Genomic DNA, 114,400 nt, shown 5'->3' with positions numbered 1-114,400 from the left:
CCATGTCGCGCAGCAGCGCGTTCATTTCCTCAAGCGTGAGCCGCCGGTTGGCCCGCACCGAAGTATGGCAGGCCATCGTCGCGAGGATATGGTGAATTCGTCCCGTGAGTTCTTCGGCCGAGTCCTCGGTCTCGGCTTCCTGGCGCGCCTGCGCTCCCGACAGCAGGTCGCGCAGCATGGCTTCCGTATCTCCTCCGGCCAGCAGCGCCGGGACTTCCCGAACCGCCAGCGTTTCCGGTCCCACCTGGTCCACCACGAAACCCAGCCTTTTCCAGGTTTCGCGCTGCCGCGTGGCCGTGTCCATGTCCTCGCGGCCGACCCTCAGGCGAACGGGCTCCAGCAAGAGCTGCGAGCCCAGGCCCTGGTCGTCGAGCTGTGCCTTCATCCGCTCGTAGACCACCCGCTCGTGCGCCGCATGCGCGTCCACGATGATCAGGCCCTCGCTGTTCTCGGCGAGGATGTAGATACCCGCCAGTTGGGCCAGCGCGTATCCCAGGGGCGGCATTTCCCCTTCGGACTCCCCGGGCCTGGGTTCACGCACGGGCGCGTGGGCCGGGCCGGGACCCAGGGGGAGCGGCGAGGCACCCAGCAGCGTAGCCAGCGCACCGGCGCCGCCCGGTCCGCCACCCGGGCGCTCCGCCGGACCGCCAAAACCAGCCACGCCTGGCCCGTCCTCCGTCGCGTCTTCCCCGGTCGCCTGGCCGGGCCGGGTGCCCGCCAGAACGGCCTCCAGCGTGCGCCGGACCACGTCATGGACCTTCCGCCCTTCGCGGAAGCGCACTTCGAGCTTGGCGGGATGCGCATTGACGTCCACCAGCGCGGGATCCATTTCCAGATACAACAGCCACGCCGGGTGACGGCCGTGAAACATCACGTCCGCATAAGCCTGGCGCACGGCGTGGGCCACCGTACGATCGAAAATCCCCCGCCCGTTCAGGAACAGATGCTGCATGTCGCCCTGGCTGCGGGAGTATTTCGGGCGCGCCAGCCACCCGCGCAGGTGTATTCCCTGGCGCTGTTCCTCGAAGTAAAGGGCGTGTTCGATGAATTGCGGGCCCAGCAGTTTCGCAATCCGCTCCTCCTCCTGCTCGCGGGTTTGCGCGGACGGAAGGTCGTAGCTCAGGCGGCCGTCCTTTTCGTAGCGCACGCCGGTGGAGTAACGGCTCAGCGCCATTCGCAGCAGGGCCCTGTCGATATGCCTCGTTTCGGTGACAGGTTTGCGCAGGAAACTGCGCCGCGCCGGCGTGTTGTAGAACAGGTCGCGCACTTCGACGGTCGTGCCCTGCGGGTGCGCCGCCGGGCGCGGCCCAGCGGTGCTTCCGCCGGAACTGCTCACGGTCCAGCCGCTACGCTCGCCGGCGAGCTGCGAAGTCAGGGTGAGCCTCGCCACGGCGGCGATGCTCGGCAGCGCCTCGCCGCGAAATCCCAGCGTGGCGACGGTGCGCAGGTCTTCCAGGCTGGCAATCTTGCTGGTGGCGTGGCGCGTAAGCGCTACCGCCAGCTCATCCGCGGCGATACCCACGCCGTCATCGCGAACACGGCACAGCCGCGAACCGCCCTTCTCGATCTGCACGACGATCCGTCGCGCGCCCGCGTCCAGGCTGTTTTCCACCAGTTCCTTGACCACCGAGGCCGGGCGTTCCACGACCTCCCCCGCGGCGATCTGGTTGACCAGATGGTCCGGCAGCAGTTGAATCGTCATCGCATGGCCGCGAACACCTTGCGCGTGTTCAGCGGCTTCCCCTCCAGGTAGAAATCAATCGCCGTTTTCAAAAGCCGGCTCGCGGCGCGGCGTGTGTCGCGGCTGCCCCAGTCCCCGCGCGCTATGCCCAGAAGCTCGGCGCCGGAAAAATTCATCGCCTCGCCGGTCCGCGCGCCGTTCGGCAGGGCCTCGGCGCCCTGTTCCATACGATAGCAATAGGCTGCCCCGGGGGCCAGGTCCCGGCCCTCGATGTCGTGTCGAAGGTTCAGCCCGAAGCCCAGCGAAGCCAAAAGGTCCAGCTCGAAGCGCCGAAGAACCGGCTCCATCGGCCCGGCCGCGCTCAAGTCGCCCAGCGCCTGCGAGTAGTGGTCGAACAATTCCGGGTGCGGGTCTTCGCGCCGGGTAAGGCGCAACACGAGTTCGTTCAGATACATCGCGGCAAGAAGCGTTTCCCCGCCCGGCGGGGCCGATGCGGCATGCTGCGGGGCACTCTCCGCGGCGGTCAGCGTTGCGAGCTCCCCCCTGCCGGTCCACGACAGCAGCAGCAGCCGAAAAGGCCGCGCGGCCAGCGCCAGCGAGGAACGCGGCCTGCGACCGCCCCGCGCGACCAGGCCCATACGGCCGAATTCCCTTGAGAAGGCCTCCACGATCAGGCTCGTCTCACGAAACGGACGGCTGTGAAGAACCCACGATTCCGCCAGTTCCACGCGCCGGACCGTGTTCATCGACAGTACCGGGGATTGTTGAACCAGTTCTTGCGTACACGCACCTGCGCGCGCAAATGGAACGGGCGCTTGAAGATGCGCTGGAGTTCCATGCGCGCCTGGCGGCCCGCCGCTTTCAGCCGCAAGCCTCCGCGGCCGATCACGATGCCGCGCTGCGAGGCGCGGTTGACGCGCACCTCGAGCTCCGCGACCACCGCCCTTCCGCGCGTATCCAGCGACGTTACGGCCACATCCAGATCGTACGGGACCTCGCGATGCGTATTCAGGGTCAGTTTCTCGCGCAGCATCTCGGCGATACGAAAGCTCAGGTCACGGTCCGTTACCGCTTCGGGCGGATACAGCGGATCGCCCTCGGGCAGGTATTGCGCCACGACCTCACCCAGGCGGTCCAGGTTGTCCCCGTGCAATGCCGAGATCGGCACGATCTGGGCAAACTCGCCTCTTTCGGCGCACTCCCTGAGAAAGGGAAAGAGCTCTTCGCGGCTCTTCAGGCGATCGATCTTGTTGACGACCAGTATGCACGTCAGGCCCGACTTCCTTATTTCCTCCAGGACCCGCTTGTCGCCCGCCAGCCACCGGCCGGCCTCGACCATCATGAGGACGACGTCGGCGCCGGCTACCGAACCCAGCGCGGCGCGGTTCATGCTGCGCGACAGCAACCGGGCGCCGGGCGCGTGCAGCCCGGGCGTGTCCACCAGCACGAGCTGGGAATCGTCCGTATGGCGCACGCCGGTAATCGCGTGCCGGGTAGTTTGCGGCTTCCGCGTCTCGATGCTGACCTTTTCCTTCAGCAGGCGGTTCAGCAGCGTGGACTTGCCCACGTTGGGCCGGCCGAGAATGGGCGCCAGCCCGGCGCGGAAACTCATGGCGACTCGCCGACGGCGGCCAGCACGGACGCCGCCGCCTCGACTTCCGACGCCTGTATCGTGCGCCCCTCGCCTTCGGCGCTCAGGGACAGTTCCGGCACCTTGCACACGGAGCGGAAGGACGGCGCCTGGGGATCGTCGCGGGAACCGGCCAGGCGGTATTCCGGCGGATTGAATCCCCGCCCCTGCAGATACTCCTGGAGCAGGCTCTTGGCGTCGCGCGGCAAGTCCGCGACGGACTTCAGCCGCTGGGCAAACAGCCTCTCGAACACGGCCGCCGCCGGCTTTATGCCTCCGTCCAGCCAGACCGCGGCAAACACCGCCTCCAGAGCATCGGCAAGCATCGCTTCGTGCGCCGGTCCGTCCGGCGCCAGGTCCGCGCCCTTGTAACGCAGGTGTTTTGCGAGATTCACTTCCCCGGCGACGGAAGCCAGCGTGGCCCGCTGCACCAGGCGCTGGCGCAACTGGGTCAGTCCACCCTCCAGGGCTTTCTGGTGGCGCTTGTAGAGGTAATCCGAAGCGACCAGTTCCAGCACGGCGTCGCCAAGATACTCGAGGCGGCGGTTGTTATGTTCGTCGGCGCTGGGATGGGTCAGCGCCTGCTTCAGTAAATCGAGACGGGCAAAGTCATGCCCTAGCGCACGGCCGGCCCACCGGGAGAGCTGCCGGCCGCCGGTCAATTGATCGCGTCGCCGATCCGGCCCCATTCGGGCATGCTGCCAAACTCCCAATTGAACCAAATGCGCTCGGCGCGGCCTACAAGGCGATCGTCCGGAATAAAGCCGACTCCCTGGTAACGGCTGTCCCTGCTGTTGTCCCGGTTGTCCCCCATAACGAAGTAATGCCCCTCGGGAACCGTGAACGTGCCTTCCCTGCTGATCCGCCCGGGCATGAAATGGACGTCATGACTGGCCTGACCCAGAACCTCCACCGCCTTGCGCACGGAGTACGGCGCCGAAGGGTTCAGTGGAACGGGCTCGCTCAGCTCGACGGGCTCGCCGTTGATGCGAAGCCGCTTGCCGCGATACTCGACGACGTCCCCGGGCAGCCCGACCATGCGCTTGATGAAGTTGGCCCGCGGGTCGGTGGGCAGCTTGAACACCACGACGTCTCCACGTTCCGGCGTTCCCAACTCGACAACGGTGGTGTTGGTGACCGGCAAACGAAGTCCGTACGCGAACTTGTTGACGAAAATGAAATCGCCGATTTCAAGGGTCGGCTGCATCGAGCCCGACGGAATGCGGTAGGGCTCGTACAGGAAGGAGCGAATGCAGAGCACCACCAGGAGTACCGGGAGAAAGGCCGCGGCGTATTCGAAAATCTTCGACTTGGGCGGCAGTTCTCCGCCCTCCCCGGCAGCGCGCCTGGCGCGCGGTGTCAGGATGAAGCGGTCGAGCGCCCACAGCACCAGCGCCAGGCCCGTAATTCCAACCAGCCAGATTTCCATAGGCCCGCGATTTTACCCGCCTTGGGGGAATCTCGTTGTTCCTGCTTCCTCGCCCTTTGTTCGTCCCCCTCCTCGTCGGAGACGCCATCCTGGCTCGATTCTCGCTGTCCTGCTCCAACGCTCCCACGAGGAGGGGGACGAACAAAGGGCTTGGCCCGGAGTAGTCAGCGCTATGGATTTCGCAGCCGAACCTGTAACAGCCGCCAGTCCCGTTCGCCGAGCATTGCGGGAGTCAGCCATACCCGCACCGCTGAATTCCGGCGCCGCCCGGCAGCGACGCGGCGCAACGTAAGTCCGACCAGGCGGCGCGAAACGAAACCACGCCGATGCAGCAATTCGGCCTTGTCCATTTCGCCGGTATCCAGCACCAGTCGCCAGTCGCCCGGCGGCGTAAGCCAGACGGCTTCGATTCCGGGCGCAATCGCTCCTCGCCGGGCGCGACGCCATTCCAGTGCGGCTCCCACGCAGACACTCAGGGCCACGACAATACGGAGCCAGAACGGCAGGTCGGCGATCAGCACCGCGACAACGGCAAGCAGAAGTCCGGTTGCGAGCGCCGGGGCGGCCCAGGCCGGCCGGGCCGAGCGGATCTCAACCGTGACGGCGAATCCGCTCAATCACGCGCGCCTGCTGTGGCGACTCGGGCGCCAGCCGCCCGGTCAGCAGGTCCTCCAGTTCCGGATCGCTGCGCTCAAGCAGCGCTTCGAAGCCCGCCCGCTCCGCGGCGCCGGATTGCTCGTAGCGATCGTTCAGGTAGCGCTCAAGCAGCAGGTCCAACTCCCGCCGCCCGCGGCGGCAACGCCATCGCAGTCTGGCCGCCCGGCTCATGAGCGGTCCGTCAGGCGCGACGCTCCAGCAGCCTTTTCTTGGTCTCCGCGATGGCCCGCGCCGGGTTGAGGTCCTTGGGGCAGGCCTCGGTGCAGTTCATGATCGTGTGGCAGCGGTACAGCTTGAACGGATCTTCGAGCTGGTCCAGCCGCTCGCCGGCGGCCTCGTCGCGGCTGTCCTCCAGCCAGCGATAAGCGGCTAGAAGCGCGGCGGGACCCAGATAGCGGTCGCCGTTCCACCAATAGCTGGGGCAACTGGTCGAACAGCAGGCGCACAGGATGCAGGCGGCGGGCGTGTTGATCTTCTCCTGATCGCCGCGCGACTGCAGCCGCTCGCGGTCCGGCGGAGGAGGCGTCTTGGTCTTGAGCCACGGTTCGACCGACGCGTACTGAGCGTAGAAATGAGTCAGATCGGGCACCAGGTCCTTGACCACCGGCAGGTGCGGCAGCGGATAGACCGCCACGTCCCCCTTGAGTTCGCTGACCGCCTGGGTGCACGCCAGGGTGTTGATTCCATTGATGTTCATGGCGCAGGAACCGCAGATGCCCTCGCGGCAGGAGCGGCGGAAGGTCAGCGTGGAATCGACCTCGTCCTTGATGTGGATCAGCGCGTCCAGCACCATCGGGGCGCAGTTGTTCATGTCCACGTCGTAGCTGTCCACCCGCGGGTTCCCCCCTGAATCCGGATCGTAGCGATAGACCTTGAACCGGCGGATACGGCGCTCGCTGTTGGCCGCGGAGCCATCGGACAGCGCGTAGTGCCGTCCGCGCCTTACCCGGGAGTTCTTGGGCAGCAGGAATTGCGCCATGCGGGGGGTCCTGTGTGTTTCAGTCAGCCGGCAGGGCCGGGTTCCGGAAATGTTAGCAAAAACAGCGGGCGGATGCCTTGAATGGTACTGCTACACTCGTTCGAATAGCCGCAAGCGCGGAACAGTTCCGCGCATTCGATACCGGGAGGTTTCCCATGCTTACCTTCGAAAGATTGCCCTCACCCCCGGGACGCCTGGCCGCACTCTCACTTGCGTTCGGACTTGCCTTGGCCGCGTGCCAGCCGGATTCCGAAGCGCCTGCCGTCGAGGCCGTCGAGGCCGACGTGGACGCGTACCAGGCAATCGACTGGTACGAAGGCACCGTAGAGGAGGCTTTCGCCGAGGCCGAGCGCTCGGCCAAACCGCTTTTTCTCTATTGGGGCGCGGTCTGGTGCCCACCCTGCAACCTGATGAAGAGCACATTGTTCCAGCAGCCGGAATTCATTGCCACGACGCGCGATTTCGTGGCCGTTTACCTGGACGGCGACACGCAGCGCGCGCAAGTCTGGGGCGAGAAGCACGATGCGGTGGGCTACCCCACCGTGATCGTGTTCGATTCTCAGGGAAAACAGTTGACCCGGCTGCCCGGCACACTGACCGCCGAATCCTTCATGGCGGCGCTGGACGACGCCCGTTCCGACCTGGCGCCGGTGACCGAGCTTGTGCAGGTCGCGCTGAATAGCGACCGGGCCCTGACGGACGCCGAATACCGGAGGCTCGCTTACCACTCCTGGTACCAGGACAAGAGAACGCTGGCGCCGGAGCAATACCTGGCGCTGTTCGAACGGCTCGCCGGCCAAGCCCCGCAGGACGACCCCGTGCTGGCGCGGCGCGTGCATTCGCTGCGACTGTCCGAAGCAGCCAGTTCCGGCGATGCCGCAATGAGCGCTGAACGATATTCCGAACTCATGTTCGTGCTGGGTGCGGAAGAACCCGATCTGGACAACCTGATGATGTTTTCCGGCAGGCTTGCCGGCGTTTTCGACGCGCTGGAGGTGGATTCCGCGCAGCAGGAGGAACTGCGCCAGGCGTTCGGCAGCGCGATAGAGACGACGCTGGCCAGTCCCACGGGCAACAAGTCCGCGCCGATATTCTCCCTGGGAATCCTGCTGGAGTTGGAGCGGCTCGATAACGCCGAAGCCCCGCCATCGCCACAATTGCTTGAGAGGATTGTGGCTGCGGCCCGGGAGGCGGATACGGCCGCCGAGAGCCAGCAAGAGCGTCAGAGCCTGATCTACTACACCTATGGCCTGCTGAGCAATGCCGGCGAATATGAACGCGCGCGCATCCTGCTGGAAAAGGAACTGGAGATTTCCGAGGAGCCGTACTACTTCATGTATCCGCTGGCGACGCTCAGTCACAAGGCGGGCGATATCCAAGGTGCGGTGCGCTGGATGGAGCGTTACTACCGCGAGTCATACGGCCCCGCCACGCGCCTGCAGCACGGCGTAAATTACGTTCGGCGCATGATGGAATGGATGCCCGAGGACTCGGAAACCATACTGAGCGTGTCGCAGGAGGTACTAGCCGAAATGCACGGCCAACCGGACGCGCTCGCGAACCGCAACCTGCGATCGTTCGGCTGGCTGGTCGACGCACTGGAGACCTGGCGCGCAGAACACCACGCGGGCCTTTCGCTGGCCGCTCTGGATGACGGAGTCGCCACGATCTGCGCCGAGCATGCGGCAGAGGACTCGGTGAGCGCCTGCGTTGCCATGCAGCAACGCCTGAACGACTCGACGCCAGGGATGTAGCTGCCTAGCCGCCCGATTCGGAGTCGTACGGCAAGCCCCGCGGTTGCGGAGCGTCATCCGACGCTTTCGTATCCGGCGTTTCCCGCCGCTCGATGTCCTGAACGGTGATGCTCCTGATCCTGCCGGTGGCGGGATCCAGTCGAACCTCGCCGGTGATGAGGACATCCTCAAGCATGTTGGCCAGTACCATTTCCTTGCGCTCCTCGTCCACCAGGCACTCGATCGGCTCGCCGTCAATCGGATGGATTCGGCACCGGGCCTCCTTTCCGGTGAAATCGACCATGAGCAGGCGACCCTCGATCTTGCGGATATTGACGCTGGGCCGCGTCAGGCGCTCACGGATGCGCTCCAGCACGTCCGGGTCCAGCGCCGACCGGACCGTTCCCGAACTGTCGTTCAACGTGAATTTGATGGTCTCGACGCCCTGACCCAGCAACACCCCGGCATCCCGCCAGGCCCTGAGCACGCCGGGATCGATCCCGTTCGGCAAGGCCTCGGCCGGATCGCTGCTTCTGATCTCGCGCAGGCCGCCGATCGCGCTATGGATTACCTTGAGGCCAAAATCCATTTCCGGGAAGGACGTATTTTCGAGGCGGCGTTCAAGCCCGAGGCTTACTGAATCGCCTTCCCCGTCAAACGTGACCAGTTCGAACTCCAGTTCCGACCTGAGGTCCTGCGGCGGCTGACCCGGGCGGACGCTCCTCGCCTCCCCGCGCAATACCCGCCCGGTCCGCTGCACCACCTTGCGCCAACTGTCCAGGAAACTGGCAAGGTGGGCCACCGGAAGCCTGCCACGCTCGATCGCCTGACCCCGAAAACGTATCTCCAGCAGCCGCATCCGGCTAGTATAGGGTGGTATTGCCGCACTGCAGGGGGAAGGCATGAAACGGAGAACATTTGTCAAGGGAACGCTAGCTCTGACCGCGCTGAGCACCGCGCCCTGGCGCCTGCGCGCCGCCGAAAACGGGCAAAAACCGGTCATCGCCCTGTTCGGCGCCACGGCCCGGTCCGGGCGCGAAATCATTCGCCAGGCCCTTCAACGGGGCCACACCATCAAGGGATTCGCGCGCACGCCCTCCAAGCTCGGCGTCGAGCATGAGAACCTGACGCTGTTCAAGGGCGACATCTATGAGCGCGACACCATCGACCCCGTGCTGGAGGGACACGAAGTGGTGGTGTCCATGATCGGCGTGCCCGCACCCGAAGATCCCGCCGCCGAGATCGGACCCGTCGACATCTACACGGTGATGGGCGAGCACCTCATCTCCGCCATGCAGGAGAAGGGCAACACCCGGCTCATCATGGCGAGCTCGACCGGCGTCGAGCACCGCATGGACGTAAACGCAACCCGGCCGCCGCCGGGTGACTTGTCCGAAAGGTGGAAGTGGCTTGCCCGCCATCTCTACGACGACATGTGGAAGATGGAGGAAATGATCGCTAACAGCGGCCTGGATTACATGCTGTTGCGGCCCGGCTTCATGGTGGAGGAACCGGCGCGCCACGACATGAAGTTCAACACCACCGGCGATACGCCCGGTGCGCGCGTAATTACCTATGAGGACTTCGCCACCTTCATCCTCGATAACCTGGATGGCGGCGAATACTGGAACATGGCTCTGGGCATGTACTCGGACACCATCATGGACCCGGCGGCGGAAATCGAGAAGCACCTCGCCAGGCAAAAGGCTGAACAAGAGGCCGCTCAGGCAAAGGGAGGCAACAATGAAATCGACGACTAAATTGGCGGCAAGCCTTGCGGGAGTGACCCTGTTGGCCGCGTTTGTAAGCGAGAGTGTGGGCAACGAAGAAGAATACGAAAAGCTCTACGGCCAGTTCTATGAGCACGACAACCCCTACGCCGAAGTGATCGCCCGCTCGGAGGAACACTTCGAAAACATGAACGTCGAGGGCGCCATCCTCAGCCTGGACGACGATTTCACGATGTACGAGATCAACGACGAGGGCGCCGAGGAGATGGTGCGCGGCATCGAACAGGTGCGCGCGGCCTTGAGCGGCGTGTTCGGCTCCGGAACCTGGCTCGGGGCCAATGTCTACAAGTGGGGGCTCACCGACAACACACTGGTGCAGATCGAGGAGGACTTCTACCGCACGGAAGACGGCGGCACGCGTTCCGTCAAGTCCCTGGTGGTGGTCGAGTACCGCGACGGCAGGCGCTGGCGCGAATGGCGCTTCAAACCCGTGGACAAGTAATCATTCGATCAGACCATGATTACTCCGGCACCATGGATCCAGCATGAACGAATTGACGTGACAGCATGAAGAAGAATGCCTGGAATTGGGTGACGACCATCGTCCTCGTGTTCGCTGGAGCAACGATTGCCAATGCCGGCTACGTGCTATGGCAAGAAGGAAATCTGGAACGAGGCGATTGGGGATGGTTCTTGGCGGGTCAGGTCGGCATGATCATAGTCAATCTCAGAAAAATATGGGATGACGCCCGCCGCGGCAGAAGGCCGCCAGAGTTCCCGGACCCACAATAGGACAAGGCCCGATAAAGGGGCGGTATGGACTAGCGACTCCGCTTTTTGGAGTTGCCAACTCCCGCGATGTGGAGGAAGTTGGCCAGCAGGGCGTGGCCGTGCTCGGATGCGATGCTCTCGGGGTGGAACTGAACGCCGAAGATGGGCTGTTCACGGTGCTTCATGCCCATGATGACGCCCTGATCGGTATCGGCGTTCACTTGAAGAGCTTCCGGTAGCGACTCGCGCTCAACCACCAGCGAGTGGTAGCGCGTGGCCTCGAATCCCTGCGGCAGGCCATCGAAGAGGCCGTCGCCGTCATGGTGGATCGCGCTGAGCTTACCGTGCATGAGCCTCGGCGCTCGTACGACTCGGCCGCCGAAGGCCTGCCCAATGGCCTGATGGCCCAGGCATACGCCGAGCAGCGGGACAGTATCGGCGGCCTTCTCCACCAGTTCGAGGCAAATGCCGGCGCTTTGCGGGTAGCCGGGTCCCGGTGACAGGACAATGCCCTGCGGTTGCAGAGCAAGCACCTCTTCCACGGAAATCGCGTCGTTACGAAACACGCGGCAGTCGGCGCCCAGCTCGCCCAGGTAGTGGACGAGGTTGTAGGTGAAGCTGTCGTAGTTGTCGATGATGACCAGCATTTCAGGAGTCCAGTGAAGCGAAGCGCACCGCCTCCTCTGCGGCACGGATCAGGGCGTGGGCCTTGTTGCGGCTTTCCTCGTATTCGGCGGCGGGGTCGCTGTCGGCCACGATGCCGCTTCCCGCCTGCACGTACATGGTTCCGTCCTTGACGATCGCGGTGCGCAATGCGATGCAGGTGTCCATGCTGCCGTTGGCGGAAAAATAGCCGATCGCACCCGCGTAAACGCCCCGCTTCTCCGGTTCGAGCTCGTCGATAATCTGCATGGCGCGGACCTTGGGCGCACCGCTTACGGTGCCGGCCGGGAAAGCCCCGCACAACGCGTCCATCGCGCCGTAGCGATCGTCGATTTCGCCTTGCACGTTGGAGACGATGTGCATCACATGGGAGTAGTGCTCGATGACCATTTGCTCGGTCACCTTGACGGAGCCGATCCTGGCCACCCGTCCCACGTCGTTGCGCCCGAGATCGAGCAGCATGAGGTGCTCGGCGCGCTCCTTGGGGTCGGCCAGGAGTTCGCGCGCCAGCGCCGCGTCTTCGGTGCGATTCGCGCCGCGCCTGCGGGTACCCGCGATAGGCCTCACCGTAACCGTGTCGTCCCGTAAACGCACCAGGATCTCCGGGCTCGATCCCACGATCGCAAACCCGTCGTCGAAGTTGAGGAAATACATGAACGGCGAAGGATTGGTCCGGCGCAGCGCGCGGTAAAGGGCGAACGGCGGCAGTTCGAACGGCAGGCTGAACCGCTGCGAAAGCACGACCTGGAAGATGTCGCCGGCGGCTATGTATTCCTTGGCCTTGTTTACCATCCCGCAAAAGGCCTCGCGGCTCAGGTTGGACGAGGGTTCCGACGGCCCCGGCCTGGCCCCTTGCCGGCCCTGCGCGTGGTACTGCCCCTGCTCAACGCCCGCTACCGCAACCGACAGCGTGTTCACGGCGCTTTCATAGGCGGCACGCGCCGCGATCCCCTCGGCGGGACGCACCGGCGTCACGAGCGTGACCAGGTCCTTGACGGAGTCGAAGATCGCCATCACCGTCGGGCGGACGAACACGCCGTCGGGAAGTCCCAGCACGTCCGGATTGGGTCGAGGCAGTCGCTCCATCAGCCGAACGGTGTCGTACGACATGTAACCCACCAGGCCGGCGGCCATCGGCGGCAGCGATTCGGGCAGTTCGATGCGCGAGTCGTCGATCAGCCCGCGCAATTCGCTCAGCGCATCGCCGCTGCAGGGCTCGAAGGCGTCGGCGCGCGTCAGCGCGTTGCGGTTGATCTCGGCGCGGTTCCCGCGGCAGCGCCAGATGAGGTCGGGCTTCATTCCGATGATCGAATAGCGCCCGCGAACCTCGCCACCCTCCACCGACTCCAGCAGGAAGCTGTTCGGCGAATCCCCGGCCAGTTTCAGCAACACCGAAACCGGCGTATCGAGATCGGCTACCAGCGTCGTCCACACGACCTGGCTGTGGCCGGCCTCGTAGCGGTGCGCGAATTCGTCAATGTTCGGGGAGAGCTTCATCGCGAATAGGCTTGGCGGACCCGGTTCCTTGAGGGCGGGACACCCTTGCCCCCGGGGTTCAGTAGACGCGCTGTTTGAGGGGGATGGTTTCCACCTCTTCGGTCATGGTCTCGAGCTGCACCGGGCGGTAGTCCAGGCTCGCCCGGCCTTTCCCGTCAACCCACGACAGCGTGTGCTTGAGCCAGTTGTCGTCGTTGCGGTCGGGGAAGTCCTCGCGGGCATGGGCGCCGCGGCTCTCCTCTCGGGCGGCGGCGGACGCGAGAGTCGCCATCGCCTGGCCCAGCAGGTTTTCGAGTTCCAGCGTTTCCACCAGGTCGGTGTTCCAGATCAGCGAGCGGTCGGCAATCTTCACGTCGGAAAAGCTCTGCAAGGTATCGCGCAGCTTGGCCACGCCTTCGGCCAGCACGTCGCCGGTGCGGAAAACGGCCGCGTGGTCCTGCATCAGGCGCTGCATCTCCACGCGGATCTCCGCGGTCGGCCGCGACCCGTCAGCCTGGCGGATCCGGTCCACGTGGGCGATCGACTCGTCGCCGGCGCCGGCCGGCAACGGGGGCGGCGGGCCCTCGCCGCGCAGCGTGTCGGCGCAGCGGCGCGCGGCGGCTCGCCCGAACACCACCAGGTCGAGCAGGGAGTTGGAGCCCAGACGGTTTGCGCCGTGCACCGATACGCAGGCGGCCTCGCCCACCGCCAGCAGTCCGGGCGCGACGTTGTCCGTGTCCTTCAGGGCCTCGCCGTGATAGTTGGTGGGTATGCCGCCCATGTTGTAGTGCACCGTCGGCACCACCGGCATGGGTTCTTTGGTGACGTCCACGTCGGCGAACACCCTGGCGGTTTCGGCGATGCCCGGGAGCCGTTCGGCAATCACCTCCGGATCGAGATGCATGATGTTGAGGTGCACGTATTCCTTGCGCGGACCAATCCCTCTTCCCTCGCGAAGTTCTAGGGTGATGGCGCGGCTGACCACGTCGCGAGAAGCGAGGTCCTTCGCGGACGGCGCGTATCGTTCCATGAAGCGCTCGTCCTCGGAGTTGGTCAGGTAGCCGCCCTCGCCGCGCACGCCCTCGGAGATCAGGCAACCGGCGCCCAGGATCCCGGTGGGATGGAACTGTACGAACTCCATGTCCATCAACGGCAACCCGGCGCGCAGCACCATGCCGTTGCCGTCGCCGGTGCAAGTGTGTGCCGAAGTGCAGGAGTAGTAGGCCCGGCCGTAACCGCCGGTGGCGAGGATCACGCGGTGGGCGTTGAAGCGGTGCAGATGGCCGGTCTCCAGGTCGATCGCCACGACGCCCCGGCACACCCCGTCGATCATGATCAGGTCGACGGCGAAATACTCGATGAAGAACTGGGCCTCGTGACGCAGGGACTGCTGATAGAGCGTGTGCAGCATCGCGTGACCGGTGCGGTCGGCGGCCGCGCAGGTGCGCACCGCCTGGCCCTCGCCGTAATGCGTGGTCATGCCGCCGAAGGCGCGCTGGTAGATGCGCCCGTCCTCGGTGCGGGAGAACGGCAGTCCGTAGTGCTCCAGTTCGATCACGGCGCGCGCCGCTTCCTTGCACATGTATTCAATCGCGTCCTGGTCGCCCAGCCAGTCCGAGCCCTTCACCGTGTCGTACATGTGCCAACGCCAGTCGTCCTCGCCCATGTTGCCCAGCGCCGCGCTGATGCCCCCCTGGGCCGCCACCGTGTGGCTGCGGGTGGGAAAGACCTTGGTGATGCAGGCCGTGTCCAGCCCGGCCTCGGCCAGCCCGAAGGTGGCGCGCAGGCCGGCGCCGCCGGCGCCGACGACGACCACGTCGAAAGTGTGATCGACTACGGTGTAATCGCCCGGCATTGCTGCGCGCCCCCGCCGTTCAGACCTGGGTAACGATGCGGGCGATCGCCAGCAGGCCGGCCAGCGCGAGGACGATATGCGCCAGCCTCGAAACGATCAGTCCGGCCACCCGCAAGCCGCCACCCACATAATCCTCGAGCACCACGCGGATGCCGAGTTCGGAGTGATAGAGAAGCGCCAGCAGGAAGGCGGTCAGCAGGGTGGCGTCGCCCAGTCCCTGAAAACACTGCAGGAGGTCGTGGCTCCACAGAGTGGGCATGGACGCCAGCCTCCACATGAACCACGGAGCCAGCGGAATGAGCGCGACGGCGCTGATCCGCTGGGCCCACCAGTGCCCAGTGCCGTGACCGGCCGAACCGAGGCCTTCAGCATGACCAAGGGGGGTGCGCAGACTCACAGAATCCGTCCCTCGAAGGGCCCCCACCACCAGTACGCGCCCGTAGCGGCCAGCGAGGCCAGGAACACGAACCAGCCGGAGAACCGGGCGTGTTTCGGCTCGAATCCGCGGCCGATGTCCCATACCAGGTGCCGCACTCCGTTCGCGAGGTGATAGAACAGGCACCAGGCCCAGCCCAGCGCCGCAAGCCGCACGATGCCAAAGCGAAACAGACTTTCGACAACGGCGAACGCCCGCTCTCCCGACGCCAACGCCAGCAGGCATCCCACCAACGCGATCGAGCCAATGGAAAGCACAACGCCGGTGAAGCGGTGCAGAATAGAAAGAGCCATGGTGTACTGCCAGCGATATACCGACAGGTGCGGCGAAAGCGGCCGGTTGGCGGCGGAAGGCATCGACTGAATCTTGGGGGAGGATGGTCTTGAGGGTGAGCAATTGTAGCCCGCATCCGTCCGGGCTTCTGCGCCTGGGCGACTTCGCCGCGTTGCGGGTCAGCGGCGAGGATCGCGTGGATTTCCTGCAGGGGCAACTGAGCCAGGACATGGGCAGGGTCACCCCATCGCAGGCAGCTCCGGCAGCCTGGTGCAACCGCCAGGGACGAGTGCTGTGCCTGACGGTGGCGGTCGATTGGCAGGACGCGATCTTCCTGATACTGCCGGCCGGGATGGCAGAAACATGCGCCGACGGCCTCGGCCGCTACATTCTGCGCGCCAAGGTTCGAATTGAAGTGGTCCCGGAGCCGATATTCGGCTGCACACTACCGGCAGGTGAGCATGTCCCCGCTCCTGGAGAGGGCGAGACGCTCTCTTTCCCGGGAGAGGCATGGCAGTGCTCCGGCGCGCCGGAGTTTTGCGCCGTGCGATTGCCCGGCGACGACTCGCGGGCGATGGTGCTTGGCAAACCGCCCGCCGAACTTGCCGCCGGCGGCGACTCCGTTTGGACAGCGGAGCGCTGGAGACTTGCCGACATCGAGGCGGAAATCCCGTGGGTAGACTCCGACACCAGCGGCAAGTTCCTGGCCCATTCGTTGAACCTTGATCTTTCGGGCGCGGTCAGTTTCACCAAGGGCTGTTATGTCGGGCAGGAGATCATCGCGCGCATGGAGCACCGGGGCAGGCCCAAGCGGCGAATGCGCCGTCTGCGGTTGCCGCCCGGAGTCGAAATTCGCAGCGGCGCGAGGGCGGAACACCCGGAACTGGGAGCGGTCACGGTGATTGGCGCCGCGCTTGCGGGAGAACAGACTGAAGTCCTGGCCGAAGTACGGCTGACGCAAGACCCCGGACAACTACCGATACAGCAATGAAGTCGGTCCAGGACCAGATCAACAACACGCCGATGAGCGGCTTCCAGGTGCTCGCGGTAACCGTATGCCTGGCGATCAACATGCTCGACGGCTACGACGTGCTGGTCATGTCCTTCACGGCGCCTTTCGTGGCGGAGGAGTGGGCGCTAAGCCAGATCGTTACGGGATGGCTGTTGTCGGCCAGTCTCATCGGCATGGCTCTCGGCTCCCTGTTCCTGGCGCCGTTGGCCGACCTCTACGGACGTCGCCGAATGACGCTTCTTTCGCTGACAGCGGTTACGGCAGGAATGCTGGCCTCGGCGGCAGCGGCGAACTACCCGCAGCTGATCGCACTGCGTTTTTTCACGGGACTCGGCATCGGCGCGATGCTCGCAAGCCTGACGGTCGTGGTCTCCGAATACTCGTCCGATCGCCGGCGCACGCTGGCATTGATCATCCTGCAGGCCGGCTTTCCGGCCGGTGCGATGGTCTGGGGCATCGTCGCCGCCCCGATCATTCTTGGCTACGGCTGGCGCTGGGCCTTTGTCTTCGGGGGAGTACTTTCGGGACTGATGATTCCCGTGGCGATGGCGTATTTGCCCGAATCGCTGGATTATCTCCTCGGCAGCAGGCCGCCGGACACCCTGGAAAAGGTGAACCGCACGCTGAAGCGAATGGGCAAGACCATGGTCCGCGAACTGGGCAACGTTACGCAAGCAAAGCCTGCCCGAGCCAAATTGAACCACCTGTTCCGGCATGGGCGTGGCCGCAACACGCTGCTGATCTGGGTGTGCTTCTTCTGCACACTGCTGGCGTTCTACTTCTTCATGTCGTGGACGCCCAAGCTGTTGATCGACGCGGGTCTGTCGGAGGGGGCCGGACTGTCGGGCGGAATCATCCTGAATGCAGGGGCAATTTTAGGTGGGATCGCCCTGGGACTGCTGGCCTCGCGAATCCGGCTCAATTGGCTGCAGTCCGGCTATGCCCTGATGGGCGGCGTACTGATGATTGCATTCGGAGCCTACGCGGGAGAACTCGTCACTGCACTCGCACTCGCCTTTCTGGTCGGTCTCTTCGGCACCGGCTGCATCATGGGAGCGTATGCCGCGGTACCGCAGATGTATCCCCCCGAAGTGCGCACGACCGGAACCGGAATGGCAATCGGGGTGGGAAGATGGGGCGGCGTGGCCGCGCCCACGGTAGCAGGCGTACTGCTCGACACCGGTTGGACAGGCCCCGACCTCTACTTTATATTCGCCATTCCGCTCTTTGTAGCTGCCGCCGCCGCTGTCTTCCTGAGAATCAGAAAGTCTCATTAAGTGTCAAAAGGTCCTGACAATGGCTTGCAGATGGCGCCCGAGGCCATGCTGGATCTCGCCCGCCAGGCCGCGGAGTTGCTCGTCAACAGAATTCACAAGCTGCCCGGCGAGGGCGCCTGGGACGGAGAGTTCCGCGAAGGGCTGCTGGCAACCCTCATGGAGGAGCCGCCCGAACAGGGCCGGCCGGGCAATGAGGTGATCGAGCGCGCGGCCCGCGAGATTCTTCCGTACACATTGAGGCTAGATCACCCGCGCTCCTTCGGGTTTGTATCCTCAGCCACTACCTGGCCCGGCGTGCTGGCCGACTTCATCGCCGCCGGCTACAACATCAATGCCTGCACCTGGCTGGTAGCCAGTGGCCCCAGCCAGCTTGAGTTGGTGGTGATCGAGTGGTTCCGGCGCTGGCTGGGCTATCCCGAGGGCGCGGGAGGCTTGTTTACCAGCGGCGGCTCGGCCGCCAGCCTGGACGCGTTCGTGGCGGCGCGCGAAGCCGCCGACCATCCGGAACGCGCGACCGTCTATATGAGCGATCAAAGTCACACGGCGTTCTATCGTGCAGCGATCATCGCCGGTATCCGGCGCGAATGCGTGCGAGTTGTTTCCAGCGATGATCGATTCCGCCTCGACATGGCGGCGCTTGCACGCCGGGTGGCCGAGGATCGGGCGGCCGGTTACACGCCGGTGGCGATATGCGCCAACGCCGGCGCCTCCAGCACCGGGGCCATCGATCCGTTGCCGGAAATGGCCGACTATTGCGAAGCCGAGAAGATCTGGCTGCATGTCGACGCGGCGTACGGCGGATTCGCGGTCGTGTGCGATGAGGGCAAGGGCCTGCTGCGCGGGATCGAGCGTGCCGACTCGGTGGGGCTGGACGCGCACAAGTGGCTGTTTCAGCCGTACGAGGCCGGCTGCCTGCTGGTCAAGGACCCCGCGACGCTCGAGAAGGCATTCGAAGTGCACCACGACGTGCTGCAGGACACCGTCTGGGGCGCGAATCATCCGAACTTCTCCGATCGCGGGCTTCAGCTCAGCCGCTCCTTTCGCGCTCTCAAGGTCTGGATGTCGATTCAGACCTTCGGAATGGCAGCGTTCCGGGATGCAGTCGCAAACGGGCTGCGGCTCGCGCGCCGGACGGAGGAGTACGTCGAGGCCAGTTCAATTCTGGAACTGGTCAGTCCCGCGTCACTGGGTGTGGTGTGTTTCCGCGTCAACCCGCAGGATGCGGACATGGATGAAGAATCCCGGGAACAAATCAACAGGCAAGTGCTGGCCCGTATGTTCTGGGACGACCGAGCGTTCATCTCGTCGGCGTCTCCTCACGGAATATTCTCGCTTCGTGTTTGCATCATCAACCACAACACAAGCTGGACGGACGTTCGCGAGACCCTGCAGGCGGTCGAGCGGTTCGGAACAAACGCTGTCGCCAAACAGCAGAATCGCTAGTCAGAACGACTGGCGGTAGCTCGCATAGAGGACGCGGCCGTCGAGGCCGTAAAGGTTGTACGCCTGCGGCAGCGGAGTGCGGAACGAGCCGAGCTCCGGGTCTTCGTCGGTGAGGTTCTTCACGCCCACCGTGATGAGTCCGTCCCAGGGTGCGGACCATTGATAGAACAGGTCGAACTCGGTGTGCTCCGATATCGAGAACTCGGCCTCCGGCAGACCGAATCCGCCCACATAGTGGACGTAGCCGGAAACGGTGTGATTGCCGTAGCGCCAGATGAGCGCCAGCGAACTGCGGTCCGCGGGGCGAGCGCCGGCGGCCGCGGCGGCTCCGGAGATGGCGCCCAGGCCCGAACTCCATTCCACGGCGATGCGGGAGCGGGTCCGAAGCCGGAGGATGGTCCCCGCATGGGCCCGAAACTGGAAGTCGCCCAGCCCGGCGGTCGGCAGCTCGTAGATCAGTTGCAGGTCAACGCCGCGGAACTGCGCGCGGTAGGTGTTGTCCCAGAACACGTCGGCCTCCAGCAAGGTTCCGGTGGCCGGGTCGCGCTTGAGAAGGCTGCCGCTGCCGCAATGGACAATCGCCGCCGGTGTCGCCGAGTAGCGCGTGTTCTCGATGCGCCCGGTGTCAGTGCATTGCCGCTCGAACTCCAGGCCGATCAGCCCCTGCAGCGGCGGCAGTCCGATACCGTTCTCAAGATCGACGTTCCAGAAGTCCGCACGGGCCGTGAGCGAGTTCCAGGCAACCACCACGCCGAGGTTGTAGCTGTCGGACAGTTCGGGTCTGAGCGTCGGATTGCCTCCCGTGTAGGTGGGAAATTCCCCTTCGATACATTCCGACGGAGCGATGCCGTCGCGGCGGCATTTCACCAGGTCGAAGCCCGTCTGCAGCCAGAGTGAAGCGCCGTCATAGAGGTTGTTCATGCTGCCGGCGCGAAAGCCCTCGCCCCAGGATGCGCGCAGCAACAGCCAGTCGACGGGCTGGTAGCGCACCGACAGGTAGGAACTCAGTTCGCTTCCGGCGGAATCGTCATATTGGTCCCAGCGCAACGCCGCGCTCAGCTCCAGGCCGGGCAGCAGGGGCGCCAGCACTTCGCCGAACAGCGCCCGGATACGGCGCTCACCCGCGCCGCTGACGCCGGCGCGGCCGAGCAGGTCGCCGCCCGCGCTCAAGGGATCGTAGATATCGTGGTACAGCTCATCGAAGTAATCGAACCCGAAGGCCCAGCCCAGGCTTCCGCCGGGCGCCCGGAACAAGTCGAAACTCACGTTGCCGCTGTAGGAGCGGAAATCCGCGCGGGATTCTCGGGTGGAATTCGCGGCAATCGCGGCCAGGGCGCCGGCGTTGCCGGGATGCAGCGGATCGAACGGGTTGTAGAGGCCTTGCGACACGTACTCCAGGGTCGTGAACGCCTTGGGGAAGCAGCAACTGTCCTCGCGGCCATCGTAACGGGTGTGCCGGGCTTCCAGTTCGTAATCGAAGATGCCTGCGCTGCCGTACGCCAGCAGAGCGGTCTCGGACAGCGTGAGCAAGGCCTCGAAATCGCGGTTGCCCAAACCGACAAAGCGGTGCCGGAGCGTATAGGGAAGCAGCTCGGGATAAGGAACGTCGAAGCCGAATCCACGCTTGAGCCCGCCAGCCGCGGCTTCGTCAAGCGGGATATCGCCCGGCGGGGGCGCAAAGCGGCCATGCACGTCCTGAGTACTGAACAGCGACTGCAGGCGCAGCGCAAGATCCGGCGTCAGTTCGTAATCGGCATGCAGAAAGACGCTCGCCCGATTGAGGTCGGTGGTTTCCCAGGCCGAAGTCGCGTAGTGGAACCCGCAGTGCTCTTCGCCGTTGGCGGCAACGTAAGGGCCCGCCAACAGCCGCTGTCCCGTGGCCGGATTCACGACCTGCTCGCAATTGGGCGCGGCCAGCTGATGGGGCCAGAGGGTGTTGCCCCAGGAACTCACGTTGTCTGCGTTCTCCCAGGCATACCAGGTGGCCGGAAACGGCGCATTCGGATACGCGGCCGCACCGGCCTCGTAGCCCGTGGTTCCGAGCGAGTAGAACCTGTCCGCCGAAGCAATGTGCCGCTTGTTGCGAAAATCGGCGCTGAACAGAAAACGCCCGCGATCGGTGGCGCCGCCCAGTGTCAGCCCCCCCGATTCCGCGTCGGCGCCCTCGCGCGTGGGCCGGTCGGTGGAAGCCCGGATCTCCATGCCCTCGTAGTCCTTGCGCAGGATGATGTTCACGACGCCGCCGATCGCGTCGGATCCGTAAATGGCCGAGGCGCTGTCGGTGAGAATTTCAACCCGTTCCACGGCCGCCAGCGGAATGATGTTGAGATCAACCGCCTGGTTGGCCGTGACAGGCGACCGCGGCATCCGGCGGCCGTCCAGAAGCACCAGCGTCCGATTGGCGCCGATGCCGTGAATGCTGACCGTCGCCTGGCCGATCCAGGCGTTGCCCGAACGCTCGCGCGATGACCCCAGGCTGTTGACCGGGTTGTTTCTCAGCACGTCGGCCACCGATTCCCGCCCGCTCAACTCGATGTCCTCACGCGTAATCACGACCACCGGTCGGGCCTCCTCCACGTCGATCCGGCGGATGCGCGAGCCCGTGACCACCTGGCGCCCCAGCTCCAGCACGTCCTTCTCTTCGGCATCCTGGTCCGCCTGCTGGGCCGCGGCTGCGGAAACCACGCAAAGTACGCCGACCAAAGCCGCGCACAGCCCGGCAACAGGCGCCGGTTCCCGCATGCACGGCCGGGACTTCATCGATTCCTGCCTCTCATCGCTCTGTTATATTGCGCCGGCGCGGCCAAACCATGTTTGACTCTAACGGAATTGAGCAGGCCCGGCGCACAGTCGCCCGGGTCATGCCTCCTACGCCGCAGTACCGGTGGCCCGGCTTGCGGCGCCACGCCGGCTGCGAGGTGTGGGTCAAGCACGAGAACCACACGCCCACCGGCGCATTCAAGGTGCGCGGCGGCCTGGTGCTGGTGGATGAACTCAAGCGCGCCGGTGACTTGCCGAAGAAAATCATTACCGCGACGCGCGGCAACCACGGCCAGAGCATCCCGTTCGCGGCCGTTCCGCACGGCGTGTCGGTCACGGTCCTGGCGCCGAAGGGCAACAGCGCCGAGAAGAACGCGGCGATGGTCGGCTGGGGCGCGGAACTGATCGAATTCGGCAACGACTACGAAGAGGCGCGCCAGGAAGCGGCGCGCCGCGTCGAAGCCGAAGGCGCCCTGTTCCTGCCGCCGTTTCATCCGGCCCTGGCGCGCGGTGTGGCGACCTATGCGGCGGAGCTGTTCGAGGCGGTGGCCGATCTGGACGCGGTTTATGTGCCGATCGGAATGGGTTCCGGGATCTGCGGACTCATCCGGACGCGGGACCTGTCGCGGCTGAAGACCGATGTCGTCGGGGTGGTGGCGGAGCGCGCTCCGGCAATGGCCCGCAGCTTCGCGGCCGGCGAAATCGTTGCGACCGACTCGGCCGACACCTTTGCCGATGGTATGGCCTGCCGGGTGCCGATGTCCGAGCCGCTTGAAATCGTGCGCCGCGGCGCCGCGCGGGTCGTCGAAGTCGGCGAGGAGGACATCGCCGAAGCCATGCGGATCCTGTACCGCAATACGCATAACGTGGCCGAGGGGGCGGGCGCCGCCGCATTCGCCGCGTTGATGCGGGAACGGGAGCGGATGAAAGGCAAGCGCGTCGCCGTGATCCTGTCCGGCGGCAACGTTGATGCCGAGGTGTTTCGCGAAGTGCTCGCCGGAGGCGTACCTCAGCCGTAGGCCCGCCTGCGACGAAGGTAGTCCCGAATCGCCGGAGCCACCGTCTCGTTGAGGTAACGTGTCCGTGGAGTCGTTCCCCACCATCCCGAGTGACCGCCCGCCGAGGGATGGGTGAAGGTCAGCAAGTCGACCGGCCTTCCTGCGATCTCCGCGACCTCGGCGATTTCTCCTTTCGGCGGAAGCGGCAAGGCGTTGGCCATCCAGCTCCGCAGCCCCAGTCCGTGCACCACGATCACCGTCGGCTCCAGGATTTCCATGGTCCGCAGGAAATGCGGGGCGCAGTTGCGTTGCATCGCAAGACTTGAGTTGCCCCGCCCTCCCCCGTGCGCATCCCTGCTTCGGGGTTTTTCCAGCGCCGTGCAGTGCAAATAGTTCACCTGCGCGCAGCCATCGAAGACATGCCCGTCGAAGAGGCGCTCGCCTTCTTCGTCTTCGCCCAGTTCGCGCCCAAGGAGCAATCGCATCGTGGAGGTCACGCCCTTCATGTGCGGATTGCGTCCTCGAAAACCTGCTTTCGCCGATAAGTCAAGCATTTCCGAACGCCCTGCGAGATTCACGCACTCGCGGGCCTGTCCATATTCCTGGCCCAGTACCACGATGCGCATCGCACTTCCGTTGACTTCCAGGTCGTAGTGCCGGCCGACATGGTTCATCTGACCCTTGTGGAAAGGCAATCCCGCTCGACTCGCCCTGCATAGCGCGTAACTGCCGCAGATGAACGAACCGTCCTCCGCGAGCAGATTCGCCCTCACGTAGTCTTCAAGCAACCGGACCCGTTCGCGGGTCCGCTCCGGGTGAGAAGAGATCACTGTTCCAGCCTGGCGCCCGGGTGAATCGAACCCTAGTACATCTGGGTGCGGTAGTTCTCCTTCAGGATCTCTTCGATCTCGTCGCCGGACTTGCGACCCTTTATGTGATCGGAAATGATGTCGCCGATCCGCGTGAATGACTTCGGATCGATCTTCGCGTCTTCCTCCCAGAGCCGGGACCGCCGGATGGCCTTGGCGCAATGGATGAAGGCCTCCCTGACGGTGACGGCTATCGCCACCTTGGGTGTGTGGCGCCGGAACTCCAACCGGGCGAGTTCCGCCTCGCCGTCGATGATCCTTGCGTCGCCGTTCACCCGCAGCGTTTCCCCCAGGCCGGGGATGAAGAACAGCAGGCCCACCTTCGGGTTGTGCATGATGTTGCTCATCGTGTCCAGGCGGTTGTTGCCGGGACGATCGGGGATCAGCAGCGTGTTCGCGTCCGCCACGTGCACGAACCCCGGCGGATCGCCTCGGGGCGACACGTCGGAGCAGCCGTCCGGCCGTGAAGTTCCGATGCACAGGAAGGGCGAACGGGCGATGAAGTCGATGCAGTGCCTGTCCAGCCCGTCAAGGACCTTCAGTTTGGCCCGCTCCACTGAGACGGGGAAGTACCCTCTCAGTTCGTCCTCGGATTGCAGTGCGTTGAGTCTCGCCATTTCCAGTATCCGTCAGCGCGTCGGGGAAAATCTTACAGCGGGTATCAAAAACTCCCCTTGGCGTACTGCTCTCCGGCCTCGATGGCTATCTTCAGGCGGTTGCGCCGCTGGGGCAGCGGACAGGTCGCAAAGTCGGTGAAGGCGCAGGGCGGATTTATGGCCTTGTTGAAATCCAGTGTCACAGTTCCGGCCGGCCCGCGGGGGCCGAAGGCATACAGGTATCGGCCCGCGGGATAGGTGGTCTTGCCGGTGGTGAGGTCTGCGAAAATCAGCAAAAATCCGGGGCCGGCGGCATAGGCTTCCAGTGTAAGCGGCTCGCCACCAAACTCGAACGCCAGAACGCCCGGGGCCGTGGGGTTCCAGCCCAACCCGTCCACCACCGTATTCAGGACGCGCTCCTCGGGCTGCGCGTAGGGCTCGAAACGCGCCTCCACGCGCCAGGCGGGGTCCGTGGGATAGGCCTGGATTCCGGGGAAACCGCTCACCGCCGGATGGTTCAGATCGCGCAATCGCACGCCCATACGGTCCATGCGGCCGATCGCATGCCAGGAAAGCGAACCGTGCGTCAGGACCGTGGGTTCACCTTCCTCATCGTGAACAAGGCGCAACTGCGTCACCCGATCGCCGTTGCTGACGACTTCCGCGCCCGGGTCCGCCCTGAACTCAACAGTCCCGTTCTCCCATACAAAAGCGCCAAGGTAAGGAGCGGCCGGCAAGTCCGCCAGCACGATGTCGTTGTCGGGCGCCGCCCCCATGCGCGTGACGCCCGGTTCGAGCCAGTAAAGTCCGGCCAGATTCAACCAGCCGTCCGGCCCTTTCAATTCCTCTTCACGCTCAGCGCGCCATTCGACGATAGACCGTGGGTAGTCGGAAGCTCCGGTTGACTCAGCCGGGCCGGCCGCGGCGCCGGCCGGCAGAAACCAGGCCGAAAAGAGCAGCGTGCCCAGGGAGTATCGCGTCAATACCACGTGAGCATTCTACGATCGCCGGGCCACCGGTCGGCCTGAGGCAGGCGTAATAACCTCGCAAACCGGCCCGGTGGCGCGGCCCAGCCTCCGGTCCAGAGTCGCCAACGGGCACTCGAAAGCTTCGGCCATCGCTACGTACCAGGCGTCATAGCTGCTCAGGTTGCTTCGCAGCTCCCAGACGCGTCCCGCAAATGGCGCGAAAGGAAACAACTGGACGTCGAGCCGAAGCAGATCTCGTTGAGCGCTGTTCGCCTCCAGCCCTGAAATCCTTTCGGCCCGCTCCAGCCGTCGCAGGATGTTGCTGCACTCCGCCATGGCAAGTTCCGGAGCGGTAAGCGAGCCGTGGGCAATAAGGAATTCCGCCCATTGCCCTTCGCGTCCCGAGTCAACCAGCGCCGCGACGATTGCGGACGCATCCAGGACCAGTGTCACTCTCGATCCGCATCGCGCGCGCGCACAATGCTGTAGGGAGTGACGCGCGTCCCTGCGGCCTCCTTTCGGTCACGAACCGCGTTAAGCCATTGCTCGGGAGACGGCCGAGCCGCAATCCGCTCCAGTTCGCCACGTAAAAATTCCTGCATGGACTGGCGCTGCAGCGCGGCGCGCGAGGCAAGTTCGTCGCGCACCTTCTCCGGCACGCCCCTGATGGTCAATTGCACGGACATGAACGCATTATGCCATCGCTGCCTGCATTATGAACGCAATAATGCGCGATTGGCGAAGGAGACGCTGGTGTACAACCCTGCAGTAGTTAACTTGCGGTTTCAGCTCGCGTATCCGAGGGCAAGGGGCCGGTGTCGGCGGGCTGCTGGGCTGGATCGCGCCGCGTTTGCGCGCGGCCCAGCGCCACGGAAAGCGCGCTCCACACGGCGGCGAAGGGCGTGACCGCCGCAACCATGACCCCCAGGCTGCCCAGCGCACTGAGCAGCGCGTGGATACCGACGCCCGCAAGGTCGCCGCCCCGGTAGAGGAAGACGTCGATCAACGGCTTGGCCTTGTACCGTTCCGAGGGCGGCACGACGATGAACAGTGTCTCGCGGGCTGGGCGCGACAAGGCGTAACGGGTAGTGCGATGCACGGCCTGAAAGATCGCCATAACGCCGAATAGTGGCCAGATGGCCAGAATTGCGAAGCCCGCCAGCGTTACCAGAGGCAGAATCGCCAGCGTCCAGCCGACGCCCAGACGCCGGATCACCCGGGTCGCGATGAATACCTGAGTCAGAAGTGTCAGCGACTGGGCGAGCGCGTCGAAAAGTGCAAAAGCGCCCACGCGACTGCTGAACGTATCGGTTGCAACAAAGATGAAATTGGCTTGGGTGAAATAGATCAGTGTGTTGGAGACGGCCATGAACACGATGAACAGCGCGATCCCCACCAGGTACGGCGACGTTCCCACCGCCCTCAATCCATCGAAGAATCCGCCGCCAATTCGTTGCCCGGGCATCGTGACGGGCGCCCGCCCTGGATCGGCAAGACTCGAATCGCTGGACTGAACGGCCGTCTCGTCCAACCTCAGCATCACGACGATAGCCACCACGAACAACGCCGCCCCGGTGAGCATGAGTCCCACCGGCAAGTAAGCCGACTCGGTCATATTGCTGATCGCGTTGGTAGTCCAGCCGCCCACCGCGGCCCCCAGCGTCCCTCCGACAGTGATGAAGGGAAAAATGCGCTTGCCCTGATCGACAACAAAAATGTCGGCCATGAATGCCCAGAACAAGCTGGTGCTGAACAGGTTGATTGTGCTGAGCCAGACGTAGAACGTGTAACCGACGCCGCGCGCCAGCGGCGTTTCCGTATCGCTGCCGATCAAGCCGCCGCCAGCCTGGGCGTTTGCGAACAGCAGCGCTGCGAATCCCAGAAGACACACGACGACGAATCCGTAGCCGGCCGGGATGAACCGGCGCCGGTTCATGCGGGCGACCACACCTGCAAAAAGCAGGACAAGGATCAGGGAAGAAACGGACGTGACCGCAAACAGCCAGCGGAGTTCGTCCATACCCCGCGCCACGCCCATCGCGTCGCGTACCGGGCGCAGGAAGAAGTAGCCACACAACACGCAAAAGTGAAATAGCGACGCGAGCAAGGCCAGGCGCAACTCGCCCCGCTTGAAATTCAATACTCGCGCAGCCCAATCCGTCATGCTTTTCTCCCTCGCCCCTTCCCTCAGGAGCCTTTCGGCGCTGCCGCGTCGTTTACGTCCAGATCCGCCCGGTCTTCGCGCAAGAGCCGAAAAAGCGAGACCGCCATTGCAACGCCGATGACCAGCAAAGGCAGAGATACTACCAGCGATGCGGACTTCGCCGCCGGCAATCCGCCCACGAAGATCAAACCGACCGGCAAGACAACGATCGCAAGCGCCCAGAAAACGCGATGCCAGCGGTGCGGATTCCGCCCCGCCGTCAATCCTCGGGTGGCTGATGCTGCGATCGCGTACGAAGCGGAATCGTAGGTCGTGGCGATGAATATGAACGTAAGCGCCACATACGCCAGCATCGGCAGCGGAAACGGCTTCAGCGCAGCGAGGAACCCGGCGATGGCCGTCTCCGGCCCATCGATGGCCAGCGTTTCCCGGATGGCCAGCGCTCCGGTGGTATCCATCCATTGCGCGGTGTTGCCGATGCACACGTAGAACAGCGCACAGCCCAGCGTCCCGTAGAGCAGCATCCCGCCGATCACTTCCCGTAATGTGCGCCCGCGTGAGATCCGGGTAACGAACAAACCCACAAAGGGCGCATACGCCAGCCACCAGGCCCAGTAGAAAATCGTCCAGTCCTCGATGAAGTTCGAGGAGAGGATGGGGTCCGTCCAGGTGTTCATGCGAACGAATTCCTGGATCATCAGCCCAAAGCTGCTGGTCCCCAGTTTGAGCGCAAACGCGGTAGGGCCGGTCAAGAGAACATAGAGCGCAAAGATGATCGCGGCTATGGCGTTGATCTCGCTGAAACGCTTGATGCCCTTGTCGATGCCCAGATACACGCTGGTGGCGAAAAGAGCCACCGAAATTGCGATTACGCCGATGTCGATGGCAAAAGTCTCGCCGACCCCGAACAGCGCACTGATGCAGGCTCCCACCATCGGAGTCGCGAGACTGAGCGAGGTGGCCGTTCCGCCCACCATCGCGACAATGAAGACAAAGTCCACCACCCTGCCGAGCGGCCGGCCGGCGACATTCCGGCCGAACAATCCAACCAGCGATGTCGAAAGCCTGAGATAGGCGACCTTTCTCTGGTAGTAGGGGTAGGCAATGGCCACGGTTGCAAAGGCGTACAGCGCCCAGGCCGAGACGCCCCAATGAAAGAATCCGTACGCCGGCGCCCATTCCAGGGCCTCCGCCGAGCCGGGCTCCAGGCCGAATGGCGGCGTATCCACGTAGAACGCCCACTCGATGGGAGCCCAATACAACAGGCCGCCGCCGATCCCGGTGCAGAACAGCATGGAGACCCAGGAAAACGTCGAATAATCCCGTGAAGCATCCTTTCCGCCCAGGCGATAGCTTCCGTAGCGGCCAAGAGCGATCACGGCCAGCACTACGATCGCCGTCATCACGATCCATTGGTAAAAGACGCCCACTTCGCGGGCAATCCAGTTGTAGGTTCTATCGGTTGCGTCGCCGGCGGAATCCGGGAATCCCAGCAGGAAGATCCCCCACGCCAGAATGACCGCGACCATCGCCCAGAACAGCACGCGGTCGACCTGTACCGCGGACGTACCCGCCCTGGATTCAGGATCGCTCATCGGCTCTTGTTCGGGTCAGCTGCGCAGTTGCGGGAACAGCAGCACGTCGCGAATCGCCGGCTGGTCGGTCAGGAACATGACCAGGCGGTCGACGCCCAGGCCCAGGCCCGCGGTGGGCGGCAGGCCGTATTCGAGGGCGGTGACGAAATCCCCGTCATACAGCATGGCCTCGTCGTCGCCGCTCTCGCGCAGACGCACCTGCTCACGAAAGCGGCGGGCCTGGTCTTCGGCGTCGTTCAACTCCGAGAATCCGTTCACCAGTTCCCGCCCGGCGATGTACAGCTCGTAGCGGTCGGTGATCTCCGGATCGTCGTCGTTGGCGCGCGACAGCGGCGAAATCTCGGCCGGATGGCCGGTAATGAACACCGGCCCGGCAAGCCGGTCCTCCACCGTGCGGTCGAACAGTTCGGCCAGAAGCTTGCCCCAGCCGGCGTTTGCCGGCGGATCGTTCTCCAGGCCCAGGCGCCCGCGGCATTCGAGCAGGTAATCCGCGTCGCGCAGCCGCGCCGCATCCAATCCCGGATTGTGTTCCAGGACCGCCTGCTCCATGCTCAATCGCGGCCAGTCGCCGCCCAGTTCATAGTCCTCCCCCTGGTAGGTCACGCGGGTCCCGCCAAGCACCTCTTCGGTCGCCGCACGGATCATCTCCTGCGTCATCCGCATGAAGTCGTTGTAGTCGGCGTACGCCTGGTAAACCTCCAGCATCGTGAATTCGGGGTTGTGCTGGGTCGAAAGGCCTTCGTTGCGGAAACAGCGGTTCATTTCGAAAACGCGCTCCATTCCGCCCACCACTAGGCGCTTGAGATGCAACTCCAGGGCCACGCGCAGGTACAAGTCCCGGTCCAGCGCGTGGTGTCGCGTGGCGAAGGGTCGCGCGGCCGCGCCGCCGGCAATGGACTGCATGACGGGCGTTTCCACCTCCATGAACCCTCGGCCGGCCAGAAACTGCCTCAGCGCGGCGATCACGCGAGCGCGGCGCTCGAATACCTCGCGCGAATCGCGGTTCACGATCAGGTCCAGGTAACGTCGCCGATAGCGCTGTTCGCGGTCGGTCAGCCCGTGGAATTTCTCCGGCAAAGGGCGCAGGGCCTTGGTGAGCAGCGCGGTCTTGCTGACTTCAACGCTCAACTCGCCGGTTCGCGTGCGCGTCACGACGCCCCGGGCCCAGACAATATCGCCCAGGTCCATGCCCCCGGTTTGCGCGTATGCCTCCTCGCCCATCGTGTCGCGCGAAAGCATCAGCTGGATCCGCCCGCTGCCGTCCTGGATCGAGGCGAAACTCAGGCGCCCCATCCGGCGTTGCGACACCAGGCGCCCCGCCACGCTGACCTCGCGCCCGAGTTCCGTCAGCGCCGCCGCGTCCGTTTCGGCAAATTCCCGCTGCAATTCCGCGGCCCCCGCGTCGGGCCGGTAGTGGTTGGGGAAGGACCAGCCCTGCTCCCGAAGCGCCTTGAGCTTGCGCCGGCGCTCGGCGATCAGGCGGTGTTCCGGGACCGTTTCGGACGACCGGTCGTTGGGCGGCGCGGGCATGATTCGGATTGTACGGCGTGATGCGGAATGCGCGAGGATGAGCGCATAATACGCACGGCTGAACTGGCGCGGGAACACGCTTGACCGAATACCTGCTTGTGCTGTCCTGCCCGGACCGGACCGGGCTGATCTACGCCGTCACGCGCTGGCTGCTCGAAAACGGCTGCAACGTGCTGGACAGCGACACCTACAAGGACCCCTTCCGCGAGCGCTTCTTCATGCGCGTTCACTTCTCCGGCGATGTTGCGCTCGATGAGCTGCGCGAGTCGTTCGAGCCCAGGGCGCGGGAGCTTCAGATGCGCTGGGAGCTGGTGCTGGCCGAGTCCCGTCCGCGCGTGCTGATCATGGTCTCCAAACATCTGCATTGCCTGCTTGACCTGCTCAATCGGGTCCGACTCGGCCAACTGGCGATCGACATTCCGCTCATCGTCTCCAACCACCCCGACGCGGAATGGCTCGCGAAGGCCGCCAACATCGAATACCTCCATCTGCCGGTGACGCCGGCCAACAAGGCCGACCAGGAACAGCGGGTTGTGCGGGAAATCGAGAAGCACGACGTCGACTTCGTCGTGCTGGCGCGCTACATGCAGATTATTTCGCCGACCCTGTGCGAGCGGCTGCCTGGACGGATGATCAATATTCATCATTCCTTCCTGCCGGGTTTCAAGGGCGCCAAGCCCTATCACCAGGCCTACCGGCGCGGCGTCAAGCTGATCGGCGCCACGGCGCACTACGTCACCGCGCAGCTCGACGATGGCCCGATCATTGCGCAGGACGTGCAACCGGTCGGTCATCGCATGACACCCGACGATCTGGCCGCCGTCGGCAAGGACATCGAACGCGTGGTGCTGGCCCGCGCGGTGCAGTACCACGCGCAGATGCGCGTGCTGATCAACGGTCGCCGCACGGTCGTGTTCCGCTGAGTTTCATTTCGACGCCGTCAAGGCGCATACGGGGACGTATATGACTGATGACCCAAAGCCAAAATCCGGTTCGACAAACGTAACGCGACGGTCCGCGCTTGTGGCCGGAGTCGGATTGGCCGCCGCGGGTACTTTTCTGGACTCGTTCGGAACCACGGCCGGGGCGCAAGACACGTCCCCGTTCTACCCGCCGGTCACGCCGGGCATTGAACCGCGGGGCGCCAGGGTTCAGCCATACCCGGCGGCCTGTGTGCAGTCCGGCGTTGTTCGCACTTTCGATTCGTCGGGAAATTTCCTGCCCGATGCCCTGAAGCAGAACGTCGACGCCATGTGCGATCTGATCAGGCGGGGAGCGGACGAACATGGGGCGCGCCTGATGTCGTTTCCGGAGTTCGGACTGCAGGTCCCCAGCGCACCGATGACGCCGGCCCAGTGGTGGCCGGGAACCATCCGCGCCGACGGGCCGGAGATCGAGCAAATCGGCAAGGCCGCCCAGGATGCCGACGCGTACGTCGCCTTCAATCCCATGGAAGGCATCGACCGGTTTCCGGGCCGCTACTTTCTGGCGGGCATGATTGTGGGACCCAGCGGCGACGTCATCCTCAACTACAGAAAACTCACGGGCCTCACCGGCAAGACCCGTCCCGGGGACCTCCTGTCCGCCTGGCTGGACCATTTCGGCGCAGACAGTCTGTTTCCGGTTGCCGATACGCCCATCGGCCGGCTCGCCTGCGTGGTGGCCGGTGACATGAACTACCCGGAAATAACGCGGGGCATGGTCCTGAAGGGGGCGGAAGTGATCCTGAGCCCCACGGCGTCGGCCACCTATCCCACGGATCACAATTTCGAGGTGCCCGTGAACACCACGATGACGCGGCGGGTGCGCGCCTACGAGAACATGGCGTACGTGCTGTTGTCCGACCTCGGCCCGGTGGGCGCCGACGCCCGGCCGCCCTTCCGCCGGCGCCAGCCGTCGCAAATCATCGATTTCAAGGGCAACAAGCTGGCCGGCACGCAATCCGGCGGCGTGGAGTATGCGGTGGCCACCATCGACATCGATGCGCTGCGTCGCGAGCGAACGTCCCTGGGCGGCTCGAACCTGCTGACCCATCTGCAGATGCCTTTGCACCGCGACATGTACGGTGCGACGGAATTCGCCCCCGTCAACACCCACCTCGATACACCGTTGGCCTCCATGGATGAGCACCAAACGGCACAACGTGAAACGGTAAGCCGTCTGGTCGGGGAAGGAATCCTGGTGCCGCCCGGAATCGGGTAACTTTTCAGTCTGTCTTTGGGAGAATGCGAATGAACGTGCGACGGTCAATTGAAATCGCAAGCATCGCGCTGGTTTCGGTCTGCCTGGGATCGATGCCGGCCAGGGCGCAGAGCCCGCTGGAACAGGACCTTGAACAAATCATGGCGTGGTGGCCCGGAACCTATAACAACGACCGGCAGGTCGCCCAAGTCGAAGCGCGAATGGGCGAGGAGAATTTCACCGGCGAGGTCTGGCGTCTCGATGGCAGCGGCATGGGCGGTTATCTCAACGTGACCTCCCACTACATGCGCCTGGACGCGCCGGCAGTCGGCGAAAACGTGCTCTACGTCGAGGAGTACCGCGACGGTCAACCGGCCGAGACTTATCGCCAGCGCGTTTACACCCTGTCCATCGACGAGGAGGAGCAGGTCATCCGGGTAAACCTCGCCAACTTCAAGGACCGCGAGAAATACATCGGAGCGTACCGGGACCTTTCCATGCTTGACGGCATAACAGGGGACGATCTCGCGCCGTTCCCCGGGATCTGCGACCTCATCGTCGAACAGCGCGGCAACCGCTATCACATGCGAATGCGCACCAATGCCTGTGCCTTCGGGGGCCAGGCGTTCAGTTATGAGGCCGTGATCACCGGGGACGCCTTCTGGTTCCGAGACAAGATCGTGCGCCTTGAAGACGACACGGTCGTCATGACCATGGCGAACTTCAACTTCCACAAGTCGGACCGGGTGGAGTGACCGCTTCCTCCCCGACAAGGCAGGGAGCCGGTCCAAGACGATGAGTCCGCGAGTCGCGATACGCTACGAGCCCGACGAGAGACCACCGCCGGCGCTCACTCTGGGTCTCGGTCTGCAGCTTGCGCTGCTCATCGTAGCCATCCCGATACTGATCCCGACCGCGGTGATGCGCGCGGCCGGCGTGACGGACGCCTACCTCAACTGGGCGGTCTATGCCTCGGTCGCGGTCTGCGGCGCGACCACGGCGCTGCAGGCGATCCGCTACAGGCGCATAGGTTCGGGCCACGTGCTTGTCATGAGCAGCGCCTCAGCCTTCATCTGGCTATGCGTGGAGGCGATCCAGCGAGGCGGACCGGCGCTGCTGGCGACCCTGGTAGCGGTCACGGCGCTTTTCCAGTTCCTGCTGTCCGCGCGAATCGCGATGTTCAGGCGGATTCTCACTCCGGCCGTTTCGGGCGCCGTGCTCATGCTCGTGCCCGTTACGGCCATGCCGGTCGTTTTCGGAATGTTGACGGCGCCCGACGGCAGTACGGCGGCGGGCGCCACGTCGAGCGCAGCCGTCACGGTCGTCATCATCGTGGCCATCGCGCTCAAGGCCACGGGCGCGATGCGACTGTGGGCGCCCGTCATCGGGGTCGCCGCGGGTTCGCTGGTCGGCGCGTTTTTCGGCCTCTACGACATCGATCGCATTGTTCGCGCTCCCTGGATCGGTCTGCCGGAACTCGAGTGGCCGGGGTTCGACCTGGGCTTCGGTCCGGACTTCTGGTCGATGCTTCCGGCGTTCCTGCTGGTGTCGTTGATCGTGACGCTGCGCACCATCAGCAGTTACGTCGCCATTCAGAGCGTTTCGTGGCGGCGGGAACGCGCGGTGGATTTCCGGGCCGTGCAAGGCACGATCAATGGCGAGGGCGTCAGCAACGTGCTGTCCGGTCTCGCCGGAACCGTGCCGAACACAACCTATTCCATAAGCGCGTCGCTGACCGAACTCACAGGCGTCGCGGCCCGCGGTATCGGCATCGCAACTGGCGTGGTATTCCTGTTCGTAGCGCTCCTGCCCAAGGCGCTTGCTGTGGTCCTGGCGATACCCGGACCGGTCGTAGGCGGCTACCTCGGCGTGCTGATGGCGATGCTCTTTCTGGTCGGAATCAAGGTCATGCTGCAGGACGGCCTGGACTATCGCAAGGGGCTGATCGTCTGTATCGCGTTCTGGATCGGTATCGGATTCCAGAACGGCATGATATTCCCCGAACTTGTGTCCGAATTCGCCGGTGGATTGTTCGCCAATGCGATGACGACCGGCGGACTTGCGGCCATCTTCATGACCGTGTTCGTGGAGATGCTCGACTCTCGCCGCAACCGGATGGAAGCGGAACTGGATCTTTCGTCCCTGCCGCAGATTCGGGAGTTCCTCCGTGCCTTCGCGACCCAAAGCGGTTGGGACGGCGCGATGGCCGACCGACTTGAGGCGGTCGGCGAGGAAGCACTGCTAAGCCTTGTCGTACCCGACGCCGGGGACGAGGGACCAGGCCGGCGACTGCGGCTCGTGGCGTACCGCAAGAGCGGCGACGCAGTGCTTGAGTTTGCGGTCGCTCCGATCGGGCAGAACATTCAGGACCGCCTCGCTCTCCTGAGGAACGCGGCCGACGAGCCTTCGCTCGAGCAGGAGGCCTCCCTCCAACTGCTGCGTCACCTGGCGTCATCGGTTCGCCACCAGCAATACCACGACCTGGATATCGTGACCGTCCAGGTGAAGGCGCCGGCGCAATAGGTAAGGATCGGCCTTTCGGTGGGTATCGATGCTGCGCTTGCGCCATAATCGCAGCGGGAGAAGATTCTAGGAGCCCCGGGTGATGAAGACGATCGGCGGCGCGTTTATTGCGTTGGGAGCCTTGCTGGTGGGAACGGCTTCCGCGGATGATGTGCGCGACGAATTGCTGCGTTGCGCGCAACTCCAGGACGCGCAGGTGCGTCTGGCTTGTTATGACGCGCTGGCCTCGGTCAGCGCATCCGCCGCAACCGCTCCGTCCGGGGCGAGCGCCGGCGTGAGCGACGATGGCCCCGCGGCCGTCGTTGCCGATGCGCCTGACGGGAGCAGCGGTCCCGCAGCCTCCGGCCGGGCAATTCCCGAAGCGGAATCCGGGCAGTCGCTGACGGACCGCTTGTTCGGCATGCTTCCCGGCAGGGACGAGGGCGACAACTTTCTCGAATCGCGTGTCGTCGGAGAAATCCGGAACCCGCGCGAGGGCACGCGCTTTACGCTGGAAAACGGCCAGGTGTGGCAGCAGACAGACCGAACCCGGCGCAACTACCGGGCCACCAATCCCAAGGTGGAGATCAAGGAAGGCTTCATGAACAGCTACCGGATGCGTCTGGAGGGCCTCAACGGACGCATCCGCGTACGCCGCGTGAAATAAACTCCGCGACCCCGTGTCGGCGGCTCAGGATGTCGCGGCGGGTTTGGTGGGGTAATCCTCCCGTTTGCCGGTGTCGCCCGCCTGAATCACGAAGTCGCGGCGATCTCGATAGAGCGGCGCGCGGTTCAGGACGTATTCCTCGCCGTTATCAAGACGGATCTCATCCCAGTGCGTCATGAGCCAGTACTTATACCCGCCGATAAACATGTAGGTATTGCTCATCGTGAAGAACTGGCACTCTACGCCCTCGCCGGCGCGAAAGCGCGCACATATCAGATCAAACAACTCACGCTGGTCGTCCTTGCGCTTCAGAACGTACTCATGCGGCCATGTCTCCCGGTAGGTAATCGCCTCCCGCCAGGGCGCGCGCCCGATCAACTTAGAAATCTTGAGATTTTCCACAACACTCCAACCTATCTAACTCACCAATGATTGCTAAGAACACTTTGAATTTATCGAACAAGAATCTCTTACGCCTACACAGTGTAAACCCTATCAACTGAAGTCTATTCCCTCCCGGCCACCTATCCGGATACCGCCTCAGCGCGCAATTTCAAGCCTAAAGCGCGGACAACCCTGAGAACGGTGTCCAATGTCGGTTTGCGTTCTCCCGATAGCGCCTTGTAGAGACTTTCACGGGACAACCCGGCATCGCTGGCGACCTGAGACATGCCCTTGGCGCGGGCTATGTCCCCCAACGCCTTGGCGATAAACGCGGCGTCGCCATCGGCCTCCTCAATGCAAGCCTCCAGATAGGACGCCATCTCCTCCGGCGTACGAAGGTGCTCGGCAACGTCGTAGGGTGATGTAGTGGTCTTGGTCTTAGTCATGGTCAGTACCTACAGGTTTCGTGCGAGGCGCAACGCCGTCCTGACGTCGTCGCTTTGCGTGCGCTTGTCACCGCCGGCCAACAGAATAACGATCTCGCGGGCCTGCTTCTTGAAATACACACGGTACCCCGGTCCATAGTCAATCCGCAGTTCCGACACACCTTCGCCTACCGGCCGGACATCTCCCGGATTTCCGGTGGCCAGCCGCTCGACTCGAACCAGAACGCGAACCCGAGCGCGTGTGTCCCGCAATCCATCCAGCCACTTGGCGTAGACATCCGTCTTGCGGATCTCAAGCATGCACAGAATGTAGCCTGCAGGCTACATTCTGTCAATTCCCAACCTGCCAAGAAGCAGATCAAGAACAGCGATTCGGCTCAGGAGTTTTGGGAAGTTGAGGAGGTGCTGTTCGTCAGCTCAACTTCGTCGATAGCGGGGATCGCCTTCTGAGCGATATCAAGCAAGCCGTTGACGTAGTAGTCGGTGATTTTGCCGCCGCCTTCGGCGAGTTCCTTGACGAGTTCGGGTACGATGGCTGTCCAGTTCGTGTGGCGTGTTTCCGCCCACTGTGGCCACCTATTCGAGGACCTTGGGAGCGAGAGGCCACGACTCTTCAGTGCGCTGTCAACTTCTTCATAGCGCTTCTTGGCCGTTTCGGCCGATTCGTCCTTGTTCTTTGCGACACGCACTCCCCAGCACCACCAGTTCGGACCTCGGCCCCCGCATTCCAGCATTACCGTGGTTCGCCCGTCCGATTTAGAGCCCGATACGTCCTCGCACCTCACCCACCCCTTCCGATAAACACGAAGGTAGCTTGCATATTGCTTGTCCTCACCGTAGTGGCACCCGATATCCAGATCGTCAAACGCAGGGTACGCCTGCTGAAGCTCCTTCTCGACACTGCCCTTAATGTGCTCCAGAAACCTCCTGCATACGTCGTGCTTCACGGCCGACCATGCTCGCGCTACAGCGTACGCAGCAGGCAGATGTTCCGGGTTCTTCTCAAGGTATTCGCGAATGTAAGCAGCTTCGGTGTCGGTCATGTTTGAATCTCCGAATTGTTGTCGGCAGTAGAGCTGCCCCTCTCGCAGAAACCAGCGCAGCCGTTCCGCATCGCAGAGCGCCAGACAGTTTCCGAACCAATCCGCCAGTGAGGGTCCGTCAGCAGCTGACGCATCGGCATCGACGGTCGCGGCATCATCCCCGCCCGAGGCATCATGCGCCAGCGCTTCGCCGCTCAGGCCGTGAGGATCGTGAGCATCAGGCGGGGCATCGTCGTGACAATAGGGAAGCACACAAAAGTGATTCTTCCACTTATTGCGATCCTTCGTCGGAAGACTGGACTCGTCGGGCATTCGGAAACGGGGCGGAAGATAAACCAACAGGAAGCGCCCGCCATACTCCTTGCTTAGAAACTCCAAGTAGTCCCGGCATTGCCCGGGCTGGTCGTCGGCGTAGGGCTTGTTCTCGAACGCAAGGCAAAAGGGTCCGTCCTCGGTCGGAATGTCCACCGTGATGTCGATACGCCTGCGTTCCGTTATCTCTCGCTCGACCCGGATTTTTATTGCAGCGGTGGAGCCGAGCCTGTCGACAGGCACCTTTGGTAGCAGCTCAAGCATCGCTTCAAGAAAGGTTGTGCCCTGGCCGTGCTCCGCTGCCGGATCGAGAAGGTCGGCAATGATCTGCGACAGGCCGAGTTCGTCGTCGCGCAGATAGCGGAATACTTTGAAGCGGCGCGCAAGCTGGCGATCCAGCTCGCGCTCGACACTGCGGGCGGCGTGCAGATGCGGCGTCAGCTCCTGCAGAAGGTGCACGTTCTCGCGCTGACTTTGTCGTCGGATGTCCTCGACGTTGTCCATAAGGCGAACAAAATCCTCGCCGCGGGCCGACGGAGCTTCGTCCACGGGAGACAAATTGAGAGACTTCCTGGAAATCTCAGGAATCAGCGTCGAGGCGGTCGAGCATGGTTTGGTGGGAGGCGTAGGCCTCGTCGAGGCGGCGGCGGGCTTCGCCGGCTGAGGGGAAGCCGGCCTCGAGGCCGGCCAGCATGATGACCGCTTCCATCTCCTCGCGGCTGATGCCGTGGTGGATGCCGGCGCGCACGAAATAGCCCACGTCGTGGCGGGCGGCGGTGACGATCCCGATGGCGCAGAGGATCATGGTCTTGAGATCGACTACCTCCTGGTCCCAGACCTCGGGTGCGATCCGCGTCATCAGTTGCCGGTTGAAATCGTTCTGCTCCAGTTGTTCGCACAATTCCGCCCCGTAGTCGGGCCCGAAGATGCGCAGGAACATCGCGCGGCCGCGCTCAAGCTCGGCCTCGGAGAAGGGTTTGTAGGCGCTGCCCATCGATCAGGACTAAACGCGGATCAGGTCGCGTTCGAGGTCGTAGAGGCGCTCGGAACCGTTGGCGGTGATTCGCACGGATTCTTCGAAGAACATTCCGCCCCAGCCGATCTCGTGCAGTTCCATGTCGATGTTCAGCACCATGTTCTCCTCGATGCGGAAATCGCCGAGGTTGCCGCCGGCGATGAACGGAACTTCGATGTGATCCAGGCCGATACCGTGGGTAAAGGCCAGCTCGAAACTCGGCAATCCGGCCGCGCGCACCGCCTGGATGACCCGATTGCGCAATTCGCCGGTCTGTATGCCGGGACGCAGGTTGGAATAGGCCTCGTCGATCCCCGCCATATAGGCCTTCCAGTAGCGTTCCAGCTTGGGTGACGCCTCGCCCAGGACCGCCGTGCGCTGCGCATCGCCCATGTAGCGGCGCCACTTCATCATGCTGTCGAAGCAGACCTGGTCGCCGGGGCGGATCACATATTCGCGCTCGGGGCGGCCCGCGCCGGCGCTCATGGGACCCGCGCCGTTGAAGGTGGCGAACGGGCGGGCGCCCTGCTCCACCACCCGCACCTCGTAGGCGGTATACACGTCGTTCCAGGTGGCCCCGTCGCTGATCGCGGCCAGCGCGGACCGAAGCGCCGCCTCGTTCTTGACCGCCGCTTCCTTGAGTATGGCGATTTCATCGGGCGACTTGACCATCCGGATCTCGATCAGCAGATTTCCGGCGTCGACGACTTCGGCATGCTCCACGGTATCGCCCAGAAGACCGGCGAACCGCGTGTCGTCAAACCCGAGCCTGCCCTTGTCCAGGCCGGTTTCGCTGAGCATGGCGCAGACGGCGCCGTTGATGCCGGCGTACGGCTCTTCCTCCAGTTCCGCGACCATCCGCCGGATGGCCAGGTCCTCGCCCTTGAGCTCGGTGTCCTCGGCGAAGGTATGCACTTTCAGCACGCCGCCGTACACGCCGAAGTAATACAGGCGCTTGTCCGGCATCCAGGTGGGCCGTTGGACCAGCACGGCCGCCTCGATCTCGGTCACCACCAGGCAGGGCGGGATGTCCGGATCGCGCGGCAGGATGGCGCAGGCCACCCAGGGCACGTCGTAGAGGAAATCGGTGTCGAAATCGCTCAGGTACAGGACGTTGTTGGGCGTGACGGCGATCAGCGCGTCCAGCCCGTCGCGCTCCATCAGCTCCATCGCCCTCTCGCGATTCAGCAACATGCCGGGTTCCCCGGATCAGCGAAAGGAAGCGCTGGCGAAGTAGCTGTTGACTCGTTCTTCCCAGTCGTCCACCTTGCCGAAGATGCCCGTGTAGTAGTCCGCCAGGTAGATCAGCCAGAACGCGCCGCTGATGCTGCACACCGGGCCGTGACGCACGCCCGGCGGGCGGCCGATGTAATGGTCCCTGGTCAGCACGAGGTCTTCCTTCACGTCCTCGCGCCTGTGATCGAAGGTGTAGCCGATGTAGCAATCGCCGGCGATCAGGTACAGGCATTCATTGTGCGGATGGTGCTCGGTGCCCGGGTCGACGAAACCCGGCGCCAGCGCGGTCAGGGCGATCACCTCCTTTGTGCCGTCGTCCTTGCGCAGGCCCTTGGTCAGGACGCCGGGCGGGCGGGCCTCCTGGCCGGTTTTCGGGTCTTTCCAGGTGGAGCGCTTGACGATGTCCGCCATCGGATCGACCCATGGCAGGTGCCAGGTGTTGGTGCGTCCGATATGCCGGTCGACGTGCGCATCCGCCAGCGAGTCGCCCGCCTCCTTGAAGGCCAGCGGCCGGCTGGTGAAAAGCAGGAGCCGGCAGCCGCCGGACGTGCGGACCGGCCCCCAGGCCATGCCGGCCGGGAAATAGCCGTAACAGCCCTGCATCCAGGATTCGCCGCCAACCTCCAGTGCCCCTTCCAGCACGTAGAGATCCACGTCGGCCTCGTTTCGGCCGCGCGGGAGGGACCAGCCCGCGGGCAACTCCATGACCAGGTGTTCGCCTCCGGTCTTGCTCTCGGTGCTCAGGTTGCGGGCCACGGCGCCGGGCGTGTACCCGGCATTGACCGGCCGCGGTTCGACGGCGCTTACGTCCAGGCAGTCTTCTCTGCGCATCGGCATTGCGTTGCTCCTCCGTTCTCAATCAGTCCTGCAGCCCGGCGAGCCAGGCCACGACGGCCTCGCAACACTCGCGGGGCTTGGTAATCATGCAATACGTCGATCCCGCTCCGGCGATCTCGGCTTTGTCCACATCCGACTTGATGACGAGGAACTCGCGCATCAGCGTGTCGTGGCTGGCCGATTCCATGCGCTCGTTCTCGTTCAGGGCGCTGTCGTCGCCCATCAGCAGGAGCGTCGGGCATTCGATATTGCGGATGTCGGCGGTCAGGTCGACGTTCGCGTATGCGTCCAGTACGGCCTTCAGGGTGGCCATGTTGACGTTGGCGGCGTATTGCTTCTTGGCCCAGCGCTCGTACTTGATGCCCTCTTCGGAATACAGCACGTCGGCCGGCAGCACCACACCCGCATAGAGGCGCGATAGCTGCTCGATACCGAACACCCTGCCCACCCACCAGGAAGCCTCGTAGATGTTGCGCCAGGTGTCGTCCACGCGGATGAACGGATAGGCGATCAACGCGTGCATGCGCTCGGGGTACTTGGCTGCGAAGCGCAGCCCGATCGACGAACCCGTGGAAGTGCACCAGAGCGCCGTGCGTTCGATCCCGGCGGCATCCAGGATCGCGGCCAGGTCGTCCACCCATCGTTCCACCGAGTACGGCTCGGATTGCGTCCAGTCCGACTTCCCCACACCGCGGTAGTGCCATTGCAGGATGCGGTGATGCGGGGTGAGGTACGGCTCGCAGAATTCGAACTGCTTGTCCACCAGCGCAAAACCACCGATCAGCGTGAGTGGTGGCTCGCCCTCGCCGCGAACCCCGTACCACAGATTGGCGCCGTCCACGCGTACTTTCGGCATGCCTTCCTCCCTATTGCGGAGAGGTCGCCGCATCGTACTGATGCACGATCCGCACCCCGTCCAGCATGAACCCCATCGGCATCCAGTATGCGCCCAGCACTTCCTTGGGCGCCAGCGGCATCAGTTCCTCGTTGTCGGCCCGACAGAACTCCAGCGACCCTTCGCCGGCCAGCGTCTCACCCTGCTGAAGCCCGCTCATCACCATCTGCGTGAGGTCATGCACAAGAGGCCTGCCCATGGGCGGCACGTGGCAATCGGGAACATGGCGCATGCAGGTGAGCGGCAGGTTGCGCGTGTAGAACTCGAGTTCCGTCACGTCGATCACGCGCTGCGGCGAGAACTCCATTCGCATCACGGCCTCGCCGTGACGGCTGACGACGCGCTTGAGCCGCGTGCCCACACCGCCGTCCTGAGTCATGCCGGGCAGCAGGGGATGCAGGCCGCTGGTTTCGATCTCCGCCTGCTTGGAACAGGCGCCCAGGAACCAGCTCAGCAGCACCAGCCAGTCGCGGTTGCACCACTGGAAGGTGGAGAACATCGTGCGCTCGCCGTGCAGCCTGCAGGGCAGGCCGATCACCGCAACGTCGTAATGGCTGCGCGCAGCCGGCCAGTCCTCGGGCTCCACGCCCTCGGGATAACAGCGAAGATGGGGACTCCACACATAGGCTTCATCGGGCGGATCGGAAGGTGTAAGCGGCTCCGGGAGGTACGCGGCGATCGCATCGGGATCGGTCCGGAAATGGAACAGCAGCAGGTTGCCGGCAAAGCGCCACGGCAGCGGCTCCAGCATGGAGGCCTCGCCGTTGGGGGTGAAGGGGCGCGTGTATCCGGCCACGGTCAGCTCCAGTTTCCCCATAGCTGCGGTCGCGGATCCGGCGCGGCCTGCGCCAGGTACTGACGGCAGCGCGGCGCGCTCCACTCCGGCTCGGTGAACCGGAAGTCGATTTCCTTCTCGCCGCGGCAGAACCACACGCAACCGCCGCGCGTGGCCTGCGGACCGTGCGGTTTCTCGCCCGGACGGAAGATATAGGCCCCCGAAGTGATCATGCCGGTCTCGCCCATCAGGTAATCGCCCTGCAACAGCACCAGTTCCTCCCAGGTTTCGTGCGCCTCCAGCCTCGGATCGCACCATCCCGGCGCCTGACGCGTCATCAGCGTGTAGGCGCCGGTGTCCGGATCGGTGCGCAGCCTGCGCACCTTCAGGCCGGACCCCGCCTCCTCGCTCGTTCGGCCGGGAAAATCGGGCACAGGCTGCCACGCAATGGCGTTAACATCCAGCGGCCCGGTCTTTCGCTCCTCCCGATACGCCGCCGCAGGTTCGGAGTCCTGCGAGAGCCCGTCACGGCCCTCGCTCATCCACAGCGCCGCGAACCCGCTGCGGGTTTCGGCGCCGGCGACGGCTAGCCCCCGGGGGAGGAATGCGTAACTGCCGCGCGCAAATTCGCATTCGCCCAGCCTGAGGTCGCCTTCAAGGAGGAGAATCTCGAGATCGCCTTCCAGCACCCCACCGTCGTGAGAACACCAGTACGGCTCGGCCCGCACCAGCAGGCTCCTGGCTCCCGAGTCGCCCGGCTGGGCACTGAGAACGGCCGCCCGCAATCCATGCCCGATAGCAGGCGCCGCCGACGGCGTCAGCGCCACGCCGTCCAGACGCAGAAACTCAACTCGCGGACGCGTCATTGGAGAATCCGGCTCATCGAAACTTCGGCTCTTCGTCATGCCCCTTCGTCCGGGAGCGTCGGAGGCAGGATGCCGACGCCGAGCCCACAGGGATGTGCTTGCCGGCGTATCCCGGAGGAAGGGGCATGACGAAGAGCGAGATCGAAGCGCCGTAAACGGATTGGCGGGCGGTTTTCACTCGCCGAAACGGGCTTCGTGCTCGGAATACACGCGGGTCAGGATGTCGATGGCCATCTCTGCGGCAGGAAAACCGAACTCCAGACCCGCCAGCAACAGGATTTCCTCTACTTCTTCCCGGGGAATTTCGTGATGGGCCGCCATCTTCATGAAGAATTCCACTTCCTGTTTGTGCGTGGCCGTGAACATCGCGATGCTGCACAGGATCTTCGTGCGCAGGTCAACACGGTCCATCTCCCAGATCGGCACCATGACCTCGCGCAACTTGGCATGAAACGCCGGAGGGCGGCTGGTAACGATCCATTGATAGATTTCCTCGCCCATTTCGTCGCCCCACAACTTGTGGGTGATAGCCTGGAACCGGCGTTCAAGGTCGTCGCTCACGGCCGCACTCCGATCGTGGCCCACCAGGGATAGGCGCCGAAGAAGTACTCCCCGCCGAACCCCCAACCGGTCAGCTCATTGGGCAGCGGTACGTCGCGGACCTCACTGAAACCGCCTTCCTCGAACATGCACACCCGGTCTTCGGCCAGGAATCCCGGCAGGAACGGATCTTCCATGCGCCGCCCGGTGGAATCCAGCAGAAACGCCGATAGCGGACTGTACTCTTCCTGCAGCACCTTGAACGGCGGCGATTCCATGATCGCGAAGACTCCGCCCGGGCGAAGCAGCCGGTGAGCCTCACGCACAACCTGCGCGCGCACCTTACCCGGCAGTTCGTGAAACAGCCACACCGCGCTGACCACGTCGAAACTCCCGTCCGGATAGCCGGTATCCTCGGCCAGCCGCTGGGTGAAATGAACCTTGTGCCCGCGTGACTCGGCCAGCTTGTGGCCGTACTTGAGCATGGAGGCGGAGTAGTCCAAACCCACCACTTCTGCATCCGGGTGGAGCTCGCAATAGGGAAAAGTGCTCTTGCCGACGCCGCAACCCAGGTCCAGGATGCGCCGGTAGTCGCCCCCGGGCACCGCTCGGGCCAGGTTCCAGCCCATCTCGTCGCCGTCGTCGCGCCCCACCAGAAACGGGCTGATCATCCAGTGGTAGAGGAATCCGGCGAACTCAGCGTGGTAGTTGCCCGGCTGCGTATGGATTTCGATCTTGCGGTAATAACGGGGCGTTTCCAGTTCCGGATTCAGCTCCAGGCATCCCAATGCGCCCGCCCCGTTGAAGTCGTCCAGCCAGGCCCGCACGTTTTCGCCCTGGCGTTTGAGGATGTCCAGGATGGCCCGGAACATCTGTGCGTGGTTATGGCGCTCGAAAAAGGCGCCGAAGCGGTAGGCATTGCCCTGCTCCATCAGCCCGCCCACTTCGCGTATGTCCGAAGGGTCCTGAAGCCGGTTCTCGTTTTCGCGGTACCAGGCGCCCATGGCGGGTCCGAAGCCGGTCGAATTGAACGCCATCAGGCCCCCTACAAAATCCAGCCGCGCCTGCTCCGCGCGGCTGCGCTCAATTTCCAGAGTCGCTGTCATGGAGTCCCCAATCGGTTTGGACTATATTATAGGGAGGCGTGTTTCGCACGCCCGCTCGATTGGCGCGTTGGGGCCGCGCCGTTTTTTTGGGCAAGGACTACACCATTGGGGGACGTTATGAACCTGATTCGCTCTGCCACTTGCGGCGCGATCGCGTCGATTCTGCTTTTACCGGCCGCCGGCTTCCTGGCGCCGAAGGCTTCGGCGCAGGTTGCCGCGCTGGAGGAGATCGTCGTGACCGCCCGAAAACGCGAGGAGAGCATCCAGGATGTTCCGCTGTCCATCACGGCGTTCACGGGAGAGGAACTGGAACGCGGAGGCTTCGTGGACCTGGAGGACATCTCCTTCCAGACCACCGGCATGCAGTTCAACAACGAACTCGCCGGCACGCGCCCGGGACGGCTGTTCAGCAATATCCGCTTCCGCGGGGTAGAGGGCAGCGAGTATTCAACGCTGCAGACCGCTTCTCTTTTCGTCGACGGCATCTTTGCCTTGCAGGGCGCGCAGACCCTGGCGCTGAGCGATCTCGAACGCGTCGAGGTCATCAAGGGCCCGCAATCGGCCGCGTTCGGAAGAAACTCTTTCGCCGGCGCGATCAATTACATCACGCGCGCGCCGGACATGGAAGAATTCTCGGGCAGGATCAAGGTGGACGCCGGGCAGTACGACCAGCATGAACTGGACATTACCGCGGACATTCCCATCGCGCCCGGCGTGCTGGCGCTGCGGGTCGGAGGGCGCTACTTCAACAAGGGCGACATGTATCAAAACTACGCGGGCGTCGGTGTGGGCGAGCAGCGCTCCGAATCCGCATTCGCGACCCTGTTCGTGCAGGCCGCCGACAACGTCAGCATCAAGCTGCGCTACTACCAGCAGGAAGACAGCGACGGTCCCGCAGGCGTGACCTTCTACAAGGCGCGGCTGGACGACAGCTGCACGGGCAAGACAATGCCGGGCCTGACCACAGACGGCCAACCCACCACGCTGATGCCACGGGAATACCTTTGCGGCACCATTCCGGGGCCCGGCGGACAGATCAGTTTCCCCAACCCCAGCGTGTCGCTCAGTCCCGCCAGTTTCCCGGCCGGATCCGAAAACTTCATCCGCGACTCGCTGATCGACGCGCCGTCGCAGGTCGAAGGCGTGCCCTACATCGACCACTTCGGCATCGAGCGCGAAATTACCCGCATCAGTCTGGTGCTGGACTACGAACTCGCCAACGGCATGACGCTGGTCGCCACCGGCGCCTACAACGAAAACAATGCGGCCAACCTGCGCGACTGGGACATGACGCCGGACGAGGCCTGGTACGTGTCCAACCCCCAGGCCGGCGAGGATGAAAGCATCGATATACGCCTGTCCTCAGCGCCGGACGCGAGGCTGCGCTGGCTGGGCGGTTTCAACTATTACACGCAGGAGTTCCTGACCAGCTCGAACGGCGGCGTGTTCGTGGTGGCCTGCGGCAACCTGGGGGCCTTCGGGACGCCCGCGCAGTGCGCCGCCCCCGCCCGCATTCCGGTGGACGTGGATGGCGGCGACTTCGTGGACGTGCGCGCCTTCTACGGGTCGCTGTCCTACGACATCACCGAACAGTTCACGGTGGACCTGGAAGCGCGCTGGCAGGACGATACTCGCAGCGACGGCAGGGGCGATTTCGAGATCAACTTCAAGGATTTCCTGCCGCGGATTTCTCTGCGATACCGCATTACCGAGGACATTACCGCCTACATCACGACATCCCGCGGCATTCTTCCCGGCGTCATCAATTCCAACATCATCAACTGCAACCCCACAACCTATACTCAGCCGTTCATCGATCCGCGCACGGGCCAGCCGAGCACCTCCTCGATGTGCCAGCAATACGTCGATGCGCTGGGTGCCGACGCGGTGGAAGTGACGCCGGTGCAGGAACTCGACGCCTATGAGATCGGCGTCAAGTCCACCTGGATGGACGGACGGCTGGTCGCCAACGTGGCGGCCTACTGGCAGGAATGGGCGAATGCGCCCTTCCCGACTTTCGTGACCGTTTACCGCGACGACGACGGCGACACGATCCCCAATCCCAACCCCAACTTCAACCCGGTCAGCACACCGGGCAGTTCGGAGTACTCCGGCGTGGAACTGGAAGTGGATTTCCTGATCAGCGAAGACTGGGACCTGAGCTTCAACTGGTCGTTCAACGACAACGAGTACACCGAGTTCCTCATCCCCCTGGCGTCCGCCGAATACGCGCTGGGCACCCGCAATGTGAAGGGGCACCGCTCCAGCCGCTTCCCCAAGTGGTCCGGCAACGTCTCCTCCACCTATGGCGGAACCTTCCAGAACGGTTGGGACTGGTCGCTTCGCGGCGATCTCACCTACATGGGCGAGACCTTCCCCGGCCTGACCAACCTCGCGACGCTGGAGAGCTACTCGCTGCTGAATCTCCGGTTCGCGGTCGAACGGAACGACCTGAGGGTGGAGGGCTACGTGAAGAACGCGCTGGACGAAGATTACTGGCGCACCGGCCAGGAATACACGGATTTCTCGCGCGTGCTGAGCGTGGGTTTCAACTTCAACCGGCTCGGCCTGACGCTGGTGCCGCAGGACAGGCGCACCTTCGGCGTTCGCGTGGCGTACGAGTTCTAGCGCATCGTGACAGTTGCTACTTGGCCGGCGCGCACATGAAAACCCGCTTGCTGCCCCTTCAGGAGGCCACGCCTGAGGCCTTGGCCTCCTGCGGGCAGTTGCTGGGTCGGCACGCCGCCGCCGAACCGCTGCCGATCAAGTTCTACGATGGCGCCGTGCAGACCTTCCGAACGGTGGATTTCCGGTCGGACGAACAGACCGAACTCGCCCTGACCCGTGTTCGGCGCAGGCCTTTCGAGGTCCGCTGGATCGAACGCCACTTCAAGCACACGCAGACCTTTATCCCGCTCAACGGCGCGCCGTTCATCGTGGTTCTGGCGCCGCCCACGGACGGCGACCAGCCGAACCTGGACGAAGTGCGCGCCTATCGCTTCGACGGCTCGGCCGGGTTCACCATGAAGGTGGGCACCTGGCACGAGTTTCCGTTTGCCGTGGAGGATGAGGCTGACATCATCGTGATCTTGAGAAGCGAGGCGACGCAAAGCCTGCTGGACACCGATCCCGCTACAGGCGAGGTTCGCGGCCCCGACATACAAAAGCAGGACTTGCTGAAGCAGCACGGCGTCGAACTCAAGATCGACGTATGACCAAAGAGCATGTAGAGAATCTCGCGGCGCTCGAGGTCGGGCCGATCCCCTGGGAGCCTGCAGGACTTGCGCCTGGCGCAGAGCTTCGGCCGCTCGCGCGCGATCGGGGCACCGGCGGTTTCACCGGCCTGGTGGACTTGCCGGCCGGCTATGACAGCGGATCAGGCTTGAGCTGCTCCGTCGAACTTCGAATGTTCGTGATCGATGGAGAGATCAGGATGGGCGACCATCGCCTGGGCCCCGGTGGATTCTGCTACCACCCCGGGGGCTCCGGGCAAGGGAGGTGGCGTTCGGCCGAAGGCGCCCGCGCATTTGTGGTCTTCCTTGAGGACCCCGGGTTTCGACCGGATCGAAGCTCTCCTACGCCCGACGCGATCCCGGCGCTGGACTCCTATGCCATGGATTGGCACAACCCGCTGGACGCCAGCGACCCATCCGAGGATTTTCGGGCCGGCATCTTCGTAAAGGTTCTGCACGTAGACCCGGAGACCAGGGCCAGCATGCACCTGGCGGGCCTGATGCCCGGCTGGTACGCCGAAGGCATGGAAACTCACCCGGTTTACGAGGAAAACTATTGCCTGCAGGGTGACGTGCATATAGGCGAAGTTGGCGAGGAAACGGGCTACACCATGGTCGTGGGCAGCTACATGTGCCGGCCGGAGGGGATCATTCACGGCCCGCTGGCCAGCAAGAACGGCAACGTCAACCTCTGCTACACCCACGGCCTTTTGGGAATCGACTACAGCGCAAACCCAAGGTCCATGGATATCATCCGCAAGCATTTCAGGAACCACCCCTGGACCTGATAGTCAATCTCGATCGTGCGCGCGCCAAGATGGCGGAGGCCGGCCTCGAGGCCATGGTGTGCGTGCAGCCGATCAACGTCTACTATGCCAGCGGCTATGAATCCGACTGGCTGTTCGACTACCAGTGGGCAGGCTGCGCGATCCTGCCGCTGTCCGAGGACCGGCCTGCCACGCTCATCGTGCACGACGTCGAGCTGACCAACCTGGCCGAGCACCCGAGCTGGATGCCGGAATTGCGTGTCTATGAGACGCAGGTGGGCGACGACATCTTCAGCCACTACACGGTGGACGAGGAAGCCGAACTGGAGGAATCCGACCGCAAGACGCTGGCGCTGATGGAAGCGACGCGAGCGACAGCCTCCATAGGCGTGGTGGAGGCGATCCTCAAGGCGCTGAGCGACGGCGGCTACCGCAGGCTGGGCTTCGACGACGCACGCCTGGCTTCATTGTGCGCCGAACGGCTGTCCGGTGTTGAATGCTTCGACCGCCCCGAGCTGATGACGATGATCCGGGCGGTCAAGACGCCCGCCGAGCTGGAACTCATGCGCGAGGCGGGCCGGCGCAACCAGCAGGCGCTCAGTGTCGCGATCGACGCGGCGGGCGTGGGCGTCAAGTGGACGGACATTCGCCGGGCCTGGCATCTTTCGGTGGCCGAACAGGACTGCATGCCCTGGTGCATCTACGTCGGCGCGGGCCACAAGAGCATGGGTCTGTGGCACGACCACGATTACCCGATTCGCAAGGGCGATCAGTTGTGCTTCGACTCCATGCTCACCTGGCAGCGCTATTTCGGCGACATGCAGCGCACCTGCGTGATGGGCGCCCCCAGCGCCAAGTTGCAGCGCTACTGGAATGCCGCCTACGCCGCGGCCGAAGCCGTCTTCGAGGCCATGCGGCCGGGCGTGAACACGGTGGACCTGCGCAAGCTGGCGCTGGAAGTGGGCACGCGGGGCGGGATCAAGGGTTTCCGCCATGCCTTCATGCACGGGCTGGGACTGGAGCACCTGGAACTGCCCAGCGCTTCGCCGGGCCTGAGCGGCTTCGACCTGGAGGAAGGCATGGTCGTGAACATGGACATGGAGGTGTGCGAGATCGGATTCGGTGGCATTTACTATGAGAACACCCTGCTGATCGGCCGTCACGGTCCCGAATACCTCTGCGACATGCCGCGTGAACTGATACATCTGCCCTGCTGAACCAATAGAACTTAATGGCGAAACGAAACGACTGGCTGGGCCACGAGACGCTGGACCGCATGATGAACGTCATCATGGGTCTGGCCGAAGAGCTCTACGTCACGCGCGACCGCCTGCAGGTGATGGAGCGCGTGCTCGAAAGCCGCGGCGCGCTGGATCGCGACGAACTGGATCGCTGGAAACCCGACGAAGACCAGCAGGAGGAAATCCTGCGCGACCGTGACGCCTTCATACAGGCCATTCTTTCCCGCGCGCTCGACAAGCCTCCCGGGGCCCCCGGCGCCGACGCCTGAAACCCGCCCACATGCAGGCTGCCCCGACTCGCTTTGCGCGCGTGCTGAAAACGCGCGACGTGCTGATGCTCTCATTCGGAGCGATGATCGGCTGGAGCTGGATATTGATGACCGGCTACTGGGTCGGCAACGCCGGAAGTCTCGGAACATTGATCGCGTTCGCCGCCGGCGGGCTGGTGATCGGGTTCATCGCGCTGACCTATGCCGAGCTGGCCTCCGCCATGCCGCGGGCCGGCGGCGAGCACGTCTACACCCACGCCGGGCTGGGGGCCGGCTGGTCGTTCGTCTGCACCTGGGCGCTGCTGATGGCCTACGTGACGGTATGCGTGTTTGAGTCCGTGGCGCTGCCCACCGCGGTGGAATACCTCATACCCGCGATCCGCATGGGCGCCCTCTGGCACGTCGCCGGCGCCCCCGTCGATGCGGGGTTCATCCTCGTGGGCCTGGCGGGCGCCGTCGTGATGACCTGGATCAACGTCGTCGGCATCCGAACTGCGGCGATCGTCCAGGGCATTGTGACCGTCGCCATCTTCGTGTCCGGCGTGGTGCTGTTCGCCGGGGCGGCCGGTTTCGGCCTGCCCGAATTGGCGGAACCGAAAATCGCCGTTCCGGCCACCGGCATTCTCACCGTCCTGATCATGGTCCCCGCCCTGCTGGTCGGATTCGACGTATTGCCGCAATCGGCCGAGGAGATCGACCTTCCGCCGAAGCGCATCGGGCGATTGCTGATCGTCTCCCTGGTCATGGCCGTGGCCTGGTACGGCGCGATCGCCTGGTCGGTGGCGGTGGCGCTCACCCCGGAGGAACTGGCCGGCGACGGACTGATTACGGCGGATGCGGCGAAGAAGCTCTGGTCCGTGGCCGCGGGCGGATCCTGGGCCGGCGTGGCGCTCACGATCGGCGGTATCGGCGGCGTGCTCACGAGCTGGAACGCCTTCATTATCGGCGGCAGCCGCGTGGTCTTCGCCCTGGCCGAATCGGGCAGCCTGCCCGCGGTGTTCGGGCGGCTTCATCCACGCTACAAGACGCCCTATGTCGCCGTGCTCGCGATCGGACTGTTGAGCTGCATTTCCCCGCTGTTCGGGCGGACGATCCTGGTGTGGCTGATCAACTGCGGCAGTTTTGCCGTGGTGGCCGCCTACCTGTTCGTGCCGATCGCGTTCCTGGCCCTTCGCCGAAGCCAACCCGACCTGCCCCGGCCCTACAAGTTGCGCTATCCGCGGATCGTCGGCATGTCGGCCATCGTGCTGGCCCTGGGCCTTTTGTGCCTGTTCATGCCCTTCAGCCCGTCCAGCCTGGTATGGCCGCAGGAATGGGGCATCGTGCTGGGCTGGGGCGCTGCCGGCCTCCTGGTCTGGTTCACCCGCCGGACTAGACCCCCTGCTTGAGGCCCGCCTCGATAAATGGGCCCAGGGCGCCGTTCAGCACGGCCGTGGGGTTGCCGGACTCCACGCCGGTGCGCAGGTCCTTGACCCGCGACTGATCGAGAACGTACGAGCGGATCTGGTTCCCCCAGCCGATGTCGGCCTTGCTGTCTTCCAGGGCCTGCTGCTCCGCCCGCCGCTCGCGCTCGGCCAGCTCGAAAAGCTTGGCGCGCAACTGCTTCATGGCCGTGGCCCGGTTCTTGTGCTGCGAGCGCTCGTTCTGGCACTGCACGACGATGCCCGAAGGCTGGTGGGTGATGCGAACCGCGGATTCGGTGCGGTTGACGTGCTGTCCGCCGGCGCCGCTGGCACGGTAAACGTCGATCCGCAGATCGCCCGGGTCCACTTCCACCTCCGCTTCTTCCTCGATCTCGGGAGAAACGAAAACGCTGGCGAACGAAGTATGCCGGCGGGCCCCGGAATCGAAGGGCGACTTTCGCACCAGCCGATGCACGCCGGTCTCGGTCCGCAGCCATCCGTACGCATGATCGCCGCGCACATGCACGGTGGCGCTCTTCACCCCGGCGACCTCGCCGTCGGAGGCCTCGATCAGTTGCGCGTCGAACTTGTTGGCCTCGCAGAACTTGAGGTACATGCGCAGCAACATTTCGGCGAAGTCCTGTGCGTCGTGTCCACCGGATCCGGCCGTGACTTCAAGAAACGCATTGGAGCCGTCCCTGGCGCCGCCAAACATGCGGCGGAACTCCAGCTTCTCCACTTCCTCCGCAAGCTTCCGGATTCCGTCGCTCACGTCCTCCAGCGTGGCCTGGTCCTGCTCTTCAAGGGCCAGCTCGAGCAACTCTTCCAGCTCGCCGGCGTCCGCTGCGAGGCGATCCAGCGTTTGAGTAACGGACTGCAAGGACGCCCGTTCGCGTCCCAGCGCGCCGGCGCGTTGCGAATCGGACCAGACGGAGGGGTCGGCGAGTTCGGTTTCGACTTCGCTCAGGCGCCGGGCCTTGCCGGCGTAATCAAAGGTACCCCCTAAGCGCCTCGAGTCGGGCGCCCAGATCGGCAAGCAGCGGCTTGAGCTGAGTCGTTTCCATGCCGGCGAAGCGTACGGCACTGAGCTTCGAACCGCAACCAGCTGCTCTTCCTTTTTTCGCCACCCCTTGCTGCCGGGGGCGTCGGAGGCAGGGATGCCGACGCCGAGCCCACAGGGATGTGCTCGCAGGCGTACTCCGGCAGCAAGGGGTGGCGAAAAAAGGAAGAAAGGGTTAGCGGACGCGGAGGGCGGCGGCGACGGCGCGGCCTTCGGACGCCAGCACGTTGTAGGTGCGGCAAGCGGCGCCCGTGTCCATGACTTCGAGTCCTATGCCCTTTACCAGCAGCGTTCCGCCGATGTCGTGATCGGGAAACCGCTGCACCTCGCCGGTGCCCAGGATGATGACGTCGGGCTGTTGGTCGATCAGCGGCGCCAAGTGCTCGAGGGTAACGGGTTCATCTTCCTTCAGGGGCCAGGGCCGCACCTCCTCCGGACTCAGCAGGACCGGCTCGCGCCAGACGTCCTTGCCGATACGCAATTCGCCCGGCCGCCACCACCGCACGGTCAGCGCGCCCCCGGCTTCCAGCTGAAGCTTCACGCCGCCGCAGCGAACTGTTCGCGCAGCTTGAGCTTGCTGACCTTTCCGGTGGCGGTGTGCGGCAGTTCGTCGGTGAACTCCACCGCATCGGGAATCCACCACTTGGCGACCTTGCCTTCAAACCAGGCCAGCAGGGCGTCGGAATCGACCGCCGCGTCCTCCTTCAGGCAGACGATCAGCAGCGGCCGTTCCGACCATTTCGCGTGCGGCATCGCGATCACCGCCGCCTCGGCCACTGCGGGATGCGCCATGGCCACGTCTTCAAGTTCGATCGAACTGATCCACTCGCCGCCGGACTTGATCAGGTCCTTGGTGCGGTCAGTGATGCGCATGAAGCCTTCCGGATCGATGCTGGCGACGTCTCCGGTGTCGAACCAGCCGTCCTCCAGCGCCGATTCCTCCGCCCGGTAGTAACGGTTCGCGACCCATGGCCCACGAACCTGCAGGCGCCCCACGGCCCGACCGTCCCTGGGCAATTCTCCGCCGTCGTCGTCGACCAGCCGCATCTCCACTCCGTACGGCGCGCGCCCCTGGCTCAGACGCTGTTGCAGTTTGGCCTCCGCGTCCATGCCGGCGGTACTGGCCGTAGGCGCGTTGACGCTGCCCAGGGGGCTCATTTCGGTCATACCCCAGGCGTGAACCACGTGAATCCCGTGCTGTTCGGCAAAATCCACCATCATCGACCGCGGGCAGGCCGCGCCCCCCACCACCAGGTCCTGCACCGTTTCCAGGCGCTGGCCGGTGGCGTCCAGGTAGTTCAGCAAACCCAGCCAGACAGTCGGCACGCCCAGCGCCTTGGTGACGCGCTCGCCGTTCATCATCGCCGCCAGGGCCTCGGGATCGCCCGCCTTGGGGCCCGGAAGCACGAGCTTGGCGCCCACCATCGGAGCGCTGTAGACCACCCCCCAGGCATTGGCGTGAAACATCGGCACGACCGGCAGTACGCTGTCGGTGCTGTTGATGCTGATCGCGTCGGCCAGCGCGCTTGCGTACGTGTGCAGGACGGTGGAGCGGTGCGAGAACAGCACGCCCTTGGGATTGCCGGTCGTGCCCGAGGTGTAACACAGGGAACTGGCCAGGTTTTCGTCAAGATCGGGCCAGTCACAGGAATCGCTCTCGCCCTCGATCAGTTCCTCGTAGCTGATCAGATTCGGCACCGAAGATTCGGGGATGGCCTCCTTCGAGCAAAGCAGGACATGGGCTTCCACGCTCGGAAAGGCGGGGTGCAGCTTCTCCAGCAAAGGCAGCAGCAGGGGGTCGGCAAAAAGAAAACGATCCTCGGCGTGGTTGACGATGTATTGAAGCTGCTCGGGGAACAGTCTCGGATTGATGGTGTGCAGAACGCCCCCCATGCAGGAAATACCGTAGTACAGCTCCATGTGCCGGTAATCGTTCCAGGCCATCGTCGCAACCCGGTCGCCCTGCTTCAGGCCCACGCGCCTGAGCGCGTTGGCCAGTTTCGCGGCGCGGCGGAAGATCCCGGCGTAGGTCGTTCGGTGCGCGGGATTCTCGACCGTGAGCGAATAGACCTCCGAGCCACCGTGCTGGGCTTCCACGTGGCGCATCAGGCTGGTCACCGTCAGGGGGTAATCCATCATCAAGCCTTTCATGAATCAAGCACCTCCGCAAATGTGCTTTCGAAGAGGAAAACGTCGAGATTTCATCCGTCGCGCCGCGGCAGCAATCGAACAGGCTCGACCGGCTTGCCGTTGCGACGAATCTCGAAGTGCAGCATGGCCGCATTGCCGGGGCCCACCCCCATGGTCGCGATCGGCTGGCCGGCGCGCACCTCGTCACCTTCCTTGACCAGAATCCTCTCGTTGTGGCCGTAGGCGCTGAGCCACTCCGGGGAATGCTGCACGATCACCAGGAGTCCATACGCCTTCAGTCCGTCTCCCGCATACATGATCTTGCCTCCGTCGGAGGCCATGATGTCCTGACCACGCGTCCCCAGGATACGGATGCCGTAGTCGCCGTCCCGCGCCCGCGCGCCCTCGACGTCCACGCTCCCCGTCGTGGGCCACCCCCATCGGGTCGCGCCCGATGCCGGTTGGGAAGACGGAGATGACGGGGCCGGCAAGTCCTGCGGCGACGAACCCCGATCGGTGGCGACCCCTCCGCCTGCGGAGCCCCGGGTCGCCGGAGAAGAGGCCGGAGCGGCGGCAACGGAACCCGAAGCGGAATAGCCCGGTGGAGGCGTGAGCCTTAGTCGCTGCCCCACCAGGATCAGGCTGCCGTCGCCCAACTCATTCCAGGCTGCGAGGTCGCTCACCGGATGGCGGAATCGCCAGGCGATGGAGAAAAGCGTGTCGCCCGCCTCCACCGTGTACCAGTCGTTGGCGCCGGCCGTGCTCCGCCGGGACGACTCCGATGGAGTGGCGGCGGAAGGAATTGCTTCAGGCGGGGCCTGGCCGGCCGGCGCCGGGTCTTCCGGAATCCAGTTCCAGCAAGCGGACAACAGCAACACGCCGGCCGTCATCAGGCACAAACGGCCCGCGCTGCGAATTCGAGAAACCATGCTCATAGATACCACCATAACCCAATTGCGACGACTATCAGACCGATCAGCGCCCAACCGGCCCGGTCCGAATAGCGAATGGCGCGGAGCGCCCTGGGACCCAGCCAGGCAGCCAGCGAACCGACCAGAAAGAAACGCAATCCGCGGCCGAGGAACGAAGCCGTAACGAAGGCGCCCACGTCCATGCTCATGCCGCCCGCGGCAATCGCGAAGACCTTGTACGGGAGCGGCGTAAAGGCCGCCATGACCAGCGCCCAGTAGCCCCAGCGCTCATACCAGGACTGGACCTGCGAATACTGCTCGCCCCAGCCCCATTCCTGAATCAGGGGCAACACGGCGTCGATCGCAAGATAACCGAGCAGCAGACCGCACAGGCCACCGGCCACCGAGAACACGAGGGTCAGTAAAACCAGCCGGACCGTCTTCTTCGGCTGCGCGGCGCACATCGGCACCAGCATCACGTCCACGGCGATCGGAAAGAAAATGGACTCTGCGAAGCTGACCGCGCACAGCACGGCCGGCGCCCCGGGCAGGCGGGCCCATGCCACTACGCGATCGACAAGCCGTGCCGGCGCCGTTTCCATCGCGTGGTCCTGCGTCAGCCCTGCCCAGGCAACAGCGGGACGAATGCGACCGGCGCCAGGCTCTCGCGCACATCACCGCTCTCGCCGCGCTCGATGCGCACGAGTTCCTGGCGGGAATGGTCGCCCAGGGGAATGACGATGCGTCCTCCCGGCGCCAGTTGGTCCAGCAGCGCCTGCGGCACCGCCGCTGCCGCCGCGGCGACGAGGATTCCGTCGAAAGGGGCCTGTCCCGGCCAGCCGAGCATTCCGTCACCGTGCCGGAAGCGCACGTTGTTGCAGCCCAGTTCCGCCAGCAGGGGCCTTGCTTCGACGAGCAGCGAGCCGATCCGCTCGATGCTGAACACGGACCGCACCAGCGGAGCCAGAATCGCGGTCTGGTATCCGGACCCGCATCCGACCTCGAGCACCTTGGCCGACCGCCGCATCCGGCCGTCCTCCTCCATCAGCAAGGCCTGCGTCATCAGGGCCACGACGTACGGCTGCGAAATGGTCTGCCCGGACCCGATCGGCAGCGCATTGTCGTTGTAGGCGTAGCGTTCCAGCGCTTCTTCGATGAACAGATGGCGCGGCGTGCGGCGTATCTGCTCCAAGACCTCCGGGCTGCGGATTCCTCGATCGCGCAGCGAATCCGCCAGGCGGTCGCGGACCCGTGCGGACGTCAGGCCAATCCCGCTACGCCGGCGTTGTCCCGGGCGCAACGGGTTCATAGCTGCAGCCAGTCGCGGGTCGCTTCGAGACGATTGTGATCGGTCAGGTCGCACTGAACAGGCGTCACCGAAATCCACCCGTCGCGCACGGCAAAGAAATCGGTGCCCGGTCCGGCGTCCAGCCCGTGGCCGGGAAGACCCATCCAGTACAGCTTGCCGCCGTAAGGATCGCCCGATACCTTGACGCGGGCGGCCTTGTGGCGGTGTCCCAGCCGGGTCAGCTTGAAGCCGCGGATGTCGTCCCAGGGCAGATCGGGCACATTCACGTTCAGAAGCATGTTGCCCGGCGGCTTGTTCCTGTTCAGTCGCTCGAACAATTCGCTTACCGCGCGTTGCGCGGCGTCGAAATTTTTCGGCGGATAGCCGGCGACCGATATCGCGACCGCAGGCACATCCAGAACCCGGGCCTCCATCGCCGCCGCCACGGTGCCGGAGTAAAGCACGTCGTCGCCCAGGTTGGGGCCGTGGTTGATGCCGGAAAACACCATGTCGGGGTCCTCCGGCAACAGCCCCGTAATGGCGATGTGGACGCAGTCGGTGGGCGTGCCTGAACAGTACCAGCGGTTCGTGCCCAGTTTCGTGACCCGGAGTGGCTCGAACAGCGTGAGCGAATTGCTGGCGCCGCTGTGGTTCCTCTCGGGCGCAACGAGCATGATTTCGGCCAGCCCGAGCAGTGCGCGCTCCAGGGCCTGCAGGCCCTCGGCGCGGTAGCCGTCGTCGTTGGAAAGCAGAACCCGCACGGGTGACCTACTCGCTCGGGTCTCCGGGCTGATCGGAGTGATCGGGATCTTCGGTTGGCGCCTCTTCCTCGACCAGCAGGTAGATCTTCTCGTCGGGACCGATCATGCCCAGTTCGGAGCGCGCCAGCCGCTCGATCTCCTCGTCGCCCTCCTTGAGGCTCTGCACCTCGGCGCCCAGGCGGCGGTTGCGCTCCCTGAGCGCGGCGTTCTCGTTTTCCTGTTCCGCCACTTCCTGGCGGGCGCGAAACAGGCCCAGGAGGCCGTCGTCGGCGAACCACAGCGGGTATTGCAGCCCCGCCAGCGCCAGGCCGGCCAGCACGATTCCCGCAGTCTTAGGCTTCATGGCTGATTGGGGCGGAAGCCAATGGCTTCGCGGCATGTGGAGCGGCAACTCTTACCCCCGTCTCGCGGGAGCGTCGGAGGCAGGGATGCCGACACCGAGCCACAGGGATGTGCTTGCCGCGTATCCCGCGAGACGGGGGTAAGAGTTGCGGCGGACTAGCTCGCAAGGTGTTGCACCACGGAGGGTGGGAAGGCGTTCAGGCCTGCGTAGGGCGCGTCGGCGCCGAGCTCTTCGGCGATGCGGAGCAGCCGGTTGTATTTCTCGGTGCGATCGGAGCGGCACGGAGCGCCGGTCTTGATCTGGGTGGCCGCCGACCCCACCGCCAGGTCGGCGATGAAGGTGTCGGCCGTTTCGCCCGAGCGGTGCGAGATGACGGCCGCGTAGCCCGCCGCAACCGCCGCATCGATGGCTGCGCGCGTTTCGGTAAGGGTGCCCACCTGATTCGGCTTGATCAGGATGGCGTTGCCGATGTTGCGCTCGATGCCCTCGGCCAGAATCGCCGTCTGCGTCACAAAAAGGTCGTCGCCGACGAGTTGCACCCTCTCGCCCAGCGCGCGTGACAGGGCTACCCAGCCGTCCCAGTCGTCCTCGGCCATGCCGTCCTCGATGCTCACGACCGGGTAGCGGTCCGCAAGTACCGCGAACCAGCCGGCGAAGTCGGCCGGGTCGAAGGTGCGGCCTTCGGATTCCAGATGGTACAGGCCGTCGGAGTACAGTTCGCTGGCAGCCACGTCCAGACCCAGGAGGAAGTCCCCCGGCACGCTGAAGCCGGCTTTCTGAATCGCTTCGATCAGCGCCTCCAGCGCCGCTTCGTTGGAAGGCAGATCGGGCGCGAATCCGCCTTCGTCGCCCACCGCCGTCGATCGCCCGGACTCCCGCAGGACGCCCTTGAGGACGTGATATACCTCGACTCCCCAGCGGAGCGCCTCTGTAAAGTCTCCGGCGCCCACCGGCAGGACCATGAATTCCTGAACGTCCAGACGATTGTCGGCATGCGCGCCACCGTTGAGGATGTTCAGCATCGGCGTGGGCATGACGGGCGTCCCGGCGCCCAGGACGCGGTAGAGCGGTTCGCCCTGCGCGGCCGCGGAGGCCCGGGCGGCGGCCAGGGACACGGCCAGGATCGCGTTCGCCCCGAGCCGCGACCTGTTGGCGGTGCCGTCCAGCGCAACCATTCGGGCGTCCAGCTCGTCCTGGCGCTCGCCGTCGGCGCCAAGCAAAGCTTTGCAGATCTCGCCGTTGACGTGGCGCACGGCCGACAGGACGCCGCGTCCGCCAAAGCGGCCGGAATCCCCGTCGCGCAACTCGACCGCTTCGCGCGCGCCGGTGGAAGCTCCGGACGGGACGGCCGCCCTGCCCCGGGCCCCGCAACTCAGCGCCACCTCGGCCTCCAGCGTGGGGTTGCCGCGCGAATCGAGAATCTCGCGCGCGTGTATGTGGGCTATTGCAGACACGATCCTTCGGCCAGCGGACGGGATTTCACGAGGCGGTCCAGTTCGAGCAGGGACTCCATCAGTTCGCGCACGCGATGCAGGGGCCAGGCGTTCGGACCGTCGCTCAGCGCTTCATCCGGGCGCGGGTGGGTTTCCATAAACAGTCCGGCCACTCCGGCGCCCACCGCCGCCCGGGCGAGCACCGGCACGAACTCCCGCTGCCCGCCGGAGGAAGTGCCCTTGCCGCCCGGCAGTTGCACCGAGTGGGTGCAGTCGAACACGACGGGACAAGCGGTGTCCCTCAGCACGGCCAGGGAGCGCATGTCCACCACCAGGTTGTTGTAGCCGAATGAAAACCCCCGCTCGCAAACCAGGATGTCGGAGTTGCCGGTCGAGCGCGCCTTGTCCACGACGTTGGACATCTCAGCCGGGGAAAGAAACTGGCCCTTCTTGATGTTCAGCGGCCGGCCCGCGGCGGCGGCCCGCAATATGAAGTCCGTTTGCCGGCAGAGCAGCGCCGGCGTCTGCAGCACGTCGGCCACGGCGGCCACTTCGTCCATCGGCGTGTTCTCATGCACGTCGGTGAGCACGGGTACGCCGATCTGGCGCTTGACCTCCTCGAGAATCTTGAGGCCCTGCTCCATGCCGTGACCGCGAAAACTGGCCAGAGACGAGCGATTGGCCTTGTCGAAGGAAGACTTGTAGACGAGGGGAAATCCAAGTTCCCGGCCGGTTTCGGCCAGCAGCCCCGCGGTTTCCAGGGCCGATTCCCGCGATTCGACCACGCAGGTGCCGGCGATCAGAAACAGCGGCTGGTCCAGGCCGGCGGTGAAGCCCGCCACCTGCGCCCTGCCGGGGCCCGATTGCGCCGTCACGGCGCGCTATGCGCCGGCGGCGCTGGCCGCCTTGGCCGGCAGGTCGCCACGCTGCCGGTAGCTCACGGCGGCGGCGATGAAACCGTCGAACAGCCGGTGTCCGTCGCGTGGCGTAGAAGTGAATTCGGGATGAAACTGGCTGGCCAGAAACCAGGGATGCGACGGCAATTCCACTACTTCCACGAGGCCGTCGATGGACCTTCCGGCGAAACCCAGCCCGGACTTCTTCAGTTCCTCAAGGTAGCGATTGTTGAACTCGTAGCGATGCCGATGGCGTTCGTAGACGGTCTGCGCGCCGTACTCGTTGCGCGCCAGGCTGTCCTTGGCAAGGTGGCAGGCCTGCTCGCCCAGCCGCATGGTTCCGCCCAGGTCGGAATCTTCGCTGCGGCGTTCCACCTGACCGGACTCATCCAGCCATTCGGTTACCAGCGCCACCACCGGATGCGGTGTTTCCGGATCGAATTCGGTGCTGTTGGCGCCCGCAAGTCCGGCGACGTTCCGGGAAAACTCGATTACGGCCACCTGCATCCCCAGGCAGATGCCCAGGTACGGAATCTCCTTCTCGCGGGCATGGGTGACGGCGCTCACCATTCCCTCGATACCGCGTTCCCCGAATCCCCCGGGAACCAGCACTGCATGCACGCCCGCCAGGCAGTCGACGCCCTCGTCCTCGACCTGTTCCGATTCGATATGCCGGACCCGCACGTTGACGCCGCTGCGCCGTCCGGCGTGTCCGAGGGCCTCGTTCAGCGAAATATAGGAATCGCGCAGGTCCATGTACTTGCCGACCATGGCCACGGTCACCTGGCCTTCGCAGTTCCGGCCGGCCTCGACCACCTGTTGCCATTCGGACAGGTCGGCCGGCGGCAGGTCCATGCCGAACTGCGTGGCCACCACCTGGTCCAGTCCCTGGCTGCGCAGTTCGATGGGAATTGCGTACAGGTCGTCCATATCGCGGGCGGAGAACACCGCCGACTCCGGCACGTTGGTGAACAGCGCGATCTTGCGCCGCTGCTCGTCCGGCAGGGCAAGCTCCGAACGGCATACGAGCACGTCGGGCTGAATGCCGATGGACCGCAGCTCCTTGACCGAATGCTGAGTGGGCTTGGTTTTGATCTCCTGCGAAGTGGCTACGTAAGGCACCAGCGTGGCGTGCACGAAGGCGACGTTCTCGCGGCCCATATCCAGGCCCATCTGGCGGATCGCCTCGAGAAACGGCAATGATTCGATGTCGCCGACCGTGCCGCCCACCTCCGTGATGCAAACGTCCGCATCGCCGGCGCCCAGCACGACCGAGCGCTTGATCTCGTCGGTGACATGCGGGATGACCTGCACGGTCGCGCCCAGGTATCCGCCGCGGCGTTCCCGGCCGATGACGGCGTTATAGATACGCCCGGTGGTGAAGTTGGAGTCCCGCCCGGGCCTGCTGGAGCGAACGAATCTTTCGTAATGTCCAAGATCCAGGTCCGCTTCGGCGCCGTCGGCGGTCACGAACACTTCGCCATGCTGGAAGGGACTCATGGTGCCCGGATCCACGTTCAGATAAGGATCCAGTTTGATCATGCTGATGGAAAGGCCGCGGGCTTCGAGAATTGCGCCCAGCGAGGCGGCGGTTATGCCCTTTCCCAGCGAGGAAACTACGCCGCCGGTAACGAAAATGTAGCGGGTCATGCCACTCCGATCACAGTGAGGGATCGGGCATCTAAGATAACACAGACTGCCCGCCGAGCGCTCGCCTGATCCCGCTCTTCCCTGCCCCCTTGCTCTTCGTGCTACCTCGCCCTCTCTTGGCTCCCTTCTTCCGTGAAACGCATGAATCCATCCATGGAGCTTTGTTCCGCCATCCCTGGCTCACAAATTCCCGGAAGAAGGGAGCAAAGAGACGGCTTGCGCAGTGCCTCGTTCCGGGAATGCGCTCACCGTAGCCCGCTTGTGTGCCTTCCTATCGTGGGAGCGTAAAAGCAGGATAGCGATTCCGAGCCAGGGATGGCGACTCCAACGAGAGGAAGGCATACAAGCGGGCGGGATCGAAGCGCCTGGGCCGATTAACCTGGGTCGCTTGCCGGCGAAATGTAGATGCGGCCCCGGCGGCGGGTAAGGCGAACGCCGCCCCAGCGGGCCTCCGGATGGCGGTCGGGCGCCGCGTTCAGCAGCATGGCCAGCGCCGCATTCAGGCGGGCCACGGACGGCGCGGCGACGCCGAGCGCGGCGAGCCGTTCCCGTAGCAGGTTCGCCCGGCGCGCCGGAGAAAGCACGAGAAGGCCCTCGCATTCGATATAGTCGTCACCCGCGATCCCGCGGCCGTCATGCTTGGCCAGGTCGCGCAGCAATTCGCGCGTGTCCGCGGCCAGCCGCGCAGTCCGTCCGGCGGTGGCCGCGGCACCTGGCCAGCGCCCACGCAGCAACGGCTGTACTTCGTTGCGCAGGAAGGAACGGTCGTACCCGGTCTCGCGATTGGAAGGATCCTCAATCCAGTTCTCGCCCCTTTGATCGAGCCAGGCGCGCAAATCCTGGCGGGGGATATCGAGCAGCGGACGCAACAGCCATCCCCGGCCCAGACGGCGCTTCTCACGGATTCCCGCCAGACCCTCAATTCCGGTCCCGCGTAGCATGCGCAACATCAGCGTTTCCCACTGATCGTCCTGGTGATGCGCGGTCAGCAAGCATTCCTCTGGCTCCATGAGCGCCTCCAGCGCCTCGTAGCGCGCGCGGCGCGCCGCGGCTTCCACGCCCCGGCCGTCGGCCCGCACTTCAACCTCGCGGCAGGCCAGAGGCACCCCCAGGGCGCGGGCCCGATCCCTGCAGTGCCTGCCCCAGTCGCCGGAATCCCGGTGCAGGCCATGGTTGACATGCGCGGCGCGCAGGCGTTCGCGACCGGATTCCTCCAGCAGCTCATGCATGATCAGCAGCAGGGCGGTCGAATCGGCGCCGCCGCTGAACGCCACGAGCAGCGGGCGCTCCCGCCAGTCCGGGCACAAACGGCCAAGCGCCGCTGCCAGGGTTGTCAGAACAGCATCGATCGCAGGCTTGCTGCTCGTGCCAGTTGGTGGGATCTTCAGCTTCGCCTCGGGCACCAGGATCCTATGCGGCTTCTCCCGCCAGGACCCCGCGCGGGTCCTCGATCAGGTCGGGGTGATGGAGCTTCACCAGGCGGTGCAATTCGACCGGCAATTCGTCGGGACCGAAGGCCTTGCCGCCCCTGCCGTTCTGCACCGTATGCCCGGGGGTATCGCCCATCTGCATCCACGGCCGGAATGCCGTGTTGGCGATGTAGGCCACGTCCACAGGCACCGAGGCGAGCGACGGATCGGAAAGCGCCGCCCAGCTGCCCTGGTTGATCGTCCATTCGCGGTAGAAGAAGCTCGGTCTCGACTCACCTGCCGGGAACACCCGCGCACTGATGTCCTGACGAATGTAGAAGTCGTCGCCGCGCAGCTGCGGCAGACTGATGAAGCGCTGGCTCTCGACCTGCCCCGTGGCAAAAAAGGACTCGCCGTCGACCGTTTCCTGCTGCATGGTGAAGTCGTTGGTGTCCTCGGCGCGAACCGTCATGTCCATGTGCGACGGACCGGCGCGGTACAGGGGCACGTCCACCACGTTGCCGGTAACCGGCATTGTCAGCTTGTCCAGCAGTTCGCCCGTCTCGATGTCCATGTACATCGCGACTTCCAGCGAGACGCTCTTGTAGAGGCTGTCGTTGACCTTCCGCATCTGGCGGATGGTGGTCGAAAGCAGCCGGTACATCGGGTGAGTCACGCCGTCGATGAACGCATAGTTGACCGCGTCCACCCAGCCCATCGTCACCCGGTCGTCGAGGCTGCTGCGCAGCTTGACGAAGTAGTGCAGCATTTCATCGTCGCTGAGATCGAGATCGGTAAGTCCCGAATACTCGTCCGCGTGCGCCCCGGTGGCCAGCCCGGCCAGAAACGGCGCGCCAAGCGCACCTGCCAATACCGAACGGCGATTGAAGTTTGTGTTCATATTTCCTCCCGATACACGGACTAGGCTTCGCGGTAGACGCCGTACTGGAGCAATCGCTGATGGCGGCGTTCCAGCAGTTCGGCGGGTTCCAGGCGGGTCAGCTTGAGCAGGTGCTTGCCGATCGCCTTCTTGAGGCTCGCTATCGCGGCGGTAGGGTCGCGGTGGGCGCCGCCCACGGGCTCGTCCAGCACTTCGTCGACGAGCTTGAGCTTCTGCAGCCGTCTGGCCGTGATGCCCATGGCCTGGGCGGCTTCGGTGGCGTGCTCCGCGCTCTTCCAGAGAATGCTGGCGCAGCCTTCCGGTGAAATCACCGAGTAGATGCTGTATTGCATCATGATCACCACGTCCGCCACGCCGATCGCCAGCGCCCCTCCGGAGCCTCCCTCGCCGATGATCGCGCTGATGATGGGGGTCTTCAGTCCCACCATGCAGCTCAGGCTGGAGGCGATGGCCTCGCTCTGGCCGCGTTCCTCCGCGCCGATTCCCGGGTAGGCGCCGGGCGTATCGATCAAAGTGACCACCGGCAGCGAAAACTTCTCGGCAAGCTGCATGAGCCGTTGCGCCTTGCGGTAGCCCTCCGGGCGCGTCATGCCGTAGTTGCGCCGCACCCTCGAGGCCGTATCCCTCCCTTTCTGATGGCCGATCAGCATCACCGGCGCGCCCTCGATCCGGGCCAGCCCACCCACCAGCGCGTAGTCGTCCGCGTACATGCGATCGCCATGCAATTCCTGGAATTCGCCGGTCATCCCGGCGATGTAGTCCAGCGAGTAGGGCCTCTTGGGATGCCGCGCCACCTGCGCCGTCTGCCACGGCGTCAGCTTGCGGTAGATGTTGCGGGTCACGGACCGGCTGCTGCGCTGAAGCCGCTGAATCTCGGCGGCCACGTCCACGCCGGAATCGTTGTCGAGAAACCTCAGTTGCTCGATCTTGCTTTCCAGCTCCGCGATGGGCTGTTCGAAGTCAAGAAATGAATCCATACGCAGTGCGTCCGACCAGGCCGGGCCTGCGATTGTAAGCCCTTATCAGTGCGAACGCCGCGTCAGGCGTAGCGAATATTGAACTCGCTGATTACCGGCGACTGACCCAGGGCATGCCGCAAACCACCGGTTGCGCGCACGTTCCAGTGACAGCCCAGGCGCAGGCTGCCGGCGGCGGCCGGGCCGGAATACCGCACGACAACCTGCGTTCCGCCGGGCACGTGCGGGCGCAGCAGATCCTTGAGCTGCGTGAAGGTCTCGGCCGGCGTTTCGGCCGCGCGACAGTCGAGCAACAGCAGCCGGGCGCGCTCTTCCATCACGTCGTCCAGCGGCTCCACCGAGTCCGCAAACAGCATGAGCGAACCCCGCTGCAGGCGCGACAGGCGGCCCTTCACCAGCACGAGGGAATGGGGCGTGATCAGTCGACCGGGCGGCGCGCCCGCGTCCCACCGCGGCAAACGTACGGGCAGCCGGGTGGCGCCGTCGTCCAGGTCGAAGTAATTGGCGCCGGATCTGCGCCATTTGCGCAACACGCTGCCGGCCACCGTAACGTCCGGCGCGTCGCGCTCATCCCGCGGGCCCGGCTGCGATCGATCCAGTATTTCGCGCAGCGCGCCGCCCGTGAGGACGCGCGCCTCGTCCCGGCATTCATCGAACGGGTGGCCGCTCAGGCAGAACCCCAGGCTCCGGCGCTCCCCGTCCAGCAGTTCCCGGAGACCCCATTCCGGCACGTCGGGAATCTCGATTTGCATCGGCTGATCGCCGCCGTCGTCGAACAGGCCTTCCTGCCCGCTCTCGGCGTCGCGGGCCGCCTGCGCCGCTGCCGCGAGCGCCGCGGGCAACACCCGTATCAGCGCGGCCCGGTTGGCGCACAAGCTGTCCAGGGCGCCCGATCGAACCAGCGTTTCAGCCTGCCGCTGGTGCAGCCCCGCGCCGCTGATTCGCGAAAACAGATCCGCTATGCCCGTATAGGGCCCGTTTTCTTCGCGTTCGGCCCTGATGGCCTGGGCCGCGGCCTGGCCCAGTCCGCGGATGGCGCCCAGCCCGCAGCGAACGGCCTTGTCGTCCACGGCGCTGAACCCCACATGCGAGCGGTTCACGTCCGGCCGCTTGACCGCGAGCCCCAGGGCGAGGCACTCCTGCGTCATCCAGTAGAGGCGGTCATGCGCGCTCATGTCGGTGGTCATCGTGGACGCCATGTACTGGGCCGGATAGTGCGCCTTCAGCCAGGCCGTCTGGTAGGCGACGATGGCATACGCCGTGGAGTGCGACTTGTTGAAACCGTAGCCGGCGAAGGTCTCCATCAGGTTGAAGATGTGCTCGGCCTTGCCCCGGGTCAGTCCGTGCTTCAGGGCGCCCTTTACGAACACCGAGCGCTGATCCGCCATCTCGTCCTTCAGTTTCTTGCCCATCGCGCGGCGCAGCACGTCCGCCTGGGCAAAGCTGTAGCCGGCGATCAGGCGCGCGATCTCCATGACCTGCTCCTGGTAGAGGATCACGCCGTAGGTTTCGCCCAGGAGTTCACGCAGGTCATCGTGAAGATAATCGACCGACTCCTGGCCGTGCTTGCGCTTGATGTAGGTGTCCGCCATGCCGGTCTGCAGCGGACCGGGACGAAACAGCGCCACAAGCGCGATCATGTCGCTGAAGCGGTCCGGCCGCAGGTCGCGGATCAGGTCGCGCATGCCGCGCGACTCGAGCTGGAAAACCGCGCGAGTACGCAGGTTGCGCAGGAGTTCGTACACCCTCGAATCGTCCAGCGGCAGCCGGGCGATGTCGATGGGCGGCTCGTCCGCCGAGCGGCGGGCGCAATTGACCTCCTCCACGGTGCGGGTGATCGTGGTGAGGTCGTTCAGGGCCAGGAAATCGAACTTCACCAGCCCCACCGATTCGATGTCGTCCTTGTCGAACTGGGTGACCGTCGGCGCGTCGCTTTCCTGGCGGTAGAGCGGCGTGAATTGGATCAACTCCGACGGAGCGATCACGACGCCTCCCGCGTGGGTGCTGGAATTGCGCGGCAGGCCCTCCAGTTGCAGCGCCAGGTCGATGACCGCGCGCGCCTCGGTGTCGGTGTTGTACAAGTGACTCAGTTCCCGGTCGTCCTTCATCGCCTGCTCGATGGTTACGCCCACGGGCAGCGCGGGGATCAGACCGGCGATCTGTTCTCCCAGGCCGAGCGGATGACCCAGGACCCGGGTCGCGTCCTTGATGGCGGCGCGCGCCGCCAGGCGATTGAACGTGATGATTTGCGCCACCCGGTCCCGCCCGTATTCCTCGGCCACATGCTCAAGGACCCGTTCGCGCTGTTCGGCGCAGAAATCGATATCGATGTCCGGCATTGAAATTCGCTCCGGGTTCAGGAAGCGCTCGAAGATCAATCCGTAGCGCAGAGGATCGATGGCGGTGATGCCCAGCGCGTAGCTGATCAGCGAACCGGCCGCCGATCCCCTGCCCGGACCTACCGGCACCTGGTTATCGCGCGCCCAGCGCACGATATCGGCGACGATCAGGAAGTAGCCGGGATAGTCCATGCGCCGCACGACCTCCAGTTCGGCGTTCAAGCGGTCGGTGTAATGCGTGGGCAGCTCCGCATCCGCGCCTTCGCCTGCGCCGACGCCGAGCTGGCGTTTCAGGCCGGTCAGCGCCTCCCGCTCGAGAAATTCCCATTCGCTCAGGCCCGCGGGCGCCCGCGCCTTCGGCAGCCTCGATTCCCCCAGGTCCAGTTCCACCGTGCAGGCGCGGGCGATGGCCACGGTATTGCTCAAGGCCTCCGGCAGGTCGGCGAACAACTCGGCCATCTCGGCCGGACTCCTCAGGAATTGCTGAGGCGTGTAGCGCCGCTCGCGCCGCGGATCGTTCAGCGTTTCGCCCCGGTGTATGCACACCCGCGCTTCGTGCGCCGTGAACTCGCCGCTGTCCAGGAAGCGAACGTCGTTGACCGCCACCAGCGGGATGCCTTCCGCGTTGGCGAGTTCCACCGTTCGCTGCGTCAGCTCCGTCTCGCCCGGGCGGCCCAGCCGGCTCACCTCCAGAAAGAGGCCGCCCCCCAACAGCCTGCGCAAGGCCAGTATCCACTCGCGCTCCCGGCGCGCCTCGGGCCCGCGCCCGGCGGCGCTGTCGAGGCCGATCAGCCCGATCAGGCCATCCAGGCCCTCGGCGTTCAGCCATTCCCCCATGAGCGCGGGGGCGCCGCGCGGTTCCAGTTCGAGGTACATGCGCGTAAGCAGGACCAGCAGGTTTCTGTAACCCGTGGCGTTCCGGCACAGGAACGTTATCCGCCCGGGCCGGGTCCCATCCTCCGGCCGGCCGAAATCCAGGTCCGCGCCAAGAATGGGCTTGACTCCCGCGTCAAGCGCCGCCCGGTAAAAGCGTACCGCCCCGAACATGTTGTTGAGGTCGGTCAGGGCAACGGCGGGCATTCCCCGTTCCCGCACCGCGCGGCAAAAGCCGCCCTCGCCGCCGCTTATGCGCAGCACCGAGTCCACCAGCGAGAATTCCGAGTGCAGGCGAAGATGGACGAATGGAGCGGTCGGTTCCATGGGCGGTTCAGGGCCTGTTCCCGCCATGAGCCGGGGCGACGGCGCGGACCGGCCGGAAACTGCGGCGGTGCGCGGGGCTTGCACCCAGCCGTTCGAGGGCCGCGCGATGGGCGGGCACTGCGTAACCCTTGTGTTCGGCCAGGCGATATCCGGGCCACCTGAGATCCAGGCGCCGCATCAAACGATCCCGACGTTCCTTGGCCACGATGGAAGCGGCGGCGATGAGCGGGCAGCGCCGGTCTCCACCGATCATGGCCTCAAGTTCGATACCCCGGCGCCAGCTCGCCGGCATTTCCGGCAGGTAGGGTCCGTCCACCCGCACCAGCGACGGCCTGCCGGACAGGCCAAGCAGCGCCCGGCGCATGGCCAGCAGGCTGGCGCGCAAGACGTTGAGTCGATCGATCTCCTCCACTACCGCAATTCCCACCGACCAGGCCAGGCAACCGCTTCGAATGGCTTCCTCGAGCACCGCGCGCCGCGCGGGCGAGAGCAGTTTGGAGTCGCGGACGCCGGGAATGTCCCGTCCGGCGGGAAGGGCGACGGCGGCGGCGACAACGGGCCCCGCCAGGGCGCCGCGGCCCGCCTCATCCACTCCGGCCAGAATCCCGGACATCCTCGCCGCCGGGAGTTCCATGGCAGGCCCCCGCACGAGTCAGCCGGCCTTCGCCAGGGCCAGGACGGCCTGCGCCGCGCGGTCATTGACGCCCCGCCCCAGCGATTCGGAAAGACCGGCGAATTCGGCGCGCATCGTCTGACGGGCACCAGGATCGTCGTACAGACGCAGCAGCTCGGCCCCCACCGTCTCGCCACGGGCCCGCTCCTGCAGCAGTTCGGGAACCAGTTTGCGTCCCGCAAGGATATTGGGCAGGGCGATGTGAGGCGTTTTCAGAAGACGGAAGACTCGCGCAATCCAGGCCGTCAGCGGCACAACCCGGTAAACCGCCACCAGCGGACAACCACACACCATGGCCTCCATCGTAACCGTGCCGGAAGCGGCCGCGGCCAGATCGGCCCGTGCCAGCAAATTTCGCGCGTTTACGGACTCCCGGCTCACCTCGACGCCGGGCGCGAAGCGCCTGAGGATCGCGTCGAATTGCTCCCGGCCCTGTCCGCTTGTGGCGGCAGTGGAAAAGCGCACGCCCGGCCGGCGCTCCTTGAGCCACGCGGCCGCGCGCGCGATCGGGGGGCCGATGCGGCTAATTTCCGAACTACGCGAACCGGGCAACAGGGCCACGAGCAGGTCGTCCTTGCGGGCGGGAGGCGATCCCCTCCGTTCAGGCGCTTGCTCATCGGCAATCGGATGACCGACGAATACCGCTTCCACGCCTTTTTCGCGCAGCAGGGCCGGTTCAAACGGAAGCAGGCACAGCACCCGGTCGCAATTGCGGCGGATGCGCCGTGCCCGGCCGGAGCGCCAGGCCCAAATCGAGGGGCATACGTATTGCACGGTGCGCACGCCACGCCGCTTCAGGCGCCCGGCCAGCCTCAGGTTGAGTTCCGGAGAATCCACGCCGACAAAAACGTCCGGGCGAAACTCGCCGAGCCGCCTGAGCAACCGGCGGCGTAGCATCCACAGGCGCGGCAGGTGGCGGACGATTTCGGCCAGGCCCATGACCGCGAATTCCGACGAATCGAGCATGGCCCTGCAGCCCGCCTCGCGCATTGCAGGACCCGCAACGCCGGCCACCTCCACCTCCACCGGCCCGGCGCGCAGGGAGCGAATCAGTCCCGCGCCCAGGCGATCGCCGGAGGCCTCGCCGGCGACCACCGCTATCCGCAGGGCCCGGTCAGTAGGCGTCAACGCAAGAGACCGCGCCCGGACTCGGCCAGAAACTCCGTCATCGGCGTCAACTCCGGCTGTTCCCGGGCGGCTTCGGCAATGATTTCGGTCGCCTCGGCGCGGCTCAGCTCCTTGCGGTAAAGCGTGCGGTAGGCCCTTTCGATATTGGCCCGTTGGGGAGGGGTGAACCCATGGCGCCGAAGTCCTATCACGTTGACCCCGCGCGGCCTGGGCGGCTGTCCCGCCACCAGCACGTACGGTGGAACGTCGCGGGTAATCCCGGCATAGATCCCGACGAAACCGTAGTCGCCGATCCGGCAGAACTGATGCGCTCCCGAAAACCCCGCCATGGTTACGTGACTGCCGACGCGGACATGGCCCGCAAGGCTGGCGAAATTGGCCATCACCACGTCGTCGCCGAGCACGCAGTCATGCGCGATATGAACGCTGGCCATCAGCCAGCAATTGTTCCCCACCCGGGTGACTCCGCCCCCGTCCTCGGTGCCGCGATTGATGGTCACGAACTCGCGAATCGTGTTGTCGTCGCCGATTTCCAAACGGCTTGTTTCTCCCGGGCGGAATTTGCGGTCCTGCGGATCGCGCCCGATGGCCGCGTGGGGGTGGATTACATTGCGCGCACCCAGGCGCGTGGGCCCTTCGATGACCGCGTGGGAGCCGACCTTGCAGCCGGGGCCGATCTCCACCTCCGGTCCGATTACGGCATAGGGACCGACTTCCACGTCGGCGGCCAGGTCCGCGCGCGAGGAAACGATCGCGGTTGTGTGAACTTCCGTCACTACGAACGCTCCAGGCGCCGCACCCGCTGGTGCAGGGCGTCCAGATGCTTGAAGCGCGCCGCATTGCGGCGCCAGCTCGAAACCTCTTCCATGGGCGTCATCGAACCCGCATAGGCTCCGGGTTTGCGGATCGGGCGCGTGACCACGGTGCGCGCCAGCAGCACCACGTCGTCGCAAATCCCAATGTGGCCCGCCATGCCCACATTGCCCGCGATCCGGCATCGGCGCCCTATCTTCACGCTCCCGGCAATCATGCACCCGGCGGCCATGGCCGTGTGCTCCCCGATATGCACGTTGTGTCCGATCTGAATCAGGTTGTCCAGACGCACCCCGTCCCCGATCACCGTGTCCTCGAGGGCGCCGCGGTCGATCGTGGTGTTGGCGCCGATCTCGACGTCGTCGCCGATACGCACGGCCCCCAGTTGCGGTATCTTGCGCCAGCGCCCGCCTGCATCCGGGGCGTTGCCGAAACCGTCCGATCCCAGCACGGCGCCGGGGTGGACCAGGCACCGCTTTCCTATGGTCACGCCCTCGCAAACCGCACTGTTCGCCAAGATCCGGCTGTCCGCGCCGATATGCGCCCGAGGTCCCACGGTCGCGTTGGGTCCTATGTAAACGCCGCGGGCCAACGCGGCGCCGGCGGCCACGCGCGCCCCGGCCGCCACTTCGCAGGTTTCGTCCACGCTCGCATCGGCAGACACCGTGGCGTCGGCATGAATTCCGGCCGCGGGCGGCAGCAGTTCGTGCAGCTCGTCGGCCACGCCGGCGAAAACGCGATACGGGTCGGGCGTGATCAGCGCCGCTACCGGGCATTCGGCGGCGTGGGGTTCGCTGAGGATCACGGCGCCCGCCCCGGTCGAGCGAAGATCGTTGAGGTACGCCTGGTTGAGAAAGAAGGCCACGCTGCCGGCATCGGCGCCCGCAAGCGTGGAAGCGCGATGAACCCGCACGCCGGGCTCTCCGCGAAGTTGGCATTCGTGACGCCGGGCGAGTTCGCTAAGCGTCAGTCCCCGCTCGTGATGCGAACGCCGCTGCATCAGCTTCGCGGCCGGCAGACACTAGTCCTGCTGTTCGCTGCTGTAGGTTTCCTGCAGGGCGCCGAGAACCTGCGGAGTGATGTTGACCGCATCGCTGAAGTGCACCACACCACCACTCAAGACGAGGTCGTAGTCGTTCTCCTCGGCCACCTGGCGCACGTGGCTCAGGAATATCGCACTCAAGTCACGCTCGAGATTCTGGTTTTCCAACTGAAAATCCTCCTGCAGAGCTTGGCCCATCTGCTGAATCTCCCGCCTCTGAGCAATGATGTCCCGTTCGGCGGTGCGCAGCTGCTCGGTGCCCATGGTTTCCCTGTCGCGCTCGTAGGTCTCTTCCAACTCCTCAAGCCGAGTCTGCTTGGCATTCAGGTCCCGCTGCCGACCCGCAAACATTTCACTGATGTTTTCCTGGGCCTCGCGACCCTGCGGCGACTCCACAGTCAGCAAAGGCAGGTTGACGAATCCGATCTTCAGGGCGGTGTCCTGGGCCAGTGCGCTTCCGGCCGCAAGCGCACTCAAAGCGGCGCCCAGGAGCAGGTTCTTTGTGATGTTCATTGTCTGAAAAAAGCCTCTTGTTTCCAAAGGGATAGGGGAGGACGCAACAGGATCTAGAACGCGCCGCCCAGGGAAAACTGGAAGCGTTCCACCTCGTCCCCCCAAAATCGGTCGGTCTCGAGATCGGCGTTCAGCGGCGCGGCAAAGCTGAATCTCAACAGCCCCAAAGGCGCCAGCCACTCCGCACCAATCCCGACGGAACGCTTAAGTTTACTTGTGTCAAAGTCGTAACTCAACGGATTTCCCTGGCGGTCGAAGAACTCCAGGTCCGAAGTGGAGAACACGTTGCCCACGTCGAAAAAGGCCGCCAGGCGCGCGCTCTGGCGGAAGCGCTCGGGCAGCGGCAGGATCAACTCGACCTGGCCGGTAACCAGCATGTTGCCGCCATAGGCGTTGCCGAAACGGTCCTTGGGTCCGAGGCGGTATTCCTTGAAACCGCGCACCGAATCCGGTCCGCCGCCGTAAAAATGCTTGTAGGGCGGCACCGCGCTCGTGTCGCCGAAGGCCTCGGAAATGCCGACGTCGGCATTGAGCCTGAGGCTGAACCAGCGGCGCAGTCCCGGAATGCCGAGGTATTGCGTGTACTGGTAGCGCGCGGTCGCATACTCGACGTCGCTGCCGGGAATCGTGGCCGACAGCGAAAGGCGGTGGCGCATGCCCCGGTCGGGGAACAGCACCCGGTTGCGGCTGTCATAGAGCCAGCCCATCAGCAACTCCAGGCTGGCGAACTTGGAACCGTAGTAAACGTCGGGCTGCCCGGTAACCGGGTTGACGACTTCGCGCTCGTACGGCTTGCCGTTGGCCTGCACCCATTGCCGGGACTGCTCGTTGCTGAAGCTTGTCGTGATCAGGTCGGCCTGCTGCAGCGTCGCCCCGAGGATCACGCTCTGGTATTCGGTAATGGGGTAGCTCAGTTCGGTCGAGGCCGATGCCGTGGTGGTGTCCAGGTCCGAAGCGGCGTTGAAGAACTGCGTGTAGTTCTGGTAGGTCAGCCCACCGGTAATGCTGACCCCGTTCATGGTCGCGTAGGGATCGGTGTAGGAAAGGTTGTAGACCCGCGAATAGCTGGTGCCCGTCAGTCCGATCGCAAGCCGGTTGCCGCGGCCGAACAGGTTGGAATGCACGGCGCTGCCGCTCAGTTGCATCCCGTAGTATCCGGTGTAACCCACCGAGCCCTGAAACTCGCCCGGTTGCCGTTCGGTCAGGCTGAACACGACGTCCACCTGGTCCTGAGAGCCCGGAACCCGCAGGGTCTCGAAATCGACCTCCTCCAGGTACGGAAGCCGCTGCAGCCGGATCTTGGATCGCTCCAGCAGATCGTTGGACAGGTAGGCGCCCTCGAACTGGCGCAGCTCGCGCCGCAGCACTTCGTCCTCGATCGAAGACGCCCCGTCAAAGGTGATGCGCCGCACGTACACGCGCCGCTCTGCCTGGATCCACAGAGTCACCGCTACCTCGCCGGCATCCTCGTCAATCTCCGGATCCGGCACGATCTCGGCAAAACCGTATCCCTCCTGGCCCAGGCGCAGGCGTATCAGTTCGCTGCTCTGGGTGATGAGCCGCTGCGAGAAGCGCATTCCCGGCTTGAGCAGCACATACTGGTTCAACTCGGCCTCGTCCACGACGAAATCGCCGGCCAGCTTGACCTCCGATACCGTGTAATTGCTGCCTTCACGAACGTTGATGGTGATGAAAACGTCCTTCAGATCGGGCGCGAGCGTCACCTGGGTCGATTGCAGCTGAAAGTCGGCATAACCGCGATCCAGGTAATGCGAGCGCAGCTTTTCCAGGTCGCCCTGCAACGCCTCGCGCGAGTAGCGGTCGTCCTGGCGGATGAAGGACAGCCAGTTCGGCGTCTTCAGCTCGAAATCCTTCTTCAGTTCCTTGTCCGTGAAAAGCTCGTTGCCCACGATGTTGATCTGGCGGATACGCGAGCGGTCGCCCTCCGTGATGTCGATGACCACGTCCACCTTGTTGTCGGGAAGTTCCGTCACGTCCACGTTGACTTCGGCGCCGTACTTGCCGCGCCCGAAATAGAGGTCGGTCAGCGAGAGCTCCACTTCCTCAAGAACCGACGGCTTGACCAGGCTGCCTTCGGAGATGCCGTTGTCGAACAGTGTCCGGTTCAGGTCCTCGGACTTGACGTCCTTGTTGCCCTCGATCAGCAGCGATTCGATCGTGGGCTGTTCGCGCACCGCCACAAGCAGCGCGTCCCCGTCGCGCCGAAACTCGACATCCGCGAAGAAGCCCGACGCGTACAGTCCCCTTATCAGCTGGCGCACGGAAGCCGCGTCCAGCGTGTCGCCGATGTTCACGGGCAGGTAATTCAGTACGGCGCCCTCGGAGATGCGCTGCAGGCCCTCGATGCGGATGTCCCGAACGACAAACGCCTCTTCCTGCGCCTTCGCAAACACCGGTGCAAAACCGAACACGACCGCTGCCGCCGCCACCAGTGCCGTGTCAATCAAATACCTTCGCATCCGCTCAGCCTCCCGGGCGGAAGAATCCGCTGATGTCGTTGAACAGGGCCACGAACATGATGGCCAGCACCAGCGCCAGCCCCAGCCGCTGCACGGCGAGCTGGGTCCGTTCGCGAATCGGGCGGCCGCGAAGCTTCTCGATCGTCTGGTTCACGATCTGGCCGCCGTCCAGAATCGGAATGGGGAGCAGGTTGAGGATGCCCAGGCTCACGCTGACCAGCGCCAGGAACATGAGGAACGCGACCCCGCTGATCTGGACCGCTTCTCCCGCGTAGCGGGCGATGCCCACGGGCCCGTTCAGGGTGCGCAGCGAAACGTCGCCGGTGAACATGTTGCCGAGCACGCGGAAGGTAAGCGCGGTAATTCGCCCGGTTTCCTGTACGCCTCGCGCCAGTGCCCGCAACGGCCCCAGGCGCTGGGTCACGAACAGGTGCGAACGCGCCTCGGGAGACTGCGTCACGCCGACGAAGCCGATGGCGGCCGGGCCGGCCGCGTCCTGTGCCGGGGCTTCGCTGCGGCTGCCGATCCGCAGGTAGAGCCGTAGCTCCGTCCCGTCACGGGCCACGGTCACGGGCACGCTTTGTCCCGGGCGGGCCCGCACGTAATCGACCCACTCGCGCCAGGTGCCGATGTCCTCCCCGCCAGCCGACAGAATGTGGTCACCGGGCGCGAATCCGGACGCGGCGGCCGGACCGTCCGGAAGGATGTCGCCCAGTATGGGACGCGAATCCCTCATCGGTTCCAAACCGGCCGCGCCGAACAGATTGCCGTTTTCGAGGATGCCCTTCTTCTGCTCGGAGAGATCGAGAAGGAGATCGCGCCGGGCGCCCTGCTCGTCCTCAACGGTGACCTGCACCGTCGGATCGCCCAGGATCTGGTCGACGATGGCCATCGCCGCGGCCTGCCAGGTGGGTGAATCGCGATCCTCCACGGCCACGATCCGGTCGCCGGCGCGCACTCCGGCGCGCTCCGCGGCGCTGCCGGGCGTCACCCCGCCGACCAGTGGGGCGGCCGCCTGTATGCCGACCATGAAGATCATCCAATAGGCCACGATGGCGAACAGGAAATTCATGCCGGGGCCGGCTGCGAGCACGAAGATCCGTTGCCAGTAGGGCCGCCGATTGAAGCTGCGATGCAGTTCTTCCTCGGCAACCGGTCCCTCGCGCTCGTCCAGCAGGCGCACGTATCCGCCCACGGGAAGCGCCCGCAACTGGTACTCGGTCTGGTCCAGGCCCGCCTTTCGTCGCCAGATCGCAGGCCCGAAACCGATCGAAAACTCCAGGACCCTGACTTTCGACATCCGCGCGGCAATGTAATGCCCCCACTCGTGCACGGCAACAAGCAGGCTTATCGCCAGTACGAACGCGCCAATTGCAATCAGGGTATCCACCAGCATGGCAGAACGGTTTCTCTCTCGGGTCGGTCTTTCGCGGGCTTCTTTTCTATGCTACCAAAACAACCGCTCCGGTCCCCACCCTCGGGATCCTAAAGCGGCAGCCAGCCAACAGGCTGAAACACCAGCAATCCCAGCAACGGTGCGGTGGCGATGCTGCTGTCCATGCGGTCCAGCATCCCACCGTGACCGGGCAGCATGCGTCCGCTGTCCTTGAGGCCGGCACGCCGTTTGAACATGCTTACCGTCAAGTCGCCCACCATCGCCAAAGCTCCCACAGCCAGCCCTCCAAGCGTCCAGAACAGTACCGATTGCTGCAGGTAAAAGGATGCGGCAAAGCCGGCGAGGGTTGCCATGATCAGCCCCCCCGCGGCGCCCTCAACGGTCTTGCCGCCGCTAAGGACCGGCGCAAGCTGACGCCGCCCCAACAGCTTTCCGAACACGAACGCCCCCGTGTCGGCCGCCCCGACCAGGACCAGCAACAGAATGAGCAAGTCACCCCGGCCGGTACCAAGAATGGCGAGCACCGCCAGCCACGCGGGCGCCATTCCCAGCAGCCCGCAGCCCAGGACCGCCGAATTGCCGATCGAACCGTACGAACCCCGCAACAACACGATTGCCAATGCCCACCAGGCCACGCCCAGGACCATGACGGCGTGCGACACCGGACTGGGCGGCGGCATCGCAACCGGGACCGCGAGCGCCAGGGCGAAAAGGAGGATCCACGACGATCGCGCCACGGTCCCGGCAAGGCCCGCCATACGCAGCCACTCGCGCCAGCACAGCAACAGGACCAGCCCGATCATCGTCAGTTTGAGGCTGAGCGGTGAAACGCTGGCGACCACGATCGCGGCCACCAGTACCGCCGCCGTCAATATCCTTGGAGGGAGGAAGCGGCTCATGCCGTACCGAATCGGCGCTGCCGCGCCGCATAGTCGTCCAGCGCGGCCTGCAATTCCGCGGACCCGAAATCCGGCCACAGCACGTCGGTGAAATACAGCTCCGTATAGGCCAGGTGCCAGAGCAGGAAGTTGCTGATCCTGCGCTCGCCCCCGCTACGAATCATGAAATCCGGCGGCGGCAGGTCCGCCAGACCGGTGCGGAGCGCAAAGGCTTCCAGGTCGATATCGTCCGGACCCAGCGCTCCGCGGGCCGCGTCCCGGGCCAACTCCTGCGCCACGCCAACGATTTCCTGCTGTCCGCCGTAGGAAAGCGCGACGATCAGTTGCATCCGGTCATTGCGGCGTGTGCCTTCCTCGGCCTTTTCCAGCGCGGCCCGCACGCCCCCCGAAAACCGGCTGCGGTTGCCGATGCAGCGCAGGCGAATGCCGTTTTCGTTCAACAGCCCCATGTGCCGCCGCAGGCTGTCGGTCAGGAGCTTCATAAGTTCGCTTACCTCATCCTGCGGCCGCCGCCAGTTCTCGCTGCTCAGCCCGAACAGCGTAAGCACGGAAATTCCGCGCCGCGCGCACTCCTCGACAATGTTGCGGGCTGCATCCACTCCCGCCCGGTGCCCCTCCGAGCGCGGCCGCCCGCGCCGCGCGGCCCACCGTCCGTTGCCGTCCATGATGATCGCCAGATGCTGCAATGCGTCACTCAAAACAATACCGGGAAGCGATGACGCTAAATCGACATGATTTCCTTTTCCTTCTCCTCCAGCATGGCATCCATCTGCGCAACATGTGCGTCGGTGATCTTCTGCACCTCGTCCGCCGACCGCCGCTCCTCGTCCTCGGAGGCCATCTTTTCCTTGACCAGCTGCCTGATGTCGGCCAGCACGTCGCGCCGGATATTGCGCACCGCCACCCGGCCCATCTCCGCCTCGTGGCGCGCAACCCTCACCAGCTCGCGGCGGCGTTCCTCGGTCAGCTCCGGTATCGGCACGCGGATTACCGTGCCTGCGGTGACCGGATTGAAGCCCAGCCCCGACTCGCGTATAGCCTTTTCGATCGGTTGCACCATGTTGGCCTCCCACGGCGAAACGGCAAGCGTACGCGCGTCCTCCACGGTGATGCTGGCCACCTGTCGCAGGGGCGTGTCCGCGCCGTAGTAGGGCGCCGTCAGGTGATCGATCAGGCCGGCGTGCGCCCGGCCGGTCCGCAGGCGGGACAGATTCGACCGCAGGGCCGCCACGCTCTTGTCCATGCGTTCGATTGCGTCTTCCTGAAGCTCGTCGATCATTTGCCCCCCTTAGCCTCCGCGGACGCGCCGCTCCCGGCGCCCGTCAGGGTCAACCATCGCCGGGGCCCGTCAGCCCTGGTCGGCGGCGCTGGTCACCAGCGTCCCGACGTCTTCGCCCTGCACAATACGCAAGAGGTCGCCGGGCGAGGCGACATCATATACGCGAATCGGCAGGTTGTTGTCCCGGCACATTACGGCCGCCGTGGAGTCCATGACGCCCAGGCGGGCCCCGATCAACTGATCGTGCGAAATTCGTTCGTAACGCTTGGCGTCCGGCTCAAGGTTCGGATCGGCCGAGTACACGCCGTCCACCTTGGTTCCCTTGATGAGCAGGTCGGCGGAGATTTCCACAGCCCGCAGGCTGGCGGCCGTGTCGGTCGAGAGATAGGGATTGCCGGTGCCCGCCGCGAAAATGCATACCCTGCCCTTTTCCAGGTGACGGAGCGCGCGCCGCCGTATGTAGTCCTCGCAGACCGCACGCACGGCCATCGAAGACATGACCCGCACGCCCGCCCCCAGGCGTTCCAGCGCATCCTGAAGCGCCAGGGCGTTGATGACCGTGGCCAGCATTCCCATCTGATCGGCGGTGACCCGGTCCATGCCTGCGCGCGCCAAGCCCTCGCCGCGAAAGATGTTGCCCCCGCCCACCACGACGGCGGTCTGAACGTCCAGATCGGACAGTTCCTTGACCTCGGCGGCAATCCGCCGGAGCATCGACATGTCGATTCCGTGCGGCTCCCGGCCCATCAGGGCCTCCCCGCTCAGCTTCAGCAAAATACGGCGCAGCGGGGACCCCACGCCGGATTACCTGTGCTCGCGAAGCTGAGCCTCGACCTCTTCGGCCAGATCGCTGGTCGGACGTTCTATGCCCTCGCCCACTTCCAGGCGCACGAACCCGCGCACGCGGGCCTTTTGGGAGGCCAGCAGCTTGCCGACGGTCAGCTTGCTGTCGCGCACGTAGATCTGACCGGTGAGGCAGATGCCGTCGAGAAACTTCCGCAAACGTCCTTCCACCATGCGCGCCACGATTTCCGCGGGCTTGCCGGATTCGGCGGCCTGGTCGCTCAGGAAAGTGCGTTCCCGCTCGACGATATCGGCGGGCACGTCATCGGGGGAAACGTGCTGCGGCCGCATCGCTGCCACATGCATCGCAACGTTCTTGCCCAGTTCCGCGTCGCCGCCCTCCATGTCCACGATCACGCCGATACGGTTGTTATGCACATACACGGACGTTTCGCCCTGCGCCTGAATGCGCTCGAAGCGGCGCACGGAAATGTTCTCGCCGATTCGCGCAACCGCATCCTGGCGCGTCTGCTCCAGCGACTGGCCGTCCACTTCCAGCGCCATCAGTTCGTCGAGGGTACCCGGAGCCCCATCTGCCACGGTTTGTGCAATTGACGCGGCATATTCGCGGAAATCCTCGCGGCGCGACACGAAATCGGTTTCGCAATTCACTTCGGCGATCGCGACGGCGCCGCTGCCGTGGGCAACCGCGATGACTCCTTCGGCGGCCGCCCTGCCCGCTTTCTTTTCAGCTGCCGCGGCACCCTTCTTGCGCAACAGGTTGCGCGCGGCTTCCGCGTCGCCGTCGGTCTCGGTGAGCGCCCGTTTGCAATCCATCATGCCCGCGCCGGTCGCTTCGCGCAGGGCCTTGACCTGGGCCGCCGTTATCGCCATTGTCTAGCCCTCCGCATCTGCCGGCGGTGCGCTCTCCTTCTCCTCGGAAGCCGGCGCTGGAGCTTCCGCGGCATCGGCAGCAGGAGCTTCGGCGGCCTTCGGGGCGGAAGCCTCGACCGCCTCCGGCTTCGGCGCTTCCGGAGCAGGCTTTCTTGGCGCCGCCGGGGCCGGGGCTTCAGCGGGCTTCGCGTCCCGGTCCTCCCGCTCCCGGGCAACCGCCGCGGTGCGCCTCGGCATGCGCCGCGATACGCCGCGCAGCCGCGCAGGGGTCTTGGCCCTCGACCGCGGGCGCCCGCTGCGCGCAATGGGCTTGCCGGACTCGTCGAGCTCCACGAACTCGTCGTCGCCCAAGGAGATTTCCGGCATTTCCTCGCGCCCCTTGAGAATCGCGTCCGCGATTCCCCGCGCATAGAGTTCGGCGGCGCGGATGGCGTCGTCGTTGCCGGGGATCATGTAATCCACGTCCTGCGGCGAGCAGTTGGTGTCGACCACCGCCGCCACCGGGATACCGAGCTTCCTGGCTTCGTTCAGGGCAATTCGCTCGTGCTCCAGATCGATGATGAAGACCGCATCCGGAAGCGAGTCCATCGAGCGGATCCCGCCCAGCGAACGCTTCAGCTTTGCCAGTTCGCGCTTGACTCCCAGGCCTTCCTTCTTGGTGAACCGCTCGCGCAGGGTCTCCTCGTCCAGCGCTTCGAGTTCTTCCAGGCGGGCGATGGATTTCTTGATGGTCTTGAGATTGGTGAGGGTGCCGCCCAGCCAGCGATGACTGACGTACGGCATGCCGCAGCGCGTGGCCTCGTTGCGGATCGCATGTTGCGCGGCGCGCTTGGTGCCAACGAAAAGCACGGTGCCGCGCTGCGCCGCCACCGACCGCACGAACTCACAGGTCTTCTTGTAGAGCGGTACCGTCTGCTCCAGATCGATGATGTGAAGCTGGTTGCGTTCGCCATATATGAATGGCGCCATTTTCGGGTTCCAGTGCCTTGCCCGGTGCCCGAAGTGCACGCCCGCATCCAGCATTTCACGCACGCTGATTTCAGCCAATAGCTTGCTCCTGTGAGTACCTAAAAGCCCCGGAAGGCCGAATCCCGGCGGCAAGGACCTGCCGCCACCCGGTGTCCGCCTGCCGGAGCGAGCGCGCAATTTTATAACAACAGGCGTTCCCGTGCGGCGGAAATGCGCGCTACCATTGGCGCCGGCGCCAGCCTTTGCCAGTTCGAAAACATGCAAGTCAGCATCAAGTCCAGCGAGGAGCAGCAACGTATGCGCGTGGCGGGCCGGCTGGCTGCCGAAGTTCTGGACATGATCGGTGCCCATGTGCGCCCGGGGGTGACCACCGGCGAACTGGACCAACTCTGCCACGAGTACATCACCGGGGAGCAGCAGGCCATTCCGGCGCCGCTTAATTACCGCGGTTTTCCGCGCTCTATCTGCACCTCCCTGAACCAGGTGGTCTGCCATGGAATACCCGGCAAACGCAAGCTGCGCGACGGCGACATGCTCAACATCGACATCACGGTGATCAAGGACGGCTTTCACGGCGACACCAGCCGCATATTTCATGTGGGACGGCCGGGCATCAAGGCGCGGCGCCTGGCGCAGATCACTTTCGACGCCATGTGGGCCGGCATACGCGAGATCGCTCCCGGCAAGCAGCTGGGCGACATCGGCCACGCGATCCAGACGGTGGCCGAAGGCCAGGGCCTCAGCGTGGTGCGGGAATACTGCGGCCACGGCATCGGCCGCGTGTTTCACGAGCCACCCAACGTCCTGCACTACGGCGAGCCCGGCACGGGAATGGTCCTGCGCGAAGGCATGACGATCACGGTGGAACCGATGCTCAACGAGGGTCGTCCCGAAACACGGTTGCTGCCGGATGGCTGGACGGTCGTGACCCGCGACCGCAAACTCTCGGCGCAGTGGGAGCATACGGTTCTGGTTTCGGCGGAGGGCTACGAAGTCCTCACGCTGGGAGAAGGCCCGATTGAACCCTGAGCAGACCGTTGCGCCCGCTTCGGCGCCGCCGGCGGCGGATTCGCGGGAACGGCGGATTGACGCCTGCCGCGCCCGAATCCGCGCGCACGAGGAACGGGTTCGCGGCGAGTTCCTGCGCAGCCGGGAGAGCACGCCCGAACTGCTGAAGCGGCGCGCCCGGCAACTCGACGAACTGCTCTGCGAGGTGTGGCACGCGCACGCGGGCCCGGCGCTGAGCGGGGCTGGCCTGCTGGCGGTGGGGGGCTACGGCCGCGAGGAAATGTATCCCGCATCGGACGTCGACGTGCTGGTCCTGATGCCGCAGGGTTACTCGCGCAGCGCCAGGAATGAAGTCGGCGCGTTTCTGGCGTTTCTCTGGGACGTGGGACTCAAGCCCGGTCACGGCACCCGCACCGTGGCCGAATCGCGCGACCAGGCACGCGCCGACGTCACGATCATGACCTCGCTGCTGGAAGCGCGCCTGCTGACGGGCTCGGACAAGCTCTTCGGGCAACTCGGCAAGGCGATCAACGCGCGCGGCGTCTGGTCTTCGACGCAGTTCTACCGGGCCAAGGTCAGGGAGCAGGAGCAGCGCAACGCCGAGTACGGCGACACGGCCTCCAATCTCGAACCGGACGTCAAGAACGGACCGGGCGGATTGCGCGACCTGCACACGGTGCAATGGATTCTCAAGCGCCGGTTCGGATCGACGGCGCTGGAAACCCTGGTCGAACGGGGGCTGATCTCCGCCGAGCAGCTGGTCGGACTGCACCGGGCGCGCGATTTCCTCTCGCAGGTGCGCTTCGCCTTGCACCTGAACAGCGGGCGCATGGAGGACCGGCTGCTGTTCGAGCACCAGAAACAGCTTGCCGGCAACTTCGGCTATCACGACCAGACCGGCAATCGCGCGGTAGAGCAGTTCATGCAGCGTTACTACCGGACCACGCGCAGAGTATCGCTGTTCAATGAAGTCGTTCTCCAGCGGCTTGGCGACGTCATCGGCCGGACCCGGACCGCGGAGCGGCGCGTCAACGCGCGGTTCCTGACGCGCAACGGCTACCTGGAGTCGAAGCGGCCCAGGCTGCTGGAGGTCTCGCCGCGGGCAGTGCTGGAACCGTTCCTGCTGCGCCAGAAGCATGCCGAAATTCGCGGATTCAGCGCCCCCCTGGTCGAGCGGCTGATGGAAGCCGCGCCGAGGATCGACAGCGAGTTCCGCAAGGACCTGAAGAATCGCCGCACGTTCATGCAAATCCTGTCCGCCCCCGCCGACGCGCCCAGCCAGCTTGAAGCGATGAACCGCTACGGGATCCTGGGCGCCTACATTCCCCAATTCGGGCTGATCACCGGGCGGATGCAGTACGACCTCTTTCACAGCTACACGGTCGACGTGCACATCCTGCGCGTGGTCCGCAATATCCGCCGTTTCGGACTGCCCGAAGGGCAAAAGAGGGATTCGGGGCTCCGGGAGATCATGGAACGAATCGAAAACCCCGCCGTGCTCTATATCGCGGGGCTGTTTCACGATATCGCCAAGGGCCGCGGCGGCGACCACTCGGAACTGGGCGCCGGCGACGCGGAACAATTCTGCTCGGACCACGGACTGAGTGCCCGCGAGTCGGCCCTGGCGGCGTGGCTGGTGCGGCACCACCTGGATCTGTCGATGACGGCCCAGAAAAAGGACGTCTACGACCCGGCGGTCATTCGCGATTTTGCCCGCCTGGTGGGCGACCAGGTCCACCTGGATCATCTCTATCTGCTGACCGTGGCCGACGTGCGGGGAACCAATCCAGGCCTGTGGACGGCCTGGAAAGCCCGCGCCTTCGAAGACCTCTACCGCCAGACCGAGCGGGCGCTGCGAATGAACATAGAGCACCCCCGCGGGACCGGGGAACTGCTGAGGGAGCGCGAACATGCCGCATTGGCCGAGCTGCGCGGCCGCGGACTTGAGGAAGAAGGGATTCGCGACATCTGGAGCGGTTTCGCCGAGGACTATTTCTGGCTTTTCCGCGACGACGAGATCGTGTGGCACACGACGGCGCTGCACGAAGGCCCTTCCGGGGGCTTCCTGGTCGCCTCGCGCGCCCATACGGCCGACGGAAACACCGCGATACTGGTCCACGGTCCGTCCGCGGTGCGCCGTTTCTTCATTACCTGCTCGGTGCTGGACGCGAAGGGACTGAACATCCTGGATGCGCGCATCCTGCCCTCCGGGGGCCGGCGCAGCCTTGCGCAATACCTGGTCGTGCAGCGCGATGGCGCTCCGCTGCACGACGCCGACCAGCTCGAAGTCATCTGCGATTCCCTGCGTGAAGCGCTGGCCAGGGGCGACCTGCCGTCACGGCCTGCAAGCCGCAAGCTGCCGAGGCGGCTGCGGGCCTTCGACGTCGGTGTTGAGGTGAGTTTCCGCGCCGATCCCCGCGGGCGCCACACGGTAATGGAGTTGATTACCACGGACCGGCCGGGCCTCCTGGGGCTGGTGGGGGGCATCCTGACCCGGCAGGAAATCGCCGTTCGCACGGCCAAGATCGCGACCATCGGCGAGCGCGCCGAGGACGTTTTCCATCTCGCCGATGTGGGGCGCAAGCCATTGTCGGCCAGCCGCCGGGAGAAACTGCTGGCCGCCCTGAAAAAAGAACTTGAGGACGGCTAACGGCCGCCACCGGCCTCCAGCATGCCCTCGCGCAGCGCCAGGCGCACGAAGGGCACGGTCAGTTGCTTGCTGCGGCTGGCCGCCAGGGCCGCGAGCTGGTCCACCAGAATGAAAACGTCACTGGGATTGCGGCGCACGCGCCGCATCAGGAACCGCGCGGTCGCCTCCGGCAGCTTGATGCCGCGGCTGCGCACCCTGAGCTGCACGGCCTCCAGCCGCTCCTCGTCCGTCAGCGGTTGCAGCTTCCAGATCTGTCCCGAAGCGAGTCGAGTGCGCATGTCGTCACGCTCAAAGTCCGCCCCGGCCGGTGTGCTGGCCGCCGCCAGCACCAGCCGGGAGCCGCGCCTTTCGAGTTCCCGGCAAAGACCGCCCATCGCCTCCTCGACCTCGGGAGCGCCCGCGATCTTCTCGGCGTCATCGATGCACAGCAGGTCGATCCTGCGCAGGGCATCCAGCGCATCCGGCTTGAAACCGGCATGCGCGGGCAGATAGGCCGAGGTCAATCCTGCGTCCGTTGCCGCCCTGACGGTAGCCAGCAACAGATGGGTCTTGCCGGTGGCGGGAGCGCCCCATAACCAGAACGGAGCGGCGATTTCCCTGTCGATCAGGTTTCGTAACGCCGACACGACGTCCGCGTTGGCGCCGTTGTAGAAATTCTCGAAGACGCAGGGATCCTCGCGGCTCACGTCGAGCTGCAATTGATGCCTGTCGCCCTCGACGGACCCGACGCCCTGCCGCTTGCGCTGCGCGGCGAGCCGCGAACCGCTCAGCACGTAATCCACGCCGCTCAACACGGCCAGCAACAGCGCCAGCGCCCCGCCGATCTGAATCCAGTCAGCCGGAATAAACCCGCCGAACGCCTGGGTGGCTATCACGGCCACCCCCAGAACGATCTGCACGAAGGTGTTCAGCCGGCTGACCCGGGAGGGCCGCGGGCGCAGCTCACCCCTCATCACGCGGAAGGTTTGCCAGCCGATGGTGATCACGAGGTCGCGCACGATGACCACGACCGCCAGCCAGACCGGAATATGCGAAAGCACGGCCAGGGTGACGTAAACGCTGGCAATCAGAATCTTGTCCGCCATCGGATCCAGGATCGACCCGATATAACTGTCCAGCCCCCAGCGCTTGGCCAGGAAACCATCCAGCCAGTCGGATACGGCGGCGACGGCCAGCAGCAGCAGCGCCTGACCATAGGCGCCGCGGGCAAGGGCCGTCACGATGACCGGCGCGAGCAACAGCCGGAACACGCAGATCAGGTTCGGAACGTGGCGCTTGAGGCTCATGAACCCGTCCTGGTCAGTTCAAACGAAATCCCCAGGGAACCCAGCGCCTCGCGCAGCGGGGATTCGGCTGTCCGGGAGGTGATCCGCAGCGTCAACTCGTCTCCCGCGGCCCCCTGCACCTGCCACTCCCGTACCGCCTGCAGGGAGTTCAGGCCCTCCTTGAGGCTTGCGTACGCCTGAAGGTCCGGAACAGGGGCCACCTGCAGGACGTACGAGCGCACGGGTCCCTGGCTGGCCATGAAACGCTCGGCCAGCATGTCCGTCACACGGTGGACCGCTTCGGTAGCGTCGCTTGTCCATACTGCTTGCCAGAATCCGTCCTCGCGCAATCTCCACTCGATATCTTCGAGCGCTCCGGGAACAGCCACCCTTCCCAGGACCATCAATCGATCGTCGTCGGGCGGCAGGCAGGCAAAATCGCCGATCCAAAGCTTTTCGGCGCATTGCCCGGCGGCCTGCGGAACCGGCACGGGCGCGAAGTCGATTTCGATGCCGCGTAGCGCCGTAACTTCCTCGAAAGTCCGACTCAGCGCGCCGCTGAAGACGTTGCGGACGTTCATGGCCTGTGGGGGCGTGTCGGCGAAACCCACCGGCCGGAACAGCCATCTTTCTCCGTCGTTGACGACCAGCCACAGGTAAAGGCCGGTCCTGCCGCCTTCCCAGATGCCCTCGCCGGCCTCCTCCAGGATCCGGCGAACCAGCGGCTCGTCGAACTCCGCTTCCAGACGTCCCCCGTTGATGACGCGGAACTGTCGCACGATGCTCGTGGCGGGCGGGAAGCGGTCGGCGAGTTCGGCTGCGCCCCTGCGCCCGGTAATCCTGATCAGCAATCGCGCGAGCGCGTCCTGCAGGGCCGTGTCCCTGCCCTCCTGACTTGAGTCGGGCAATGGCGCGGTTGAACTGAAGGACGTTTGGGCTAAAGTTGCGGCGGACGCCAGCAACAGCGTCAGGGCCAAGGCCAACGGCACGATACGCGAGAGCATGGAAACGGGCATTATAGGATGTGCGGCTTCCCGAAAGAGAGGGTTCGAGTGAGCAAACCGATCACCTACAGCGGCGCCGGCGTGGACCTTGAGCGCGGCGCGGAAATCGTCCGCCGTATCGCACCGCTGGCACGGAAAACGCACCGCCCCGGCGTGCTGGGCGGAATCGGCGGTTTCGGCGGTCTGTTCGAGGTGCCTCGCGGAAAATACCGGGAACCCGTACTGGTAGCGGGCACCGACGGTGTCGGCACCAAGCTCAGGTTATGCGGCGAAGCGGGCCGCATGGAGGCGCCGGGCGTGGACCTGGTGGCCATGTGCGTGAACGACCTGCTGGCCATGGGGGCCGAGCCCCTGTTTTTCCTGGACTACTGCGCGGCCAATCGCCTGGATCCCGAGCGCCTTGAACCATTGCTGAGGGGCATCGTGCGCGGCTGCAGGGAAGCGGGCGCCGCTCTGCTGGGCGGCGAGACCGCGGAGCTGCCCAACACCTACGTCGATGACGGACTGGAACTCGTTGGATTCTGCGTCGGTGTGGCCGAGAAGGACCGGCTGCTGGACGGCAGCGGCGTCAGGCAAGGCGACCTCCTGCTGGGCCTGTCCTCATCCGGGCCGCATTCCAACGGTTACTCGCTGGTACGCCGAATCGTGGAAAAAGCCGGTGGCGTGCAGGCCCTGGACGGCAGCCTGATCGACGCGCTGTGCGAGCCCACCAGAATCTACATACCCTCCGTATTGCCGCTGGCGCAATCGGGGCGGCTGAAAGCGATTGCCCATATCACCGGCGGAGGCCTGCCGGAGAACGTCGAGCGCATCGTTCCGGACGGCCTTGCCGCCAGGATCGACACCGGCGCCTGGGGCCGGCCGGCGGTCTTCGACTGGCTGAGCCGCGAAGGGCCGGTTGAACGCGAGGAGATGCTGCGTACCTTCAACTGCGGTATCGGGCTGGTCCTGGCCGTGGGCCCCGACGAAGCGGCGGCGGTGCGCGAAGACCTGGTTGCGGCGGGCGAGGAGGTCCACGAAATCGGCCGGGTGGAAACCGGCGCCGGCGTGACGCTCGACTAGGGCCGTGAGCTTGAGAACCGTCGTTCTGCTCTCCGGCACGGGCACGAACTTTCAGGCCATCCTTGACCGCAGGGCTTCGGGATCGCTGGCCATAGAGCCGGTCGGCGCGCTCAGCGACCGGCCCGATGCGCAGGGGCTCGAGCGCGCCCGCCGCGCGGGAATACCGGCCATCGCCATGCCCCGCGGCGATTTCCCCGACGCGCACTCCTGGTGGGACGAAATCGCGGCGCGCTTGCGGGCGCTCTCGCCCGACGTGCTGGTGCTGGCCGGTTTCATGCGCATCCTCCCGCCGGAGCTGTGCAGGGAATACAAGGGGCGGGTGCTCAACATTCATCCGTCGCTGCTGCCCAGGTTCCCCGGCCTCAATACCTACCGAAGGGTGCTGGCCGCGGGAGACCGCTGGCACGGAACCACCGTGCATTTCGTGACGGAGGATCTCGACGCCGGCCCCCGCGTCGCACAGGCGCGCATCCGGGTCGGCAGCGGCGACGACCCAGACACGCTGCGCGCCAGGGTTCAAGCCTGCGAACATGTCCTGTATCCTCGCGTCCTGGAATGGATGTCGCAGGGCCGCCTGACGATGGGCGCCCGGCACGCGATACTGGACGGAAGCGATTTGAGCGAACCCGTGGTGTTTGAAGAAGGACAACTCCTGTGACCCTCGCGCGGATGGCGATTGCAGCCTGTCTGCTGGCGCTGGCCGGGCCGGCGATCACTTCCGAAGTCGCCGAGGCGCAGCGGGCCATCGACAGCATCGGCGTGCTGTACGACGTCGATGCGCCGTTCGGCCAGCGCGCGCTGAGCCTGAGCCTGGTCCGCCGCGACGGCGACGGCTTCGTCTACGAAACCTACTCCCGCGGCCTGGGCCTGGCCCGCCTGGTCATCTCGTCCGACGCCCTGGAGAGCACCCGGTTCGTTCTCGATGAAGATGGCATGGTGCAGCCCCTGGGCTACCTGTGCCGTTCCTGCGACGGCCGCAAGGACGGGCTGGTAGAAATCGCCTATGACCCGGATGCCAGCCTGGCCGTCTATAGCGAAAAGGAAGAATTGCTGGAGTTCGGACTGGACATGCGCGCGATGGACCGCAAGTCATGGGAAATCCAGACCATGCTGGACATCGCAGCGGGCCGTCCTTTGGACGTGGAGCCCACGCTCGAAGGCGGAAAGCTCAAGTTGTACAGCAGCGAGAGGCTCGGCAATGAGACTCTGAGCACTCGTGCCGGCGAACTTCAAACCCGTAAGTACCGCCGCCAGCGCGAAGGGTCCGACAATTTCCAGTATCTCTGGTACGCGCGCGAACTGGGATGGCTGCCCGCCCGCTGGGAGATCTGGCGCAAGGACAGGCGCACGGTGATCATCGAGGCGTACGAATTCGCCTGGGGCGAGGATGCGGCGCTGGCCATGCGGGCCGACTGGCTGAAATAGGGAGTCCCGCGGAACCTGTGAGCATCGGCCCGGACAGCTGGATTCGGCGGATGGCCGTCGAACACCGCATGATAGAACCGTTCGCCGAGCAGCAGGTCCGCCGGGTAGGAGAGAGGCGGGTGATCTCGTACGGAGTCTCCAGCTACGGCTACGACGTGCGCTGCGCCAACGAGTTCAAGGTGTTCACCAATATCCACTCTGCAGTCGTCGACCCCAAGCAGTTCGAGAGCAAGAGCTTCGTTTCGCTGAGCGGCGATCACTGCGTAATCCCGCCCAATTCGTTTGCGCTGGCGCGCACGGTGGAATACTTCCGCATTCCCAGAAACGTGCTGACGATCTGCCTGGGCAAATCCACCTACGCGCGCTGCGGCATCATCGTGAACGTCACGCCGCTGGAGCCGGAATGGGAAGGTTACGTGACGCTGGAATTCTCGAACACCACTCCGCTGCCGGCCAAGATTTACGCCAACGAGGGCGTGGCGCAGATGATTTTCTTCCAGGCGGGCGAGGAGTGCGAAACCTCGTACCGGGACCGCGGCGGCAAGTACCAGGGACAGACCGGCGTGACCCTGCCCAAGGCCTGAACTGCGTCTTCGCGGAATGGCCAGGGTGGCGTTCATGGGGCTGGGGGTGATGGGCTACCCGATGGCCGGGCACCTGGCGCGCGCGGGGCACGCGGTCACGGTATTCAACCGCACGCGCTCCACGGCCGAGCGCTGGGTGAAGGAATACGGCTGTACGTCGGCGGCCAGTCCTGCCGCGGCCTGCGAGGACGCTGAGTTCGCGTTTACCTGCGTGGGGCGCGACGAGGACGTCCGTGCCGTGACGCTGCAGCGGGACGGCGCGTTTGCCGGCATGAGCGGCGGGGCGGTTCTGGTCGATCACACCACCACTTCGGCCGAACTCGCGCGCGAACTGGACGGCAGCGCGCGCGAGCGCGATCTTGCTTTCGTGGACGCGCCCGTATCCGGGGGTCAGGCGGGGGCCGAGAACGGCAAGCTGGCGATCATGGCGGGTGGACGCGAGAAGGACTACGACCGCGTGCTTCCGCTTCTCGAATGCTACGGCGCGCGGATCGACCTCATGGGGCCGGCCGGCGCGGGCCAGCTCACCAAGATGGTCAACCAGGTCTGCATCGCCGGACTCGTACAGGCGCTCTCGGAAGGCCTGAACTTCGCGCAGCGCTCCGGCCTCGACGGCGAGCAGGTCGCGCGCCTGATCGGCGCCGGAGCGGCCCAGTCCTGGCAGCTCGACAACCGCCACGCCACGATGCTGGCCGACGAGTTCGAATTCGGCTTCGCGGTGGACTGGATGCGCAAGGATCTCGGCTACGCCATGGACGAAGCCAGGCGCAACGGCGCCGAACTCCCCGTGGCCGAACTGGTGGACCGTTTCTACGCCGAGATTCAGGCCATGAGCGGCGGGCGCTGGGACACGTCCAGCCTGATCCGCCGCCTGCGCAAGGAGGGGCAAGCCGGCCGATAAGCCGGGTTCTGTCGGGGGCAATCATTCATCTAGGGCCGCCGTCGCCGGCGGCCTCGAGCAGCTTACCCGGAAGCGCGTGCGGACATACGCATTGCTTCCCTATTCAGCCTTGCTCCGGACGGGGTTTACCCTGCCACGGCCGTTGCCGGCCGCGCGGTGCGCTCTTACCGCACCATTTCACCCTTACCCGGCATTCCCGAGGGCGCCGGGCGGTATTTTTTCTGTGGCACTTTCCGTAGGCTTGCGCCCCCCAGGCGTTACCTGGCGTCCCGTCCGCCGGAGCCCGGACTTTCCTCCCGCCGCACCGGAAAACCCGGCGCGACCGGCGATTGCCTGGCCGGCTTGCCCAAGCCAACACTAGACCACTCCGCGCGCCCGCGCAATACGCGGACAACGGGTTGACGGACAGTCAGCGTCAGCCCATGCTGTGCTGCGCAGGCACTGTTAGGCTTTGGCCATGAAATACATCACGGTATCGATCGATGACGACTGCCATCGGCTCGCCCGGATTCGCGCTGCCGAGCTGGGTACTTCCGTTCCCGCTCTGGTGCGTGCGTATCTGAGAAATCTGGTGGCGAACTGCGACGGAAAGCACGAGTCCGACGCGGAGCCCGGCGAAACGCCCTATCAGCGACGCTGCAGGCAATTGAGGGAAGTGTTTGCGGACTTCGACGCGCAGGGTGTGGGATTGCGTATGTCCGAAAACCTCCACAGGGAAGCGCTCTACGACCGCCCTGCGATTCTTTCCGAGGCGGCGCCCAGACGCAACCGGTCGAGGATTTAGACATCAAGCCGACTGTAAGGGCCGCATTAGAGAGTTTTTTACACGTATATCTCTTTGCAGGTGCATTGACTTTTCCGGTTGCGTTCCTACCATTGCACCCAACCTCGCCTGCTGCTTCGTCTGCAGGACCCAAGGGCCACCGGCGCGACCCGGCGGCCCTTTTTATATTGTCCGATTAGTGAGAATTCATTCCTACATCGATGGTTCGCTGACGCCATCGAACCGGACGGGAAAAACCGGCTCGGGGGTGTGGGATATGATGGCTGGCGGTCGTTCGGAGGGGAAGGCATGACCGGGCGGATAGGAAACATTGAGCTGGCGTCCGGAGTGCGCGTAATGCACTTCTGGACCTACATGTACGCGTCCCTGATCTGCATCGGGATGATCTCGAACATGAACTTCTCCCAGCCCTACATCCTCCTTCAGCACCTGGGAATCGCCGACGCGAGTCTGGCCGGCAGAATCACCGGCCAGCTCACGCTGGTCACGGAAGTCATGAACCTGCTGCTGATCTGGCCGTTCGGCATACTGGCCGACCGCATAGGACGCCGCCCGGTCATCATGCTGGGCATCGGCATGATCGGACTCAGCTACGCCTTGTACCCCTGGGCGACGGAAGTCAACGAACTCATGGCGATCCGGGTGATCTTCGGCATCGGCGTGGCCGCCGCGGCGGCCATGACGGCCACGATCCAGAACGACTATCCCGTCGAGTCGTCGCGCGGCCGCGTGATCGGGTTCAGTTCCGCCTTCAACGCGCTGGGCATCGTGTTTGCAACATGGATGGTGTCGCGCCTGCCGGTATGGTTGCAGGACGCCGGCATGGGGCCGGTGGCCGCGGGCCGCTACGCGTACAGCGCGGCAGCGCTCGTGTGCCTGGTATCGATACTGATATTCCGCTTCGGCCTGAAGGCCGGCGTGCCCGAACAGACGAGGCAGCGCCCTCGCTGGTGGGACCTGATTCGAACGGGCATCGAGCAGATGAGGAACCCGCGCATCGTGCTCGCCTACCTTTACGCGATGCCGGCGCGCGGCGCCTTGGTGGTGTTCGGCCTGTTCACGTCCCTGTGGGCCAGCACGGCGTTCAGGGCCGCCGGGGGCGAGGTCGCCGTGGCCCAATACCAGGTATGGCTGCCGTCTACCGTCGGCACGGTGTCAGCCGTGTGCTGGTCGTTCGTGTTCGGCTGGATACTCGACCGCATCAGCCGGGTCGCGGGAGTGGTGCTGTCGACGGCGATGTCGATGGTCGCCTATGGATTGATGTATTTCGTGGAAACGCCCCTGGACCTGCGCATGCTGCCGCTCTTTGCCCTGGTGGGAGCGTCCATGGCCGGCGGCATGATGAGCAGCATGGCGCTGGTGGGCCAGGAAGCGCCGCCCGCCAAGCGCGGCGCGGTCATTGGCCTGCTGAGCCTGTTCGGTTCTGCCGGCATCATGCTTGCCGCCACCTACGGCGGCGCGCTTTTCAGCGCCGCAACGCCGTGGGCGCCGTATCTGCTGATAGCCGGCGCGCAGGCGGTGCTGTTCGTATTTGCGGTAATTGTCTGGGTTGTGGCGCCGGGCGACTGGAAGCCGGGGGCCGCAGCCGCCATGGGCAGGCACTGAGCGAGGGGCAGGCCTGGCAGCGCGTCGTTCTCAGGCGACCAGGGCGGCGTCCACTTCATCCAGTTGCAGGGTGAACATCTGAGCGTACCAGCCGCCGGCGGCCATCAGTTCCCGGTGGGTCCCGCGTTCGGCGATTTTTCCCTCGATCATGACCAGGATTTCGTCGCTGTCGACCACGGTTGAAAGCCGATGCGCAATCGTGAGCGTGGTCTTGTTCCGGCACAGGCGCCGCTGGGCTTCCATCACGCCCTTTTCCGTCTCCACGTCCAGGCTGGAGGTGGGCTCGTCCAGCAGCACGATCGGCGCATCCTTGAGGATGGCCCGGGCAATGGCGATGCGCTGCCGCTGACCGCCGGACAGCTTGCCGCCGCGCTCGCCGCACGGCGATTCGTATCCGTCCGGCAATGAAGCGATCCACTCGCTCAGTCCGGCGTCCCTAGCCGCCGCCTCCATCTCCGCCCGCGAGGCCTCGGGACGGCCGAACAGTATGTTCTCGCCGATGGACTCGTTGAAGATGTAGCTGCGTTGGGACACCACGGCGAACTGCTTCTGCAGGGCTTCCAGCGAGAAATCGGTGACCGGCCGACTGCCGACGGCAATCTCGCCGCTCCCGGCGTCCCAATGACGCAAGAGCAGATTGATGAGCGTCGTCTTCCCCGTGCCGCTGGGACCGACCAGGGCCACATGCCGGCCAGCCTCGATATCGAGCGAGAAATTCTCCAGCACCCTGCCGCCACGGCTCCACTGCGAGTCGTCCGAATCGTATTCGAAGGAAACGTTGCGGAAATGCAGCGATGCGGTTTCCGCGCCGCCGGCTGCCGCGCCGGCCGTTTCCCGCACCGCCGGCGGTTCGTCCATCATCGAGAACAGGCGGCGTGCCGCTATGATCGAAACGCGGAAGTCCGTGTAATTGTTCGCAAGCCCGATCGACGTATAGAAGCCGATCACCGACACGGCGATGATTGCGGGCAGATCGACCAGGGCCGATATCCGCCCGTCCAGGGTCAGCTCTATGCCCCACCAGGCCGCGGCAAGAATGCCCACGGTAACGAAGATTTCTCCCAGCGCGCGCTGGGTGGCGTCGGCCCCGTAGAGTTTGTCCTGTCCTGCCTGCATGGTGGCGCCGATGCGCCATAGCTCCTCGCCGCGGCGCTTCTCGTAACCGAACGCCACCGTGTCGCGAACGCCCTGAATGCTGTCGGCGACGTAGGCGTTGACCTGTCCAAGCTGCTCGCGGTAGGCCACGCCATCGCCGCCCAGCTTCGCCACCAGCCAGGGCAGCACGAAGGTCGTGGCCAGGTAGAACGGGACCAGCACCGCGAGAAAGGAGGGATGCACGCTGTAGCACCACGCCAGAATTACGCCGGGAACGCAGATTGCGGCGACCGCCGGGGCGATGGTGTGGGCGTAGAACGGCTCGACCCGCTCGCAGTCCGACATGACCCGGCTGACCGCGTCGCCGGACTGAAGTTTTGCCGTGCGAGCAGGCGCCAGCGGGAGCATCGCGTAGTAGAAGATATTGCGGAACGCCGCCAGGATCCGGAACGCCACGTAGTGGCCGGTGTACTGCTCGATGTACGACGCAACGCCGACGGTCGTTCCCGCTATCGCAATCCACTTCACCTGCGTGAAGATCACGTCCCAGTTGACGGCGCCGGGTTCGTGGGCTGCGACGTAGATGCCCACGCCGGCGGCCGCTATGCCGAGCACGGCGGCTTGCGCAGCGATCTTGACGACGCGGGCGACCAGCGAAATGCCCATGATCCAGCTGAAGGGCCTCATGTGGCCAAGCAACCGCCGGATGATTCGAGCGTTGCTCGCTCGGGGCATCATGCCGGCGCCTCCGCCAGACTCTCCAGCTCTTTCTTTGTCCGGATCATGCCCGCGTAAATGCCGCCGTGAGCCAGCAACTCGTCGCGCGTGCCTTTCTCGGACACCGCACCATCCGCCATGACGACGATACGGTCGGCCCGTTCGATCGTGCTCAGACGGTGGGCGATCAACAAGACCGTCTTGCCTGCGGTAAGGCGCTGCAACGCCTGGTGCAGGACGGTTTCCGTTTCCACGTCGATCTGCGATGTCGGCTCGTCGAGAACGACGATGGGAGCGTCCTTGAGAATGGCGCGGGCGATCGCCAGGCGCTGCGCCTGTCCCGCGCTCAGGGCCATGCCCTGGTCGCCGACCATCGTGTCCAGCCCGTCGGGGCAGGCCTCCACGAAATCGAACAGTTCGGCGCCCCTGAGCGCCTCGAAGAGTTCCACGTCCGAAGCTTCTTCCCGGGCGACCCGCAGGTTCTCCGCAATGGTCCCGTAGAACAGGAACGGATCCTGGGGAACCAGGGCGATCTGCCTGCGTATCCGCTCGAGCGACAGTTCGCGTTCCGGGACTCCGGCATAGAGGATTTCGCCTGAATCCGGGTCCAGCGTTCGCAGCAGCAGGTTGGTCACCGTGGTCTTCCCGGAACCGCTACGACCGACCAGCGCCACGGTCTCCCCCGGGTTGAGGTCCATTGAGAAATTCCGCACCGCGGGCGCATCCGCTCCGGGATAGGTATACGAAACATCCCTGATCCGAATGCTCAATTGGGTGCCGCGCAATTCCTTCGATGCCTCTTCCGCCGAGAAACGCACCGGGACCTTCTCGTCCAGAAACTTCCGTACCGTGCGCGCCACTTCGCGACCCAGCGCGCCGGCGAAAAAGAACTCGCCGATGAGCAGCAGGGTGCGGCTGAACTCCAGGCTGATGAGCACCACCGCGAGCACTTCGCCGGGGCTGACATGACCACCCGAGTATCGGTACAGGGCCACGGCCATGGCCACCGCGGTCGAGAACAGGGCAAATCCGAGCTCCAGGAAGATGAACTGCGACTGGGCCACGGCCAGGAGTTTCATCGTGGTGCGGCGCTGTACTTCGTTCCCCGCCTCCAGTTCCTTGCCGCGCGTTTTTTCCTGGTTGAACATCTTGAGCGTGGTCATGCCCTGGATCGAATCCAGGTACTGGGAGCTGTTGCGGTTCTTCACGTCCTCGTTGTGCGCACTGATGCGCCGGAACCCGCGGGCCGAAGACCCCACGAACAGGGGCGTCAGCGGCACGCCCGCCAGCATCCACAGGCCCACGACCCAGTCGATCCAGAAAATCGCGGCACAGAGCATGATGGGAATCGCAATCGCGACCCAGATCTGGACGAAATAGACGCTGAAGTAATAGTCGAGGTACTCGACGCCTTCGGTCGCGATGTTGGCGATCTCACCAGTCCGTCGTTTGCCGAGAATACCGGGACCGAGTTCGACGACCTTCTTGTGTATGCGGTCGCGCACGTTCAGTTTGGCCTCGCTGGAGGCCCTGAACTGTCCGGTCCGGAACACCCAGGCCAGGACCGCTTTCGCAAGTACCAGGCCGGCCAACACCCAGAACCACTGGCGCAACAGGTTGCTGCCGTGCCAGGCCGCATCGACCGCCAGGCCCAGCACGTAGTAGAGCAGAATGGTCGTCGGCATCGTGGCGATGCCGGCAATCAGGCCCACCCTGACCCATTTCATCGTGGCCGGCGTCACCAGCCTGTTATCTACACCCAGCATTCAGGAATTTCCATCGCCGCCGCCGCGGGCAATTCTGCACCAGTTTTCGCAATACCGCGTATATGATGGCGGCCGCACCAACGGGACCATTCGATGATCGACATTGACCGCAGCGCCGGCGCGCGCATAGGGCAGATCCAGCTCGAAACGGGCGTGACGGTCCGGCATTTCTGGACTTACATGTACGCATCCCTGATCTGCATCGGGATGATGACGAACATGAACTTTTCCCAGCCCTACATCCTCACCGAGCATATCGGGATTACGGACTCGGACTTTGCCGGGACCGTTACCGGGCAACTTACGGGGATGACCGAATTCATCGTCCTGCTGCTGATCTGGCCCTTCGGCATGCTGGCCGACCGAATCGGCCGCCGCCCGGTCATCATGCTGGGCATCGGGCTGATTGGACTCAGCTACGCCCTGTATCCCTGGGCCACGGAAGTCATTCATCTGATGTGCTTCCGGATCATCTTCGGCGTGGGCGTAGCGGCGGTCGCATCCATGACCGCCACGATCCAGAACGACTATCCGGTGGAATCCTCGCGCGGGCGCGTGGTCGGATTCAGTTCGGCGTTCAACGCACTGGGTATCGTCTTCGCAACGCGCCTGGTTTCGGGCCTGCCCAAATGGCTTCAGGACGCCGGCCTGGACCCCGTTGCCGCCGGCCGCTACGCTTATGGCGCGGCAGCCCTGGTGTGCTTCATTTCCGTTCTTGTTTTCCGCTTCGGCCTCAAGGGCGGAGTGCCGGAGTACACAGGCAAGCGTCCGAGGTGGGCCGAACTCGTGGCGGCGGGGTTCCGCCAGGCCAGGAACCCGCGCATCCTCCTGGCCTATATGACCGCGATGACGTCACGGGGCGACATGGTCGTGGCCGGATTATTCATAACGCTGTGGGGCACGATGGCCTTCAAGGCAGCCGGTGGAGAAGCCGCGGTCGCGCAATACCGGTTGTTTGTTCCCTTTGCGGTCATGCAGGTCTTCGCGGTGGCCTGGTCGTTCATCTTCGGATCCATACTCGACCGGATCAACCGGGTTGCAGGGGCGGTCTTTTCGCTCGCGCTTTCGGTCGTCGCCTACGGTGCGCTTTACTTCGTGGAATCGCCGCTCGACCTGCGCATGCTGCCCCTGTTCGCCTTATTGGGCGCGGCGATGGCCGGCGCCATCATGAGCAGCATGGCGCTGGTCGGTCAGGAGGCGCCGCCACGCGAGCGGGGCGCGGTGATCGGCTTGCTGAGCATGTTCGGTTCCATAGGCATCATCCTGGCGGCAGGCGTTGGAGGCGCACTGTTCAGCGCGTCCACGCCCTGGGCGCCGTTCGTGCTCATGGCCGGCGCGCAGGCGGTGCTGCTCGTCTGGGCGCTGCTGGTCTGGCTGCTGGCGCCGGGCGGTTCCAGGGCAGCCGCGGTAACGACCAATTCCTGATCCACAGGCGGGTCCAGGACCGTCTGCGTACGGCCGTCGGCCCAGCAGACGTCAACGCGGCCCACGCTGTCCCGGGCACCCAGGCCGAAGACAGGCGCGGGTTCGTCCACGGAGTTGTAGCCAGTGGACGAGAAGATCTCGCGCCATTGAACCAGGTCGCCGGAAACCACCCGTATCCGGGCGTTCAGCCGCTGGCCTTCCGGACGCACCTTGATCCAGTGGTTGTCGTTGCCCTGGTTCAGCCACAGGAAATTGCGCTGCGGCTCCGACAGCATCTCGCCGCGGTTGTAGAAGGTCCGCGCGGTGCCGACGATGTCGGTGAAGCCGTCGCCGTTCACGTCGCCGCTGGCCACGCCGGCGCCGATGCTGTAGCCCTCGGCGCCTGAACCGGCTGTCACGTCGGTGAAGGTTCCGTCGCCGTTGTTGCGCAGCAGCGCGTTGTCGGCGGGCTCGAACGCGATGTAGAACTGAACGAAGTACGGCAGGTCTTCAATGATGTCGTTGATCAGAACGTTGGACAGTCCGCCGTTGCTCACATAGATGTCCAGCCAGCCGTCGTTGTCGTAATCGCCCATCGTGCAGCCCCGGGCGCCGCCCGGGTCCCCTGCGCCTGAGGCCAGGGTGATGTCCGTAAAGCCGGCCGCGCCTGTCTCGGCGTAGTCGTTGCGAATCAGGCGGTTGGCCTGGTCGGCGTTGGGCAGATAGGCGTCGATGTCGCCGTCGTTGTCCACGTCGCCCAGGCAGACGCCGTTCGCGTTGCCGGGATTCAGGAACGCCCAGCCGGCAGGCGGCTGCCTTGAAGTTGTGATGTTCGCAAACTTGCCGTCACCCTGATTCAGATAGAGCGCGTTGGGTCCGCCTTCCTGGGGCGAGAGAAGGTCGAGGTCTCCGTCCAAATCAAAATCGAACCAGCCGGGCGACCCCTGGCTGTTGGCTTCCTTCATGTCCTTGAGCAGCAACACGCCGGCAGCCTCGGTCACGTCCTCGAACTCGCCGCCGCGGCTATTGCGGAACAGCGCCTGGTCGACGTCATAGTCGGCGGAACGCCACAGCAGGTCCAGCCAGCCGTCGCCGTCATAGTCGCCGAAGCCCACGCCTCCGGACGTGGCGGTAATGCCTTCGTTGGACTCGTCCTCGAACACGCCCTCGCGCACAAGCCAGACGTCGCCCGTAACGTCCTCGAAGTCCGGCACGCCGGTCTCGGCCATCCGGTTGCGGTAAAGGGTTACCGGGGGATCGTAGCCGCCGCGGGCGCCCGATTGCATGTTCGCCACAACCAGGTCGTCGTCGCCGTCGAGGTCGTAGTCACCGAAAGTGATCCCGCGCCCCAGGCCACCTTCGTTGGTTGCGCCGCGGGCTTCCGCTACGTCCGTGAAATAGCCGTTTCCATCGTTTTCCCACAATCGATTGCGGAATTCGTGGCCGAGTGTTCCGCTGTCGTTGTTGGTGATGTAGATATCGGCATCGCCGTCGCCGTCGTAGTCGTTGAACGCCACGCCCGCGCCGTCCAGCCCGATGTCGGCGATCCCGCGCTCCGCGGCCTCCTCGGCAAACCGAATCGGAACGCTCGTCTGGCCGGATTCGTCGCCCGTCTGCCCGGACTCGTCGCCCGCCTGGCATCCACCAAGCAGCACTCCCGCGGCTACCGCAATGGAGCCGACGCAAAAACACCGTTTCATCAAATCTGTTCCTCCACCCGGGGGTTCCGCGCCACCGGGACCTGAAAAGGCAGCGTGCGCAGGCGTTTGCCCAGCGCCGCGAAAATTGCGTTGCCCACGGCTGGTGCGGCAGGCGGCACGCCCACTTCGCCTATGCCCCCGATCGGGGCGCCGCTGTTGACGATATGCACCCGTATATCGGGCGTGTCGATCATGAGCAGCATCCTGTAGCTGTCGAAATTCCGTTCCACCGCGCCGTCCCGGCCGAGGCGGATCCTGCCGTGCAGGGCCGCGGTCAGGGCGAATAGGATCCCCCCGCTGATCTGCGACTCCAGCGTGGCGGGGTCGACAGCCAGCCCGCAGTCCACGGCGCAGTCGATGCGCTCGACGCGCAGCCGGCCACGGTCAACCGAAACCCGGGCCACCTGGGCCGCAAGGCTGCCGAAACTGTGGGTGCAGGCAATGCCGAGACCGCTGTTCGGGCCGGGAGGCTTGCCCCAGCCCGCTTCCTGCGCAGCCCGCGAGAGCACGGCCGCCATCCGCGACTCATCGGGCAGCAGCGACATCCGGAACGCGAACGGATCGCGGCCGGCCGCGTGGGCCAGCTCGTCGATGAAGGTCTCCACGAAGAAACAGTTGTAGGAGTGGCCCACGGACCGCCAGAAACCCAGATTGACCGGCGAGCGCACTTCGACATGGCTGACCTCGAGGTTCGGCACCCGATAGGGAAGGTTGGCGGCGCCCTGGACGGCGGCGGTATCAACTTCCGGCTCCATTCCGCGCATCTGCCGGAGCAACGAAGGCGAGGCGATGTGCTGCCGCCAGGCCCGCAGTTGGCCGCTTTCGTCCAGCGCCCCGTGCATGAGGCTGATCGCGGGGGGACGGAAGTAGCCATGCTGCATGTCGTCCTCGCGTGTCCACATGATCTTGACGGGCCGGCCGGCGTACCGGGAGGCAAGCACGGCTTCGGCGACGTAATCGTTCTCCAGCCGGCGCCCGAAGCCTCCACCGAGCGCCGGCGTGTAGATGTGCACGGCTTCGATGGGCAGGCCGGTGAGCTTCGCCGCAATCTGCTGGGCCCGGGTCTGGGTCTGGGTCGGCGCCCACACCTCGCAGCGATTCACGCGGACATCCGCCGTGCAGTTCATCGGTTCCATGGTGGCGTGATGAAGAAACGGAACCTCGTACTGCGCCAAGACCCGGCGCAGCCCGGGCTCCTGCATGGCTTCGCGAACATTGCCTTCGCTGCGCGCCGCGGAACCGGGTTCGTACAGGGCCGTAACCAGGCGGCGGCGAAAATCCGCGGCAGGGTCAGGCGCATCCGCTGGCTCGCCTCCCTCGGGCGGAACCCAGCGCACGTCCAGCGCGGCGCGGGCCTGCTGCGCCCGCCAGAAGTCGCCGGCCAGAACCACTACGCCGGGCGGCCTGTGGTCGTCGCCCGGAATCTCGAAGACGTCCGTCACGCCGGGGAGGCTCAAGACGGCCTCCGCATCATAGACCGCCCGCCGTTCGACGGAACCGGGCCAGGGTGAACGGGCGATCAGGCCGGTCAGCTGCCGGGGCAGACGCACGTCGATGGCATAGGTCTGGGCGCCGAGGGTCTTTGGAGGGACATCCGCGCGCGGGAACGACCGGCCGACAAGGCGGTAGTCGGACACGTCCTTGAGAGGAGGGTCCTGGGGCGGATCCAGTTGCGCCGCAAGTGCGGTCAGCGCACCGTAGTCCAGCCGCGCGCCCGTGGCGCGATTGGTCACGACGCCGTCGCGGCAGACGCATTCGGACGGACTGATGCCCCACTCCACCGCCGCGGCCAGCCGCAGCATCTCGCGGGCCGAGGCCGCCGTCCTGCGGAGCAGGTCGAAGGAACCGCTGACCGCCGTGCTGCCGCCGGTGCCCATGGATCGCGGCCAGCCGGCGGGGTTGTCGGGCATGGGCGCAACGGATACGCGCTCCCAGGGCGCCTCCAGCTCTTCGGCGACGATGCGGGCCAGCGCCCAGGGGCTGCCCTGCCCCATGTCCGTGCGGTCACATACAAACGAGACATCGCCGCCGGGACCAATCCCGATCCAGGCACTGGGACGAAATCCTTCCGCTTCGCTGGACCGCCCTTGCGGCAGATACACGGCGAGCGCGAGCGAACTCCCGGCCGCGACAAAAGACCGGCGGGTCAGTCTGATTTCAGGGGTGGACTTCATGCGCTCTCGCTCGTTCCGGATTTTGGCGGAGAGGGTGGGATTCGAACCCACGAAGGGCTATCAACCCTTACTCCCTTAGCAGGGGAGCGCTTTCGTCCGCTCAGCCACCTCTCCGCTGGCGCGGAGTCCGCGCTAGGACTCCTCGTCTTCTCCGGCCGCGCTGCCTTGCTCTTCAACAATCCGCTGGTAGACCTCTTCGCGATGCACGGTCACCTCGCGTGGCGCCTCAACTCCCAGCCGGACCTGGTTGCCCCGTATGTCCAGCACCGCAATGCGCACGTTATCGCCAACGATTACGGCCTCTCCGGACCGGCGGGTAAGAATCAGCATTCCCTAAGCCTCCCTTGGACGGACGCTTGAACCGCGCGGCTGTTGCCCGTCCTCATTATTGTGGACGGAAATCATAACGCGGTTTCGGGCGGGACGCCAACTAGCCGCGCAGCGTATACAGGCCGGGATCGGAAAGGATGGGTTCGAGCGCCGCGTGAATCCGGTCCGCCATGCGCTCCAGCTTTGCGGGCGTGTCCAGCAGATCCTGGCGGATCTCCATCGCCGCGTACGGAAAGTTGCGGTCCTCGGCGTGATGGTCAACGGTGAAGTCCTCGGGATGTCGCCCGGAATACGGCTGATTGTCGCCCACCAGAAGCGTTCCGTCCTCGCGCAGGCCGTCGAGCAACGGGCGGGCGATCCGCGCGTCCAGGTCCCACAGCACGCCGCAATCCCAGCGCCGGTCCTCGCCTTCAAGGAACCGCGTAAAGCTGTGTATCGCAATCAGCACGGGCGCTTCCACGATCGAGCAAAGGCGATCCAGTTCCCGGTCGATTGCGCCGCGATAGGGCCGGTAAATGGCTGCAGCCCGGAGTTCCCTGTCTTCTTCGCTCAACCCCTGGTTACCGGGCACTTCGATCCCGTCGCTCCGGTCGAGAAAGGCCGATGCGTCTGTAAGCGCCCGATTGCAGTCAACGACCAGGCGCGAGTAGTTGCAGAGCACGGCGGTGGCGTTCAGGCGTTCGCTCAATGCCAGCGCCAGTTCGCCCGCCCCGATATCCTGGGCGATGTGGCTTGCGCGATGCTCCTGCGAGAGTCCGAGATGGTCGAGGGCCCGCGGAATTCGCCGGGCGGCGTGATCGCAAACCACCAGCTGGGGCACCGTCGAACCGGGCCTGTGCACCTCGTACGGGGCCGGCTCGGACGCATCCAGCAGCTCGCAAACCATCACCAAGTCAATTGTCCGTATGTAATGTGGCGTCCCCAAGGGGATTCGAACCCCTGTTGCCGGCGTGAAAGGCCGGTGTCCTAACCACTAGACGATGGGGACTCTAGTTCCGTGAAGAATTCTGGTGGAGCCAGGCGGGATCGAACCGCCGACCTCTTGCATGCCATGCAAGCGCTCTCCCGGCTGAGCTATGGCCCCTACACAAGAGGCGGAATTGTAGCCCCTCGACTATCCGAGCGCCAGTTCAAGCCGTTGCCGTGCGTTGACAGGATGTATTGACAACGTTGTCATTCTAGGGCTAAATTCGGTGTCCTGTTCAAACAAGGGGAGGAATCATGTTTGATTTTTGCGCCACAGCTACGCGGCTCTTGCGGCCGTCCGCCGTTGTCCTGCCGCTGCTGATTCTGGGCGGCGCCGGGCCGGCGCTGGCTCAGCAGGACGACGGCAGCAATGCAATCGTCATCGAGGAAATCGTCGTTACCGCAACCAAGCGGGCCACCGACCTCATGTCGACGCCTATCGCGGTTACCGCAGTCACCCAGAACCAATTGACGGATCAGGGTGTGAGCACCGTAACGGATCTCGGGGACCTGGTGCCGAACATGCAGGTCGGCTCCTCGCCTTCGGACTCTGGAGTACAGGTAACCGTGCGGGGCATTACCTCTAACAACTTCACGGAACTCGGCGATCCCACGGTCGCGATTCACGTCGACGGCATGTACACGCCTCGCCCCCAGGCGGGTCTGGCGCTACTGCACGACGTCGGCCGGGTCGAGATCCTGCGAGGACCGCAAGGCACACTGTTCGGGCGCAACTCGACTTCCGGCAGCATCAATATCATCACGGCCCAGCCGGATACCGAGCAGCTCGAAGGCAACGCCGAGATTGACCTGGGCAACTTCGGGCGCACCGCCGCGCGAGCCTGGTTCAATCTCCCGGTCAACGAGAGCCTGGCGTTCCGCGCTTCCGGCATGGTGGAACAGGCGGATTCCTATATCGACCAGGAAACGGACCGGTTCGACCTTGCTTTCGACCCGGATGGCGACGGCAATTTCGAGATTCCCGCCGACGGCATTCCCAACACCGACCAGAGGCGGAACCGCGACGTGGGGGATGACGAAGCCTATTTCGCCGTTGACCGCTGGGCTTTCCGCCTTGCCGCGCGCGCCTACCTGGGAGACGCGGCGAGCTGGCAACTCACCTACGATCACTTCCAGGACAACAGCCCCGGCGGCCTGTCGCTCAAGGATTGCGAGAAAGCCGCAGGTACCTTCTTCGAGTGTGATCACGACCAGTGGTACGCCCGGATCAACGTGCCCGGAGAGCTGGATTTCACCATCCAGACGGTGCGGTCCGAGTTTACCTGGGACATTCTCGACTCGGTTGTGATGGAATACCGCGTCGCATGGTCGGAACAGGAGCGCTTCCAGCAGTACGACGGCGATGGCGGTGCCTGGGTCGATCCCGACCACCCCGGTTACGGAATAGCCAGGTTCTGCTGCGGCGCCCCGCCACTGGTTCGCGACGCCGGCGCCTTTGAACGGCATGGGTTCGGCGTGGAAGTCAAGTTTCCCTTCGAGGACCTGCAATTGACGACCCGATTCTCGACCTACACATCGATGGTCCACGAGTTGCAATTCAAGTCAACGGGCGACGGCGACCTCTCCTGGATTGCGGGCGCATTCTTCATGGAAGAAGAGAATTCCATTCGCTTCGACGTCGAACTTCCATTCTGCTGCGCGGGCGGAGTTCCGCTGGCGCAAGCGTTCCTGCAACCGGACCGTGGCGTGTCCACGGAGGCTTTGTTCGCCCAGTTCGACTATGCCGTGACGGAAAGGGCGAACCTGACTGTCGGCTATCGCCAGACCTGGGACGAGAAGTTCGACAGGGGCGGGTCGAACCACCAGACCATCGGTTACTGGGTCAATCCCGGCGCCTACGATCCGGCCGGCTCATTTTGGTACGAGTCCTGGGGACTGATCGGCGTGGTCCCCGGCTGGGCGGCAGACCCGGCCTTTTACCAGGCCGACAAGCTGACCAGCGCCATGGGGTCGCATGCGGAGGATTTCACGACGCGGATTCCTGGCACCGACAACACCTACAACGCGGACTGGGGACAGGGCACCTGGCGCGTCGGGTTCGACTATCTCATCAACAATGATCTGTTCGCATACGGATACGTCGCCAGCGGCTTCAAGGCCGGCGGCTTCGGCGACAAGGTGGATATCTGCGAGTGCGGAGAGGTGACCGCCTTCCCGTACGATCCCGAGGAAGTCATCACGTATGAGTTCGGCCTGAAGGGCGAAGCCCTGGACGGCAACCTGCGTCTGCTCGCCAACGTGTTCTTCAACGACTACAGCGACATGCAACGCACCTCCTGGGTTATCGTCGGAGAGTCCATCCACAGCGGCAACGACATCGGAACGCTGCTCACCACCAACCTGGCGGAAGCCGGAATTTTCGGCGCCGAGTTCGAGTGGGACTGGGCCGAGCCCTGGCCCGGCGGCCGGTTCCACGGCTGGGTGTCGTACCTGAACGCCGAAATCGACAAGCTCGAGGACGGCGAGGACGGCTTGTTCTGCTTTGAGCGGGCCTACATGGGACTGACGCCCTGCCCGCCGCAGGACCCGACCCAGTTGCGCGGCGACAACACGTTGCGCCGGCCGACGGACCTGTCGGGCAACAAGCTCCCGTGGTCGCCGGAGTGGTCATTTTCCGCCACGGTGGATCATACCTGGTGGCTGGGCAACGGCTGGGTTGTCGGCCCTTCGCTCACCTGGAACTGGCAGGCCGAGATGTTCTTCAACGACAACAACTACACCGACGGCCCGTTCCACGCCGGCCAGAAGGCGGTCAGCTCCTTCAACGCCAACTTCCGGATCATCAACGAAGTCCAGGGCTGGGCGCTGGTGCTGTTCGGCCACAACCTCAGCGATGAACTGATGCGCTCCTGGGCGGACCCCGGACCGGGCTACTGGCGCGCCAACTTTTTCCCGCCGAGAACGTACGGAGTACGTTTCAGCAAGGGCTTTTAGCAGCGCCCCTGTTCCTCCACTGGGGCCGGCGGCACGCGAACCCGGCGCTTTCGCAAGCGCGCCGGGTTCGCGGTCGCCCACGAAGCCCCTGCACCGTGACCACGCGAGGCATACTGTCATCCGATCCGCACCATGAGCGACAGACGGCAAGCCAAGGCTAAGGGTGGCGTCACCAGGGCGACTATCCACGACGTTGCCGCCCGTGCGGAGGTGTCGATCAAGACCGTCTCGCGAGTGCTCAACAAGGAACCCACGGTCAGGAACAGCACTCGCGATCGTGTCCTCAAGGCCGCCGACGCGCTCGATTACGAACCCCACCCCCAGGCGCGGGGCCTCAAGGGCAGGCTCACTCACTCGATCGGTCTGCTCTACGAGAATCCTCAGGAGTTCAGCTACGTGCAGAAGGCCCTTGAAGGCGTATTCGACGCCTGTCGATCGCGCAATCTGTCCCTTTTGCTGCGTCCCTGCCCGGAGCGGGTCGTGGTTGGCGACGTGCGCCGCTTCGTGCTCCAGACGCGGGTTGACGGCGTAGTATTGCTTGCGCCTCTCAGCGACCATCCCGACGTCGTCGCGATGTTGAAGGAGCTCGGGATACCGATGGCGCAGGTGTCGCCAGGTGTCGCGGCGGCCGATACGATTTCGGTAAACCCCAGGGACCGGGAAGCCAGCGAACAACTCACGGAACACGTCATTTCAATCGGACACCGGCGGATCGGGTTCATCGAGGGCGACCCGCGCCACGGCTCCAGTCACAAGCGGCTGAACGGGTTTCTCGCAAGTATGCGCAAACACGGCCTGGATTCCGGCGGGCATCTGATTTCGCAGGGCTTTTTTACCTTTGACTCCGGCAAACAGGCGGCGAATCAACTGCTGCGCAGGCATCCCTCCCCGACCGCCATCATCGCCAGCAATGACGATATGGCCGCCGGTGCAATCGTGGCGGCCCGGGAAATGGGCCTTGACGTGCCGGGCGATGTGTCGGTGGTGGGGTTTGACGACTCGCCGATCGCCTCGCATACCTGGCCCGCCCTGACCACGCTGAGGCAACCCATCAGCGAGATGGCCTCTACCGCCGCATTGCGGCTCATCGACCAGGTGGCCGGCGTTGCCCAGGTAGCGGGACACCAGGAATTTGATTGCGAAATCGTGATGCGCGACTCGCTCGCGGCGCCCGGACCGGCCGAATAGTGAACGGATCCGCCCAAGGGCCGCGCTGGCCCGATTGCCGAAGCCCGCTGGACCGGCACGCCGAAGCAGCAACGCAAATCGAAACCGAAGTGACCCGCCGGCTGGCGAAGATGACAGACAGGCAGAAGGTCGCACAGATGATTCAGGCGGAAATCTCTTCGATCAGGCCGGAAGATCTGGCTCAGGTTCCCGTCGGGGCGATACTCAACGGCGGCGGATGTGCCCCCGGCAACAACAAGCGCGCCGCCCTGGGTGACTGGCTGGAGGTTGCCGATGCGTTCTTCGACGCGTCCACCGCCGGGGGCGGCGTACCCGTCATGTGGGGGACGGATGCGGTGCACGGCCATTCGAACGTATGCGGCGCTACCGTTTTTCCGCACAATATCGGGCTGGGCGCCATGCGCAATCCGCAACTGATCGAGGCCATAGGCGCGGCTACCGCAGCCGAGATCGTGGCCAGCGGAATGGACTGGACCTTCGCGCCCACGCTTGCAGTGGCGCGGGATGACCGCTGGGGCCGCACCTACGAAAGCTATTCGGAAAACCCGGAAATTGTCCAGGAGTACGCGCCCCGGCTGATTCGCGGCCTTCAGGGCAAACCCGCCCCGGGTGCTTTGGGCGCCCCGGGGAAGGTCCTGGCCACGGCCAAGCACTTTATCGGCGAGGGGGGCACCGCGGAAGGCATCGATCAGGGCAGCACCCGATGCAGCGAAGAGCAACTGCGCGACCTCCACGCTCCGGGTCACATGGCCGCCATTGCCGCCGGCGTGCAGGTCGTGATGGCGTCGTTCAATGATTTCAACGGCGCCAAGCTGCACAGCCACCGACATTTGCTCACCGATGTGCTCAAGGAGCAGATGGGGTTCACGGGATTCTTAATCAGCGACTGGAACGGGTTTCAGCAGGTTGACGAGGACTTTGGCGACGCTTGCGCCGAGTCGGTCAATGCGGGCATCGACATGCTCATGGCGCCCGAGAACTGGAGGCAGGCCTACGAGTGTCTGCTTGAGCGGCTTGAGCTGGGCCAGGTGAGCATCGATCGAATCAACGACGCCGTGGCCCGGATCCTGCGCGTCAAGGTTCGCATGGGTCTTTTTTCCAGGCCTCGGCCGTCCGCGCGCGCCGGCGCCGGTAATCCGCGGACGCTGGCCGCGCCCCGGCATTGCGCGCTTGCCCGTCAGGCGGTGCGCGAGTCCCTGGTGCTGCTGAAGAACGACGGCGGAATACTGCCGCTGAAACCCGGCGCGCGCGTGCTGGTGGCCGGCGATGGCGCCGACAATATCGGTAAGCAGTGCGGCGGCTGGACCCTTACCTGGCAAGGAACTTTCAATGAAAACGGGGACTTTCCGAACGCGGACTCCATACTTCGCGGTATCGAGGAACATGTAAGTGCCGGCGGCGGCAGCGTCGTGGTGAGCCCCCGGGGCGAGTTCCGCGAGCGCCCCGACGCCGCCATCGTGGTTTTCGGGGAAGAGCCCTACGCCGAAGGGCAAGGCGACGTGTCCCACCTGAGCTTCTCCGCCCGCCACCCCGAACCGTTGCGAATTCTGCAAAAGCTTCGTGCTGCGGAAATACCGGCCATTTCCGTATTTCTGAGCGGGCGCCCGCTGTGGGTCAATCCGGAACTCAACGCATCGACCGCCTTCATCGCCGCCTGGCTGCCCGGTAGCGAGGGCAAGGGCGTGGCCGACTTGCTTTTCAGGAATGCGGAGCGGGAAATCGCACATGATTTCACCGGCCGCCTGTCCTTTTCCTGGCCGCGCGACCCTCTGCAGACGCCGTTGAACGAAGGCGATGACGACTACGATCCCCTGTTTCCGTACGGCTTCGGGATGAGCGTGTACGAGTCCGCGAGGAGCCTTCCCCGGCTGTGCGAAGAGGATCCCGCGCGATTGCAGGCACAGGAGCGCGTGTCTGTTTTCGACAAGCGTCCCTTGAACGGATTCGAACTTTATGTGGGAGATCAGGAAGGCTGGCGCGTACCGGTCACGGCGCGCTCGGCCAGCTCGCCCTCGGGCATGGTGTCGGTGCGCAATATCGACATGTCCACGCAGGAAGACGCGCGCGAGGTCACCTGGCATGGCGGAGGCGCGCAAATCAGTTTTCACGGCGACCGGCCCATTGACCTTTCGCCGCTGGTCAACGCAAATGCGCAGCTCACCTTTGAAGTGCGGGTGGAAGCGCGCCCGGAAAGCAAGGTCATTCTGCGCATGGACAGCGCCTACCCGCACTGGGGCAGCCTGGACATAACGGAAACTCTGAGGGAACTGCCGCAAGGCACATGGCAGCGCGTCTCCATCGGACTGGAGCGGTTTATCGAATCCGGTACCGACCCGCGCTCGGTGGAAACTCCGTTCTTGCTCTGGACCGAAGGGGCGATGCGCATTTCGCTGGCGAACATCGCGATTTCGTCGTGATTCCGGACGCTTTCAAGCCAGGCCGGATCCGGCTCGCCGCCCTGGTGTGCGCGCTGTGGGTCAGCGTCTGCTGGGGCCAGCAGACTGCCACGGCGATCAAGGTGGAAGTGGCCGGCAGCCAGGGCCAATACCAGTTGTTGCGTGGCGGGGAGCCCTACGTCGTAAAGGGCGCGGGTGCGATCATCGCCAATTATGCGGAGCTGGCGCGGCGCGGCGGGAATTCGGTCCGCACCTGGAATATCGACATGGCGCAGGCGCGCCTCGATCAGGCGCTGGAAGCCGGAGTGACCGTTTCGCTGTGCCTGCCGGTCGTGGCCCCACGGTATGGTTTCGACTACGGCGACGAGACCTTTCTCGTGGCCCAGCGCACCCGCATCTGGGCCGCGGTGGAACGCTACCGGGACCATCCCGCGCTGCTCGCCTGGATTCTCGGCAATGAACTGAACTACGGCCATACGGACCCGGCGCTCTGGGACGAAATCAACAATCTCTCCCGCATCGTGCATCACCTCGACCCCAACCACCCCACCACCACTGCGATTGCCGGCCTGGAGGAGGATGTCATTCGGGCGGTTCAGGAGCGCGCGCCGGATCTCGACTTCCTGAGTTTCCAGGTGTACGGGGCACTCGCGCTTTTGCCCGAATTTGCCGAAGGAGTACTTGCGGACACGCCGTTCATGATTACGGAATGGGGCCCTCTGGGGCATTGGGAGGTAGGCGCCACCGAATGGGGCGCGCCGATCGAACAGAACAGTTCCGACAAGGCCAGGCACTACCTGACTCAATACAGGAAGTTCATTTCCCCGCACCTGGGTAACGGCCTCGGCAGCTATGCCTTCCTCTGGGGCCAGAAACAGGAACGCACGCCCACCTGGTACAGCATGTTCACTTACAGCGGCGAGACGACCGAAACGATGGACGCACTGCAGACCGCCTGGACGGGCGCGGAGCCGGCTAATCGCGCTCCCCGCGTGAAATCGCTCCTGCTGCACGGCAAGAACGCCTGGCAGAACGTCACGCTGGCGCCCGGAAAAAGCTACATCGCGCGGCTTTCGGCAAGCGACCCCGACGGCGACGAACTTCGTTATCAGTGGGCAGTCCGTGAGGAAAGCCAGGCGACGGCCGAAGGCGGCGACTTCGAGGAAGCGATCGAGGATATCGACGGCCTGATCGAGAACACGACGCTGCGGCACATCGTGCTGCGGGCCCCGGACGCACCCGGCGCCTACCGGCTCTTCGTCGAGATCCATGACGGCAAGGGCCATGCGGGTTATGCAAACCTGCCGTTTCGTGTGCAAGTTGAGGCCGCTCGCCGATGAAGCGCTGGAAGGACCGCGCCACCGCCGAGGCGGACCGTGTTCCCTTCCCGCGAATGATCGCCTACGGACTGGGCGGATTCACGAATAACCTCCTGGCGGCCGCCAGCGGCGGCATGATGGTCGTGCTCAATCTCGGCTACGGGATGAACCCCGCGCTGGTGGGCCTGCTGTCCGCGATTCCGCGCTTCACCGATGCCGCCACCGATCCCGTCATGGGATACATTTCCGACAACACACGGTCGCGCTGGGGCCGCCGGCGTCCCTATATCTTCGTGGGTGCGATACTTGCGGGACTTTCCTTCGCCGTACTGTGGCAGCTCCCGCACATCGCTGGCGAAGGGCTGCTGTTCGCCGTATTTCTCGCGGGCTCGCTGCTGTTTTTCCTGGGCTACACGATATTCGCGACACCCTGGGTCGCGCTCGGCTACGAACTGACGCCGGACTACCACGAACGCACCCGCCTGATGGGCGTGCAGAACTTCTTCAGCCAGTCCGCCTACCTGATCGCCCCGTGGTTCCTTGTGTTCATGGAGCTGGACGCGTTCACCGACATTCGGAATGGAGCGTCCGTCCTGGCCGTGCTGGTGGGCATTGCCTGCGTCGCAATCGGCGTGCTCCCCGCCATCCTGCTGCGCGAACGATTCTCGGACACGGCCGTGGCATCCGCCGGGCGGGAATCCAGGCTCAGGCGGATATTCGGCGAAGTGAAGCGCTTTTTCCGGGGTTTCGCGCAAACCCTGAGCAACCGGCCTTTCCTGAAACTCTGCGGAGCGACCTTCCTGGTATTCAACGGTTTCCAGCTCATTGCCGCCTTTCAGGTCTATGTGGTGATCTATTACGTCTTTGCAGGCGATCGCGACACGGCGAGCTGGTACATCGCGATGATCGGCACGATCGCGACGATTTCGACCTTCGCGGTGGTCGCGTTCGCGGCCTGGCTGGGCACGGTGGTCGGCAAGCGCCATGCATTTTTCATCTGCATCGGCATATCGACGCTGGGTTATGCGCTCAAGTGGTTCTGCTACGACCCGGCCAACCCTCTGTTGCTGCTGATCCCCGCTCCGCTGCTCGCTTTCGGGCTGGGCAGCCTGTTTACCCTCATGCCGTCCATGGTTGCGGACGTTTGCGACCTCGACGAGCTGAAAACCGGAGAGCGCCGCGAGGGGATGTACGGATCGATTTACTGGTGGGTGGTGAAGCTCGGCATGGCCCTGGCGCTGGCCGCGGGCGGCTTCCTTCTGAACTTCACGGGATTCGACGTAAGTCTTGAGGGCAATCAGACCGAGAGCGCTTTGTTCTGGATGCGCGTGTGCGACGTGGTGCTGCCGGTGATCACTTCACTGCTCGCCATCGCTTGCGTGGCGGCGTACGATCTGAGCGAATCCAGGGTCCGGGAGATTCGCGCTCGGCTTGGCCGTTAAGCCTCTTGGCGTGCTTCCTCGCCTTCTGCCTGCCCATCCCTTCCTGGAGGCGCCATCGCTTCTTCCTCAGCGCTTGCATTGGCATCCTTGCCGCGCAGTCTTGCCGGAATAGCGGCCGGGGCTGACTCCATGTCAGCCCGTTCGCATCTGGCAAAGGCATGCTTTGCCTCGCCGCTGCGCGGCGACCGATGCTCACCCTGCTTGTCTGTTTGAATAGGGCCACCCTCGGCGCCCTTGGGCGTCCGAGGGT

At 64.8% G+C, this 114,400-nt stretch carries 104 protein-coding genes, 3 tRNA genes, 1 other RNA gene and 1 pseudogene (1 of these 109 cut by a window edge); 34 read left to right on the top strand and 75 right to left on the bottom strand.

Going from position 1 to position 114,400, the window contains the following annotated elements:
• The 8 genes from mutL to F4Y72_04480 all read right to left on the bottom strand — a co-directional run.
• Positions 1-1,702: the 5' portion of a DNA mismatch repair endonuclease MutL gene (gene mutL, locus F4Y72_04515; protein ID MXZ27550.1), read on the bottom strand. Its footprint begins 98 nt before the window's first position; only the first 1,702 of its 1,800 coding nucleotides appear in the window; it begins with the start codon at positions 1,700-1,702; the stop codon falls past the left edge of the window.
• Positions 1,699-2,427, bottom strand: coding sequence for a DNA repair protein RecO (gene recO, locus F4Y72_04510; GenBank protein MXZ27549.1), 729 nt, complete (start codon positions 2,425-2,427; stop codon positions 1,699-1,701). The genes mutL and recO overlap by 4 nt, the downstream gene beginning before the upstream one ends.
• Entirely contained in the window at positions 2,424-3,293 is an 870-nt protein-coding gene (locus F4Y72_04505) for a GTPase Era (protein ID MXZ27548.1), read from the bottom strand. Before F4Y72_04505 ends, recO begins: the two co-directional genes overlap by 4 nt.
• The gene (rnc, locus tag F4Y72_04500) at positions 3,290-4,000 is read right to left on the bottom strand and encodes a ribonuclease III (GenBank protein MXZ27547.1); all 711 of its coding nucleotides are present in this window, start codon (positions 3,998-4,000) and stop codon (positions 3,290-3,292) included. Before rnc ends, F4Y72_04505 begins: the two co-directional genes overlap by 4 nt.
• On the bottom strand, positions 3,970-4,740 hold the full coding sequence (gene lepB, locus F4Y72_04495; protein MXZ27546.1) for a signal peptidase I: 771 nt from the start codon (positions 4,738-4,740) through the stop codon (positions 3,970-3,972). The genes rnc and lepB overlap by 31 nt, the downstream gene beginning before the upstream one ends.
• Before the next feature lie 170 nt (positions 4,741-4,910).
• Positions 4,911-5,357 (bottom strand): hypothetical protein, encoded by a 447-nt coding sequence (locus F4Y72_04490; GenBank protein MXZ27545.1) that lies wholly within the window; start codon positions 5,355-5,357, stop codon positions 4,911-4,913.
• Positions 5,332-5,568 (bottom strand): succinate dehydrogenase assembly factor 2, encoded by a 237-nt coding sequence (locus F4Y72_04485; protein MXZ27544.1) that lies wholly within the window; start codon positions 5,566-5,568, stop codon positions 5,332-5,334. Before F4Y72_04485 ends, F4Y72_04490 begins: the two co-directional genes overlap by 26 nt.
• Before the next feature lie 10 nt (positions 5,569-5,578).
• The gene (locus F4Y72_04480) at positions 5,579-6,376 is read right to left on the bottom strand and encodes a succinate dehydrogenase iron-sulfur subunit (GenBank protein MXZ27543.1); all 798 of its coding nucleotides are present in this window, start codon (positions 6,374-6,376) and stop codon (positions 5,579-5,581) included.
• A gap of 155 nt (positions 6,377-6,531) precedes the next feature.
• Here F4Y72_04480 and F4Y72_04475 point away from each other — a divergent pair, with 155 nt between their 5' ends.
• Positions 6,532-8,130, top strand: coding sequence for a thioredoxin family protein (locus F4Y72_04475; protein MXZ27542.1), 1,599 nt, complete (start codon positions 6,532-6,534; stop codon positions 8,128-8,130).
• Between the two features lie 4 nt (positions 8,131-8,134).
• On the opposite strand, the gene F4Y72_04470 is transcribed toward F4Y72_04475, so the two are convergent.
• Positions 8,135-8,968, bottom strand: coding sequence for a hypothetical protein (locus F4Y72_04470; protein ID MXZ27541.1), 834 nt, complete (start codon positions 8,966-8,968; stop codon positions 8,135-8,137).
• Positions 8,969-9,011: 43 nt separating this feature from the next.
• Here F4Y72_04470 and F4Y72_04465 point away from each other — a divergent pair, with 43 nt between their 5' ends.
• From F4Y72_04465 to F4Y72_04455, 3 genes are all read left to right on the top strand, one after another.
• Positions 9,012-9,869, top strand: a complete 858-nt coding sequence (locus F4Y72_04465) for an NAD(P)H-binding protein (protein MXZ27540.1) — start codon at positions 9,012-9,014, stop codon at positions 9,867-9,869.
• On the top strand, positions 9,853-10,341 hold the full coding sequence (locus F4Y72_04460; GenBank protein ID MXZ27539.1) for a hypothetical protein: 489 nt from the start codon (positions 9,853-9,855) through the stop codon (positions 10,339-10,341). Before F4Y72_04465 ends, F4Y72_04460 begins: the two co-directional genes overlap by 17 nt.
• Before the next feature lie 65 nt (positions 10,342-10,406).
• Positions 10,407-10,631, top strand: a complete 225-nt coding sequence (locus F4Y72_04455; protein MXZ27538.1) for a hypothetical protein — start codon at positions 10,407-10,409, stop codon at positions 10,629-10,631.
• A 29-nt stretch (positions 10,632-10,660) separates the two neighbouring features.
• On the opposite strand, the gene F4Y72_04450 is transcribed toward F4Y72_04455, so the two are convergent.
• The 5 genes from F4Y72_04450 to sdhC are packed head-to-tail and all read right to left on the bottom strand — an operon-like array spanning position 10,661 to position 15,396.
• Positions 10,661-11,257 (bottom strand): aminodeoxychorismate/anthranilate synthase component II, encoded by a 597-nt coding sequence (locus tag F4Y72_04450; protein MXZ27537.1) that lies wholly within the window; start codon positions 11,255-11,257, stop codon positions 10,661-10,663.
• A gap of 1 nt (position 11,258) precedes the next feature.
• Positions 11,259-12,770, bottom strand: a complete 1,512-nt coding sequence (locus F4Y72_04445) for an anthranilate synthase component I (GenBank protein MXZ27536.1) — start codon at positions 12,768-12,770, stop codon at positions 11,259-11,261.
• A 58-nt stretch (positions 12,771-12,828) separates the two neighbouring features.
• Positions 12,829-14,604, bottom strand: a complete 1,776-nt coding sequence (locus F4Y72_04440) for a succinate dehydrogenase flavoprotein subunit (protein ID MXZ27535.1) — start codon at positions 14,602-14,604, stop codon at positions 12,829-12,831.
• 19 nt (positions 14,605-14,623) lie between these two features.
• Positions 14,624-15,124 (bottom strand): succinate dehydrogenase, hydrophobic membrane anchor protein, encoded by a 501-nt coding sequence (gene sdhD / locus F4Y72_04435; GenBank protein ID MXZ27534.1) that lies wholly within the window; start codon positions 15,122-15,124, stop codon positions 14,624-14,626.
• Positions 14,998-15,396 carry a succinate dehydrogenase, cytochrome b556 subunit gene (gene sdhC, locus F4Y72_04430; GenBank protein ID MXZ27533.1) on the bottom strand — a complete coding sequence of 133 codons (399 nt, stop codon included), beginning with the start codon at positions 15,394-15,396 and terminating at the stop codon, positions 14,998-15,000. The genes sdhD and sdhC overlap by 127 nt, the downstream gene beginning before the upstream one ends.
• A gap of 20 nt (positions 15,397-15,416) precedes the next feature.
• Between sdhC and F4Y72_04425 the strand changes: the two genes are divergently transcribed.
• From F4Y72_04425 to F4Y72_04415, 3 genes are read left to right on the top strand one after another with little or no spacing between them, the layout of a single operon-like run.
• A complete protein-coding gene (locus F4Y72_04425; protein MXZ27532.1) occupies positions 15,417-16,304 on the top strand; it encodes a folate-binding protein YgfZ in 888 nt (295 codons plus the stop codon).
• A complete protein-coding gene (locus F4Y72_04420; protein ID MXZ27531.1) occupies positions 16,301-17,602 on the top strand; it encodes an MFS transporter in 1,302 nt (433 codons plus the stop codon). Before F4Y72_04425 ends, F4Y72_04420 begins: the two co-directional genes overlap by 4 nt.
• A gap of 30 nt (positions 17,603-17,632) precedes the next feature.
• Positions 17,633-19,045 carry an aminotransferase class I/II-fold pyridoxal phosphate-dependent enzyme gene (locus F4Y72_04415; GenBank protein MXZ27530.1) on the top strand — a complete coding sequence of 471 codons (1,413 nt, stop codon included), beginning with the start codon at positions 17,633-17,635 and terminating at the stop codon, positions 19,043-19,045.
• Here F4Y72_04415 and F4Y72_04410 read toward each other — a convergent pair whose 3' ends face one another.
• A complete protein-coding gene (locus F4Y72_04410; GenBank protein MXZ27529.1) occupies positions 19,046-21,805 on the bottom strand; it encodes a TonB-dependent receptor in 2,760 nt (919 codons plus the stop codon). It abuts the gene before it with no gap.
• Between the two features lie 50 nt (positions 21,806-21,855).
• Here F4Y72_04410 and F4Y72_04405 point away from each other — a divergent pair, with 50 nt between their 5' ends.
• On the top strand, positions 21,856-22,824 hold the full coding sequence (locus tag F4Y72_04405) for a threonine dehydratase (GenBank protein MXZ27528.1): 969 nt from the start codon (positions 21,856-21,858) through the stop codon (positions 22,822-22,824).
• On the opposite strand, the gene F4Y72_04400 is transcribed toward F4Y72_04405, so the two are convergent.
• The 8 genes from F4Y72_04400 to lysS all read right to left on the bottom strand — a co-directional run bounded on the left by F4Y72_04400 (position 22,815) and on the right by lysS (position 30,525).
• Positions 22,815-23,633: a hypothetical protein gene (locus F4Y72_04400; protein ID MXZ27527.1), complete on the bottom strand. Its 819-nt coding sequence runs from the start codon at positions 23,631-23,633 to the stop codon at positions 22,815-22,817. The genes F4Y72_04405 and F4Y72_04400 overlap by 10 nt on opposite strands.
• A gap of 32 nt (positions 23,634-23,665) precedes the next feature.
• Complete coding sequence (locus F4Y72_04395) at positions 23,666-24,289, bottom strand: pyridoxamine 5'-phosphate oxidase family protein (GenBank protein MXZ27526.1); 624 nt, start codon at positions 24,287-24,289, stop codon at positions 23,666-23,668.
• A 44-nt stretch (positions 24,290-24,333) separates the two neighbouring features.
• Positions 24,334-25,257: a DUF1684 domain-containing protein gene (locus F4Y72_04390; GenBank protein MXZ27525.1), complete on the bottom strand. Its 924-nt coding sequence runs from the start codon at positions 25,255-25,257 to the stop codon at positions 24,334-24,336.
• 9 nt (positions 25,258-25,266) lie between these two features.
• A complete protein-coding gene (locus F4Y72_04385; protein MXZ27524.1) occupies positions 25,267-25,689 on the bottom strand; it encodes a type II toxin-antitoxin system VapC family toxin in 423 nt (140 codons plus the stop codon).
• A complete protein-coding gene (locus tag F4Y72_04380; protein ID MXZ27523.1) occupies positions 25,686-25,922 on the bottom strand; it encodes a hypothetical protein in 237 nt (78 codons plus the stop codon). The genes F4Y72_04385 and F4Y72_04380 overlap by 4 nt, the downstream gene beginning before the upstream one ends.
• A gap of 86 nt (positions 25,923-26,008) precedes the next feature.
• A complete protein-coding gene (locus tag F4Y72_04375) occupies positions 26,009-27,400 on the bottom strand; it encodes an MFS transporter (GenBank protein ID MXZ27522.1) in 1,392 nt (463 codons plus the stop codon).
• A 23-nt stretch (positions 27,401-27,423) separates the two neighbouring features.
• Positions 27,424-28,995 carry a BCCT family transporter gene (locus F4Y72_04370; protein MXZ27521.1) on the bottom strand — a complete coding sequence of 524 codons (1,572 nt, stop codon included), beginning with the start codon at positions 28,993-28,995 and terminating at the stop codon, positions 27,424-27,426.
• Between the two features lie 15 nt (positions 28,996-29,010).
• Complete coding sequence (gene lysS / locus F4Y72_04365) at positions 29,011-30,525, bottom strand: lysine--tRNA ligase (protein ID MXZ27520.1); 1,515 nt, start codon at positions 30,523-30,525, stop codon at positions 29,011-29,013.
• A gap of 80 nt (positions 30,526-30,605) precedes the next feature.
• On the opposite strand from lysS, the gene purU reads away from it, so the two are divergent.
• From purU to F4Y72_04340, 5 genes are all read left to right on the top strand, one after another.
• Positions 30,606-31,448 (top strand): formyltetrahydrofolate deformylase, encoded by an 843-nt coding sequence (gene purU / locus F4Y72_04360; GenBank protein ID MXZ27519.1) that lies wholly within the window; start codon positions 30,606-30,608, stop codon positions 31,446-31,448.
• 40 nt (positions 31,449-31,488) lie between these two features.
• Positions 31,489-32,727 (top strand): hypothetical protein, encoded by a 1,239-nt coding sequence (locus F4Y72_04355; GenBank protein ID MXZ27518.1) that lies wholly within the window; start codon positions 31,489-31,491, stop codon positions 32,725-32,727.
• A gap of 23 nt (positions 32,728-32,750) precedes the next feature.
• A complete protein-coding gene (locus F4Y72_04350; GenBank protein MXZ27517.1) occupies positions 32,751-33,461 on the top strand; it encodes a hypothetical protein in 711 nt (236 codons plus the stop codon).
• A 40-nt stretch (positions 33,462-33,501) separates the two neighbouring features.
• Entirely contained in the window at positions 33,502-35,229 is a 1,728-nt protein-coding gene (locus F4Y72_04345; protein ID MXZ27516.1) for a hypothetical protein, read from the top strand.
• 79 nt (positions 35,230-35,308) lie between these two features.
• Positions 35,309-35,875 carry a hypothetical protein gene (locus tag F4Y72_04340; GenBank protein MXZ27515.1) on the top strand — a complete coding sequence of 189 codons (567 nt, stop codon included), beginning with the start codon at positions 35,309-35,311 and terminating at the stop codon, positions 35,873-35,875.
• A gap of 24 nt (positions 35,876-35,899) precedes the next feature.
• Here the strand turns inward: F4Y72_04340 and F4Y72_04335 are convergent, their stop codons facing one another.
• From F4Y72_04335 to F4Y72_04280, 12 genes are all read right to left on the bottom strand, one after another.
• Complete coding sequence (locus F4Y72_04335; protein MXZ27514.1) at positions 35,900-36,277, bottom strand: hypothetical protein; 378 nt, start codon at positions 36,275-36,277, stop codon at positions 35,900-35,902.
• Positions 36,278-36,399: 122 nt separating this feature from the next.
• Entirely contained in the window at positions 36,400-36,705 is a 306-nt protein-coding gene (locus tag F4Y72_04330) for a putative addiction module antidote protein (GenBank protein MXZ27513.1), read from the bottom strand.
• 9 nt (positions 36,706-36,714) lie between these two features.
• Positions 36,715-37,005 carry a type II toxin-antitoxin system RelE/ParE family toxin gene (locus tag F4Y72_04325; protein MXZ27512.1) on the bottom strand — a complete coding sequence of 97 codons (291 nt, stop codon included), beginning with the start codon at positions 37,003-37,005 and terminating at the stop codon, positions 36,715-36,717.
• 77 nt (positions 37,006-37,082) lie between these two features.
• A complete protein-coding gene (locus F4Y72_04320) occupies positions 37,083-38,564 on the bottom strand; it encodes a hypothetical protein (GenBank protein ID MXZ27511.1) in 1,482 nt (493 codons plus the stop codon).
• Between the two features lie 76 nt (positions 38,565-38,640).
• Positions 38,641-39,054, bottom strand: coding sequence for a hypothetical protein (locus tag F4Y72_04315; GenBank protein MXZ27510.1), 414 nt, complete (start codon positions 39,052-39,054; stop codon positions 38,641-38,643).
• 9 nt (positions 39,055-39,063) lie between these two features.
• Positions 39,064-40,269 carry an aminopeptidase P family protein gene (locus F4Y72_04310; GenBank protein ID MXZ27509.1) on the bottom strand — a complete coding sequence of 402 codons (1,206 nt, stop codon included), beginning with the start codon at positions 40,267-40,269 and terminating at the stop codon, positions 39,064-39,066.
• Positions 40,270-40,284: 15 nt separating this feature from the next.
• Positions 40,285-41,148, bottom strand: coding sequence for a DUF4437 domain-containing protein (locus F4Y72_04305; GenBank protein MXZ27508.1), 864 nt, complete (start codon positions 41,146-41,148; stop codon positions 40,285-40,287).
• 22 nt (positions 41,149-41,170) lie between these two features.
• A complete protein-coding gene (locus F4Y72_04300; GenBank protein ID MXZ27507.1) occupies positions 41,171-42,037 on the bottom strand; it encodes an alpha/beta hydrolase in 867 nt (288 codons plus the stop codon).
• On the bottom strand, positions 42,015-42,860 hold the full coding sequence (locus F4Y72_04295) for a hypothetical protein (protein MXZ27506.1): 846 nt from the start codon (positions 42,858-42,860) through the stop codon (positions 42,015-42,017). The genes F4Y72_04300 and F4Y72_04295 overlap by 23 nt, the downstream gene beginning before the upstream one ends.
• Complete coding sequence (locus F4Y72_04290; protein ID MXZ27505.1) at positions 42,842-43,723, bottom strand: DUF4437 domain-containing protein; 882 nt, start codon at positions 43,721-43,723, stop codon at positions 42,842-42,844. Before F4Y72_04290 ends, F4Y72_04295 begins: the two co-directional genes overlap by 19 nt.
• Positions 43,724-43,858: 135 nt before the next feature.
• On the bottom strand, positions 43,859-44,245 hold the full coding sequence (locus F4Y72_04285) for a hypothetical protein (GenBank protein ID MXZ27504.1): 387 nt from the start codon (positions 44,243-44,245) through the stop codon (positions 43,859-43,861).
• Entirely contained in the window at positions 44,242-45,330 is a 1,089-nt protein-coding gene (locus F4Y72_04280) for a class I SAM-dependent methyltransferase (protein MXZ27503.1), read from the bottom strand. Before F4Y72_04280 ends, F4Y72_04285 begins: the two co-directional genes overlap by 4 nt.
• Here F4Y72_04280 and F4Y72_04275 point away from each other — a divergent pair.
• Genes F4Y72_04275 through F4Y72_04250 form a run of 6 tightly spaced genes read left to right on the top strand, consistent with a single transcriptional unit; the run spans position 44,947 to position 52,228 of the window.
• The gene (locus F4Y72_04275) at positions 44,947-47,958 is read left to right on the top strand and encodes a TonB-dependent receptor (GenBank protein ID MXZ27502.1); all 3,012 of its coding nucleotides are present in this window, start codon (positions 44,947-44,949) and stop codon (positions 47,956-47,958) included. The two genes, F4Y72_04280 and F4Y72_04275, sit on opposite strands and share 384 nt — an antisense overlap.
• 35 nt (positions 47,959-47,993) lie before the next feature.
• Positions 47,994-48,545 (top strand): ureidoglycolate hydrolase, encoded by a 552-nt coding sequence (locus F4Y72_04270; GenBank protein ID MXZ27501.1) that lies wholly within the window; start codon positions 47,994-47,996, stop codon positions 48,543-48,545.
• Entirely contained in the window at positions 48,542-49,351 is an 810-nt protein-coding gene (locus tag F4Y72_04265; protein MXZ27500.1) for a DUF4437 domain-containing protein, read from the top strand. Before F4Y72_04270 ends, F4Y72_04265 begins: the two co-directional genes overlap by 4 nt.
• Before the next feature lie 29 nt (positions 49,352-49,380).
• Positions 49,381-50,547: an aminopeptidase P family protein gene (locus F4Y72_04260; protein MXZ27499.1), complete on the top strand. Its 1,167-nt coding sequence runs from the start codon at positions 49,381-49,383 to the stop codon at positions 50,545-50,547.
• A gap of 14 nt (positions 50,548-50,561) precedes the next feature.
• Positions 50,562-50,840 (top strand): hypothetical protein, encoded by a 279-nt coding sequence (locus F4Y72_04255; GenBank protein MXZ27498.1) that lies wholly within the window; start codon positions 50,562-50,564, stop codon positions 50,838-50,840.
• Between the two features lie 11 nt (positions 50,841-50,851).
• Positions 50,852-52,228, top strand: a complete 1,377-nt coding sequence (locus F4Y72_04250; GenBank protein MXZ27497.1) for an amino acid permease — start codon at positions 50,852-50,854, stop codon at positions 52,226-52,228.
• On the opposite strand, the gene F4Y72_04245 is transcribed toward F4Y72_04250, so the two are convergent.
• The 28 genes from F4Y72_04245 to rpsB all read right to left on the bottom strand — a co-directional run bounded on the left by F4Y72_04245 (position 52,212) and on the right by rpsB (position 82,488).
• A protein-coding gene (locus F4Y72_04245) for a peptide chain release factor 2 (GenBank protein ID MXZ27496.1) occupies positions 52,212-53,307 on the bottom strand; the annotation gives its coding sequence in 2 pieces (ribosomal slippage) (positions 52,212-53,234 and positions 53,236-53,307; 1,095 coding nt in all). The genes F4Y72_04250 and F4Y72_04245 overlap by 17 nt on opposite strands.
• A gap of 171 nt (positions 53,308-53,478) precedes the next feature.
• On the bottom strand, positions 53,479-53,946 hold the full coding sequence (locus F4Y72_04240) for a hypothetical protein (GenBank protein MXZ27495.1): 468 nt from the start codon (positions 53,944-53,946) through the stop codon (positions 53,479-53,481).
• Positions 53,841-55,454, bottom strand: coding sequence for a long-chain fatty acid--CoA ligase (locus tag F4Y72_04235; GenBank protein ID MXZ27494.1), 1,614 nt, complete (start codon positions 55,452-55,454; stop codon positions 53,841-53,843). Before F4Y72_04235 ends, F4Y72_04240 begins: the two co-directional genes overlap by 106 nt.
• Positions 55,455-55,504: 50 nt before the next feature.
• Positions 55,505-56,380 (bottom strand): peptidoglycan DD-metalloendopeptidase family protein, encoded by an 876-nt coding sequence (locus tag F4Y72_04230; protein ID MXZ27493.1) that lies wholly within the window; start codon positions 56,378-56,380, stop codon positions 55,505-55,507.
• A complete protein-coding gene (locus F4Y72_04225) occupies positions 56,365-56,946 on the bottom strand; it encodes a DedA family protein (protein MXZ27492.1) in 582 nt (193 codons plus the stop codon). Before F4Y72_04225 ends, F4Y72_04230 begins: the two co-directional genes overlap by 16 nt.
• Before the next feature lie 14 nt (positions 56,947-56,960).
• Positions 56,961-57,653 (bottom strand): protein-L-isoaspartate(D-aspartate) O-methyltransferase, encoded by a 693-nt coding sequence (locus tag F4Y72_04220; protein ID MXZ27491.1) that lies wholly within the window; start codon positions 57,651-57,653, stop codon positions 56,961-56,963.
• Positions 57,650-58,393 (bottom strand): 5'/3'-nucleotidase SurE, encoded by a 744-nt coding sequence (gene surE, locus F4Y72_04215; protein ID MXZ27490.1) that lies wholly within the window; start codon positions 58,391-58,393, stop codon positions 57,650-57,652. Before surE ends, F4Y72_04220 begins: the two co-directional genes overlap by 4 nt.
• Positions 58,394-58,400: 7 nt before the next feature.
• Entirely contained in the window at positions 58,401-58,736 is a 336-nt protein-coding gene (locus F4Y72_04210; GenBank protein MXZ27489.1) for a cell division protein FtsB, read from the bottom strand.
• Between the two features lie 155 nt (positions 58,737-58,891).
• Positions 58,892-60,190, bottom strand: a complete 1,299-nt coding sequence (locus tag F4Y72_04205; protein ID MXZ27488.1) for a phosphopyruvate hydratase — start codon at positions 60,188-60,190, stop codon at positions 58,892-58,894.
• Positions 60,178-61,011 (bottom strand): 3-deoxy-8-phosphooctulonate synthase, encoded by an 834-nt coding sequence (kdsA, locus tag F4Y72_04200; GenBank protein MXZ27487.1) that lies wholly within the window; start codon positions 61,009-61,011, stop codon positions 60,178-60,180. Before kdsA ends, F4Y72_04205 begins: the two co-directional genes overlap by 13 nt.
• 39 nt (positions 61,012-61,050) lie before the next feature.
• Positions 61,051-62,703 (bottom strand): CTP synthase, encoded by a 1,653-nt coding sequence (locus F4Y72_04195; protein MXZ27486.1) that lies wholly within the window; start codon positions 62,701-62,703, stop codon positions 61,051-61,053.
• Positions 62,704-63,089: 386 nt separating this feature from the next.
• Positions 63,090-64,118, bottom strand: a complete 1,029-nt coding sequence (tilS, locus tag F4Y72_04190; GenBank protein ID MXZ27485.1) for a tRNA lysidine(34) synthetase TilS — start codon at positions 64,116-64,118, stop codon at positions 63,090-63,092.
• A gap of 7 nt (positions 64,119-64,125) precedes the next feature.
• Positions 64,126-65,025 (bottom strand): DUF1838 domain-containing protein, encoded by a 900-nt coding sequence (locus F4Y72_04185; GenBank protein ID MXZ27484.1) that lies wholly within the window; start codon positions 65,023-65,025, stop codon positions 64,126-64,128.
• A 20-nt stretch (positions 65,026-65,045) separates the two neighbouring features.
• Positions 65,046-66,002, bottom strand: a complete 957-nt coding sequence (locus F4Y72_04180) for an acetyl-CoA carboxylase carboxyltransferase subunit alpha (protein ID MXZ27483.1) — start codon at positions 66,000-66,002, stop codon at positions 65,046-65,048.
• Positions 66,003-66,064: 62 nt separating this feature from the next.
• A complete protein-coding gene (gene dnaE, locus F4Y72_04175; GenBank protein ID MXZ27482.1) occupies positions 66,065-69,568 on the bottom strand; it encodes a DNA polymerase III subunit alpha in 3,504 nt (1,167 codons plus the stop codon).
• Positions 69,549-70,154 carry a ribonuclease HII gene (locus F4Y72_04170; protein MXZ27481.1) on the bottom strand — a complete coding sequence of 202 codons (606 nt, stop codon included), beginning with the start codon at positions 70,152-70,154 and terminating at the stop codon, positions 69,549-69,551. Before F4Y72_04170 ends, dnaE begins: the two co-directional genes overlap by 20 nt.
• 39 nt (positions 70,155-70,193) lie before the next feature.
• The gene (gene lpxB, locus F4Y72_04165; GenBank protein MXZ27480.1) at positions 70,194-71,342 is read right to left on the bottom strand and encodes a lipid-A-disaccharide synthase; all 1,149 of its coding nucleotides are present in this window, start codon (positions 71,340-71,342) and stop codon (positions 70,194-70,196) included.
• Positions 71,339-72,118 carry an acyl-ACP--UDP-N-acetylglucosamine O-acyltransferase gene (lpxA, locus tag F4Y72_04160; protein MXZ27479.1) on the bottom strand — a complete coding sequence of 260 codons (780 nt, stop codon included), beginning with the start codon at positions 72,116-72,118 and terminating at the stop codon, positions 71,339-71,341. The genes lpxB and lpxA overlap by 4 nt, the downstream gene beginning before the upstream one ends.
• Positions 72,118-73,155 carry a UDP-3-O-(3-hydroxymyristoyl)glucosamine N-acyltransferase gene (gene lpxD / locus F4Y72_04155; GenBank protein ID MXZ27478.1) on the bottom strand — a complete coding sequence of 346 codons (1,038 nt, stop codon included), beginning with the start codon at positions 73,153-73,155 and terminating at the stop codon, positions 72,118-72,120. Before lpxD ends, lpxA begins: the two co-directional genes overlap by 1 nt.
• Before the next feature lie 21 nt (positions 73,156-73,176).
• A complete protein-coding gene (locus tag F4Y72_04150) occupies positions 73,177-73,710 on the bottom strand; it encodes an OmpH family outer membrane protein (GenBank protein MXZ27477.1) in 534 nt (177 codons plus the stop codon).
• A 53-nt stretch (positions 73,711-73,763) separates the two neighbouring features.
• Complete coding sequence (gene bamA, locus F4Y72_04145; GenBank protein ID MXZ27476.1) at positions 73,764-76,190, bottom strand: outer membrane protein assembly factor BamA; 2,427 nt, start codon at positions 76,188-76,190, stop codon at positions 73,764-73,766.
• A gap of 4 nt (positions 76,191-76,194) precedes the next feature.
• Positions 76,195-77,586 (bottom strand): RIP metalloprotease RseP, encoded by a 1,392-nt coding sequence (gene rseP / locus F4Y72_04140; protein ID MXZ27475.1) that lies wholly within the window; start codon positions 77,584-77,586, stop codon positions 76,195-76,197.
• Between the two features lie 89 nt (positions 77,587-77,675).
• Positions 77,676-78,485 (bottom strand): phosphatidate cytidylyltransferase, encoded by an 810-nt coding sequence (locus tag F4Y72_04135; protein MXZ27474.1) that lies wholly within the window; start codon positions 78,483-78,485, stop codon positions 77,676-77,678.
• Positions 78,482-79,150, bottom strand: a complete 669-nt coding sequence (gene uppS / locus F4Y72_04130) for a di-trans,poly-cis-decaprenylcistransferase (protein ID MXZ27473.1) — start codon at positions 79,148-79,150, stop codon at positions 78,482-78,484. Before uppS ends, F4Y72_04135 begins: the two co-directional genes overlap by 4 nt.
• 56 nt (positions 79,151-79,206) lie before the next feature.
• On the bottom strand, positions 79,207-79,764 hold the full coding sequence (locus F4Y72_04125) for a ribosome recycling factor (protein ID MXZ27472.1): 558 nt from the start codon (positions 79,762-79,764) through the stop codon (positions 79,207-79,209).
• A 69-nt stretch (positions 79,765-79,833) separates the two neighbouring features.
• Positions 79,834-80,562, bottom strand: coding sequence for a UMP kinase (locus tag F4Y72_04120; GenBank protein ID MXZ27471.1), 729 nt, complete (start codon positions 80,560-80,562; stop codon positions 79,834-79,836).
• Between the two features lie 6 nt (positions 80,563-80,568).
• On the bottom strand, positions 80,569-81,441 hold the full coding sequence (locus F4Y72_04115; protein ID MXZ27470.1) for an elongation factor Ts: 873 nt from the start codon (positions 81,439-81,441) through the stop codon (positions 80,569-80,571).
• 3 nt (positions 81,442-81,444) lie between these two features.
• On the bottom strand, positions 81,445-82,488 hold the full coding sequence (gene rpsB, locus F4Y72_04110) for a 30S ribosomal protein S2 (GenBank protein MXZ27469.1): 1,044 nt from the start codon (positions 82,486-82,488) through the stop codon (positions 81,445-81,447).
• 180 nt (positions 82,489-82,668) lie between these two features.
• On the opposite strand from rpsB, the gene map reads away from it, so the two are divergent.
• Together map and glnD are read left to right on the top strand one after the other, a co-directional pair.
• On the top strand, positions 82,669-83,439 hold the full coding sequence (map, locus tag F4Y72_04105; GenBank protein ID MXZ27468.1) for a type I methionyl aminopeptidase: 771 nt from the start codon (positions 82,669-82,671) through the stop codon (positions 83,437-83,439).
• Entirely contained in the window at positions 83,372-86,068 is a 2,697-nt protein-coding gene (glnD, locus tag F4Y72_04100) for a [protein-PII] uridylyltransferase (protein ID MXZ27467.1), read from the top strand. The genes map and glnD overlap by 68 nt, the downstream gene beginning before the upstream one ends.
• On the opposite strand, the gene F4Y72_04095 is transcribed toward glnD, so the two are convergent.
• Positions 86,065-87,354: a hypothetical protein gene (locus tag F4Y72_04095; GenBank protein ID MXZ27466.1), complete on the bottom strand. Its 1,290-nt coding sequence runs from the start codon at positions 87,352-87,354 to the stop codon at positions 86,065-86,067. The genes glnD and F4Y72_04095 overlap by 4 nt on opposite strands.
• Positions 87,351-88,349, bottom strand: a complete 999-nt coding sequence (locus F4Y72_04090) for a DUF2066 domain-containing protein (GenBank protein ID MXZ27465.1) — start codon at positions 88,347-88,349, stop codon at positions 87,351-87,353. Before F4Y72_04090 ends, F4Y72_04095 begins: the two co-directional genes overlap by 4 nt.
• A gap of 6 nt (positions 88,350-88,355) precedes the next feature.
• On the opposite strand from F4Y72_04090, the gene F4Y72_04085 reads away from it, so the two are divergent.
• The 5 genes and pseudogenes from F4Y72_04085 to F4Y72_04065 all read left to right on the top strand — a co-directional run bounded on the left by F4Y72_04085 (position 88,356) and on the right by F4Y72_04065 (position 92,288).
• The gene (locus F4Y72_04085; GenBank protein ID MXZ27464.1) at positions 88,356-89,399 is read left to right on the top strand and encodes a phosphoribosylformylglycinamidine cyclo-ligase; all 1,044 of its coding nucleotides are present in this window, start codon (positions 88,356-88,358) and stop codon (positions 89,397-89,399) included.
• A gap of 10 nt (positions 89,400-89,409) precedes the next feature.
• Positions 89,410-90,057, top strand: a complete 648-nt coding sequence (locus F4Y72_04080) for a phosphoribosylglycinamide formyltransferase (protein MXZ27463.1) — start codon at positions 89,410-89,412, stop codon at positions 90,055-90,057.
• Complete coding sequence (locus tag F4Y72_04075; protein ID MXZ27462.1) at positions 90,054-90,824, top strand: hypothetical protein; 771 nt, start codon at positions 90,054-90,056, stop codon at positions 90,822-90,824. Before F4Y72_04080 ends, F4Y72_04075 begins: the two co-directional genes overlap by 4 nt.
• A 17-nt stretch (positions 90,825-90,841) precedes the next feature.
• Positions 90,842-91,408, top strand: a complete 567-nt coding sequence (locus F4Y72_04070; protein MXZ27461.1) for a dCTP deaminase — start codon at positions 90,842-90,844, stop codon at positions 91,406-91,408.
• Between the two features lie 16 nt (positions 91,409-91,424).
• Positions 91,425-92,288: pseudogene (locus F4Y72_04065) on the top strand (NAD(P)-dependent oxidoreductase).
• 2 nt (positions 92,289-92,290) lie between these two features.
• Here F4Y72_04065 and rnpB read toward each other — a convergent pair.
• An RNA gene (gene rnpB, locus F4Y72_04060) (RNase P RNA component class A) lies at positions 92,291-92,654 on the bottom strand.
• A gap of 112 nt (positions 92,655-92,766) precedes the next feature.
• On the opposite strand from rnpB, the gene F4Y72_04055 reads away from it, so the two are divergent.
• On the top strand, positions 92,767-93,093 hold the full coding sequence (locus F4Y72_04055) for a hypothetical protein (protein MXZ27460.1): 327 nt from the start codon (positions 92,767-92,769) through the stop codon (positions 93,091-93,093).
• A gap of 288 nt (positions 93,094-93,381) precedes the next feature.
• Positions 93,382-94,698: an MFS transporter gene (locus tag F4Y72_04050; GenBank protein MXZ27459.1), complete on the top strand. Its 1,317-nt coding sequence runs from the start codon at positions 93,382-93,384 to the stop codon at positions 94,696-94,698.
• 30 nt (positions 94,699-94,728) lie between these two features.
• Here F4Y72_04050 and F4Y72_04045 read toward each other — a convergent pair whose 3' ends face one another.
• Together F4Y72_04045 and F4Y72_04040 are read right to left on the bottom strand one after the other, a co-directional pair.
• Entirely contained in the window at positions 94,729-96,531 is a 1,803-nt protein-coding gene (locus F4Y72_04045) for an ABC transporter ATP-binding protein (GenBank protein MXZ27458.1), read from the bottom strand.
• On the bottom strand, positions 96,528-98,276 hold the full coding sequence (locus F4Y72_04040) for an ABC transporter ATP-binding protein (GenBank protein MXZ27457.1): 1,749 nt from the start codon (positions 98,274-98,276) through the stop codon (positions 96,528-96,530). Before F4Y72_04040 ends, F4Y72_04045 begins: the two co-directional genes overlap by 4 nt.
• Positions 98,277-98,369: 93 nt before the next feature.
• On the opposite strand from F4Y72_04040, the gene F4Y72_04035 reads away from it, so the two are divergent.
• Positions 98,370-99,701, top strand: a complete 1,332-nt coding sequence (locus F4Y72_04035; GenBank protein ID MXZ27456.1) for an MFS transporter — start codon at positions 98,370-98,372, stop codon at positions 99,699-99,701.
• Here the strand turns inward: F4Y72_04035 and F4Y72_04030 are convergent.
• From F4Y72_04030 to F4Y72_04000, 7 genes are all read right to left on the bottom strand, one after another.
• A complete protein-coding gene (locus tag F4Y72_04030) occupies positions 99,467-101,380 on the bottom strand; it encodes a CRTAC1 family protein (GenBank protein MXZ27455.1) in 1,914 nt (637 codons plus the stop codon). The two genes, F4Y72_04035 and F4Y72_04030, sit on opposite strands and share 235 nt — an antisense overlap.
• Entirely contained in the window at positions 101,380-103,554 is a 2,175-nt protein-coding gene (locus F4Y72_04025) for a xanthine dehydrogenase family protein molybdopterin-binding subunit (protein MXZ27454.1), read from the bottom strand. The genes F4Y72_04030 and F4Y72_04025 overlap by 1 nt, the downstream gene beginning before the upstream one ends.
• A gap of 23 nt (positions 103,555-103,577) precedes the next feature.
• Positions 103,578-103,668, bottom strand: a tRNA-Ser gene (locus tag F4Y72_04020).
• Between the two features lie 18 nt (positions 103,669-103,686).
• Positions 103,687-103,884 carry a carbon storage regulator CsrA gene (gene csrA, locus F4Y72_04015; GenBank protein MXZ27453.1) on the bottom strand — a complete coding sequence of 66 codons (198 nt, stop codon included), beginning with the start codon at positions 103,882-103,884 and terminating at the stop codon, positions 103,687-103,689.
• 100 nt (positions 103,885-103,984) lie between these two features.
• The gene (locus tag F4Y72_04010; protein ID MXZ27452.1) at positions 103,985-104,776 is read right to left on the bottom strand and encodes an N-formylglutamate amidohydrolase; all 792 of its coding nucleotides are present in this window, start codon (positions 104,774-104,776) and stop codon (positions 103,985-103,987) included.
• 21 nt (positions 104,777-104,797) lie between these two features.
• Positions 104,798-104,872: transfer RNA gene (locus tag F4Y72_04005), tRNA-Glu, on the bottom strand.
• 20 nt (positions 104,873-104,892) lie between these two features.
• Positions 104,893-104,968, bottom strand: a tRNA-Ala gene (locus F4Y72_04000).
• A gap of 137 nt (positions 104,969-105,105) precedes the next feature.
• On the opposite strand from F4Y72_04000, the gene F4Y72_03995 reads away from it, so the two are divergent.
• The 5 genes from F4Y72_03995 to F4Y72_03975 all read left to right on the top strand — a co-directional run bounded on the left by F4Y72_03995 (position 105,106) and on the right by F4Y72_03975 (position 114,150).
• Positions 105,106-107,805 (top strand): TonB-dependent receptor, encoded by a 2,700-nt coding sequence (locus tag F4Y72_03995; protein ID MXZ27451.1) that lies wholly within the window; start codon positions 105,106-105,108, stop codon positions 107,803-107,805.
• Between the two features lie 132 nt (positions 107,806-107,937).
• A complete protein-coding gene (locus F4Y72_03990; GenBank protein ID MXZ27450.1) occupies positions 107,938-108,993 on the top strand; it encodes a LacI family transcriptional regulator in 1,056 nt (351 codons plus the stop codon).
• Between the two features lie 110 nt (positions 108,994-109,103).
• The gene (locus tag F4Y72_03985; protein ID MXZ27449.1) at positions 109,104-111,410 is read left to right on the top strand and encodes a glycoside hydrolase family 3 protein; all 2,307 of its coding nucleotides are present in this window, start codon (positions 109,104-109,106) and stop codon (positions 111,408-111,410) included.
• Positions 111,407-112,729, top strand: coding sequence for a hypothetical protein (locus tag F4Y72_03980; GenBank protein ID MXZ27448.1), 1,323 nt, complete (start codon positions 111,407-111,409; stop codon positions 112,727-112,729). The genes F4Y72_03985 and F4Y72_03980 overlap by 4 nt, the downstream gene beginning before the upstream one ends.
• Positions 112,726-114,150 carry an MFS transporter gene (locus F4Y72_03975; GenBank protein ID MXZ27447.1) on the top strand — a complete coding sequence of 475 codons (1,425 nt, stop codon included), beginning with the start codon at positions 112,726-112,728 and terminating at the stop codon, positions 114,148-114,150. The genes F4Y72_03980 and F4Y72_03975 overlap by 4 nt, the downstream gene beginning before the upstream one ends.
• Positions 114,151-114,400 lie beyond the last annotated feature (250 nt).

Source organism: Gammaproteobacteria bacterium (assembly GCA_009838035.1).
Classification (GTDB): Bacteria; Pseudomonadota; Gammaproteobacteria; order Steroidobacterales; family Foliamicaceae; genus Foliamicus.
The sequence above is the reverse complement of the archived record's forward strand: the minus strand, read 5'-3'. Positions and strand labels throughout refer to the sequence as shown.

What these genes read in the sequence shown, in the direction of transcription:
- F4Y72_04250 (MXZ27497.1), top strand. Translation starts at nt 50,852, where the DNA reads ATGCAGGCTGCCCCGACTCGCTTTGCGCGCGTGCTGAAAACGCGCGAC.
- F4Y72_04090 (MXZ27465.1), bottom strand. Translation starts at nt 88,349, where the DNA reads ATGCCCGTTTCCATGCTCTCGCGTATCGTGCCGTTGGCCTTGGCCCTG.
- F4Y72_04470 (MXZ27541.1), bottom strand. Translation starts at nt 8,968, where the DNA reads ATGCGGCTGCTGGAGATACGTTTTCGGGGTCAGGCGATCGAGCGTGGC.
- F4Y72_04355 (MXZ27518.1), top strand. Translation starts at nt 31,489, where the DNA reads ATGACTGATGACCCAAAGCCAAAATCCGGTTCGACAAACGTAACGCGA.
- csrA (MXZ27453.1), bottom strand. Translation starts at nt 103,884, where the DNA reads ATGCTGATTCTTACCCGCCGGTCCGGAGAGGCCGTAATCGTTGGCGAT.
- uppS (MXZ27473.1), bottom strand. Translation starts at nt 79,150, where the DNA reads ATGGACGGCAACGGACGGTGGGCCGCGCGGCGCGGGCGGCCGCGCTCG.
- F4Y72_04475 (MXZ27542.1), top strand. Translation starts at nt 6,532, where the DNA reads ATGCTTACCTTCGAAAGATTGCCCTCACCCCCGGGACGCCTGGCCGCA.
- F4Y72_04260 (MXZ27499.1), top strand. Translation starts at nt 49,381, where the DNA reads ATGGCGGAGGCCGGCCTCGAGGCCATGGTGTGCGTGCAGCCGATCAAC.
- F4Y72_04230 (MXZ27493.1), bottom strand. Translation starts at nt 56,380, where the DNA reads ATGGTGGTATCTATGAGCATGGTTTCTCGAATTCGCAGCGCGGGCCGT.
- F4Y72_04405 (MXZ27528.1), top strand. Translation starts at nt 21,856, where the DNA reads ATGTTTGACTCTAACGGAATTGAGCAGGCCCGGCGCACAGTCGCCCGG.
- F4Y72_04395 (MXZ27526.1), bottom strand. Translation starts at nt 24,289, where the DNA reads ATGGCGAGACTCAACGCACTGCAATCCGAGGACGAACTGAGAGGGTAC.
- F4Y72_04040 (MXZ27457.1), bottom strand. Translation starts at nt 98,276, where the DNA reads ATGCTGGGTGTAGATAACAGGCTGGTGACGCCGGCCACGATGAAATGG.
- F4Y72_04085 (MXZ27464.1), top strand. Translation starts at nt 88,356, where the DNA reads ATGTGCGGCTTCCCGAAAGAGAGGGTTCGAGTGAGCAAACCGATCACC.
- F4Y72_04045 (MXZ27458.1), bottom strand. Translation starts at nt 96,531, where the DNA reads ATGATGCCCCGAGCGAGCAACGCTCGAATCATCCGGCGGTTGCTTGGC.
- F4Y72_04325 (MXZ27512.1), bottom strand. Translation starts at nt 37,005, where the DNA reads ATGCTTGAGATCCGCAAGACGGATGTCTACGCCAAGTGGCTGGATGGA.
- F4Y72_04280 (MXZ27503.1), bottom strand. Translation starts at nt 45,330, where the DNA reads ATGACAGCGACTCTGGAAATTGAGCGCAGCCGCGCGGAGCAGGCGCGG.
- F4Y72_04440 (MXZ27535.1), bottom strand. Translation starts at nt 14,604, where the DNA reads ATGCCGGGCGATTACACCGTAGTCGATCACACTTTCGACGTGGTCGTC.
- F4Y72_04170 (MXZ27481.1), bottom strand. Translation starts at nt 70,154, where the DNA reads ATGTCCGGGATTCTGGCCGGAGTGGATGAGGCGGGCCGCGGCGCCCTG.
- bamA (MXZ27476.1), bottom strand. Translation starts at nt 76,190, where the DNA reads ATGCGAAGGTATTTGATTGACACGGCACTGGTGGCGGCGGCAGCGGTC.
- F4Y72_04115 (MXZ27470.1), bottom strand. Translation starts at nt 81,441, where the DNA reads ATGGCGATAACGGCGGCCCAGGTCAAGGCCCTGCGCGAAGCGACCGGC.
- F4Y72_04030 (MXZ27455.1), bottom strand. Translation starts at nt 101,380, where the DNA reads ATGAAACGGTGTTTTTGCGTCGGCTCCATTGCGGTAGCCGCGGGAGTG.
- F4Y72_04025 (MXZ27454.1), bottom strand. Translation starts at nt 103,554, where the DNA reads ATGAAGTCCACCCCTGAAATCAGACTGACCCGCCGGTCTTTTGTCGCG.
- F4Y72_04345 (MXZ27516.1), top strand. Translation starts at nt 33,502, where the DNA reads ATGAGTCCGCGAGTCGCGATACGCTACGAGCCCGACGAGAGACCACCG.
- sdhC (MXZ27533.1), bottom strand. Translation starts at nt 15,396, where the DNA reads ATGCCTTCCGCCGCCAACCGGCCGCTTTCGCCGCACCTGTCGGTATAT.
- F4Y72_04445 (MXZ27536.1), bottom strand. Translation starts at nt 12,770, where the DNA reads ATGAAGCTCTCCCCGAACATTGACGAATTCGCGCACCGCTACGAGGCC.
- F4Y72_03995 (MXZ27451.1), top strand. Translation starts at nt 105,106, where the DNA reads ATGTTTGATTTTTGCGCCACAGCTACGCGGCTCTTGCGGCCGTCCGCC.
- F4Y72_04410 (MXZ27529.1), bottom strand. Translation starts at nt 21,805, where the DNA reads ATGAAGTCCCGGCCGTGCATGCGGGAACCGGCGCCTGTTGCCGGGCTG.
- F4Y72_04255 (MXZ27498.1), top strand. Translation starts at nt 50,562, where the DNA reads ATGGCGAAACGAAACGACTGGCTGGGCCACGAGACGCTGGACCGCATG.
- F4Y72_04450 (MXZ27537.1), bottom strand. Translation starts at nt 11,257, where the DNA reads ATGCTGGTCATCATCGACAACTACGACAGCTTCACCTACAACCTCGTC.
- F4Y72_04425 (MXZ27532.1), top strand. Translation starts at nt 15,417, where the DNA reads ATGGTCTTGAGGGTGAGCAATTGTAGCCCGCATCCGTCCGGGCTTCTG.
- F4Y72_04210 (MXZ27489.1), bottom strand. Translation starts at nt 58,736, where the DNA reads ATGAAGCCTAAGACTGCGGGAATCGTGCTGGCCGGCCTGGCGCTGGCG.
- F4Y72_04295 (MXZ27506.1), bottom strand. Translation starts at nt 42,860, where the DNA reads ATGGGGAAACTGGAGCTGACCGTGGCCGGATACACGCGCCCCTTCACC.
- F4Y72_04330 (MXZ27513.1), bottom strand. Translation starts at nt 36,705, where the DNA reads ATGACTAAGACCAAGACCACTACATCACCCTACGACGTTGCCGAGCAC.
- lepB (MXZ27546.1), bottom strand. Translation starts at nt 4,740, where the DNA reads ATGGAAATCTGGCTGGTTGGAATTACGGGCCTGGCGCTGGTGCTGTGG.
- F4Y72_04300 (MXZ27507.1), bottom strand. Translation starts at nt 42,037, where the DNA reads ATGCGGCGACCTCTCCGCAATAGGGAGGAAGGCATGCCGAAAGTACGC.
- F4Y72_04150 (MXZ27477.1), bottom strand. Translation starts at nt 73,710, where the DNA reads ATGAACATCACAAAGAACCTGCTCCTGGGCGCCGCTTTGAGTGCGCTT.
- F4Y72_04460 (MXZ27539.1), top strand. Translation starts at nt 9,853, where the DNA reads ATGAAATCGACGACTAAATTGGCGGCAAGCCTTGCGGGAGTGACCCTG.
- F4Y72_03990 (MXZ27450.1), top strand. Translation starts at nt 107,938, where the DNA reads ATGAGCGACAGACGGCAAGCCAAGGCTAAGGGTGGCGTCACCAGGGCG.
- F4Y72_04310 (MXZ27509.1), bottom strand. Translation starts at nt 40,269, where the DNA reads ATGTTGCTGAATCGCGAGAGGGCGATGGAGCTGATGGAGCGCGACGGG.
- F4Y72_04055 (MXZ27460.1), top strand. Translation starts at nt 92,767, where the DNA reads ATGAAATACATCACGGTATCGATCGATGACGACTGCCATCGGCTCGCC.
- map (MXZ27468.1), top strand. Translation starts at nt 82,669, where the DNA reads ATGCAAGTCAGCATCAAGTCCAGCGAGGAGCAGCAACGTATGCGCGTG.
- F4Y72_04125 (MXZ27472.1), bottom strand. Translation starts at nt 79,764, where the DNA reads ATGATCGACGAGCTTCAGGAAGACGCAATCGAACGCATGGACAAGAGC.
- rnc (MXZ27547.1), bottom strand. Translation starts at nt 4,000, where the DNA reads ATGGGGCCGGATCGGCGACGCGATCAATTGACCGGCGGCCGGCAGCTC.
- F4Y72_04180 (MXZ27483.1), bottom strand. Translation starts at nt 66,002, where the DNA reads ATGGATTCATTTCTTGACTTCGAACAGCCCATCGCGGAGCTGGAAAGC.
- F4Y72_04275 (MXZ27502.1), top strand. Translation starts at nt 44,947, where the DNA reads ATGGATTTCGATCTTGCGGTAATAACGGGGCGTTTCCAGTTCCGGATT.
- F4Y72_04220 (MXZ27491.1), bottom strand. Translation starts at nt 57,653, where the DNA reads ATGAACCCGTTGCGCCCGGGACAACGCCGGCGTAGCGGGATTGGCCTG.
- F4Y72_03975 (MXZ27447.1), top strand. Translation starts at nt 112,726, where the DNA reads ATGAAGCGCTGGAAGGACCGCGCCACCGCCGAGGCGGACCGTGTTCCC.
- recO (MXZ27549.1), bottom strand. Translation starts at nt 2,427, where the DNA reads ATGAACACGGTCCGGCGCGTGGAACTGGCGGAATCGTGGGTTCTTCAC.
- F4Y72_04185 (MXZ27484.1), bottom strand. Translation starts at nt 65,025, where the DNA reads ATGAACACAAACTTCAATCGCCGTTCGGTATTGGCAGGTGCGCTTGGC.
- F4Y72_04270 (MXZ27501.1), top strand. Translation starts at nt 47,994, where the DNA reads ATGAAAACCCGCTTGCTGCCCCTTCAGGAGGCCACGCCTGAGGCCTTG.
- F4Y72_04455 (MXZ27538.1), top strand. Translation starts at nt 10,407, where the DNA reads ATGAAGAAGAATGCCTGGAATTGGGTGACGACCATCGTCCTCGTGTTC.
- F4Y72_04350 (MXZ27517.1), top strand. Translation starts at nt 32,751, where the DNA reads ATGCGAATGAACGTGCGACGGTCAATTGAAATCGCAAGCATCGCGCTG.
- rseP (MXZ27475.1), bottom strand. Translation starts at nt 77,586, where the DNA reads ATGCTGGTGGATACCCTGATTGCAATTGGCGCGTTCGTACTGGCGATA.
- sdhD (MXZ27534.1), bottom strand. Translation starts at nt 15,124, where the DNA reads ATGGGACATCGGCCGCGGATTCGAGCCGAAACACGCCCGGTTCTCCGG.
- dnaE (MXZ27482.1), bottom strand. Translation starts at nt 69,568, where the DNA reads ATGGCGGGAACAGGCCCTGAACCGCCCATGGAACCGACCGCTCCATTC.
- F4Y72_04420 (MXZ27531.1), top strand. Translation starts at nt 16,301, where the DNA reads ATGAAGTCGGTCCAGGACCAGATCAACAACACGCCGATGAGCGGCTTC.
- F4Y72_04095 (MXZ27466.1), bottom strand. Translation starts at nt 87,354, where the DNA reads ATGAGCCTCAAGCGCCACGTTCCGAACCTGATCTGCGTGTTCCGGCTG.
- F4Y72_04380 (MXZ27523.1), bottom strand. Translation starts at nt 25,922, where the DNA reads ATGTCCGTGCAATTGACCATCAGGGGCGTGCCGGAGAAGGTGCGCGAC.
- F4Y72_03985 (MXZ27449.1), top strand. Translation starts at nt 109,104, where the DNA reads ATGACAGACAGGCAGAAGGTCGCACAGATGATTCAGGCGGAAATCTCT.
- F4Y72_04505 (MXZ27548.1), bottom strand. Translation starts at nt 3,293, where the DNA reads ATGAGTTTCCGCGCCGGGCTGGCGCCCATTCTCGGCCGGCCCAACGTG.
- lpxD (MXZ27478.1), bottom strand. Translation starts at nt 73,155, where the DNA reads ATGCAGCGGCGTTCGCATCACGAGCGGGGACTGACGCTTAGCGAACTC.
- F4Y72_04265 (MXZ27500.1), top strand. Translation starts at nt 48,542, where the DNA reads ATGACCAAAGAGCATGTAGAGAATCTCGCGGCGCTCGAGGTCGGGCCG.
- F4Y72_04235 (MXZ27494.1), bottom strand. Translation starts at nt 55,454, where the DNA reads ATGAAAGGCTTGATGATGGATTACCCCCTGACGGTGACCAGCCTGATG.
- F4Y72_04305 (MXZ27508.1), bottom strand. Translation starts at nt 41,148, where the DNA reads ATGCCGATGCGCAGAGAAGACTGCCTGGACGTAAGCGCCGTCGAACCG.
- F4Y72_04290 (MXZ27505.1), bottom strand. Translation starts at nt 43,723, where the DNA reads ATGACGAAGAGCCGAAGTTTCGATGAGCCGGATTCTCCAATGACGCGT.
- F4Y72_04480 (MXZ27543.1), bottom strand. Translation starts at nt 6,376, where the DNA reads ATGGCGCAATTCCTGCTGCCCAAGAACTCCCGGGTAAGGCGCGGACGG.
- F4Y72_04315 (MXZ27510.1), bottom strand. Translation starts at nt 39,054, where the DNA reads ATGGGCAGCGCCTACAAACCCTTCTCCGAGGCCGAGCTTGAGCGCGGC.
- F4Y72_04135 (MXZ27474.1), bottom strand. Translation starts at nt 78,485, where the DNA reads ATGAGCCGCTTCCTCCCTCCAAGGATATTGACGGCGGCGGTACTGGTG.
- F4Y72_04225 (MXZ27492.1), bottom strand. Translation starts at nt 56,946, where the DNA reads ATGGAAACGGCGCCGGCACGGCTTGTCGATCGCGTAGTGGCATGGGCC.
- F4Y72_04370 (MXZ27521.1), bottom strand. Translation starts at nt 28,995, where the DNA reads ATGAGCGATCCTGAATCCAGGGCGGGTACGTCCGCGGTACAGGTCGAC.
- F4Y72_04415 (MXZ27530.1), top strand. Translation starts at nt 17,633, where the DNA reads ATGGCGCCCGAGGCCATGCTGGATCTCGCCCGCCAGGCCGCGGAGTTG.
- F4Y72_04465 (MXZ27540.1), top strand. Translation starts at nt 9,012, where the DNA reads ATGAAACGGAGAACATTTGTCAAGGGAACGCTAGCTCTGACCGCGCTG.
- F4Y72_04375 (MXZ27522.1), bottom strand. Translation starts at nt 27,400, where the DNA reads ATGACGGATTGGGCTGCGCGAGTATTGAATTTCAAGCGGGGCGAGTTG.
- F4Y72_04035 (MXZ27456.1), top strand. Translation starts at nt 98,370, where the DNA reads ATGATCGACATTGACCGCAGCGCCGGCGCGCGCATAGGGCAGATCCAG.
- lysS (MXZ27520.1), bottom strand. Translation starts at nt 30,525, where the DNA reads ATGCCCGCGCCGCCCAACGACCGGTCGTCCGAAACGGTCCCGGAACAC.
- F4Y72_04320 (MXZ27511.1), bottom strand. Translation starts at nt 38,564, where the DNA reads ATGGACAACGTCGAGGACATCCGACGACAAAGTCAGCGCGAGAACGTG.
- F4Y72_04050 (MXZ27459.1), top strand. Translation starts at nt 93,382, where the DNA reads ATGACCGGGCGGATAGGAAACATTGAGCTGGCGTCCGGAGTGCGCGTA.
- F4Y72_04485 (MXZ27544.1), bottom strand. Translation starts at nt 5,568, where the DNA reads ATGAGCCGGGCGGCCAGACTGCGATGGCGTTGCCGCCGCGGGCGGCGG.